At 50.9% G+C, this 115,343-nt stretch carries 97 protein-coding genes, 1 tRNA gene, 1 pseudogene and 1 riboswitch (2 of these 100 cut by a window edge); of the genes and pseudogenes, 48 read left to right on the forward strand and 51 right to left on the reverse strand.

Annotation, left to right across the window (positions count from 1 at the left end):
- From gspL to A0G03_RS10000, 12 genes are all read right to left on the reverse strand, one after another.
- On the reverse strand, positions 1–716 hold the 5' portion of the coding sequence (gene gspL, locus A0G03_RS09945; RefSeq protein ID WP_048261245.1) for a type II secretion system protein GspL. The gene continues 562 nt to the left of window position 1, outside the view; 716 of the gene's 1,278 nt are visible here — the first part of the coding sequence; it begins with the start codon at positions 714–716; the stop codon falls past the left edge of the window.
- Positions 713–1,699, reverse strand: a complete 987-nt coding sequence (gspK, locus tag A0G03_RS09950; RefSeq protein WP_048261247.1) for a type II secretion system minor pseudopilin GspK — start codon at positions 1,697–1,699, stop codon at positions 713–715. Before gspK ends, gspL begins: the two co-directional genes overlap by 4 nt.
- The gene (gene gspJ / locus A0G03_RS09955) at positions 1,696–2,307 is read right to left on the reverse strand and encodes a type II secretion system minor pseudopilin GspJ (protein ID WP_072062057.1); all 612 of its coding nucleotides are present in this window, start codon (positions 2,305–2,307) and stop codon (positions 1,696–1,698) included. The genes gspK and gspJ overlap by 4 nt, the downstream gene beginning before the upstream one ends.
- A 17-nt stretch (positions 2,308–2,324) precedes the next feature.
- Complete coding sequence (gspI, locus tag A0G03_RS09960) at positions 2,325–2,690, reverse strand: type II secretion system minor pseudopilin GspI (protein ID WP_048261249.1); 366 nt, start codon at positions 2,688–2,690, stop codon at positions 2,325–2,327.
- The gene (gene gspH, locus A0G03_RS09965; protein ID WP_048261251.1) at positions 2,687–3,253 is read right to left on the reverse strand and encodes a type II secretion system minor pseudopilin GspH; all 567 of its coding nucleotides are present in this window, start codon (positions 3,251–3,253) and stop codon (positions 2,687–2,689) included. The genes gspI and gspH overlap by 4 nt, the downstream gene beginning before the upstream one ends.
- Before the next feature lie 74 nt (positions 3,254–3,327).
- Positions 3,328–3,768: a type II secretion system major pseudopilin GspG gene (gene gspG / locus A0G03_RS09970; RefSeq protein WP_011094630.1), complete on the reverse strand. Its 441-nt coding sequence runs from the start codon at positions 3,766–3,768 to the stop codon at positions 3,328–3,330.
- 67 nt (positions 3,769–3,835) lie between these two features.
- Positions 3,836–5,062, reverse strand: coding sequence for a type II secretion system inner membrane protein GspF (gene gspF, locus A0G03_RS09975; protein ID WP_011094631.1), 1,227 nt, complete (start codon positions 5,060–5,062; stop codon positions 3,836–3,838).
- 1 nt (position 5,063) lies between these two features.
- On the reverse strand, positions 5,064–6,560 hold the full coding sequence (gene gspE, locus A0G03_RS09980) for a type II secretion system ATPase GspE (protein WP_048261253.1): 1,497 nt from the start codon (positions 6,558–6,560) through the stop codon (positions 5,064–5,066).
- Entirely contained in the window at positions 6,557–8,509 is a 1,953-nt protein-coding gene (gene gspD / locus A0G03_RS09985; RefSeq protein ID WP_167389296.1) for a type II secretion system secretin GspD, read from the reverse strand. Before gspD ends, gspE begins: the two co-directional genes overlap by 4 nt.
- A gap of 88 nt (positions 8,510–8,597) precedes the next feature.
- Positions 8,598–9,461, reverse strand: a complete 864-nt coding sequence (gene gspC / locus A0G03_RS09990; protein ID WP_048261255.1) for a type II secretion system protein GspC — start codon at positions 9,459–9,461, stop codon at positions 8,598–8,600.
- A 50-nt stretch (positions 9,462–9,511) separates the two neighbouring features.
- Positions 9,512–11,491, reverse strand: coding sequence for a glycosyl hydrolase family 28 protein (locus A0G03_RS09995; protein WP_048261257.1), 1,980 nt, complete (start codon positions 11,489–11,491; stop codon positions 9,512–9,514).
- Positions 11,492–11,646: 155 nt separating this feature from the next.
- A complete protein-coding gene (locus A0G03_RS10000) occupies positions 11,647–13,215 on the reverse strand; it encodes a pectate lyase family protein (RefSeq protein WP_048261259.1) in 1,569 nt (522 codons plus the stop codon).
- Positions 13,216–14,000: 785 nt separating this feature from the next.
- Here A0G03_RS10000 and gspB point away from each other — a divergent pair.
- A complete protein-coding gene (gene gspB, locus A0G03_RS10005) occupies positions 14,001–14,576 on the forward strand; it encodes a type II secretion system assembly factor GspB (RefSeq protein WP_048261261.1) in 576 nt (191 codons plus the stop codon).
- Here the strand turns inward: gspB and gspS are convergent.
- Positions 14,573–14,986: a type II secretion system pilot lipoprotein GspS gene (gspS, locus tag A0G03_RS10010; protein WP_011094638.1), complete on the reverse strand. Its 414-nt coding sequence runs from the start codon at positions 14,984–14,986 to the stop codon at positions 14,573–14,575. The genes gspB and gspS overlap by 4 nt on opposite strands.
- Before the next feature lie 108 nt (positions 14,987–15,094).
- Positions 15,095–16,336: an alanine transaminase gene (alaC, locus tag A0G03_RS10015; RefSeq protein WP_048261264.1), complete on the reverse strand. Its 1,242-nt coding sequence runs from the start codon at positions 16,334–16,336 to the stop codon at positions 15,095–15,097.
- A 384-nt stretch (positions 16,337–16,720) separates the two neighbouring features.
- Between alaC and dgcA the strand changes: the two genes are divergently transcribed.
- From dgcA to A0G03_RS10030, 3 genes are all read left to right on the forward strand, one after another.
- Positions 16,721–17,701 carry an N-acetyl-D-Glu racemase DgcA gene (gene dgcA / locus A0G03_RS10020; RefSeq protein WP_048261265.1) on the forward strand — a complete coding sequence of 327 codons (981 nt, stop codon included), beginning with the start codon at positions 16,721–16,723 and terminating at the stop codon, positions 17,699–17,701.
- 42 nt (positions 17,702–17,743) lie between these two features.
- Positions 17,744–18,604, forward strand: a complete 861-nt coding sequence (locus tag A0G03_RS10025) for a D-amino-acid transaminase (protein WP_048261267.1) — start codon at positions 17,744–17,746, stop codon at positions 18,602–18,604.
- Positions 18,605–18,675: 71 nt separating this feature from the next.
- On the forward strand, positions 18,676–18,870 hold the full coding sequence (locus A0G03_RS10030; RefSeq protein ID WP_101749501.1) for a hypothetical protein: 195 nt from the start codon (positions 18,676–18,678) through the stop codon (positions 18,868–18,870).
- Between the two features lie 89 nt (positions 18,871–18,959).
- On the opposite strand, the gene A0G03_RS10035 is transcribed toward A0G03_RS10030, so the two are convergent.
- Entirely contained in the window at positions 18,960–21,407 is a 2,448-nt protein-coding gene (locus A0G03_RS10035) for a DUF3772 domain-containing protein (protein WP_048261269.1), read from the reverse strand.
- Between the two features lie 522 nt (positions 21,408–21,929).
- On the opposite strand from A0G03_RS10035, the gene A0G03_RS10045 reads away from it, so the two are divergent.
- Positions 21,930–22,006, forward strand: a tRNA-Arg gene (locus tag A0G03_RS10045).
- A gap of 268 nt (positions 22,007–22,274) precedes the next feature.
- Here A0G03_RS10045 and A0G03_RS10050 read toward each other — a convergent pair.
- Complete coding sequence (locus A0G03_RS10050) at positions 22,275–23,165, reverse strand: LysR family transcriptional regulator (RefSeq protein WP_048261271.1); 891 nt, start codon at positions 23,163–23,165, stop codon at positions 22,275–22,277.
- Between the two features lie 110 nt (positions 23,166–23,275).
- Here A0G03_RS10050 and eamB point away from each other — a divergent pair, with 110 nt between their 5' ends.
- From eamB to A0G03_RS10065, 3 genes are all read left to right on the forward strand, one after another.
- A complete protein-coding gene (gene eamB, locus A0G03_RS10055) occupies positions 23,276–23,863 on the forward strand; it encodes a cysteine/O-acetylserine transporter (RefSeq protein WP_048261274.1) in 588 nt (195 codons plus the stop codon).
- 425 nt (positions 23,864–24,288) lie between these two features.
- Positions 24,289–25,266, forward strand: coding sequence for a DUF1852 domain-containing protein (locus tag A0G03_RS10060; RefSeq protein WP_048261276.1), 978 nt, complete (start codon positions 24,289–24,291; stop codon positions 25,264–25,266).
- 27 nt (positions 25,267–25,293) lie between these two features.
- A complete protein-coding gene (locus A0G03_RS10065) occupies positions 25,294–26,325 on the forward strand; it encodes a methionine synthase (protein ID WP_048261279.1) in 1,032 nt (343 codons plus the stop codon).
- A 105-nt stretch (positions 26,326–26,430) separates the two neighbouring features.
- Here the strand turns inward: A0G03_RS10065 and A0G03_RS10070 are convergent, their stop codons facing one another.
- From A0G03_RS10070 to A0G03_RS10085, 5 genes are read right to left on the reverse strand one after another with little or no spacing between them, the layout of a single operon-like run.
- Entirely contained in the window at positions 26,431–26,652 is a 222-nt protein-coding gene (locus tag A0G03_RS10070; protein WP_010300175.1) for an acyl carrier protein, read from the reverse strand.
- Between the two features lie 17 nt (positions 26,653–26,669).
- Positions 26,670–28,103: an AMP-binding protein gene (locus A0G03_RS10075; protein WP_048261281.1), complete on the reverse strand. Its 1,434-nt coding sequence runs from the start codon at positions 28,101–28,103 to the stop codon at positions 26,670–26,672.
- Positions 28,100–29,218 (reverse strand): membrane-bound O-acyltransferase family protein, encoded by a 1,119-nt coding sequence (locus A0G03_RS10080; protein ID WP_048261283.1) that lies wholly within the window; start codon positions 29,216–29,218, stop codon positions 28,100–28,102. Before A0G03_RS10080 ends, A0G03_RS10075 begins: the two co-directional genes overlap by 4 nt.
- Before the next feature lie 10 nt (positions 29,219–29,228).
- Positions 29,229–29,351, reverse strand: coding sequence for a hypothetical protein (locus tag A0G03_RS22045; protein ID WP_005970020.1), 123 nt, complete (start codon positions 29,349–29,351; stop codon positions 29,229–29,231).
- Positions 29,348–30,484 (reverse strand): D-alanyl-lipoteichoic acid biosynthesis protein DltD, encoded by a 1,137-nt coding sequence (locus tag A0G03_RS10085; RefSeq protein ID WP_048261286.1) that lies wholly within the window; start codon positions 30,482–30,484, stop codon positions 29,348–29,350. The genes A0G03_RS22045 and A0G03_RS10085 overlap by 4 nt, the downstream gene beginning before the upstream one ends.
- Before the next feature lie 345 nt (positions 30,485–30,829).
- Here A0G03_RS10085 and A0G03_RS10090 point away from each other — a divergent pair, with 345 nt between their 5' ends.
- Entirely contained in the window at positions 30,830–31,030 is a 201-nt protein-coding gene (locus A0G03_RS10090; protein ID WP_048261289.1) for a hypothetical protein, read from the forward strand.
- Between the two features lie 151 nt (positions 31,031–31,181).
- Here A0G03_RS10090 and A0G03_RS10095 read toward each other — a convergent pair whose 3' ends face one another.
- The 3 genes from A0G03_RS10095 to A0G03_RS10105 form a co-directional block, all read right to left on the reverse strand.
- A complete protein-coding gene (locus tag A0G03_RS10095; protein WP_048261291.1) occupies positions 31,182–31,808 on the reverse strand; it encodes a hypothetical protein in 627 nt (208 codons plus the stop codon).
- A gap of 11 nt (positions 31,809–31,819) precedes the next feature.
- On the reverse strand, positions 31,820–32,533 hold the full coding sequence (locus A0G03_RS10100; RefSeq protein WP_053075315.1) for a hypothetical protein: 714 nt from the start codon (positions 32,531–32,533) through the stop codon (positions 31,820–31,822).
- Between the two features lie 188 nt (positions 32,534–32,721).
- Positions 32,722–33,615, reverse strand: a complete 894-nt coding sequence (locus A0G03_RS10105) for a LysR family transcriptional regulator (protein ID WP_048261293.1) — start codon at positions 33,613–33,615, stop codon at positions 32,722–32,724.
- Positions 33,616–33,920: 305 nt separating this feature from the next.
- On the opposite strand from A0G03_RS10105, the gene A0G03_RS10110 reads away from it, so the two are divergent.
- Positions 33,921–34,316 carry a (R)-mandelonitrile lyase gene (locus A0G03_RS10110; protein WP_048261295.1) on the forward strand — a complete coding sequence of 132 codons (396 nt, stop codon included), beginning with the start codon at positions 33,921–33,923 and terminating at the stop codon, positions 34,314–34,316.
- An 84-nt stretch (positions 34,317–34,400) separates the two neighbouring features.
- Here A0G03_RS10110 and A0G03_RS10115 read toward each other — a convergent pair whose 3' ends face one another.
- Positions 34,401–34,724, reverse strand: coding sequence for a PTS sugar transporter subunit IIA (locus A0G03_RS10115; protein ID WP_048261297.1), 324 nt, complete (start codon positions 34,722–34,724; stop codon positions 34,401–34,403).
- A gap of 498 nt (positions 34,725–35,222) precedes the next feature.
- Between A0G03_RS10115 and A0G03_RS10120 the strand changes: the two genes are divergently transcribed.
- The 3 genes from A0G03_RS10120 to A0G03_RS10130 all read left to right on the forward strand — a co-directional run bounded on the left by A0G03_RS10120 (position 35,223) and on the right by A0G03_RS10130 (position 39,000).
- Complete coding sequence (locus A0G03_RS10120) at positions 35,223–36,239, forward strand: iron ABC transporter substrate-binding protein (RefSeq protein ID WP_048261300.1); 1,017 nt, start codon at positions 35,223–35,225, stop codon at positions 36,237–36,239.
- Between the two features lie 140 nt (positions 36,240–36,379).
- On the forward strand, positions 36,380–37,957 hold the full coding sequence (locus A0G03_RS10125) for an ABC transporter permease (RefSeq protein WP_048261302.1): 1,578 nt from the start codon (positions 36,380–36,382) through the stop codon (positions 37,955–37,957).
- Positions 37,958–37,959: 2 nt separating this feature from the next.
- Positions 37,960–39,000: an ABC transporter ATP-binding protein gene (locus tag A0G03_RS10130; RefSeq protein WP_048261304.1), complete on the forward strand. Its 1,041-nt coding sequence runs from the start codon at positions 37,960–37,962 to the stop codon at positions 38,998–39,000.
- Between the two features lie 30 nt (positions 39,001–39,030).
- On the opposite strand, the gene arnF is transcribed toward A0G03_RS10130, so the two are convergent.
- The 8 genes from arnF to A0G03_RS10170 form a co-directional block, all read right to left on the reverse strand.
- Positions 39,031–39,423: a 4-amino-4-deoxy-L-arabinose-phosphoundecaprenol flippase subunit ArnF gene (arnF, locus tag A0G03_RS10135; RefSeq protein WP_011094663.1), complete on the reverse strand. Its 393-nt coding sequence runs from the start codon at positions 39,421–39,423 to the stop codon at positions 39,031–39,033.
- Positions 39,423–39,764 (reverse strand): 4-amino-4-deoxy-L-arabinose-phosphoundecaprenol flippase subunit ArnE, encoded by a 342-nt coding sequence (arnE, locus tag A0G03_RS10140; RefSeq protein ID WP_011094664.1) that lies wholly within the window; start codon positions 39,762–39,764, stop codon positions 39,423–39,425. The genes arnF and arnE overlap by 1 nt, the downstream gene beginning before the upstream one ends.
- A complete protein-coding gene (gene arnT / locus A0G03_RS10145; protein ID WP_048261307.1) occupies positions 39,761–41,431 on the reverse strand; it encodes a lipid IV(A) 4-amino-4-deoxy-L-arabinosyltransferase in 1,671 nt (556 codons plus the stop codon). The genes arnE and arnT overlap by 4 nt, the downstream gene beginning before the upstream one ends.
- 17 nt (positions 41,432–41,448) lie before the next feature.
- Positions 41,449–42,342: a 4-deoxy-4-formamido-L-arabinose-phosphoundecaprenol deformylase gene (gene arnD / locus A0G03_RS10150; RefSeq protein WP_048261309.1), complete on the reverse strand. Its 894-nt coding sequence runs from the start codon at positions 42,340–42,342 to the stop codon at positions 41,449–41,451.
- Positions 42,339–44,360 carry a bifunctional UDP-4-amino-4-deoxy-L-arabinose formyltransferase/UDP-glucuronic acid oxidase ArnA gene (gene arnA, locus A0G03_RS10155; RefSeq protein ID WP_048261312.1) on the reverse strand — a complete coding sequence of 674 codons (2,022 nt, stop codon included), beginning with the start codon at positions 44,358–44,360 and terminating at the stop codon, positions 42,339–42,341. The genes arnD and arnA overlap by 4 nt, the downstream gene beginning before the upstream one ends.
- On the reverse strand, positions 44,357–45,340 hold the full coding sequence (gene arnC, locus A0G03_RS10160) for an undecaprenyl-phosphate 4-deoxy-4-formamido-L-arabinose transferase (protein ID WP_015729905.1): 984 nt from the start codon (positions 45,338–45,340) through the stop codon (positions 44,357–44,359). Before arnC ends, arnA begins: the two co-directional genes overlap by 4 nt.
- Complete coding sequence (gene arnB / locus A0G03_RS10165) at positions 45,333–46,481, reverse strand: UDP-4-amino-4-deoxy-L-arabinose aminotransferase (RefSeq protein ID WP_048261315.1); 1,149 nt, start codon at positions 46,479–46,481, stop codon at positions 45,333–45,335. The genes arnC and arnB overlap by 8 nt, the downstream gene beginning before the upstream one ends.
- Before the next feature lie 226 nt (positions 46,482–46,707).
- Positions 46,708–47,874: a nucleotide sugar dehydrogenase gene (locus tag A0G03_RS10170; protein ID WP_048261317.1), complete on the reverse strand. Its 1,167-nt coding sequence runs from the start codon at positions 47,872–47,874 to the stop codon at positions 46,708–46,710.
- A 541-nt stretch (positions 47,875–48,415) separates the two neighbouring features.
- On the opposite strand from A0G03_RS10170, the gene A0G03_RS10175 reads away from it, so the two are divergent.
- From A0G03_RS10175 to ybcJ, 3 genes are all read left to right on the forward strand, one after another.
- Positions 48,416–49,963 (forward strand): sensor domain-containing diguanylate cyclase, encoded by a 1,548-nt coding sequence (locus A0G03_RS10175; protein WP_048261319.1) that lies wholly within the window; start codon positions 48,416–48,418, stop codon positions 49,961–49,963.
- Positions 49,964–50,081: 118 nt separating this feature from the next.
- Positions 50,082–50,945, forward strand: coding sequence for a bifunctional methylenetetrahydrofolate dehydrogenase/methenyltetrahydrofolate cyclohydrolase FolD (gene folD, locus A0G03_RS10180; protein ID WP_048261321.1), 864 nt, complete (start codon positions 50,082–50,084; stop codon positions 50,943–50,945).
- A gap of 235 nt (positions 50,946–51,180) precedes the next feature.
- Positions 51,181–51,393 carry a ribosome-associated protein YbcJ gene (gene ybcJ, locus A0G03_RS10190; RefSeq protein ID WP_011094673.1) on the forward strand — a complete coding sequence of 71 codons (213 nt, stop codon included), beginning with the start codon at positions 51,181–51,183 and terminating at the stop codon, positions 51,391–51,393.
- A gap of 94 nt (positions 51,394–51,487) precedes the next feature.
- Here ybcJ and cysS read toward each other — a convergent pair whose 3' ends face one another.
- The gene (gene cysS / locus A0G03_RS10195) at positions 51,488–52,873 is read right to left on the reverse strand and encodes a cysteine--tRNA ligase (RefSeq protein ID WP_048261324.1); all 1,386 of its coding nucleotides are present in this window, start codon (positions 52,871–52,873) and stop codon (positions 51,488–51,490) included.
- 298 nt (positions 52,874–53,171) lie between these two features.
- Positions 53,172–53,603, reverse strand: a complete 432-nt coding sequence (locus A0G03_RS10200) for a DoxX family protein (protein ID WP_048261326.1) — start codon at positions 53,601–53,603, stop codon at positions 53,172–53,174.
- A gap of 420 nt (positions 53,604–54,023) precedes the next feature.
- On the opposite strand from A0G03_RS10200, the gene ppiB reads away from it, so the two are divergent.
- From ppiB to A0G03_RS10230, 6 genes are all read left to right on the forward strand, one after another.
- Complete coding sequence (ppiB, locus tag A0G03_RS10205; RefSeq protein WP_048261328.1) at positions 54,024–54,518, forward strand: peptidylprolyl isomerase B; 495 nt, start codon at positions 54,024–54,026, stop codon at positions 54,516–54,518.
- 10 nt (positions 54,519–54,528) lie between these two features.
- Positions 54,529–55,251, forward strand: coding sequence for a UDP-2,3-diacylglucosamine diphosphatase (gene lpxH / locus A0G03_RS10210; RefSeq protein WP_048261330.1), 723 nt, complete (start codon positions 54,529–54,531; stop codon positions 55,249–55,251).
- Positions 55,252–55,428: 177 nt separating this feature from the next.
- On the forward strand, positions 55,429–55,938 hold the full coding sequence (gene purE / locus A0G03_RS10215) for a 5-(carboxyamino)imidazole ribonucleotide mutase (RefSeq protein ID WP_039292942.1): 510 nt from the start codon (positions 55,429–55,431) through the stop codon (positions 55,936–55,938).
- Positions 55,935–57,005, forward strand: coding sequence for a 5-(carboxyamino)imidazole ribonucleotide synthase (gene purK, locus A0G03_RS10220; RefSeq protein WP_048261333.1), 1,071 nt, complete (start codon positions 55,935–55,937; stop codon positions 57,003–57,005). The genes purE and purK overlap by 4 nt, the downstream gene beginning before the upstream one ends.
- A gap of 556 nt (positions 57,006–57,561) precedes the next feature.
- On the forward strand, positions 57,562–58,851 hold the full coding sequence (locus A0G03_RS10225) for an HAAAP family serine/threonine permease (RefSeq protein ID WP_048261335.1): 1,290 nt from the start codon (positions 57,562–57,564) through the stop codon (positions 58,849–58,851).
- 66 nt (positions 58,852–58,917) lie between these two features.
- Entirely contained in the window at positions 58,918–60,285 is a 1,368-nt protein-coding gene (locus A0G03_RS10230) for an L-serine ammonia-lyase (RefSeq protein WP_048261338.1), read from the forward strand.
- A 104-nt stretch (positions 60,286–60,389) separates the two neighbouring features.
- Here the strand turns inward: A0G03_RS10230 and A0G03_RS10235 are convergent, their stop codons facing one another.
- The 4 genes from A0G03_RS10235 to A0G03_RS10250 all read right to left on the reverse strand — a co-directional run bounded on the left by A0G03_RS10235 (position 60,390) and on the right by A0G03_RS10250 (position 65,598).
- A complete protein-coding gene (locus A0G03_RS10235; RefSeq protein WP_048261340.1) occupies positions 60,390–60,827 on the reverse strand; it encodes a helix-turn-helix domain-containing protein in 438 nt (145 codons plus the stop codon).
- 128 nt (positions 60,828–60,955) lie between these two features.
- A complete protein-coding gene (gene pstB, locus A0G03_RS10240) occupies positions 60,956–61,771 on the reverse strand; it encodes a phosphate ABC transporter ATP-binding protein PstB (RefSeq protein ID WP_048261343.1) in 816 nt (271 codons plus the stop codon).
- 15 nt (positions 61,772–61,786) lie between these two features.
- A complete protein-coding gene (gene pstA, locus A0G03_RS10245; protein WP_048261345.1) occupies positions 61,787–63,433 on the reverse strand; it encodes a phosphate ABC transporter permease PstA in 1,647 nt (548 codons plus the stop codon).
- Entirely contained in the window at positions 63,430–65,598 is a 2,169-nt protein-coding gene (locus A0G03_RS10250; RefSeq protein ID WP_048261348.1) for an ABC transporter permease subunit, read from the reverse strand. The genes pstA and A0G03_RS10250 overlap by 4 nt, the downstream gene beginning before the upstream one ends.
- Before the next feature lie 414 nt (positions 65,599–66,012).
- Here A0G03_RS10250 and ppk1 point away from each other — a divergent pair, with 414 nt between their 5' ends.
- From ppk1 to A0G03_RS10270, 4 genes are all read left to right on the forward strand, one after another.
- Positions 66,013–68,085: a polyphosphate kinase 1 gene (ppk1, locus tag A0G03_RS10255; RefSeq protein ID WP_048261350.1), complete on the forward strand. Its 2,073-nt coding sequence runs from the start codon at positions 66,013–66,015 to the stop codon at positions 68,083–68,085.
- Positions 68,085–69,620, forward strand: a complete 1,536-nt coding sequence (ppx, locus tag A0G03_RS10260) for an exopolyphosphatase (protein ID WP_048261351.1) — start codon at positions 68,085–68,087, stop codon at positions 69,618–69,620. Before ppk1 ends, ppx begins: the two co-directional genes overlap by 1 nt.
- Before the next feature lie 235 nt (positions 69,621–69,855).
- The gene (locus A0G03_RS10265; protein ID WP_048261353.1) at positions 69,856–70,044 is read left to right on the forward strand and encodes a YjfB family protein; all 189 of its coding nucleotides are present in this window, start codon (positions 69,856–69,858) and stop codon (positions 70,042–70,044) included.
- Positions 70,045–70,277: 233 nt separating this feature from the next.
- Entirely contained in the window at positions 70,278–70,493 is a 216-nt protein-coding gene (locus tag A0G03_RS10270) for a YfgG family protein (RefSeq protein WP_048261355.1), read from the forward strand.
- Between the two features lie 191 nt (positions 70,494–70,684).
- Here the strand turns inward: A0G03_RS10270 and A0G03_RS10275 are convergent, their stop codons facing one another.
- Both A0G03_RS10275 and A0G03_RS10280 read right to left on the reverse strand, forming a co-directional pair.
- Complete coding sequence (locus tag A0G03_RS10275; RefSeq protein ID WP_048261357.1) at positions 70,685–71,110, reverse strand: organic hydroperoxide resistance protein; 426 nt, start codon at positions 71,108–71,110, stop codon at positions 70,685–70,687.
- 193 nt (positions 71,111–71,303) lie between these two features.
- Entirely contained in the window at positions 71,304–71,753 is a 450-nt protein-coding gene (locus A0G03_RS10280) for a MarR family winged helix-turn-helix transcriptional regulator (RefSeq protein WP_048261360.1), read from the reverse strand.
- A gap of 218 nt (positions 71,754–71,971) precedes the next feature.
- On the opposite strand from A0G03_RS10280, the gene mgtE reads away from it, so the two are divergent.
- A complete protein-coding gene (gene mgtE / locus A0G03_RS10285; protein ID WP_048261362.1) occupies positions 71,972–73,450 on the forward strand; it encodes a magnesium transporter in 1,479 nt (492 codons plus the stop codon).
- A 65-nt stretch (positions 73,451–73,515) separates the two neighbouring features.
- Here mgtE and galK read toward each other — a convergent pair whose 3' ends face one another.
- Positions 73,516–74,679, reverse strand: a complete 1,164-nt coding sequence (gene galK, locus A0G03_RS10290; RefSeq protein WP_048261363.1) for a galactokinase — start codon at positions 74,677–74,679, stop codon at positions 73,516–73,518.
- 9 nt (positions 74,680–74,688) lie between these two features.
- Positions 74,689–75,729 (reverse strand): galactose-1-phosphate uridylyltransferase, encoded by a 1,041-nt coding sequence (galT, locus tag A0G03_RS10295; RefSeq protein WP_048261365.1) that lies wholly within the window; start codon positions 75,727–75,729, stop codon positions 74,689–74,691.
- A 464-nt stretch (positions 75,730–76,193) separates the two neighbouring features.
- Here galT and galR point away from each other — a divergent pair, with 464 nt between their 5' ends.
- The 3 genes from galR to A0G03_RS22050 all read left to right on the forward strand — a co-directional run bounded on the left by galR (position 76,194) and on the right by A0G03_RS22050 (position 79,294).
- Positions 76,194–77,204, forward strand: a complete 1,011-nt coding sequence (gene galR / locus A0G03_RS10300; protein ID WP_048261367.1) for an HTH-type transcriptional regulator GalR — start codon at positions 76,194–76,196, stop codon at positions 77,202–77,204.
- 484 nt (positions 77,205–77,688) lie between these two features.
- Positions 77,689–78,996 carry a maltoporin gene (locus A0G03_RS10305; RefSeq protein WP_048261369.1) on the forward strand — a complete coding sequence of 436 codons (1,308 nt, stop codon included), beginning with the start codon at positions 77,689–77,691 and terminating at the stop codon, positions 78,994–78,996.
- Between the two features lie 169 nt (positions 78,997–79,165).
- Positions 79,166–79,294: a hypothetical protein gene (locus A0G03_RS22050; RefSeq protein WP_262982847.1), complete on the forward strand. Its 129-nt coding sequence runs from the start codon at positions 79,166–79,168 to the stop codon at positions 79,292–79,294.
- A gap of 214 nt (positions 79,295–79,508) precedes the next feature.
- On the opposite strand, the gene A0G03_RS10315 is transcribed toward A0G03_RS22050, so the two are convergent.
- Positions 79,509–80,591 (reverse strand): ABC transporter ATP-binding protein, encoded by a 1,083-nt coding sequence (locus A0G03_RS10315; RefSeq protein WP_048261370.1) that lies wholly within the window; start codon positions 80,589–80,591, stop codon positions 79,509–79,511.
- Positions 80,592–81,083: 492 nt separating this feature from the next.
- On the opposite strand from A0G03_RS10315, the gene A0G03_RS10320 reads away from it, so the two are divergent.
- The 6 genes from A0G03_RS10320 to A0G03_RS10345 all read left to right on the forward strand — a co-directional run bounded on the left by A0G03_RS10320 (position 81,084) and on the right by A0G03_RS10345 (position 88,440).
- Positions 81,084–82,316 (forward strand): extracellular solute-binding protein, encoded by a 1,233-nt coding sequence (locus tag A0G03_RS10320; protein ID WP_048261683.1) that lies wholly within the window; start codon positions 81,084–81,086, stop codon positions 82,314–82,316.
- A gap of 87 nt (positions 82,317–82,403) precedes the next feature.
- A complete protein-coding gene (locus A0G03_RS10325; protein ID WP_048261372.1) occupies positions 82,404–83,720 on the forward strand; it encodes a carbohydrate ABC transporter permease in 1,317 nt (438 codons plus the stop codon).
- Positions 83,721–83,732: 12 nt separating this feature from the next.
- Entirely contained in the window at positions 83,733–84,581 is an 849-nt protein-coding gene (locus A0G03_RS10330; RefSeq protein ID WP_011094699.1) for a sugar ABC transporter permease, read from the forward strand.
- A gap of 35 nt (positions 84,582–84,616) precedes the next feature.
- On the forward strand, positions 84,617–85,837 hold the full coding sequence (locus tag A0G03_RS10335) for a glycoside hydrolase family 53 protein (RefSeq protein ID WP_048261373.1): 1,221 nt from the start codon (positions 84,617–84,619) through the stop codon (positions 85,835–85,837).
- A 48-nt stretch (positions 85,838–85,885) separates the two neighbouring features.
- Positions 85,886–87,946, forward strand: a complete 2,061-nt coding sequence (locus tag A0G03_RS10340; protein WP_048261375.1) for a beta-galactosidase — start codon at positions 85,886–85,888, stop codon at positions 87,944–87,946.
- Positions 87,947–88,098: 152 nt separating this feature from the next.
- Positions 88,099–88,440 (forward strand): PTS sugar transporter subunit IIB, encoded by a 342-nt coding sequence (locus A0G03_RS10345; RefSeq protein WP_011094702.1) that lies wholly within the window; start codon positions 88,099–88,101, stop codon positions 88,438–88,440.
- A 131-nt stretch (positions 88,441–88,571) separates the two neighbouring features.
- On the opposite strand, the gene dld is transcribed toward A0G03_RS10345, so the two are convergent.
- Both dld and A0G03_RS10355 read right to left on the reverse strand, forming a co-directional pair.
- Positions 88,572–90,329 carry a D-lactate dehydrogenase gene (gene dld / locus A0G03_RS10350; protein WP_048261378.1) on the reverse strand — a complete coding sequence of 586 codons (1,758 nt, stop codon included), beginning with the start codon at positions 90,327–90,329 and terminating at the stop codon, positions 88,572–88,574.
- A 70-nt stretch (positions 90,330–90,399) separates the two neighbouring features.
- Complete coding sequence (locus tag A0G03_RS10355) at positions 90,400–91,365, reverse strand: aldo/keto reductase (protein ID WP_048261380.1); 966 nt, start codon at positions 91,363–91,365, stop codon at positions 90,400–90,402.
- 257 nt (positions 91,366–91,622) lie between these two features.
- Here A0G03_RS10355 and A0G03_RS10360 point away from each other — a divergent pair, with 257 nt between their 5' ends.
- From A0G03_RS10360 to yegS, 12 genes are all read left to right on the forward strand, one after another.
- Positions 91,623–92,813, forward strand: coding sequence for a NupC/NupG family nucleoside CNT transporter (locus A0G03_RS10360; RefSeq protein WP_101749504.1), 1,191 nt, complete (start codon positions 91,623–91,625; stop codon positions 92,811–92,813).
- 246 nt (positions 92,814–93,059) lie between these two features.
- A complete protein-coding gene (locus A0G03_RS10365; protein ID WP_048261383.1) occupies positions 93,060–94,295 on the forward strand; it encodes an MdtA/MuxA family multidrug efflux RND transporter periplasmic adaptor subunit in 1,236 nt (411 codons plus the stop codon).
- Positions 94,295–97,417 (forward strand): MdtB/MuxB family multidrug efflux RND transporter permease subunit, encoded by a 3,123-nt coding sequence (locus tag A0G03_RS10370; RefSeq protein ID WP_048261385.1) that lies wholly within the window; start codon positions 94,295–94,297, stop codon positions 97,415–97,417. The genes A0G03_RS10365 and A0G03_RS10370 overlap by 1 nt, the downstream gene beginning before the upstream one ends.
- Positions 97,414–100,494, forward strand: a complete 3,081-nt coding sequence (gene mdtC / locus A0G03_RS10375; RefSeq protein WP_048261387.1) for a multidrug efflux RND transporter permease subunit MdtC — start codon at positions 97,414–97,416, stop codon at positions 100,492–100,494. Before A0G03_RS10370 ends, mdtC begins: the two co-directional genes overlap by 4 nt.
- A 534-nt stretch (positions 100,495–101,028) precedes the next feature.
- Positions 101,029–102,426 carry an MFS transporter gene (mdtD, locus tag A0G03_RS10380; protein WP_048261389.1) on the forward strand — a complete coding sequence of 466 codons (1,398 nt, stop codon included), beginning with the start codon at positions 101,029–101,031 and terminating at the stop codon, positions 102,424–102,426.
- Positions 102,427–102,433: 7 nt separating this feature from the next.
- A complete protein-coding gene (baeS, locus tag A0G03_RS10385) occupies positions 102,434–103,801 on the forward strand; it encodes an envelope stress sensor histidine kinase BaeS (RefSeq protein WP_048261391.1) in 1,368 nt (455 codons plus the stop codon).
- 33 nt (positions 103,802–103,834) lie between these two features.
- On the forward strand, positions 103,835–104,563 hold the full coding sequence (baeR, locus tag A0G03_RS10390; RefSeq protein ID WP_048261393.1) for an envelope stress response regulator BaeR: 729 nt from the start codon (positions 103,835–103,837) through the stop codon (positions 104,561–104,563).
- A gap of 21 nt (positions 104,564–104,584) precedes the next feature.
- Positions 104,585–105,238, forward strand: a complete 654-nt coding sequence (locus tag A0G03_RS10395) for a Vat family streptogramin A O-acetyltransferase (protein ID WP_048261394.1) — start codon at positions 104,585–104,587, stop codon at positions 105,236–105,238.
- Positions 105,239–105,292: 54 nt separating this feature from the next.
- On the forward strand, positions 105,293–105,844 hold the full coding sequence (locus A0G03_RS10400; RefSeq protein WP_048261396.1) for a GNAT family N-acetyltransferase: 552 nt from the start codon (positions 105,293–105,295) through the stop codon (positions 105,842–105,844).
- Positions 105,845–106,109: 265 nt separating this feature from the next.
- Complete coding sequence (locus A0G03_RS10405; protein WP_048261398.1) at positions 106,110–107,069, forward strand: glutathione S-transferase family protein; 960 nt, start codon at positions 106,110–106,112, stop codon at positions 107,067–107,069.
- Between the two features lie 194 nt (positions 107,070–107,263).
- Positions 107,264–108,625, forward strand: a complete 1,362-nt coding sequence (trhP, locus tag A0G03_RS10410) for a prephenate-dependent tRNA uridine(34) hydroxylase TrhP (protein WP_048261400.1) — start codon at positions 107,264–107,266, stop codon at positions 108,623–108,625.
- Positions 108,626–109,329: 704 nt separating this feature from the next.
- Complete coding sequence (gene yegS, locus A0G03_RS10415; protein WP_048261402.1) at positions 109,330–110,229, forward strand: lipid kinase YegS; 900 nt, start codon at positions 109,330–109,332, stop codon at positions 110,227–110,229.
- A 13-nt stretch (positions 110,230–110,242) separates the two neighbouring features.
- Here the strand turns inward: yegS and psiE are convergent, their stop codons facing one another.
- From psiE to A0G03_RS21760, 5 genes and pseudogenes are all read right to left on the reverse strand, one after another.
- Positions 110,243–110,650 carry a phosphate-starvation-inducible protein PsiE gene (gene psiE / locus A0G03_RS10420; protein WP_005970095.1) on the reverse strand — a complete coding sequence of 136 codons (408 nt, stop codon included), beginning with the start codon at positions 110,648–110,650 and terminating at the stop codon, positions 110,243–110,245.
- Positions 110,651–110,928: 278 nt separating this feature from the next.
- Complete coding sequence (thiD, locus tag A0G03_RS10425) at positions 110,929–111,732, reverse strand: bifunctional hydroxymethylpyrimidine kinase/phosphomethylpyrimidine kinase (protein WP_048261403.1); 804 nt, start codon at positions 111,730–111,732, stop codon at positions 110,929–110,931.
- Positions 111,729–112,523 carry a hydroxyethylthiazole kinase gene (thiM, locus tag A0G03_RS10430; RefSeq protein WP_048261405.1) on the reverse strand — a complete coding sequence of 265 codons (795 nt, stop codon included), beginning with the start codon at positions 112,521–112,523 and terminating at the stop codon, positions 111,729–111,731. Before thiM ends, thiD begins: the two co-directional genes overlap by 4 nt.
- A gap of 36 nt (positions 112,524–112,559) precedes the next feature.
- Positions 112,560–112,656: riboswitch (TPP riboswitch) on the reverse strand.
- Between the two features lie 901 nt (positions 112,657–113,557).
- Positions 113,558–114,895, reverse strand: coding sequence for an SIR2 family protein (locus tag A0G03_RS10435; protein WP_244177712.1), 1,338 nt, complete (start codon positions 114,893–114,895; stop codon positions 113,558–113,560).
- Positions 114,896–115,156: 261 nt separating this feature from the next.
- Positions 115,157–115,343 (reverse strand): annotated as a pseudogene (locus A0G03_RS21760) (IS3 family transposase) (its annotated part continues 22 nt past the right edge of the window); the annotation flags it as partial.

Consider the following 115,343-nt stretch of genomic DNA (forward strand, 5'->3'; position numbering starts at 1 on the left):
GTTTCCGGCTGAGCCTTCCACTCGCTCTCCTCCTGCCATTCGTACTGCGACAGCTCATCGCCGACCCATGCGGCGCTGTAGCTGTATATTGTCGGCAGCGGCATAGATGCTTTCAATAAGTCACCACACCAGGACGATTCGGCCGCCATGGCATGGCCCGTCGGTTGGCGAAACAGCCACATATTGTCATGCTGTAACGCACTCCAACCATCCTGATGTTTCGGCAATACACGGGCGTCAGGCAATAACGCATCGACGCTGAGCCCCAACGCATCACACTGCGCTAGCCAGCGCTGCATCCGGTTTTTTTCCACCACGGCAACCGTGCCATCATCGCCATGAATGTCCAACACGGCAAAATGCAGCTTTTCAATTTCCGTAGCCAGTTGGTCTTCCAGCATAAACGGCACAACTTGAGCCAACTGACGCCGCGCCTGTCGAGGCAATGTCAGGGCATAAAACGTCACGTCAGTTGCCGGGACTAAAACACGAGTAAACGTCACGGACGGATAAGCCGCCAACACCGGACGGACCAGCTCTACGCTACCGCGCCCCTGACTCAGTAAATCTTCCCCATTGGATGAACGCACCTGCCATTCGATTTCGCCCTCTTCTTCCACAGGAAGACGAACAATGAGGCACGGATGTCGAGCAACCGTTCCTCGATTTAATGGTTTTTTTGCGGCTTCTCGCTTCCATTTTCCCGCTATTTTCATGGATTCACCGTCCTATATCCTCCATATTGCCGCTGTACAACCTGTACCTTTTGTCCACTCAGATGAAGCAAGCTGCGCTGATGAAAATCGCTGTCGCCGACGCGCACCTGGAGTTTTACAAAGAACCATTCACTTTTTACCGCCAGAACCCGTTGCGCCGTGTTTTTACTATTCGGAGGCAATGCCCCAGTTTGTTGCAGAACCTCAATACTCGCCCACCCCATACGTGGCCGTTGCTGTACCAGCGCTTTTGCCTGCGACATCGTCATTTCATTCAGGAACACGGCGGATAACAACGGGGCATCAAATTCGGTCAACGTATTGATATTAATGGACATCGCATCCACTGGTAGCGCACAGACATAAGGTAATAATCGGCGATAGAGATCGCTGTCCATGCCATAAACAGCTCGTAATTCGCTGATTTCACTCATTCTTTGATTGGCAGTACGATAAGGCACTGGCAACGTGGCATAGACCTCGTCTTCTGCACCGTTTGCCGATGGATAGTTATCTGCATCAATCCAATCACGCACCGCCGCAGTGATTTTTTCTGCACGATCCGCATCCTCACCCAGGTTTTTCAATAACAAACGGAAAACCTGTGCCGGATAAGGCGTTTTCACCAGCGTGCTTTCGTTATCCACACCTTGATTGATCGCATTCAGATTAAAGCAGGTGCGTGCATCGCTAATCTGGCCGATGATTTCCCCGCCGTCCACGGGAAAACGGTGCCCCGGCTGCGACCAGTTCTGTCCGGCAAACGTGCGCCCCGGCATATTCCGCGCATCGCGCAGTAATATCTGCCCACTTAGCGTTTCCGCCCCTAATGCATACCATTTCGCCTGCTGGCGGCTCAGGTGATTCTCGGTGCGCATAAACGCCTTACCCGTGCGTTCGGTGATCACCGCGGCAATCGTCACCATTAATGCCAGAATCAGGAGCACTACCAGCAGCGCAACGCCACGCTGACGCGACCTCATTTAACCGGTCCGGTGGTAATCAAGAACATACGCGACATTTCTCCGTAATCCCTTAAGGTCAGCACCACTTCGATCCCTTGTGGCAATTGCGTCGTGTTATCCCAGCGATCGCGCCAGGTTTTATTGCTGAAAAAGCGCAGACGGAAGCCGTCTACCTGCGTAAGAAGCGGTTTTACGCCAGGATCGAGTCCCTCAATCGGGTCAGGCACCGAGTGGGTTAAGCGTTCCAGGGTGTGTTCCCGCAGCCGATAGGCTACAGGCTGAAGTTCAGAACGCGGCAAAATACCAAATGGGTTCTGCCAGCCATTACGCATAAAGCTGACGCCCCAGTCATCACTTTTTACCTGATCGCGACCGGCGTAAAATATCGAGGTACTTCCTCGACTCCCGCGTGCAATCATCTGGGAAAAATCGCTGTCCATTTGTGAAAAAGCGCGCTGTATTTCAGCCAAACGCTCTGCTTTGCGCTGTGAGATTTCATCGTTACGCATTACGCCATTCAGCACTTGAAAGGCACTGAGGCTCAGCGCCGCAAAAATAGCGATCGCCAGAATCATTTCTAGCAGCGTAAAACCCTGTTGACGTTTCTGTCGCGCGGTCTCTCGCATCCTTGTTTCGCTGAACATTATTGTTTCACCACATAGGTGCGTAGCGAGGCATCGGCAGCAAAGGCATCTTTATTACGTCGCACTTCCACATCCAGCGCTTTGGTCTGAGGGTCACCCGTCTCTACGCCCTGCCAGCGCCAATTCCAGCGCACGCCAGCAAATTTCGTTTCCCCTTTCACCCACGATGCTTCTGGCCAACGCTGCTCAAGCCGCAGTTGGACCTGCTGATTTTCCGCCACCCAGCCTGCGAACGTCTTCTCTTCCAGCCGGCTCAAGCTGCTTGCTTGTCTGGCTGTCGTTTGCAAAACGGCAATGCCAGCCAGTGCAAAAACGCTCAGCGCAACCAGCACTTCCACCAGCGTCATCCCTTTCTGTCGCTTCATCGTTTCTTACCCTGACTCATCGACGTCACAAACCGTCCGTTGGCATCGACCTGAAGCCAATTCGAAAGCGCTTTGTTTTCAGACTTAAAGGCCAGACGGAAAGGCGTGATTTCACCACCGGGCAAAATTAGGATATCGGGATCGTCGCCGCTCTGCGTTTTATCCACTTTTTTCCCATCGGCCTGCAATAGTTCAAGCCGCAATGCATCGGGCAGCGTCGCCGATGCGCTCACCCGATACGGTTGCCACGGCTGCCACTTGTAACCCTGCCAGCGGTCGTTGCCTGGGATCGGTGTCTCTTCCGTTGTAGCAGGTCGCTGGAGTTGATAAAACTGCCAGCGATCGGGATAGATGCGCACACCCAGCATATATTCGTTAACCTGACTGTTTTCAGCAGCAAATTCCAACTGCGCCTGAAAACGTGCCAACTGCCAGGCGCTGTCATTCTGGCGTTGGGGAGGAAACGCCATAACCACCATGCTAGCCGCGATGCCAGCCAGTAACACAACCAGCATCATTTCCAGCAGGGTGAATCCCTGCTGCTTCCTCGTTGACCGCTTCATTGCGCTTCTGCCGTCCTTTTCCCACCGCCATCGATGACATTCATCTATAAAAACAGACGTGCTGCCGCATGCTTTTATTTTTTATCAAGATTCCAGTTGCCGATGTCATCTTCTGTTCCCGGCATGCCGTCTGGCCCAAGGGAGAAGATATCCAATTTACCGTGCTGGCCCGGGTTCAGCAGTTGGTAGTCAGTGCCCCACGGATCCTGCGGCAGGCGGCGAATATAGCCATCGGCTGGATAGTTACGCGGTTCTGGCTGTACCGTCGGCTTCGTGACCAGCGCTTTCAGCCCCTGTTCGGTGGACGGATAACGGTTGTTATCCAGCTTGTACATATCGAGTGCGCTTTCCAGAGACACAATATCGCTGACGGCTTTTTGCTTATCCGCCTTTTCCTTATTCCCCATCAGATTGGGCACCACCAGGCTCGCCAATACGCCGAGAATGACGATCACCACCATAATTTCCAACAGAGTAAAACCACGCTGACTATAACCACGTTGACGTTGCTGCATCCTTACTTTTCCTCGTTCAATTGTTGGTTCTCTTACCGAACTTATTGTTGCTACAAGCTCATTGACCTTATGAACTCATTAACGTATTCAGTTGTAGAATCGGTTGTAAAATCGCCAATACGATAAACAGCACGACTGCCGCCATGCTGACCACTAGCAGTGGTTCAAATAACCCCAGCGCCAGCGTCATGTGCGAACTGAATTCACGATCCTGATTATCTGCCGCCCGTTCCAACATGCTGTCCAGCTCGCCGCTGCGTTCACCGCTGGCGATCATATGGCGCATCATCGGGGGAAAGAGCGCCGTCTGTTCCAGCGCTTTGTGCAGGCTAACGCCCTCTCGTACCGCATCCGTTGCCATCGCGAGACGATAGCGGGCATAGTCATTGCTCATCACATCACCGCTAATGCGCATCGCCTGCAACAACGGCACCGCACTGGCATTGAGAATACTGAGTGTTCGCGCGTAGCGTGCCGTATTCAGACCACGAGCTATACGGCCGATCAGCGGTAAATGCAGTATGCGTCGATGAAAACTGACGCGCCGCTTTTCCTGCCGCAGCATCACCCTGAGCGCCATAAATCCAGCCAGCAATGCCAACAGGAACCACGGCCCAAACGTGCGCACGGCATCACTCATCCCCATCAAAACCCGGGTAGAGAGCGGCAGCGCCTGCTTCATATGAATAAATTGCTCGACAACTTTCGGCACCACGACAGACAGCAAAATGCTGACCACAGCAATCGCGACCACGGTTAGCACGCACGGGTAGATCATCGCCTGCTGTATTCGGCTACGCATCTGTTGGCGTTGCTCAGTGTAGTCTGCCAGCCGATTCAACACGGCATCAAGATGACCTGATGTCTCACCTGCGGCGACCATTGCGCAGTACAGCCGTTCAAAGCTGCTGGGAAAGCATTTCATGGCATCAGCCAGCGAATGACCTTCCATGACCTTGCTGCGCACCGCCGCCATCAACTGGCTCAGATGCGGCTTTTCGCTCTGTTTTGCAACCGCATCCAGTGCTTCTTCCAATGGCAACGATGCCGCTACCAGCGTCGCTAACTGGCGAGTCAATAGCGCCAAATCTGAGGTACTGATACGAATTTTACGCCGTAGAGAAAATCCTGTAGAACCCGACTTCTGCTGATCACCTCGGCTTTCATCAACCGACAGTGGCACCAGTCCGCGCTCCCGCAATAACTGACGCGCCTGTCTGGCAGAATCGGCTTCCTGACTGCCACGGCATTTTTTCCCCTGCGCATCCAGCGCCTGATACTGGTACTGTGCCATGTCATTCCTCTTTGGTTACGCGGATCACTTCTTCCCAGGTCGTAAGCCCTGCCAGTACTTTCTCCAACCCGTCCTGACGGATGGTGGCGCGTTTCTCTCCTAAAATCCGCGCTATCGCCATTTCACCGTCACTGCGGTGAATTGCGGCGCGGACATCGTCATTGATCAGCACCAGTTCATGAATACCAATACGCCCACGGTAGCCGGTAAAGCTACACTGCGGACAGCCAACGGGGTTATGCAGCAGCGTATCAGGCGCAATCCCCATCTGTTTCGCCTGAACCGGATCGACCGGCTGTGGCTGGCTACAGTCAGAGCATAGCGTCCTGACCAGACGCTGCGCGAGTACACCCAACAGGGAAGTTGACAGCAGGAAAGGCTCTACGCCCATATCCTGCAAACGAGACAGCGCGCCCAGCGCACTATTGGTGTGTAGTGTGGATAACACGAGGTGACCAGTCAGCGATGCCTGAACGGCAATCTGCGCCGTTTCACCATCACGAACTTCCCCCACCAGCACGACGTCCGGGTCCTGACGCAGAATGGCACGCAGCCCACGGGCAAACGTCATATCCACCTTGGTATTCACCTGCGTTTGTCCGATACCTTCCAGTTCATACTCGATGGGATCTTCCACCGTCATGATGTTACGTTCCGAGGCATTCAGGCGACTGAGTGCCGCGTAAAGCGTGGTACTTTTCCCCGACCCTGTCGGGCCAGTGACCAGAATAATCCCGTGCGGACGGTGGATCAGGCTGTCCAACAGTTGTCGATTACGTTCCGACATGCCTAACAGTTCAAGATCAAGCTTAACGCTGTTTTTATCCAGCAAACGCAGCACGACGCGCTCACCGTAGTTCGACGGTAATGTGGACACGCGCACGTCAATCGCCCGTCCCCCCACCCGCAGCGCCATGCGCCCATCCTGCGGGATACGCTTTTCCGCAATATCCAGCTTAGCCATGACTTTGATACGCGACACCAGCAGCGAGGCCAGCTTACGCTGTGGACGCAAGATCTCACGTAATACGCCGTCAACCCGGAAGCGGATCAGCAAATAGCGCTCATAGGTTTCGATATGAATATCCGACGCCTTATTCTTAATCGCCTCGGTCAACATGGCGTTGATGAGGCGGATAATCGGTGCGTCGTCATCGGCATCGAGCAGATCATCGCTGTCTGGCAGTTCTTCCACCAGCGTATAGAAGTCCATCTCGTTACCGATGTCCTCCATCATACGGCGCGCTTCTTCCGAGTCGCGCTGATAGCTTATGACCAATTGCCGCTCAAATTCTTCTTCCGTGACTCGCTCAATTCTGAGCGAACAGCCCGCAATCCGACGCGCTTCCAGCAAGGCGGTTGACGGCGTCTGCGCGACACAAATCGTCCGAAGGCTCACGTCATTTTCCCCCTGCAAAAGCAGAATTTGCTGCGATCGTGCATAGGCGAAAGGCAATATGGGGCGTAATTCTATAATCGGAGAGGCAACGTCGCTCATTTACCGCCCGCCGGATAGAATGCCACAATAGAGGACTGAACCTGACGGAACGTATAAGCGTTCCCACCCTCTGGCAGGCGCAGCAAATCGTTATCCAGAAGCCCGCCCTCACCGCTATTGACGTTTCTCTGTTTCTGTTCTTCATTGCTGAATGAGTGATATTTACTGGCAGAGGCACTCTGATATTGGCTACGATCGCGGATAATAGAAGGACGGATAAACAACATCAGGTTACGCTTTTTCGTTTCCTGACTGTTTGAACGGAACAAATGCCCCAGAATCGGAATATCGCCCAAGAAAGGCACTTTACTGGCGGACTCATTCGTACTTTTATCCAGCAAGCCCCCTACCACGACGGTTTCGCCGCTGCTGACCAGCACCGCGTTATTAACAGTACGCGTATTGAATGTTGCCCCAAGATTGGTGCTGCTGCTGGAGGCAGCATCAGCCACGCTGGAGACTTCCTGCTCGATTTCCAGCAGAACAGAGTCGCCTTCGTTGATTTGCGGTTTCACCTTCAGTTTGATACCGACCGTTTTACGTTCCACTGTTTGAAAAACGTTGTCACCGGATGTCGTCTGTGAACCCGCTAATACAGGCACTTCCTGACCAACGTTAAACGTCGCTTCCATATTGTCCAGCGTCACAATACTCGGCGTTGCCAGAATATCGTTCTTGCTGTTGCTGGAGAGCGCCGTCATCAGCATGCTCCAGTTGCCCTGATAGAAACCTGCGGCAATCCCGTTGAAGCTGCCAAGTGCACTCGTCGCAGCCGTACCAAGCGTTCCATCACGCCGAAACTGGTCCGCTCCCGCCATCATTGTCGTGATTGGTAACCCCGTATTCGTAAACTGTGTCACCCCAGCATTTTTATTCGCCCATTGAACGCCCAGGTTCATCCCATCGGCATCTTGCACTTCCGCGATGATCGCTTCGACCAATACCTGCGGACGACGGATATCCAACTGTGCAATCACCTGTTCCAGATCGCGCATGATGTCAGGTGCCGCATTCACAATCAGCGAGTTGGTTTGTTCGTGTGCCTTAATCGAAATGTCTTTGCGCAGCGCGGGCAACGCATTTTGTTGATCGGTTTGGATACTGTCACCGACGCCCGTAAGCACTTCGACCAGATCGGCGGCCTTGGCATATTTAAGGTAGATCACTTTGGTATTGCCCTGCACCGCCTGCTGGCGGTCGAGCTGCTTGATCATATCGATAACGCGCTGGCGTGAATTCGGTTCTCCGCGTACCAGTACCGAGTTGGTTCTTTCGTCGGCCACCACATTGGCAGTCAACATGCCTGGCAAGGCGGATTTCTCATCCATCTTGTTCAGTTCATTCACCATCTTCACCACTTCCAGCGAAGAGGCATAAGACAGCGGAATGCTCGTCACATTCCGATCGCCCGTCTGATCAACCCGTTCGACAATCGTCATCAGCCGTTTGATCACACCTGCGCGACCGGTCATCAACAGCACGTTCGACGGTTCGTAATGCACCACACTCCCGGCACCTGCGTTGTCGTTCAACTGACGTAGCAGCGGTGCCAAATCGCGAGCCGCTACGTTATTGACCGGCACGACGCGCGTAACGACTTCATCGCCGATGCCCGGCTTTTCATCGCTCGCCAACGGCATCGAGGTTGATTTCGCATCCTTCGAGCGAATGATTTTCAACACATTGTTATCCATCGGGATAACGGTGAATCCATAGACATCCAATACACTCAGGAAGAACTGGTAATACTGTTCTTCGTTCATCATGTCGTAGCTGCGGACGGTAATCGTTCCGCTGACTGATGGATCGATAATGACCGTCTTATTCAGATTCTTACTGACGGTATTAATAAACTCCTGAATATCCGTGCCTTTAAAACTGGCGGAGAATTCGGCGCTCCACGCCAACGATGACGCCATCAACAGAACACTCCCGCCGAGCAATAACATGCTCTTGCGGCGTACATGACCAAGCCATTGGTTTTTATATTTCGAAAAAACCTGACGCTTAAAAAATCCCTGTCCCTTGCTAAACAAATTAGTGGTCTCCATCCAGTGCCAGATATATATCCTGCTGTTGACCATCACGCTCGACGGTCAAATTAAATTTGCTCATCCCTGCCAATTGAGCCATCGCCTGCTGTGCCTGATCTGCATCGCGTAAATCCATGCCATTTAATGACACAGCGAGATCGTTATCCTGCAAGCCTGCGCGGTAAAAAAGATCGGGATTTTTGCCGGGATTTAACTGATATCCTTTCAGTACTTCTTCTTCCGTGACGGGAGAAATGGTGAGGTAGTCCTGCGCCGAGAAGGGATCTTTTTGTATTTTCTCTTTCACCTGACTAAAAGCGCCAGAAGACGGCGGCGCATCGGCAGTGCTTTCCTCCTGATACAAGTGCAGCGCTTCATAGCGCCCTTGGTACTGGAGCACGACACGATCGGCAGAGATAGTCACAATTTTGGCTTCATAGCCCGGAACGGCATCGCCGACGTTGCGGCTATATTGCTGACTATCTTTAGCGATAATGGCAATCGAACGTTTGGCGTCTTCACTCGCCAATACCCCAGTCAGACTGATATTTAACGATGACAACGGAATATCGCCGGATAATGCGGCGTCGTTAACGGCGGAGGCATCCGCATCGGGAGCATGGCCGAACAAGGTAAAATCACCCGGCGTTGCGGGCTTTTCTTTCGCCTGGGCAGGCGTGACCGACACGCCAATAATGCGTGAGTCTTCAGGTAGGAGAAAGCGCCAGGTCAATACGGCCAACTGCTGACAAATCAGCAGTAAAATCAGCCCCAATACGATACGTCGAATCAGAGGAGCTGGCAGTGACCGAAAAGTGGCAACCAACGAATTAAAAGACGGATCTTTGAACGCTTGCAATCGTGCCATAGGTAATCATCCATAATACTCCCCACACCTAGCGGCGTGGGGAAAATGCCTTATTCCGTTGCGGCTTCCCGGGTGATGGTTTCATCACCGCTGGTCGTCAGCGCGGCATCATTATTTACACGGTCTTCGAGCCTGATATTTTCAATATGACCGAAATTCCAGGCTCCCGGTACATTCTCAAAAATGACATTTTTAAATTCACTGTTCTTCAGGAACGTGATGTCCGTAGCTTTTACATTTTTGAATTTTACATTCTCAAAATGCAAGCCTTGGTGATAAGCATCACGTCCAAAGGAGAACTTATACGCATCAGCCATTTCAAGCACGGTCATCCCGTCGACCATGATGCTGTTTTTCTTCGGTGAACCATCAACCGTGACGTTAGAAACGGTCACATCACGGAACTGTGCGGGTTCTGCCGCAGGCTGGGTATCGTTCACGTCCGCTTTATATTTGATAGTGAACACGAACGGCTCGTTGACAATATCACGCATCGCGTTATTACGGAATACCACGTCACGCGAGCCACCACCATAATAGGGTCGACTCTTCATGCGCAGGCCAACATCCGTCTTATTCATTACGTTATCTTCAGCAACAATTTTTTCAATCCAGGCACCCGTGTGGCTACCCGTTACCACCGCACCATGACCACGGCGGAAGTAGTTATTGAAGATCCAGGCACCGCTCTGCGCTTTTTGCCCCAGCGTCGCCACTTCAGCACCGTATCCCGCTGCAAAGTTTACGCTGTCATCACCCGTATCAAAAAAGTTATTGAATACCATGACGTTCTGGCTGTTTCCGAATTCAATGCCATCCGCGTTATTGGCATCATATGTCGTGTGAACCAACGCATTCATCGCCACATTTTCAGATTCCAGCACCATCACACCGTGATATGCCGGATTCAGAATTGTCAGCCCTTCCAGATACATATTGCTCACACCGCGCAACGTCATCAGGCTTGAGCGGCGGTTTTTGTATGCCTCATCCAGTGACATTCCTTCATTAACGGCCTTGGCCGTTTGGTCTTTTGCCAGAATACCGTCACTGCTGACATTGGTGGCTTTACTCGCACGATAGAGAGGTAAGGTGTTATTTAATTCATCAATTTCAGTAATGTTTGCATCACCGGCTTTAATGCCGCGCATCCAGCCATTGCCATCAATCGTGCCCTGCCCGACGATACGAATATTTTTAAAGGTGCCAGCATGGCTGCTACCCTGATCGTCCGCTTCCAGTACGTTAATCAGCGAAGGCGGGCGCTTAGGCAATTTAGGTGCACTGTACGGATAGAGATAGTAGCCACGGGCAAGTGGGTAATCGTCACCGTTTGCCGACCCCAGCAACGTAGTGCCTTTCGCGACTTCAAACGTCATGTCGCTATGCAGGAACAGCGCACCCGTTTTAAACGTCCCGCCTTCAACTACAACTTTACAGCCTTTCGGATACGCGGCTGGCGTACAGTCATCAATCGCCTTCTGAATCGCCAGCGTATCGTTTGCAATCCCATCCCCTTTCGCACCGTAGTTAGTCACGTTCAATGAGGCTGGCGTGGCCATTGTTTTCTGCACAACCGCTTCACTATCAACGGATTCTTTACCGTCTTCATAAAGCGCGCGTACCGTGAAACGGTACTCTGTTTCCGGCGACAGGTTAGCCACCTTGAAATTATGGAAGCTGACGCGGACGTGCCAGTTGGTGGTATCAATCGCGTTGTAGAAGTTATCGATATAAGGCTTCGCTGGCGAGTGGGTGTTCTGGTTATCAATGGTTCCGCCCAACAAGGTTCCATTCATATAAACACGATAATCTTTAATGCCAGCGGCAGGTTTAGTCGGTTTTTCCCAGGCAAGTACCACGCTGTTGTCATCATAAGCCAGCGTCGGCACTTTAAGATTTTGAGGCGCTGCAGAACGATCGACACCAACATCCGGCGCTGAGTCGCTATCGCTGCATCCGGCAATCAGGCTGCTCAGAACGACTGTCGCGCAGAGTGTAAGACGAGTACGGGGTAAAAAATAAGTCATAGTATTTCCTGTATTTTTACTATTATTTTTCCCGATATATCTCACCCTGCGGCAGATTCATTACCGCAGAATGATTGATATTGGGCAGAGAGATTACAGATAACTATTTCAATAAAAAGAATGTGTTAATGATGATAATGTGTTAATGACGATAACTAGGGGAGAGAAATATCCAGTTTTCCAGAACCCGCGTTTTCCAGGACATATTTCTCAACGGCGGCGATGGATTTCCCAACGCTATACACATAAGGCGGGCTCCATTCCAATTCATTGGTGCAGGTCTCCAGCGCCCATCCCGGCACCGCTTTCCCAGCGCTTGTAGCAGCAGCCTTTTCGGTTTCTTGCAGTGCACTACATTTATCTAAGGCAATTTGATTCAGATTGCTTGCCGGATTGCCATTGAACCAGGAACCATTGTCTTTAAATTTACTTCCCTTATAAGCACCAATAATCAGTTTTTCGTCTGCACTACCGCCCTGGAAATTAAAAACGTTACTTTCGGAAAGAATCGATGAATCGAAACCCATCCCAATCGCATACAGAATGGGATAGTTTGTATCCGTTGCACCACGGTGATAGTTATTCAGCAAATGCACCTGACCAAAGCGCACACGCGGTGAACGCTGCACGCTGTTGTCCCATAAATTGCCTTCAAAAGTGATCCGATATTCCCCTTTATCACCGTCACCAGAGCCAATTAATACCGTTTTGTCATGCTGGGCAAAAATGTTGTAGGAAATTGTCAGGTAATCAGCGCCATCTTCTATATCCAGCAGGCCATCGTGGCGTTGGATATGTTTACCGAACAGCACGGGCTCTAAATGATCGGGATATTCACCATCCGTAAAAGTGCAATGGTCAACCCAGACATTTTTGCTGGCATTAATCGATACGGAATCATAACGCGCATTCCAGTTGCCTTTATCACCGTCGCCCGCATCCCAGGCTGGAGCAAAGTCACGCGGTGCCTGAAATGTAATATTACGGATAATAATGTTGCTGTTATCCGTTTTGCCGAACGTTTGGCTTAACGTATTGAGGGATAAATACCCCTCCACCAGTTTCGCGTTGCTACCTACACCTAAAATCGTGGTATTCGGTGGAACCTGAAATTGAATCTGTGCTTTCTGGTTATTGGCATACTGCGAACGCTGACCATTCTGTTTTTTCAACAGGCTAAGCTCTGCACTGGCGGCCGCCGCATCCGTTCCCCCCGCATCCGCAATGGCTTTCAGCTGCGCCAGATAATTCTGATCGAACGCTTTGACATATAAATCAAAATCGAACGTAGTTTTATTCGGTTTAGTTTTATAATCCTCTGCATTCGCATTGCGGCCATTCCCTAAATCATCACCACGGATAGTGCCTTGCCAATAGATAATCTTAGGTTCTAATTTTGCCTGTAGTTCCGCATCGGCATCGCCTGCGATATAACGGGCGCTGCGAACATTATTTAACGCATCCTTTAATTCCTGACGATTACTGACGATATAAATGCTATTTTCATGCGCACCCTCACCACCCGTCGTCGCGTAAAACTTACCGTCCGTGTTCTGGTATTGTGCAGCCCAACCAAACGGTGTGGTTTTCACCTGCAAATCTGGCGGCGCCGTTTCTGCCACTGGCTGCTGACTATTGTCACACCCAGAAAGTACCATCCCAGAAAGGGCAATAGCTACCGCACAGGTGCGTAAACGACCAGCCCCAATAACCGCTCTAAACATTTTATCCCTCAGTATTTTTTAATTATTAAAATAGAAAAATAAATCCGCAAAAAATCCTGCGATATTAATCGCACACTTTGAAATTTTTTTATTCGTAATTTAGCGGCAGATTGGCTCATCCCTTATTGATAAAAAATCAGCGAAATACCTGTAGTAAAAACCACATAATAGTACTGCCGATTCAACACTCAGGATGCTTAATTAAATTCTTATAACCCCCTCGTTTATTGACGATTAAAACACCAAAAAGAAACACCATACCTACAATGGTAAAACATGGTTTCATTAAAGCAAATTCGCACATTTTTTTTGCGACCCGCATCAAGATTCCATGCGTGATTATTATGATTACAATAGTTTTTAATCAAAATGGAGGAACTGTCACATAACCGAGAGATTCAGTTTTCTGGTGCTTCCTATTTTTTGCAAAATAAGGCATGCAGCACCATCCTACTCACCCGACTTTCGTTTATGATGTGATGCTACACGACCTAAGTACCCCCTAAATAATTCGAGTTGCAGGAAGGCGACGACGCAGTGACAAATTCGTCAAAGACGAATTTGAGCAGCCAAAGGCTGACCTCTGGTGAGAGACATACTTGTCTCTCATTCATCCCCAGGAGCTTACATCAGTAAGTGACTGGGGTGAGCGAGGACAAATCGGCATAGCCGATTTGAACGCCGTAAGCGGCGGCCCTTCAGGGTGAGGCTCATAGATGAGCCGAGTATTGCCAACACACATGCAGCTTGAAGTATGACGGGGATAAATAATTAAGGATTAGCGCGTGGATAACGCACCGGACGCACAGACACACTCACAGCCAGCGCTACTTGCCAGATACCCAATGCCCGGTTATCTGATGGTTGTTTACGCTTTGCTTTTTATCGCCCTAGGCTGGTTCAGCCACCAGCGCTGGGGTAGCCCTACGACGTCTCCGACGACCACGTTGGCCGTTCAAGCCGCCACCTTACCTTCGGCTGAGGGACAAGCGTCGACAGCACTCACAGCGACGCCTCATCAGGGAGAGACTCATGTCGATGCGCCTGCTGCTCCCCTTGAGAAAAAGACCACGCTGTCGTTACCGCCCATCAGCAATGGTGAGATTCCGCCATTGACCTACAGCGCACATGTTTATACGTCGGACGAAGCCAAACGCAGCATCACGCTCAACGGCCTGCAATTCCGTGAAGGCGACTCGCCGATGGAAGGGTTAACCATAGAACAAATTCAGCAGGATATGACCATTTTTAGCGTAGAGGGTGAGGTGTTTATTCTGGAAGCGCTGGAGGATTGGCCAGGCGGAAAATTCAACGAGAATGAACGTTCCGCCGCCAACGAAAGTGGAAATACTACGCCTTAACCGTGGCTGCGCATGGCATCAATAAACGGCGTCAGCGTGCGGTTAAATTCCGAACACTGCGCCTCTTTTGGCGTACTGTCTTTTAATAACCCTTGATACAGGCTTTCACTGCGCTGCGGTAAAGCCTGATAGTTCGCAACATTCCAGCCTCTTTGCTTCGCCACAGTCAACGCAACATTGGCAATCGTCGCATCATCGGGAAGGTCGCTACGGTTACATTTCGATTTGAGATACCGGGTGGCCGCCACCAGCGACGACAGCTGATTCAATTGATCGTTAGAAGAGACCGTTACCGCAGAAGACTGACCTGCCACCGTTCCTTTGTGGGCAGACGTTCCTGTTTGTTGGCACCCGGCCAGCGTGACGCAAAGCAGCGTTAACGCAGAAAATTTAGACAGAGATAACGACATGACAAACTCATCCTGATTGAGATTAACGGTAGGCATTCTAGCAAATGATAAGCCGCTGTCACGGCATGTTTATGTTGCTCCCAGTCAGGCAACTGGGAGCCGAGGATATCAGGCCGCAGGGCCCTTTCCTGCTACGGGTTTAGTGGTCGGCAAGATACCGTCAGCGCGGAACATCGTCTTAATTCCGCGTACCGCTTGCCGAATACGATCCTGATTTTCGATTAAGGCAAACCGAACATGGGTATCGCCATAATCCCCAAAGCCAATGCCAGGCGAGACGCAAACCTTCGCTTCAGACAGCAGTCGCTTGGCGAACTCCAGCGACCCCAGATGTGCATAAACATCAGGAATTTTCGCCCAGACGTACATTGAGGCTTTCGGCTCATCAACCATCCAACCTGCCTCACGCAGGCCGCGCACCAAAACGTTACGGCGCTGGCGATACTGCTCAGCAATATCCCGCACACATTGCTGATCGCCTTCCAACGCGGCAATCGCGGCAACCTGCAACGGCGTAAACGTACCGTAATCATGGTAGCTCTTAATCCGTGCCAGCGCGTTTACCAACTCCGGGTTTCCGACCATAAAACCAATGCGCCAGCCCGCCATGTTGTAGCTTTTCGACAGCGTGAAGAACTCTACCGCGATGTCCTTTGCACCGGGAACCTGCATGATCGACGGTGCCTTCCAGCCGTCATAAACGATATCGGCATAGGCCAAATCATGGATAACTAGCACGCCGTACTGTTTCGCCAACGCAACAACACGTTCAAAGAAATCCAATTCGACGCACTGCGCCGTCGGGTTCGACGGAAAACCGAGAATCATCATTTTCGGCTTCGGAATACTCTCTCGGATAGCGCGCTCTAATTCATTGAAGAAATCGACGCCCTCCACCAGCGGCACAGAACGCACCTGTGCACCGGCAATCACCGCGCCATAAATGTGAATGGGGTAACTGGGGTTAGGCACCAGCACCGTATCACCATGATCCAACGTTGCCAGCATCAAGTGCGCCAGCCCCTCTTTGGAACCAATAGTGACGATCGCTTCACTTTCAGGATCGATATCAACCTCATAGCGGTCGGCATACCAGCGGGAGATCGCACGGCGTAAGCGCGGGATCCCTCGGGATGTCGAGTAACCATGAGTATCTTCACGCTGTGCAACCGTACAGAGTTTTTCCACGATATGAGGAGGCGTCGGGCCGTCAGGGTTACCCATGCTGAAATCAATAATATCTTCGCCGCGACGACGCGCAGCCATTTTTAATTCAGCAGTGATATTAAATACATACGGGGGAAGACGATCGATGCGCGTAAAACGGCGCGGAGAAGTAGAATCAGCCATAACATCCTCAAATTAACGTGAGCGCCCGGACCGTCCGAGCGACGCAGCGCCTGTAAAAAGCGCTCTACTCAACATCATTCAAATCGCAGAAAGCCAGTTTTCATTGGCTACAACTTTCGTTAAAACCACGGAGGTATATGCGACCTGAAGTGTAATAAGCTTATTCAAGCTATCTCAGATAATTCGCTCTGTCGATACCCGCTCATAAATTTTCTCAGTCTGGAATTAAACCTCATTTATTTCTGACTAAAATCGCAAAAAATGAAGAATACGCGCAGAGAGAAGCATTACACTTTAGAGTCCAATCAGGCCAGTCAAACGAGTAACTTACGGCGCTGGGGCACAATAGGGTGGATTCGAGATGATTGATTCAAGAGCAAACTTATGATCGAGATGCGATATTTCACCGAAAGTTGGCCAATAGAGGGCGCATTTACCATTTCACGCGGCAGCAAGCGTCAGGCGGATGTCGTTGTCGTGTCGCTTCAGTCCGGCAACGTGACGGGCTATGGCGAATGCGTTCCTTATTCACGTTACGGTGAATCACTCGACAGCGTAATGGAACAGATTGCCTCACTGCACAGCGACATCCGTAACGGTCTGGATCGGAAAGCGCTACAACCCCTTCTGCCAGCAGGCGCCGCGCGTAATGCGCTCGATTGCGCATTTTGGGATCTCGAGTGCAAACAGCATCGGCAACGCATTTGGCAACGCCTGAATCTCTCTTCACCCACGGTGTTGGAGACGGCCTATACGCTATCGCTCGATACGCCAGACCGCATGCGCCACGCCGCCATACACAATGCCAATCGCCCTCTTCTCAAACTAAAACTGGCGGATGCAGACGATCTGGCCAGAGTCGCCGCCGTTCGCGAAGGCGCACCACTGGCTCGCCTGATCGTAGACGCTAATGAAGGATGGGATACCGAGCGCTATCTGACGCTGGTTCCTGAACTCGCCGCACTTGGCGTCACGATGATCGAACAACCTTTCCCTGCGGGCAAAGACGATATGCTGGCAACGCTGCCCCGCCCAATTCCCGTCTGTGCTGATGAGTCCTGCCATGACAGCCAGTCGCTAGCCGCTCTGGTAGGACGCTATGACATGATCAACATCAAGCTGGATAAAACGGGCGGACTGACTGAAGCCCTGCGTTTGCGAAAATACGCACAAGAGAAAAATTTAAAAATTATGGTCGGTTGCATGGTGAGCACATCGCTTTCGATGGCACCGGCATTTGTCGTGGCGCAGGGAGCCGCCGTGGTCGATTTGGATGGCCCGTTGCTCTTACAGCGCGATCGCAATAATGGATTGTATTATAACGGTAGCGAAATATTACCGCCCAACGCATTATTGTGGGGATAACGCGCGTTAACCTGCATTGAGCAACTATTAAGGAGTGTTGTGATGCAACGTCTTGTTTACGTTGATGGACAGTATTTAGAAGAGAATGAAGCAAAAATTTCCGTATTTGACCGTGGTTTCCTGTTTGCCGATGCCGTCTATGAAGTGACCGCGGTAATCGATGGCAAGCTGGTTGATTTTCCCGACCATATCACTCGCCTGCAACGCTCCTGCCGCGAGTTATCGCTTACGTTGCCCGTCACCGCAGAGGCGCTCAAAGATATCCACAATGAGTTGATCAATAAAAACGATCTGCAAGAAGGCGCGATCTATTTGCAACTTAGCCGTGGCAATGCTGGCGATCGTGATTTCTATTTCCCTTCTGCTGACGTCAAATCCACGCTGGTTTTATTCACTCAGGCGCGTTCGCTGGTCGGTAACCCGAAAGCAACAACGGGTCTACACGTTGTCACCACCGAGGATATCCGTTGGCATCGTCGGGATATCAAAACCGTCAGCCTGCTCGCTGCCAGCCTGGCGAAAGAATATGCCCACGCGAATAAAGCCGATGACGCCTTTTTTGTCCAAGATGGCTTTATTACCGAAGGCAGTTCCTGCAACTGCTACATCGTCCTGCATGACAATACCGTTGTGACACGCCCACTCAGCAACGATATTCTGCACGGTATTACCCGTCAGTCGCTGCTCAAGCTGGCAGAAAAGGATGGCATTACGTTAGAAGAACGCTGTTTTACGCCAGAAGAGGCGTATCACGCCAAGGAGATTTTTGTCAGTTCAGCCACTATGCTCGTCCTCCCCGTCGTGATGCTGGATGGAAAAACGATCGGCGACGGCAAGCCCGGCCAGATTACTCAGCGACTGCGTGAAATCTATCTTGATATGATTAAACAGCAGGGAAAATAGCCGCGATTCACGCCCTGCTAGCTAGCAAAGCGTCGATGTCCATTCGTTACCCGTTCAATATCGGATAACGGATGGCTATACCCGTCATACTGCAAGCTGCATGTGCGTTGGCTGCGCTACTCGGCACACTGGCGTTGGCCTCGCCCCGTTGGGGTCGCTGCAAGCAGCGTTCAAATCTGCCTCTGGCAGATTTGTCAGTCACCCGAATCACTTACTTGTGTAAGCTCATCGGGATTCCCTCTCTTGCCGCGTTACAAGGCTTATAAATAAGCCTTGCCCTAGTGGGCCAACGCATTGCGTTGTTCAAAACGCTAACGTTTTGTCCTGCAACTCGAATTATTTAGGGTATAAATCATTATTTATCCTCGCCCGAAATGCTGTCAGGCAGTGCAAGCCCTGAATTTTCCAGCACCATCTTCTGCGGTACGGCTAGCGGAATATTAGATGCCCGTAACCGCTTGATGATCTCAAACAGCAGGTCGCTCTTCGCTTCCGATACCATTCTCGGACTGCTGACATAGCCCGTGACACTCAGCACCATGCCCGTCGGGTTCAACTGGCTGAATTTCACTGACGGCGCCGGTGACTCCAGAATCGCATCATGGTTGATGTAAGCATCCAGCAAAAGTGTCCGAACTTCTTCAGGATCGATATCCAACGGGAACGTCAGCGCCAGCGTCGCAACCCCAAACGGATTCCCCATCGTAATATTGCGCACATTCTGTGAAATGAATTGAGAGTTCGGCACGATCACCGTCGAACGATCACCCAGTTGAATTTCCGTCGCACGCACGTTAATCCGCCGGATATCGCCTTCAACTCCGCTGATACTGACCGAGTCCCCGACTTTCACCGGGCGTTCCGTCAATAGAATCAGGCCAGAGATAAAGTTCTTCACTATCTCCTGTAAGCCAAAACCGATACCCACCGACAACGCACTGACAATCCACGCTAGCTTGTTCCATTCAATCCCCAATGTCGCCAACGTCAGCAGAATAATCAGGATATAACCGATATTGCTGAATAGCGTCACCAGCGACGCACGGATTCCTCGCTCTAGCGTCGTTTTAGGAAGAAACTCGTCCTCCAACCAGCGTTTTGAAGAGCGTAAAACATAAACCCCTACCACCAGAAAGAGCACGGCATTGACCAGATGGGCAGGCACAATGCTCAAGGTTTCCAGCCCTTTCCCCCCCCAGATTTCAACGGCTTTTTGCACCAACTCCAAAGGGGTAGTGGTGCCAAACGTACCGTTAAGTAAGGCAACGGCCGCCATCAAAATTAAAAAGACTTTACCACCAGCCGACAGAAGCAATGTGGCCTGAGCCAGATGCCGATCGTCCAGATTGAGCGAATTTTTCATCCGCTTGCCGCTGGCATTGTTAGGAGAAAAAAGGCTTTCGCAGATATCGGTAATAAATGTTGAGAATAAATACAGGCAGGAGAACACCATGCCAATCCACACCAGCTCGAACGCCAGGAAGCGACCTAGCGAGATATAACCGATGACCAGTGACACCAGAATAGAGAACGCCGTCGCCAATACAGCAAGATGAATCACGCCAGATAACGTCGAACGCGCTTCCGGCTGTTCCCCTGAATGCACCATCTGCCGACGAATCTGATCGCTTTTCAGCGTGATCGTCCCGGCAGTAAACGCTAAGAACAGTGCGGATAAGCCATTCACCATAATGGTTGCCGCGACCGATGTCCCCACCGTCGCCGTCACTTGTTCAATAAAACCAAAGATCAAAATAATGCCAGCAGCGACCACAGGGAACGGCTTCATGGCTTTTGCTACTGGGTTAGCAATCGCGGGCAAGCGCCATGAAGGACGCTGATTTGACAGGAATGCGCGCCCCAACCCAGCAATCATCGAACAGAAAATGGCCTGCCTCACCAGCGCATCAAGGAACGACACTACGCGTTCTGTCGCCTCGCCATGGCGCGTGAACGTGAAGTCGATCAAATTCACTGCAATACCGATCGTGACTACGGTTGAGATAACTGACGCCGTGGCTAAAAAACTCCGCCGCAAGCGCCCTTCCGGTAACCAGTGAATTCCCGCCCAGGCCAGATATTTCTCCAGATACCGACGCCCTGCCGAACTCATCGCCATTGCAATCAGAATCAGGAAGGCAGAACCGTAGCGCCAGTCTGGTTCCCAAGCCACCGTAAAGGCGTCGGTTAACTGATCCTGAAAGGTACTCAGGCGACGGACATCCTCGGCCTGTGGTGCTATAAGGGGAGCCCAAAAACGCCCGCCCAGAATGCTGCCAGAATTCAATGCCAGTTGCGTTTTCAGCGCACTACGGCGAAGCGTAACGATTTGCGCCGACAGATTAGCCGCACTGGCGCGTAAAGCCTGAATCTGCTCAATCTGTGCGTCCATTTTTGCTTTTTGCGCATTCAGGCTGTTTCGCTTACGCGTCACTTCGCTGGTTTCATTAATACTGGAACCAGATTCTGGCGCAGGCCCTAAGACATCCAACTGAGCCTGAATTTGGGCACGCTGCGGTGCCACGGCATTAGAAAGCTCGTTGGCGTTATTCACCAACTCTTGCGTTGTGTCATTCAACGCACCAAATTTGCTGTCGTTATTTGTGCCTGAAACCTGCTGCTTGATGCTATCTAACTGTTTTTGCAGCTTGATCAACTCAGCATCAACATTAATTTTTACTGGCGCATCGGTCTGCGCGGGCTGTGGATCAGAATCCGCACTCGCCGCCGATGCATATCCAACAGGCAGCATCAACATCGCCAGCAGACAAACGCGCAAGAATGCGGATGAAAGAATGTTCATAAATCAAAAGGTTCCAAAGTTCGACAAAATAGCGGATTCACAAATAGCCGAGCAACAAGCCTCGCGAGTGAAAGCAGCCCACATTCATCCAAAGCCCAACGAATGCGGGCATAGTGTACCAATAGCGCAGGATGCAGAATATGCCTGATCATAACTTGAAAAGAATTACTGAACGCATCCAGCAGATATACTCTAAATAATTCGAGTTTCAGGCAGGCGGCAAGGGAAGGAATCCCGATGAGCTTACTCAAGTAAGTGATTCGGGTGAGTGAGCGTAGCCAACGCACATGCAACTTGAAGTATGACGAGTATAAAACTGAAACTATCAATGCGATGTCTGGTTCATGTGGACGACGCTCGCAATTGTGCAAAAAAGTCACACCAGAAAAAGCGACATCCACCAAAGTTGTACAGGGATTCACCGTATAGCGTAAATCCAGCGTCAACCCGTTGACTCACCGAGACGTGTGGGTATAATCCTGCCCACTGTTGTAACAAGCAGCAGCCACTTCTTTGCGCAATGCGCCCTTAGCTCAGTTGGATAGAGCAACGGCCTTCTAAGCCGTAGGTCACAGGTTCGAGCCCTGTAGGGCGTACCATTTCGAAGTAAACAGACGTCAACCGACGTCTTTTTTTATGCCTAAATTTCAGTTAATTAGCTATAAATCCGCTGCTTTCAGTCAACCAGACTCTACCGACATCTCCGTACATCAAGTAGGATTTGTTGGTATAAGTGATGGTACAAGCCCGTTCAATGAATTCTTATACCAACAGCCAGCGTATGCCGACACCTCAATATGGAGATCTGCTATGCCACTCACCGACGTAAAAGTCAGAAGTACCTGGGATGATTAGGCCATGACGGTCTTACGCAGAAGGTTCGTTTCCTAAACACTGGCGCATGCACTCGAGAAACGTCTTCATTGCAGGGCTCACGGTTCGGCCTGCATGATAGGCGCAAAGCGCCGTAATCGTTAGTGGATGCTCGGTGAAAGGCAAGGTCTTCAACTCGCCTGACTCCAGTTCACGGACAACGCTGAACCTTGGAAGGAAAGAGACACCAAGGTTTCCGGCAACACAATTTTTGATGCTCTCAATGCTCCAGAGTTCGATAGTACTATCTATCGTTATTTTTCTTTCACGAAGTGTGGATTCAAACATTTGTCTGAATATACATTGCGGTTCATTGATGATGAAACTGACAGGAATATGTTGATTATGTTGAGTAAAGTCGACATCTTCGAGTTCAGGCGAGGCAACGAGCACAAGTTCCTGTTGTCCGAAATTTTCCATATGCAACGCTTCATCATTACCGACGCGGTAAAAAACACCTAAATCCGCATTATCAGAAAGTAATGAATCCCGTATGGTGTAGCAATTTACCGACTGCAAGTAAATATGAACCTTTGGCGCTTTTAATCTGAAATGGCGTAACACTTCTGGCATTTTATACGCCAGCAAGGTTTCCCCAATCATCACTCGCAGTTCACCTACGATTTCCGTCCCACATTGTGATACCTGACGAATTCCGTCCAAAACCCGGGTGAGTTCGTGTACCTGGGGCAATAAGGATTTTCCCGCCGAAGTGAGTGCCATACGGCGCCCAATTTTTTCAAAAAGCTGAATGGATAATTCCTGTTCAAGCTGCTGAATTTGAAACGTTACCGTTGATTGAGTACAGCAAAGTTTGCGGGCGGCCTGAGCGAAAGAGCCCTCTTCAACAATGGTTTTAAAAGTAACGAAACGTCGCAAGTCCACATCACACCTCGGAAAAAAACATCGAAAAATTGAAACTTACAAATCTAAAACTTTCACTATTTTGACGTTATTGGGTGGGCTAATATCCTGAAACTAACAGGAGAATACAAGTGACATCAGCAATAATTAGTGGTTTTTTGACCTATACGTTAATAACGGCGCTGACGCCAGGTCCTAATAATATTTTGGCGCTAAGTTCAGTAAATCAGTATGGACTACGCCGTAGCCTTCGGGTGCTAGCAGGTATGAGCACTGGATTTTTTGTTCTGATGCTTGCCTGCGGGATTTTTACTTTTACGCTCATTAGCATCCTTCCCGCCGTGACAAAATGGCTCGTCTGGGCAGGAGTGGCTTACATACTCTGGTTGGCTTGGCGCATTGGAACCAGCGACTCTAACGTTTCAAATGGAGCTGATAAACCCTTAAGTTTCTGGGTTAGTTTCTGGCTTCAGTTTGCAAACGTTAAGATTATTCTTTACGGAATTACTGCACTCTCTGCGTTTGTGTTACCTGTGACCCATGAAGTCTTCTGGGTCGCAAGTGTCAGTATTCTTCTGGCTATTATAGGTTGCCTCGGTAACTTTGTTTGGGCTTTGGCAGGGCACTTTTTTCAATCGATCTTCAGGAAATATGGCAGAGCCGTAAATATCACGTTGGCTTTGCTACTTGTTTATTGCGCTGTACGGATGATTATTTAAACATAACAACATATCTCAGAGTCAGCCCCCATTTGTTAGCAAAGGGGGCATTTCCGCCTAAATCGATGCAATCATGAGTGAAGCTCAAGTCACCCCCTTTTGAGCAATGAAATCGGCCTTCCACATCTTTTAGCCTGACCATCAGTCAATTCAGTTAGTCGCTCATAACCCCATAGATTCCAGAGGTGGTTCCTGCAATACGGGGGCTTCTGCACTAACGCCAATCCTGACCACATACCTGATCATGAATATAATTCATCTTTGATGAAATTAACTCTCTTTCACTCATCCAATGACTCTGGCATAAAATATGCAATATTAACGTATTGACAACATGAAGACTGCTGAGTAAGAAACAAACAAGATCATTAAAATCAACAAATTAATTCAGTTTTCATATCAAATCTTAGGATGCAAAGACCGCGATGAATAAAGATTTTACATTTACGATTAAGAGCAGTTGCTTCGATGAGAATTACAACCCCTCCGAAAACACGCGTATCACGACCAACTTTGCTAATTTAGCCAGAGGGGAAAGCCGCCAGGAGAACTTACGCAACACGTTAGTGATGATTGATAATCGCTTCAATTCACTGGCGTATTGGGATAACCCTAAAGGCAACCGTTATTCTGTCGAACTTGAAATCATTTCCGTTGAGATCGATATTGAAGGCAATGGCGATACCTTCCCTGCAATTGAAATATTGAAAACGAATATTGTTGATAAGAAAACGAATGAACGCATTGAAGGCATCGTAGGGAATAACTTCTCCTCTTACGTGCGAGATTATGATTTTAGCGTATTACTGCCAGAGCATAATAAGAGTCATTCCGGATTTAGCACGCCAGATAATTTTGGCGATTTGCATGGGAAACTATTTAAATGCTTCACAAATTCAAATTTTTACAAAGATAACTTTAATAAACAACCGGTTATATGCCTAAGTATTTCAAGTAAAAACACCTATCATCGGACGGGGAATCAGCATCCTGTATTAGGCATCGAATACCAGCAAAATGAACCTTCTTTGACCGATTATTACTTCGAAAGAATGGGGTTACAGGCTCGCTACTTTATGCCTGCAAATAGTGTTGCACCTTTGGCGTTTTATTTTTCTGGTGATTTACTGAGCGATTACACGAATCTTGAGCTTATCAGTACTATCAGCACGATGGAGACTTTCCAAAAGATTTATCGACCTGAGATTTACAATGCTAACTCGGCAGCGGGGCAATACTATCAACCCAACCTGAATCATCAGGATCATTCATTAACAAAAATTGTTTATGATCGGGTAGAACGCAGTCAGTTGGCTATTGAGCAAGGAAAGTTTACTGAAGAGCACTTCATCAAACCCTACAAGAATATTCTTGAACAATGGTCTGCTCACTACGCGCGTTGATTCACCAAAACTATAAGGTCACCTGTTATGAAAACATTGCTACCGACTTCAACTGCTGGCAGTTTGCCCAAGCCATCTTGGCTCGCAGAGCCTGAGAAACTGTGGTCTCCCTGGAAATTACAAAACGAAGAGTTAATTGACGGGAAGAAAGATGCCCTGAGTTTGTCGCTGTTTGATCAACTGCGTGCAGGTATTGATATAGTCAGCGATGGCGAGCAAACGCGCCAACACTTTGTCACGACGTTTATTGAGCACCTTAGCGGCGTGGATTTTGAGAAACGTGAAGTCGTTAAAATTCGTAATCGCTATGACGCGAGCGTACCGACCGTTGTCGGGGCGGTGGCACGTCAAAAACCCGTATTTGTTGAAGATGCCAAATTCTTACGCCAACTCACAAAGCAACCGATTAAGTGGGCTCTGCCAGGGCCGATGACGATGATCGATACACTTTATGACAACCACTATAAAAGCCGCGAAAAACTGGCTTGGGAATTCGCCAAAATTCTCAATCAGGAAGCGAGAGAGTTAGAAGCGGCGGGTGTAGATATTATTCAGTTTGATGAGCCCGCTTTTAATGTCTTTTTCGATGAGGTGAATGATTGGGGTATCGCCGCATTAGAAAGAGCGATTGAAGGGCTGAAATGTGAGACAGCGGTACACATCTGCTACGGATATGGCATCAAAGCCAATACCGACTGGAAAAAGACGCTGGGATCTGAGTGGCGGCAATATGAAGAAGCGTTTCCCAGACTGCAAAAATCCAATATCGATATCATCTCGCTGGAATGCCACAACTCACGCGTTCCCATGGACTTACTTGAACTGATTCGCGGTAAAAAAGTGATGGTCGGGGCTATTGACGTGGCAACCAATGCCATCGAGACACCAGAAGAAGTCGCCAATACGCTACGAAAAGCACTTCAGTTTGTCGATGCCGACAAGCTCTATCCTTCAACCAACTGTGGTATGGCTCCTTTATCTCGTCGAGTAGCTACAGGCAAACTCAATGCGTTAAGTGCAGGCGCAGAAATCGTCCGAAGAGAACTCTTGGCTAAATAACGCGATAGACACCTGTCTCGTGTAAGCATCCCAGCCAGATAAAAAAGCCCCTGGATAAGCCTATCCAAGGGCTTTAAATAGTACAAAACCGCCGCTGTTTAAGACTTAGCCGCGGTTCTCTTCAATGTAGCGAGCCAGATCCGCCGGGGTCTTCAGAACGGTAGCGACTTCCGTTGGTGGGATCACGCAGCCGTAAACGTCCTGCACTTCCAGCACCAGATCGACCGCCAGAATCGAGTCAAGAATATCGGACTCAATCAGTTCATCGTTAAAGCCCACTTTACGGGATAAGATCTTTTCAAACAGCGCGAGTATTTCTTGTTCCATGATTTTTCCTGGGATAATTAAATCGTGCGGGCATGAGTATCCAGCAGTTTACGATCGATTTTGCCGTTAGGGTTCAGCGGCAACGCATCTTTGATAATGATTTGGGAAGGCACCATGTAAGGCGGAATCACCTTAGAGAGCGAGGTTTTAATCACGTCTGGTGCCAAGTTCGTCACGCAGAATGCCGCGATACGCAGAACGCCACCGCCCGATTTCATCAGTGGCAGGACAACCGCCTCGCTGATGTCGGATATCGCCAGCAGGCGGTTCTCAATCTCGTTAATTTCAATCCGGTAGCCATTCAGTTTGATCTGGCTGTCATTTCTACCTTGGCAGTATAGCAGTCCGTCTTCGTAGCCCAGGTCGCCAGTTCTGTAGCCTCGGAACGCTTCACTTTCGCGATGTAGCAATTTCTCAGCGTTCTCCTGCGCGAGCCCGAGGTAGCCGCGCATCACGTTTTTACCCCAAATAATCAGCTCACCCTCAGCGGTAATTTCCATTCTGGAATCCGGCATCATCGCGCCGACGGGCAGCAGATCGTTTTCGCTGTGCAGGATGTCATCGGTGATTTCGATAACGGTAGTAGCGACAGTCGCTTCCGTTGGGCCATAGGAATTGAGAATTTTGGCGTGCGGGAAGCGGCGACGTAACTGTTTGACCAGCGCTTTGTTTAGCACTTCACCAATAAACACAAAGACGTTGAGTTCAGGTAAATATTCACTGTTGAACTGAGGAGAAAGCAGCTTCTGATAGGCAAAGGATGGCGTTGAAACCCAGACGGAAACGCCGTTGTTTTTCAGGCGTTCGAGCCAGTTTTCTGCCGCGATATCCTCTTTCGCATTCAGAACGATGTGCCCGCCCGTTGCCAGATTCGCCAGCAGCGGAATCAGGGAGAGATCGAAGCTGAACACTGCATGGTTCATCAGCACTGGCGCGTCTGGCAGCGAGAAATCCTCACGCACCCACTTCATGAAATGCCACAGGCTTTCACGCCCGATCTGCACACCTTTGGGTTTTCCGGTGCTGCCGGAAGTGAACATAATATAGGCGAGATCCTGCTCAACCAGCGCCTGACCAGCCTCACCGGTAGCAATGAACTGCTGAGTCACAACATCGTAGTAGTAAGGGGCGTTCGCCAGGTGACAAATCTCCTTGAGCCGCTCCTGCGGATAGATGCAGTCCACCGGGATGTACGGAATGTTATGCAGCAGGCAGCTATAGATCGCCACGGCGAACTCCGCCTGCTGATGCCCATATAACACGACGGGCGAACCTGTAGGCCGCTCACATTGCTGATAGCGCTGCGACCAGTCTGTAACGGCAATGGATAGTTGTTGCCAGGTCATCGCGTCATCGCTACCGCTAATCGCCAACTGATTGGGGTTAGCTGGTTCGAGTAATGCCGCACGAAGGAAATCCTGCAGTTCCTGAAGCTCTAAGTGAAGGTTCATAGAGGAGACATTCCGCTAAAGATGTAGAGGGAGGCCGCGGCGCTTGCCAGCGTCAGAATTCGACCGATGAACACAATAACCGGATGATGTAGACAATGGTTCAAAGTGGGACTGCGCTTGGCAGACCATTGCAACATGTTGTGAGCAACCGAAATAGCGCCAAATAGCGCGCCGCTGATGACATAGTGTCGTTCGAGTCCGTTCCATGCCCCCATACAAAACAGGGTGCAGAAGATGCCAATATTTTGCGCCAGCGTTTTGTTCTGTCGGAAAAAATTGAGCTTCATCAGATTCATATAAATCGGCATAAAGACCACGTCTCTCAGCCATTCAGACAGGCTGATGTGGAAACGCCGCCAGAAATCCTGCGGATTTTTAGCCAGAATGGGCATATTGAAGTTCGCCGGAATATTCAGGCCAAATAAGCGCCCTGCCCCGATAGCCATATTGCTGTAGCCAGCAAAATCAAAATAGAGATAGGCGCTGTAGGCCAGCGACATCACCACACCAACGCTTAGCGTAAACGGACGCGGGCTCCACGACTCAATAACCAGATTATTGATCAGCATGGCGAATAAGAACTTCTGGATAATACCGGTAACAATTTGCTCCACGGCCACTAAAAACTGCTCGCGGGTCATCGTGAAGACCGGTTTATTAATATCACTCAGCCATGTCCGCCAGCGATACATCGGGCCAGCCAGAATAATAAAAGGCATAAAGAGGTAGCAGAAGTAATGCAGGAAATTCTGACCATCTTTTTTGCTGCGATAAAGCAAAACATCAATAGCGCGGAAGGTCATAAAAGACAGGCCAATCATGCCCCAGTGGTTGTTGAGGTGTAACTTCACCAAAAAAAGCGGGAGCAACGTCAGGCTCACTGCCTGCCAGGTTTTTAACCAACCTTTCTCTTTTAAGGTGACGAGAATATAAAAACTCAGGAAAACCGCTACGGGAACAACGTAATCTCCCTGGAAAATATATCCCCAGCCTAAGACCGCCAAGACGGAAAAAGCGGATAAATACGTCAGCCGATAACTGAATACGCGATTAATCAGCGCAAACAATAATGCTGATGAAAATAGAAGGAAAAAAAACATTCCGGAGCTGTACATCATTCATCCTTCAGAATTTTTGATATTCAAAATGCACTTTTAAACTCATGCTTTCATCAACAGAGGTCCATGCAACGATGGTTACCGCCAGAAAGAGATAAAGGAAAAAAAGGCGAATGGCGGTTTTCATCATTTAAAACTCTCAGCAATAAATTTATCCATCGCAACCCATGCAGGCTCGGTTGGGTGCAGACGATCCCAATTCCAGCCGTTCTGATAAGGCTGCGCATACATATCAAAATAAGGAACCTTGTTTTCCTCCAGCATCGACCTAATCTGGCTATCGACTGGCTGGAATTTCTGGGAGTTATTAATCGCCCACGGATTAATCGGATCGACGATGACGACAAACTGGGCGTTACGCGCTTTCAGTAGTTTGATCGTCGCCCGTAACGCTTCCATTTGCGCCGGAACAATCGGCGCGTCGTCCCACTCTTCTGGTGTTTTATCGTCGGCAAAAACCGTCTTATCCATCCACAGTGTGGCTGCGCTTTGCTGACGAGACTTATTCAACTCATGAGCCTGAGCCAGCTCGCGATCCCAGTCGGGAATGACGTTGGTGGCTGACTGATCCGGCCATGGTTGTGCAGGCTGTGGGATAATACGTAGCATCGCCAGCCAGTAGTTTTTTATCAGCTCACAGAAATTAGCAAATTGATAACTCACTTCCTGCCAAATAATTTGTGGGTGCCAACCATAGACTTTCATTTGGCCGAAAGTTAAATGGCTTATATCTTCTTTATCGATATGTTGTAAGTAATTAACCAGAAAAGGACGCGTCTGGTCATCCTTCATCAGCGGATTAAAAATAGATGCTGGGAAATTGTTGGCAAAAATTGCCGGAGGAATGCCGTCTGAATAAAAACTATCGGGTGCCAGCAGCAAAACAACTTTACTGTTAGCGTTAAGTTCGTTTTTAAAACGCGAGAGCAGTAAAAAATGCGTGACGCTATCGACATAACTATCGCCATAGGCCACAACCGGACGATGTAGCTGGTTATTAAAGTAATTATATACCGCGTAATGTTCGTCTTCAGATGTCGACACCTCAGAAGCACCGAGAAAGAAAATCGCATTTCCCTGTAACGCATGGGAAATGGTGGCTATTTTTTCCTTTTGTTCTTTTGCCGTTCCTTCCATGGTGTTAATCAGTGGCTGGAATGTTAGCGCCGGATCAAAACTCGTCACCAGCGGGGGAACGCTAAGAAACAGGATGGCGAGCGTAGCCATCAGGATATGTAGGCAGAGAGTATTTTTGATTTTCATTATAAAGTAAGGCTACATGATATTTATTGTTTGAAATTTGTGAATTTTTATCTTCACGGTAAATCGTTCCCTGTGTTTTTGGATTATATACTAGGGTTATCTTCGATGATGAGCGTTGCTGTGTAACGGTATGTACAGTGTTTATGTCCGTCACAATAATCAGGTTGGAGACCAAAGCAGGGGAAGGATTCTCAGACATCTCTTCTTGCTTACGCTGCCCGAATATGGGGTAGTAAAGGTTCGCTGGCAGGAGCCTCACCGCACCCAGTTTGGACGTGATGACAGAGATGATTGAGTTCAAAAATCGTTGAGCGCTGACTGACAAAAAAGTTAAAAGGAAAGTTTATGAAAAATTATCAGGCTACTACCCATCAGCTATTGATTGCCTCGGTAACGCTGTTAGTTGTCGCCTGCTCCTCTGGTACGAAAAAATCCCCTACAGATGAAACGCCGGAGTGTATGAATTATCGTTCGATGATGACAGCGCCATTGCCGCCAGCGGCAATGATGAATTTAAAAAATCAATGTGAGCAGTCAAGGCATTAACACGGTGGGGATCGTCAGCACCGATCCCCAGAGCGTCTATAGCGCTCTATAATATTAATGATGACGAACCAATAAATCGTTCCTTGGTGTATTGCCAGAACAACCGTCATGTTATGCGAGAACCACAACGCGACTACTTGAGATGCCTGTGTTATTCCTTAATGTCCATCAAGGTAAGATGCTGCTTTATTTTTTCAATCAGTTTTTCTGGCCCATCCTCTTGTACAAAATCAGCAAGCAAAAACTTGAAACCGATTGTTTTAACCAGCCCCTGGTTACTCAATTCCACCTCAGATTCAAGCCCAGGATAGTCCGAGTTGTTCCAGAGCCGATCAAATACATTATTATTTTGAATCTGCTTGGTTGGGCTAAATAGATAAATTGCCAGATAACTTTCTGATTTTTCCACAGTGCTTTTTAGCTCACAAGCATCAGGTTCTTGTTCTGAATAGACTTCTTCACGATGCTTCCACTCCAGTTCACTATCGGTAATAATTCTAATATCTAAAATATAGTCATCTGGACTGAAATATCTTGAATAGATTTTTTTTATGAATGTAAAAGACGTATCCATTAACGGTAAAAAATTCCATCCCCAGTACGTGAATGGACTCACACTTTTTGATGGTAAAGAGTCGAAACCAATGGAATTCCACTGCAAAAACCGCATATCCATCAATTCCTGCACACGTTCTATCCGGGGTAATATCTGCTGATAAAACCCGGCACAAATACGGTGTGCCTGTCTGACTTGTTGAAGAGAATCTTCAATATTCATTTTTAATATCCTTATTTTTTGTCAGAAAAAGAAGAGAAAATATTTTTCGCTCCCTCATGCAGAGGAAACTTAGTAATAAACTGAGATAAATTTTTATACTCTGGCAGAGCTACTCGAATACCATACAAGGAAAGTGCAGACAGGCAATCCCGAATAATATGATGTTCATGGGCATTACCAACGTTTAAAGATAGCAATGCATTTTTAGCATTATGCCACTCTCGCTGAATGACCTTCGTATTCTCTCTGTATTCGTTAATTAAACCACTATTGAACTCTCCTAAAGATTTAGGGATATTTCCTAATGCAATAAAAAAGAGTTGTTCTTTTTTTCTCTCATCCTGATGATAGGCAATAATTTCCCGTTGCCATTGATCATGATACTGAACCCCTCCTGAAGGAGGTTTCACCTCAATCAGAATATCCGCTTTTTCAAATTCCATAATCACATCAGGCTCGACACTTTTCTGGTCAACCCCTGCCATATTTAATGAATAACGAGGCCAAAAATTCACCTTCCGATACTCACCTAATTCTGATTCCGATAAACCGAGAAATTCACGAATAAATAGGGAACGACTTTCTTCACTCAAATAACCAATTCGCGTCCAAAATGCTGCCGTCAATAAATCCTCTCGTTTTTTAAAGACATCACGCCAGCTCTCTGCCGCTTTCCCTTCTATTTCCACTCTGCCTGCTTTTCCTTGCATAATGGCCTGAAGCATCTAATTCTCCTGATAAACCTAATAGATCACTCGGAAGGTATTCTGTCCAAATGGTGTGATCTGAACATCAGACTTACTACCAACTAGACCGAACCGTGCCGATCATAACATCGCCCTTCAACGATGAACCACGCCTAATGAGAAAAACAAACCAGAAAAAACGCGATAAAACACGTTCCACCCAATTGCTAACGCGGATAGCGCAGCGCCTCAACGAACAGTGAAAAGGCGATGGTATGCTGTTTGCGGCTGGGATAATACAGATAGTAGCCTGGGAACGGTGGGCACCATTCCGTCAGTACCTGAATCAGGCGACCGCTGGCAATATCCTCACGCACTGAATCTTCCGGTACATAGGCTAGACCGAGCCCGATTTGGGCAGCGTCGATTCGCTGACGTAGGCTATTCATTGTCAGTTGGCCCTCAACGCGCACCTTGATTTCCCTACCGTTTTTTTCAAATTCCCACGCGTAGATTCCACCCATCGTCGGCAGGCGCATGTTAATACAGCGGTGATGCTGTAAATCCTGCGGCGTCGTGGGGACAGAATTGCGCGCGAAATAGTTAGGGGAACCGACCACCGCCATGCTCATTTCCGGTGCAATACGCACGGCGATCATGTCTTTTGCTACCTGTTCACCCAGACGAATGCCCGCATCAAAACGGCCAACAACGATATCCGTTAACGCGTTATCCACCGTAATTTCAACGTTAATGTCGGGGTAATTCGCTAAAAATGGCTTTAACACCGGCCATAATATCGAATCCACCGCGTGCTCTCCCGCCGTGATGCGGATATTCCCCGCAGGTCGCTCCCGCATGTCGCCCAGCGCAACCAGTTCGCTTTCAATGTCCGCAAAGCGCGGGCCAAGGCTATGCGCCAGTTTTTCTCCTGCTTCCGTTGGCGCAACGCTACGCGTGGTTCGGGTCAGCAATCGCACGCCAAGACGCTCTTCAAGGCCGCGAATTGAATGGCTTAACGCCGACTGAGAAAGCCCAAGCTTCGCCGCCGCTTTGGTAAAACTGCGTTCTCTTGCCACTACAAGGAACGAGATGAGGTCATTAAAATTTTCTTTTAACATCAGAATGTCCAAATAGTGGTGTTATTAACTTTTACCTATTATACAAACTCATGAATGAGTTTTATGCGAAACCGCCAATAATCGGTTAACTCGCACTGAAAATAGGCAACAGGTGAATAATACGCGTCACATTCCTTCGCGTAATTAATGAATATAATTCATAGCTTCTTTCTAGGTTTACCCTCTGGTGCTTCCCCACAAATCGCAGTAACGTTTTTCACAGCCGCTGTCTTTCATCAATACTGAATTTTTCAATCACAGCACATCTTTCAATAACAGCGACGCTTTCCAGCAAGGAGGAAAAATTGAAAATTACCCGCAGTGGTTCACACCCATCCCAGCCTGGCCCAGACAGCTATTTCTCCGGCAACGTACGCATCGATGCGCCCTTCCAGAGCACCGCCCCCGCTCGGGTTGGCGGCGCGACAGTGACATTTGAACCCGGAGCCCGTACGGCATGGCATACCCATCCACTCGGCCAGACGCTGATCGTCACGCAGGGTCGGGGATGGCTTCAGGAGTGGGGTGGCGAGATTCAAGAGATCAATCAGGGTGATATCGTCTGGATACCCGAAGACGTAAAACACTGGCACGGCGCGACGGCACAAACCGCCATGACACACATCGCCATTGCCGAATCGCTTAACGGTAGCCCAGTCGAATGGCTGGAAAAAGTCAGCGACGAACAATACGGGAAATAGCGACAGAAAAAAGAGTTATGCATCAACAAGGGTAAGCCACTCAGCGTGAAAGCTGAATGGCTTTTCGTTTGCTCAGCAATACCGTTAGCGCATGTGCATATTGACGCCAGATACCTCTTTTCTGAGTTCAATAATTTCTTCAGCAAGTTCACGGCACAGCATCGCATTCATCAGATGATCCTGTGCGTGCACGACGATAAGTTCGAGATTGGTTTTTTCCTTACTCTGGTTGCCAATAAATCCGGTTTGGATCAATTGCGCCCGATTCAGCGCCACCGCAGCCATTTTTAATAGTTCATCGACGTGATCCCACTCCCCTCGGCGAGCGGATCTCAGTGCTTCCATTGCGCAGGAACGTGTTTCGCCAGATTTAACGATAAGCTCAATCATCCGCGTTTCTACATCCATTTTTCCATCCCCCGAATATCAGTTGCTGTGTCACCTTTTTGTCGGTCAATTCGCCCCAAATTGCAGACAAGCGCACGTGACACCGAAGAAATACAGTGTATTTGTTGTATCGCTACTCACAGCCTGCACATTAAATATAGATGATTGATCCAGATTTGTTTCTGTAAATCATGACGTTATATCTCATTTCCGATGAAATAAATTTCACCGCCGTACTGAACTATTTTTTAATCGATAAATTTATACAATTTCATACCGCGACACGCGCTGAAATAAAGTCATAGCCTAAACGTCACAGTCACCGAAACCTTAATTTAACCTTAAGAAAGCGAAATAATAATAACTATCATTATTATTACCGATATGTAGAATTCTTTTTCGACTGCCGCTACATCCCAGCCTGTGTCGCTAAATAGCCTCGCTATCGTGAGCGACACAGGGGAACCCATGTAGGCCAGCAATATTCAAACATAACGGGTATTGATAAGGGTAAATAATATGAAGCTTGGTTTTGGATTACTGAGTTCTGCCGTTTTATTAGCTTCCGGCCTGACTCTCAGCGCATCAGCAAATGCAGCAGAAAATGATGAAGGGATTGTGATTTACAATGCCCAACATGAAAACCTTGTGAAATCCTGGGTTGACGGTTTTACCAAAGAAACCGGCATCAAAGTGACGTTACGTAACGGCAGCGATACCGAATTGGGCAACCAACTGGTGCAGGAAGGAAAATCTTCCCCTGCCGACGTGTTCCTGACCGAAAACTCACCGTCGATGGTACTGGTCGATAACGCCGATCTTTTTGCTCCACTGGATAAAGCCACCCTCGCTCAGGTAGCACCTGATTATCGTCCGTCCCACGGACGCTGGATCGGCATAGCCGCACGCTCCACCGTATTTGTCTATAACCCGACCAAATTTACCGACGCACAGTTGCCTAAATCCTTAGCCGATTTGGCTAAGCCAGAATGGAAAGGCCGCTGGGCGGCATCGCCATCGGGTGCGGATTTTCAGGCCATCGTTAGCGCCTATCTAGAACAGAAAGGCGAGAAAGCCACGCAAGAGTGGCTGAAAGGTATGAAAGAGAACTTCACCGCTTATAAAGGCAACAGTACGGTGATGAAAGCGGTGAACGCAGGTCAGATTGATAGCGGCGTGATCTATCACTATTACCGTTTTGTCGATCAGGCTAAAACCGGCGAAAACAGTAACAACACCAAACTGTACTACTTTAAGCATAAAGATCCGGGCGCGTTCGTCAGCATTTCCGGCGGCGGCGTGCTGGCATCCAGCAAACATGCGAAAGAGGCTCAGGCTTTTATCAAATGGATCACTGGCAAATCCGGTCAGGAAATCTTGCGCACCAACGATGCGTTTGAATATGCGGTTGGCGTCAATGCGCTCTCAAACGACAAACTGGTTCCGCTGAAAGATCTGGACGCACCGAAAGTTGATGCCGCCAAGCTCAACAGCAAAAAAGTCGTGGATCTGATGACGCAGGCTGGCCTGTTGTAGAGAATAGATTGTAACAGGTAGATTGTAATGATAGCGCCTTCGTCAGGGCATTTTCGCCCTGACGAATTATCATAAGAATGGCCGCTCAACGCGGCTTCTCCGTCTAAGAATATCGTCCTGACGAGGCAGCTACAGGCAGCATGACAAACGTTAGCTACAGCGAAACCACGACCTCCACCGCTTCCTCTCCACCATTACGCAAACCTGTCGCGCTGCTTGCGATTGTCGCTCTGGTGTTATCCCTGCTGGGCTTTGTCCCGCTAGGCTTTGTGATTGGCGTAAGTATTGATACCGGCTGGGAAACGGCTCGTGCCTTGTTATTCCGCCCGCGCGTAGGCGAACTCCTGACAAATACAGTGCTGCTGGTTGTCCTGACGCTGCCGATTTGTACGGTTCTGGGCGTGCTATTGGCCTGGCTGACGGAACGAACCACCCTGCCCGCTCGACGCCTGTGGTCACTGTTGCTCACCGCGCCGCTGGCGATCCCGGCATTTGTACAAAGCTATGCCTGGATCAGTACCGCCCCTGGTCTGCATGGCTTACCGGCTGGCGTATTTTTATCCGTCGTCGCCTATTTACCGTTTCTTTATTTACCCTGCGCGGCGACGCTTCGGCGTCTTAACCCTGCGCTGGAAGATGTCGCAGCCACGCTAGGCGTGCCACCTATTACCGTATTTTTCCGCGTGGTGTTGCCACAGTTAAAGCTAGCCATCGGCGGCGGGTTGCTGCTGATCGCTCTGCATCTGTTGGCAGAATATGGCCTGTTCGCCATGATCCGTTTCGATACCTTTACCACCGCAATTTTCGATCAGTTTCAGTCAACGTTTAATGGCCCCGCGGCCAACATGCTGGCCGGTGTACTGGCGCTGCTGTGCCTGTTTTTGCTGTGCGCGGATGCCCGCGTACGTGGCGTCACGCGCTATGCGCATGTCGGTTCCGGCGCGCCGCAGGTTGTCACACCGATACGCTTGCCACCACTTTCTCTCTCGCTGGCGCTGCTGTTACTGACAACGCTGGTGTTGCTGACGCTCGGCGTGCCTTTTATTACGCTGTTTCGCTGGTTAGGTTTTGGCGGCTGGGAAGTGTGGCAACGCCGCGAGCTGCTTGATGCATTCCGCCAGACCATGACGCTGGCGCTGAGCGGTGCCGCACTGACGACGCTAGCAGCGATTCCGATGGCCTGGCTAACCATCCGTCACCCTAATCGCCTGTATCGGTTTTTGGAAGGATGCAATTACATCACCAGTTCTCTGCCGGGTATCGTCGTCGCGCTGGCGCTGGTCACCACCACGATTCACGTCATCAGGCCGCTCTACCAAACTGAATTCACCGTGCTGTTGGCTTATCTGTTGATGTTCATGCCACGAGCGCTGGTTAATCTACGCGCGGGTATCGCACAGGCACCGGTAGAGCTGGAACAGGTTGCAGCCAGCCTGGGTCGTTCCCCCTTGCAGACGTTAATGACCGTGACCATCCGGCTGGCGGCACCCGGCGTCGCCACGGGGGCAACGCTTGTCTTTCTGGCGATCATCAATGAGCTAACCGCCACATTGCTGCTGGCTCCCAACGGCACCCGCACGCTGGCGACCGGATTTTGGGCGCTAACCAGTGAGATCGACTATCCTGCGGCGGCACCCTATGCGCTTATTCTGGTCTTACTGTCACTGCCGTGGACCTGGTTTCTCTACACACAATCACAAAAAATGGCGGGGTTGTAATCATGTTGGAACTTCATCGCGTCAGTAAAAGCTTTAACGGGCGCACCGTGCTGTCTGACATTCGTTTAACGTTAGAAAACAGCCGTCGCACAGCGATTGTCGGCCCATCCGGCTCAGGGAAAACCACCCTGCTGCGCCTCATCGCTGGGTTTGAAACACCGGATACCGGCGTCATTACGCTAAACGGCCAAACGCTCTGCGATAACGGGCTTTCCGTCCCCGCCCATCAGCGCGGAATCGGCTATGTCCCACAGGATGGCGCGCTGTTTCCACATCTCTGCATCGCGGACAACATTGCTTTTGGGCTAAAAGGCACGAAGGCGGAGAAACAAAAACGGGTGGATGAGCTGATGGCGCTGGTTTCCCTTCCCGCACATTTACAGAAGCACTCACCGCATGAAATTTCCGGCGGTCAGCAGCAGCGTGTCGCACTGGCTCGCGCGCTGGCGCAGCGCCCTGCGTTGATGCTGCTGGATGAACCGTTTTCCGCGCTGGACACCGGACTGCGTGCCGCCACCCGTAAGGCGGTAATGGACGTATTGCAGCAGGCTAACGTGGCTTCGATTCTGGTGACCCACGATCAGGGGGAAGCGCTGTCTTTTGCCGATCGAGTGGTCGTCATGCGTGAGGGTCAACTGTCGCAATCGGGTTCCCCTTGGGCGCTCTACCACCAGCCCAACAGTGAAGACATTGCCACTTTCCTCGGTGAAACGCTGATTCTCAATGCGCAGATCGACGGTGGTCAGGCTGACTGCCTGCTTGGGCGCATCGCCGTGGATCGCCCAACGGTAAATGGTCGGGCAAGAATCATGCTTAGGCCAGAGCAAATAACGATTCAGGATACCGAGATAACGAGCACGGCACCTATGCGTGCCACTATCCGCAACGTCGAGTTTTCCGGCTTCGTCTCTACACTGACGCTATGCATCCACAACGCAGAAGCCGATGTCATTGAACTTAAAACTGTCAGTCACGCCGCTTTCACCGTCGGCCAACAAGTTAGCCTAAGCGTGAACGGTGCCGCACACGTTTTCAGTCAATAATATCCCTCTCAGACAGCAAGCACAGGCGGTTTACTTCGTCGCCTGTGCGTCGCGGCTAACCAGCCAAACCCCGAGAAGAATAATCAGAACGCCGAGGTTTTTACGCAGGCTCATCGGTTCATTCAGCCACGGCAGAAAAACCGCGGCAAGATAGACCACCGCATAGCTCAGACTAATCAGCGGGTAGGCACGGCTTAGCGGTAAATAGCGTAGCACCATGAACCAGCACACCATCGACAGGCCGTAGCAGATAATCCCGACCAGCACCGCGACAACCGGCCAGCCAGCCATCAGCGTGCTGAGCGATGGCCAGTGCGTCATGGAAATGCTCGGCAGCGCCAGCATCCCGCTTTTCATTAATACCTGGGCGGCACTAGCCAATACGAGGCTGGCAACGACCCAAAAATATCCCTTGTTCGTCATCACTCCCCCTGCATCAGATAGATACCGATGACAATCAGCGCAATGCCCCACCAGTGATGCCTATCCACGCGTTCGCCAAACCCATAGTGCGCCAGCAGCGTGACCAGAACAAAATTGATGCTCAGCAACGGGTACGCCACGCCGAGCGGGAGATGTTGCAAAACCAAAAGCCACAGCAGCAGCCCAATACCCAGCAGCAATGCCGCCAACATCAGCCACCCGAACGTCACCCGTTGACGCTGAGCCACGGGCAAACGCCGCCAGCATTCTGCCGCCTGTTTCTGGCACAGTTGCCCTAAGCTGGTCAGCAGACAGACGATGGCAACCAATAGATAACTCATGGCACGACCTGCTTATAAAACAGCAGCACATAGCGGTGCGATTTTCTCAACTGATTAGGGGCGGGCAGATTACGATATTCGTCATCACTGTCTCTGTCGGTTTTCAGCACCAGCGCAACATTCCCGCTACGTCGTTTATCGGCAAGCCAAGCGGGGAAAGCGCCCTCATCCACAAAGCGATCGGCAGCATCAGCATAGTCCAGCCCATAGTTCAGTTCGCCACGCGCCTTAAATAAGGTGATATCACTGCGCTTCAGTTCCCACGCCAGTCCGGCAGCCAGCCCCACTTCGTCGCTAAGCACATAGCGGCTATCTTCAAGCAACGGCTGGTGGCTACGAATAAAGGTTTGGGGATTCTTGGAATCAACCACACTCGCCGGAATACTCCCGCCAACGAGCAGTGCCAGAAAGAGCGGACAGCCCGCCACCAGATAGCCCCACGTCTGCTGTTTCCTCAAGCTAACAGCAGCAAAGGCTATCCAACCGATAAAGCAGACGATTCCCGATATGATGGTAAGGCCTTCTCCCGGTTGATAGAAATGCGGCACGACGATGCCAAGGCCAAGCGAGGCAACCGCAAGCCCCAACACGCCGCCAAAAGCAATATTGAGCCAGCTATTGATGCGCAATAGGCGCTCGCGCACTACGGGGGCCAGCCCAGAAACCCACGCCGCCATCAGCAGCGCCAGTGGTGCAAAGCACGGCAGAATGTAGGTCAGCAGCTTGCCTTTGGCGATGCTGAAAAACAGCAGCGGCATCACCATCCAACACAGCAAGAAGAACCGCTCTGGGTTCACTTTCCGTTCGGTCCAACCGCTACGTAACGCGCCCGGCAACAGCGCCAGCCAGGGGAATGTCCCCACAATCAGAAACGGTAAGTAATACCAGAACGGTGCCTTATGCTGCGCATCGTCTTCAGCAAAACGCTGGATATGCTCAATCCAAAAAAAGTAATGCCAGTAATCAGCTTCTCGTGCGTGCACCGCCAGCGCCCACGGCGCACTCAGCAGCACCGCGACAACAATCGCCAACGGCCCGAACAGCAGCAGCTCCTTGATACGCTTTTGCGCCAGCGCCACGGGCAGCACGCTGATCACCGGCAACGCCAGCGCCAGAAAGCCTTTGGTCATGAACCCCATACCGCAGGCTAGCCCCATCAGCCCCCAGGCCACTAGCCGTTCACGCGTCAGTTTTGCCCGTAGAATCATCGCGTGGCTGAACAGCGCCGCTGTCATCCAGAGCGTCACCATCGGATCGAGCACACTGTAAGTACCAATGCCATAAACAAGGAGTGACGTAAGATAGATCGCCGCCGCCAGCAGCGCCGTGCGCTGGTTTTTCCACAGCATCATCGCTAGCCAAAATACCAGCAACGCACTCAGCGCGGTAGAAAACACCGAGGCAAAGCGCACGGCAAAATTGGTATGACCTAGTAACCACTGACTCATGTTATTCAGCCAGTAGCCCGCGACAGGTTTCTCAAAATAGCGAATATCCAGCAAATGCGGCACAATCCAATCACCGCGCTGAAGCATCTCACGGCTGATTTCGGCATAGCGGGTTTCATCTGGCGACCACAGCCAGCGACCGTTAAGCGGCAGCAGGTAGAGCAAAGCAAACAACACCACTATCACAGTACTTTTCAGCTTGATCATGCTTTTTTCCATGCTGTCTCCTGCTTTATTTATTCTTCCGTTTGCACGCCAAGCCACCCTTCCCGTCCGGGAAACGGCGCGCGTTCAATCCGCCCGACGGGCAACGTAGTCGAATCATCAGGCAGTAACGAGGAAAGTGGACAAAATTCGATGTGCCGCTGACGGGCAAGAAGCAGTAACTGACGGAACAGCGCCAATTTCGCGCCTCCTTCAACCTCTGCGTGAATGGTATACACCGGCACGCCCCGATCCTGCTCGATTGCATCGAGAATAAAGTCGTTGAATTCGCCGTCACTCACGCGCTCACCAATAACCTCGTCATAGGTCGGCAGCGTTACGGGGATCTGCGTCGTGCCAAGCCCCCCATTTTTCAGTCGTGGCCGAAAAGGCTGGGTGCCGCGACAGTCACTGTTATAGTCCAAATTCCAGCGCTGCTTCATTTCAACGACGCGTGCATCGGCTCGCCAGCCCGCTACGGCGGAGCAGCGCACTGGCGATGGCAGAATCTGCGTTAGCGCATCCATGCCTTCATGGAACTGCGCTGCCAGCTGCGCATCCGACCAACGAGCGACATTCGCCTGCCAGCCATGATGATCCCAGGCATGTAACCCCACTTCATGCCCAGTGTCATGCGCCTGGCGGATTAACGAGCCAAACCGTGCGCCAATATGACGCCCCGGCCACGCTGTGCCAGCCAGCAAGATATCCCAGCCGTAGAGCGAGGCTGCGTTGGAGCGCAGCATCTTCCATAAGAAACGTGGGCGCAGCAGACGCCACAGGTGACGTCCCATGTTGTCCGGCCCGACGCTAAAAAAGAAACTCGCCTGGATATCAAACTCAGCCAGCACCTTCAGCAGCGCGGGTACGCCGTCCCGCGTACCGCGCCAGGTATCGACATCAATTCGCAGGCCAACACGCGTCATCCCTGCGCATCCGTGGCATCAGCGGTGTGCGGGACGTCAACGGTACGCAGAAAATAGTCCAACGTTTCCGCGACGGTTTGCTCCATCTTCACCGTCGGTTCCCATTCCAGCAGCCGTTTGGCGTTGCGAATGCTCGGCGTGCGGTGCGCCACATCCTGATAGCCTTTGCCGTAATAGCTGCTGCTTTCCACGTCAATAAATCCGGCAAACGGCGGGAAACGATCACGTAACGGGTGATCATTAAAGCTGGTGAGCAGCATTTCGCCCAGTTCGCGGATACTGGCTTCATTATGCGGATTGCCGATATTGATAATCTGCCCGTCACACTGACCGTTGCGATTTTCGATAACGCGAAATAGCGCTTCAATGCCGTCGTGAATATCGGTAAAGCAGCGTTTCTGCGCCCCGCCGTCCACCAGCTTGATCGGCGATCCTTCCACCAGATTGAGGATCAGTTGAGTAATGGCACGCGAGCTGCCGATCCGCGCGGCGTCCAGCGTGTCCAGACGTGGCCCCATCCAGTTAAACGGACGGAACAGCGTGAAGCGCAGGCCGTTTTTCGCGCCGTACGCCCAGATCACCCGATCCAGCAGTTGCTTGGATACGGAGTAGATCCAGCGCTGCTTGTTGATCGGCCCGACAATCAAGCGTGAGGTGTCTTCATCAAACTCTTTGTCATCACACATGCCGTACACTTCTGAGGTGGACGGGAAAACGATGCGTTTGTTGTAGCGTACGCAGTCGCGCACAATTTTCAGATTCTCTTCGAAATCCAGCTCGAATACGCGCAGCGGGTTACGGGTGTATTCGATCGGCGTTGCAATCGCTACCAGCGGCAGAATGACATCGCATTTCTTGATGTGGTATTCGATCCATTCGTTATGAATGCTGATATCACCTTCCACAAAATGGAAACGCGGATCGCCAAGAAAACGCGCGATGGCATCAGAGCTGATGTCCAGCCCGTAGATCTCATAGCGATCGTCGCGCAGCAGGCGCTCGGTCAGGTGGTTACCGATAAAACCGTTCACACCGAGGATCAGCACACGCGTGCGGCGTCGTTGCACACGGCTGGCGAGGTTACCCAGCCGCGCCTGTGGCACCATGCCCATTTCCGCCGCCAGTCTACTACCCGACATATACAGCCCGGTTTCACTCTGCCCGCTGACGATCTCAAGCGCGTCTTCACCACAGGACACCACCAGCGGCGAGGTCGAAATAATCAAGCCCGCATCACCGCCATGTGGATGATTAACGTTCACACGGTTGTTTTTAACCACACGGGCGCGCCAGATAATCACCTTGCGCTCGCCGAGAAACGTAAACGCCCCCGGATAGGGTTCCGTCACCGCGCGAATCAGGTTGTTGATCTCATGGGCGCTTTTTTGCCAGTCGATCAGACCATCTGCGGCCGTGCGACGACCGAAATAGCTGGCCTGGCTGTCATCCTGTGGCGTCAGCGCAATCTCACGCGAGCGAATCAGCGGTAACTGCTGCGCCAGCAAAGTGGCTGCGGCGGTACGACATTTGCCATGCAGCGTCAGCGCGGTATCTTCATCGTCAATCGCCACCACAGACTGCGCGACGATATCACCCGCATCAGCACGGGAAACCATCTTGTGCAGCGTAACGCCCGTTTGCGTTTCTCCGTTCACCAGCACCCAGTTAACGGGAGCTCGCCCACGGTAGCGCGGCAACAGTGAGCCGTGCAGATTAAATGCGCCAAACGACGGTAACTGAAGAATGTCATCGCTTAATAATGTGCGGTAATAGAAGGAAAAAATAACATCCGGTGCCAACTCTCGAATCCGGTTCACCCAGAGCGGATGGTTAATGTCTTCCGGTGCAAACACGGGCACATCCATCCCGGCAGCCGTTTTCGCCACCGACGCATAGAAGTGGTTTTCTCCCAGTGCATCGCTGTGTGTGAAGACCGCCTGAATCTCATAGCCCGCTAACGCCAACGCTTCAAGACCCACACAACCGATATCATGGTAGGCAAATACGATCGCTTTCATTCTTCTTCATCCCGTAAACTGGTGGTTAGTGGCGTTGCCGCACTCACTGTCTTTTGCACAAAATAGCGTGGCCGGGCACGCACATCGGTATAGATACGACCAATGTATTCGCCCAATAGCCCCATCCCGATGAACTGCGCACCGATGAACATGAACAACACGGCAAACAGCGTGAACACGCCCTCTGCCGCCCATTCCGCCCCTAAGAACAGACGCAGTCCGATCAACAGCAGTGCCAGCAGGAAGCCCGACAGCGCGACGACGCTGCCAATCAGGCTGAGTATGCGTAGCGGCGTTGTCGTCAGGCAGGTCAGCAGGTCGTACATCAGGTTAATTAACTTTAGAAAACTGTATTTGGACGTGCCAAACTCCCGCTCGGCGTGCAACACGTCGATCTCAATAGTTTTTCGTGCGAACGTGTTGGCAAGGATAGGAATAAAGGTGCTGCGCTCGTGACAGCGCAGCATCGCGCTGACAATGTGGCGACGGTAGGCGCGCAACATACAGCCGTAATCCGCCATGGATTTCCCAGTCGAGCGACGAATCATCATATTGATGGTTTTCGAGGCCAGTTTGCGGAACAGCGAATCCTGCCGATTGGCCCGCACGGTGCCAACCACGTCATACCCTTGAGACGCGTATTCAACCAGCCGTGGGATTTCCTCCGGCGGGTTCTGCAAATCTGCATCAAGCGTAATCACTACGTCACCCACCGCCTGCTGAAACCCTGCCATGATGGCCGAGTGTTGACCATAGTTGCGGTTCAGCAGCACGGCAATGATGTGGCTGTCCGGGTCGCTCGCCGCCTCGGTCAGCAGTTCCGCAGAGCGATCGCTGCTACCGTCATCAACCAGAATAATTTCCCAGGGTTTACCGATCTTCCGACAGGCCGCCAACGTGCGTTCAATCAGCACTGGCAGGCTCTCTTCTTCGTTATAAACGGGAATCACAACAGAAACATTTTTTATGTCATCAATCACGAACAGACTCCAGAATCGAGGTTAACGCCGCGACGACGCGATCGACATCGCTGTCTTGCATATCGGGGAACAGTGGCAACGTCATAAGCGACGCCGAATTCCACTCCGTTTCCGGCAGGTGCAAATGAGGGTAGCGTTCACGGTAATATTTCTGCGTATGCACCGCTCTGAAATGCAGTCCGGTGCCAATGCCGTGTGTTTGCAGTGCCGCCATCAGATCATCACGTGAAATACCGCACTGCGTTTCGTCCACACGCACCATAAACAGATGCCAGGCGTGCAGATGGGGATAATCAGGAACCGCCAGCGGCTGGAGCTGCAGCGAGTGCAACTGCGTGAGATAACGCGCGGCAAGCTGCTGACGGCGGGCGTTGATCGCTGGGAGTTTATTCAGTTGGACCAGCGCAATAGCCGCATTGATATCCGCCAGATTGTATTTAAACCCCGGTGCCACCACTTCGGCCTGCGGCTTGCGCCCCTGTAACTGCCGGTCAAACGCATCCACACCCAGCCCGTGAAATTTCAGACTGCGTATACGCTCGGCGAGTGCTTCGTCATCCGTCACCACCATGCCACCTTCCGCACAGGTGATATTTTTAATCGCGTGAAACGAGAAAATGGCAGTTCCACGCGCACCAATCCACTCACCACGGTATTGCGTACCGACGGCATGCGCCGCATCCTCAATGAGCGGAATGCCATAGCGTTCACTGAGTGCGCGCAGCGCATCCAGATCGGCAGGCGCACCGGCGTAATGCACGGGAATAATCGCTTTGGTCTTCGGCGTAATGGCGGCTTCAATATCCTGCGATCGCACCATCAATGTATGCCGATCCACATCCACCATCACCGGTTCCGCACCCAATAGCGTGATGATATTGACGGTTGAAACCCAGGTCTGGGACGGCGTAATAACCTCATCACCGGGGCCAATGCCGAGCGCCATCAGCGTAACGTGCATTCCGCCCGTCGCGGAGCTAACCGCAATCGCCTGTCGACACCCAAACTGCTGGCAAAAAGCCTGCTCTAACTGCTGACATTTCGGCCCCGTGGTTATCCAGCCAGAACGTAATACTTCTGCCACGGCAGCAATTTCCTCGTCGCCCATGGTCGGGCGGGAAAAAGGCAAAAAATCCGTCATAAGGTATTCCCAAAATAAATAATGGCGATAAATCATTATTCAGTAGTCTAAATAATGAAGCCTTAAGCCAACCTTAATTTATTGCGATAATCATAAAATCATAGATAAGCCACACGAAATGGCGAAGCCACAAAAAAGACATAGTTAATTACAATGCAAAAGTGAACTTTTTACGAATAGTCCAATATATAATAAAAATGTCGATTTATTGATTTACGACAAGAAATCAATCCTCACCGAATAAGTCTCGCGTATAGACTTTCCCTATTACATCTTTTAATTCATCGGCATAACGGTTGGTAATAATAATGTCACATTGCCGTTTGAAACTGTCGAGTTGATGAACGATTGGGAAATCTAAAAAGTTATCATCATCAATCCCCGGTTCATAAATCACTACATTGATTCCTTTCGCTTTTATTCTTTTCATAATGCCCTGAATGGAGGAAAAGCGAAAATTATCCGACCCCGCTTTCATGATGAGGCGATGGACGCCGACGGTTTTAGGGTGCCGACGGATAATCGTGTCGGCAATAAAGTCTTTCCGCGTATGGTTAGCGTCCACGATAGCCTTGATCAGGTTATTCGGAACAGTACGATAATTGGCCAGAAGCTGTCGGGTATCTTTCGGTAAGCAGTAGCCGCCGTAGCCGAAAGAAGGATTGTTGTAGTAATCGCCGATGCGGGGATCGAGACATACGCCTTCAATAATCTGCCGGGTATTCAACCCCAGCGATTCGGCATAGCTGTCCAGCTCATTAAAGTAGGCCACCCGCATTGCCAGGAAGGTATTCGCAAATAATTTTATCGCTTCGGCCTCTGTCGGGTCGGTGAAAAGCACGCGAATATCTTTTTTTAATGCACAGTCCATCAATAAGTTAGCGAAGAATCTCGCCCTTTCCGAACGCTCCCCAACGACAATTCGCGATGGATACAGATTGTCATACAGCGCCTTTCCTTCACGTAAAAACTCGGGCGAAAAAATGATATTATCTGTATCCAGCTGCTGGCTAATTTTCTCGGTGAAGCCAACAGGCACCGTCGATTTGATCACCATAATCGCCTGCGGATTAATCGCCAATACGTCGCGAATGACCGCCTCTACCGATGAGGTATTGAAATAGTTGGTTTGCGGATCGTAATCCGTCGGCGTAGCGATAATCACAAACTGCGCATCAGCATACGCTTCATTCTTATCCAACGTAGCCGAGAAATTCAGCGTTTCATGTTGTAAAAAGCGTTCAATCTCAGCGTCATTAATCGGCGATTTTCGTTGATTCAGCAACGCCACTTTTTCTGCCACAATATCCAACGCCACAACCTGATGCTGTTGTGCTAATAATAATCCATTCGATAAACCGACATATCCCGTTCCGCTAATCGCTATTTTCATGAAGAGCTCTTTATTTCATAAATGGCTAAAAACCTATTTCGCCGCAGTATCTTTTTTATTTCCTCATCTGAAAAGAGGGGTTGCATTTCAATTTATTTCCTACCTCACGATTAATGATCTCATCACTCACGAAGGCACCTCTTACTCATCAGTCGAAACGTCATGAACACCCTCTCATCATTAGCAACGCCGGTTAAACGCCAATTAAACATAGCGTATTTAATGATAAATAAAAATTTACTTACACCTTGTGACGTTTTTAATCATTAGCGCGAAAATAAATTTTCATGACGTTATGTAACAGGACGTCATTTATCTTAGATGATCTTTTCGAATAGACACGACAATACGCTTGATTTTGGCGTCTTTATCAATGGCACATGGAAGCAAAGGGATAACGATGCTGCTTTTTATAAAATCGACTGAAAGTTATGTAAAACCCAACAAAAAATCATAAGAAAATCTCATCAATAACAACGCAAATGGCAGGAACGTCTACACTTACCATCAGTCATTTCTTTGGCTAAGGATGGGAAAGACGATGAAGGCCAGCACGCACGAAAAAGCCAGCCAGTATCAAATGCCGCTCCAAAAATTGATGATTATATTTATGCTATTCATCATCACGGCGGTAGTGGCACTGAACGGATGGGCAGTATTCAATTCTCACCAACAGCTTATCGATTCCACAGAGCGAAACGCCAAAAATCTGTCGCTGTCACTGGCACGCCATGCCGAAGATACTTTTTTACAAGTCGACATATTGCTGCAAGATTTACAAGAGCGTATCGAGCAGGATGGTCAATCGTCCGTACAATTGAACCGATTAGGCGATATTTTAAGGAGCCGTAAGGCAACACTGCCACAGCTGCATGGCATCTTCATTTATGACGATAAAGGCGAATGGTTGGTGAACTCTGGGATAGCAAAACCGGCCAATGCGAATAACGCCGACAGAGAATATTTCAAATATCACCAGAATAACGTCAGTCAGGCCATGCACATCGGCAGTGTGATTCAAAGCCGATCTACCGGCGATCTGATCATTCCCGTCTCTATGCGTATCAGTAAGCCAGACGGCAGCTTTAACGGTGTGCTGCTCGCCACCCTCTCGTTGAACTATTTCAAACAGTATTATGGCTACTACTCCATGGGAAATATGGACGTGCTTGCCATTCTGCTTTCCGACGGCCGGATTCTGTACGGACGTCCTTACGACGATTCTTATATCAACCGAAATGTGTCGAGCGGCCCGCTCTTTTCAGAACACCTGAAACAGTCGGAAAGCGGAACGGCAACGTTTGTCTCTACGCTTGACCATGTCGAACGCATTTATGGCTACACAAAATTAAAGCGTTACCCCATCGTCATCGCAGCGGGTTTCGATCTTGGATTGGTTCTTAGTAAATGGAAATCGGACAGTCTGGTTTACGGTGCTATTACGTTAACCCTGCTCTTCACGATTATCCTGCTCGGTTTGATCGTACTGAGACAGATTCGTATGAATTTGAAAAATCAGATCGATTTAACCATCGTGCGTGATGAACTCACATCGGTTAACCACACCTTGCAGACGTTAGCGCTGTTTGATGGCCTCACGGGCTTAGCTAACCGCCGCCAGTTTGATATTTTCCTGCAACAAACCCTATTGCGGGTTGCGAAAACGCGGCAGTGTATGGCGCTGATCATGATCGACGTCGACGCCTTCAAAAAATATAACGACCATTATGGACATGTGGCCGGCGATGATTGCCTGCGCAAGATAGGTAACGTCCTAAGCAACATGCCGAAGCGTAAAGAAGATTTAGTCGCTCGCTATGGCGGTGAAGAGTTCGCCATCATCATCACGGATACCGATAAGCAAGGAGCCACCACGCTCGCTCAGCGCGCGCTGGATTTAGTGCGCGAGGAAAAAATTTCGCATGAAATGACGCTGTTCTCGGAGAAAATTGTCACCATTAGCGCGGGTGTCTATGTGTTCTGCGTCGATACCCCACCGCCAACAGCAGCATCCGTTATTGATATTGCCGATGCCGCGCTGTATCGCGCCAAAAATAGTGGTAAAAACCGGTTCGAGGTCAGCGAGTAGCGAGATCAATCGCCATATAGAAACAATTAATGTTCACGCAATGCCTGACAGCACGCCCAGCTTCTGACAAAATAGCGGCCATCTCCCCCTGTATTCCAATTGATGGGTCTCATCTCAGATGGCAGCAAAGATTATTGATGGTAAAACGATTGCGCAGCAGGTCAAAGACGAAGTTGCCGCACGAGTCACGCAGCGTTTGGCTGAAGGAAAACGCGCACCGGGTCTGGCTGTTGTGTTGGTTGGCGAGAATCCAGCGTCACAGATTTATGTCGCCAGCAAGCGCAAGGTATGTGAAGAAGTCGGCTTTATCTCTCGCTCTTACGATTTACCCATCACCACAACGGAATCAGAGCTGTTAGCCGTTATCGACCAGCTCAACGCCGATCAGACGATTGACGGTATACTGGTTCAGCTTCCGCTGCCGGAAGGTATTGATAACACCAAAGTGATCGAACGTATCTCCCCAAATAAAGATGTTGATGGTTTCCACCCTTATAACGTGGGTCGTCTCTGCCAGCGTGCGCCATTGCTACGCGCTTGTACGCCACGTGGCATCATCACGCTGTTGGAACGTTATAATATCGATACCTTCGGGTTAAATGCTGTTGTGGTCGGCGCATCCAATATTGTTGGCCGTCCGATGAGTCTGGAACTGTTGCTGGCAGGCTGTACCACCACCGTCACGCACCGTTTCACCAAAAATCTGCGTCACCATGTTGAAAACGCCGATCTGCTGGTTGTTGCAGTGGGTAAACCGGGCTTTATCCCTGGCGAATGGATTAAACCGGGCGCAATCGTGCTGGACGTGGGTATCAACCGTCTGGAAAACGGCAAAGTTGTTGGCGATGTGGAATTTGAAACCGCGCAGGAAAGAGCGTCTTACATTAGCCCTGTGCCAGGCGGCGTCGGCCCGATGACCGTTGCCACACTGATTCAAAACACGCTACAGGCGTGCGAAGAGTATCATGACCACGCCGAATAATTGGCGATACCCGTCATACTTCAAGCTGCTTGTACGTTGACTGCCCTTAAATACTCGGCCCATCGTGGGCCTCGCCCTAAAGGGCCGCTGCAAGCAGCGTTCAAATCTGCTCCCGGCAGATTTGTCACCCCAGTCACTTACTTATGTAAGCTCCTGGGGACTCGTGCGGTTGTCGCCTTCACGCAACTCGAATTATTTAGGATATATTAGGTCAAACACCGATAAGCAGGAATTTATGGCAACGTTTAATCTTGAAAAGCATCCGCACGTTGAACTGTGCGATCTCTTGAAATTGCTGGGCTGGAGCGAAAGCGGCGCGACGGCTAAACTGGCTATCGCCGCAGGCGATGTGACCGTTGATGGCCAGACGGAAACACGCAAGCGCTGCAAGATCGTCGCTGGGCAAACCGTTCAGTTCAACGGCGAGACGGTAACTGTCGCCGAGTAATCCTTACAGCATCGATAATACCGAAAAAAAGCCCGCGATTATTCTGCGGGCTTTTTATTAGCTGAAAACGTCTTTACTGAAAAAGGGTTATTGGCTATTTACGGCGCCAGATCGTTCCCTGCGGGCCGTCTTCCAGCACGATCCCCATTTCATTCAGCCGATCGCGTGCCTGATCAGCCAGCGCCCAGTCTTTCGCTGCTCGTGCATCTTTACGCTGTTGGATTAACGCTTCGATTTCTTTCACTTCGTCATCATCCACCTGCGCACCATTTTGCAGGAACTGCTCAGGATCTTTTTCCAGCAGGCCGAGCACGCCAGACAGTTTACGCAGGGCCGATGCCAGCTGATTCGCAGCCTGTACGTCTTCCGCTTTCAGGCGGTTAACTTCACGCGCCATATCAAACAGCACCGAGTAGGCTTCCGGCGTGTTGAAATCGTCGTCCATCGCTTCGCGGAAACGTGCTTCAAACTCGTCACCACCATGCGCCTCAACGCTGAGATCCATTCCGCGCAATGCGGTATACAGACGTTCTAACGCTGCACGCGCCTGTTTGAGATTGTCTTCACTGTAGTTCAACTGGCTACGATAGTGGCCTGACATCAGGAAATAGCGCACGGTTTCTGGGTCGTAATACGCCAGCACGTCACGCACGGTGAAGAAATTGTTGAGCGACTTTGACATCTTTTCGCGGTCAACCATCACCATGCCGGAGTGCATCCAGTAATTCACATACGGGCCATCGTGCGCACAGCTGGATTGCGCAATCTCATTTTCGTGGTGCGGGAACATCAAATCTGAACCGCCGCCGTGAATATCAAAGTGCTCGCCCAGTTGTTTGCAGTTCATAGCAGAGCATTCGATGTGCCAGCCGGGGCGCCCTTCTCCCCACGGAGAAGACCAGTGTGGCTCACCCGGTTTGGACATTTTCCACAGCACGAAGTCCATCGGGTTGCGCTTCACTTCTGTAATTTCAACGCGCGCACCAGCTTGCAACTGATCCAGATCCTGACGAGACAGCACACCGTAGCCTGGGGCGGTATCAACGGAGAACATCACATCGCCATTGCTCGCTACATAGGCGTGGCGACGGGCAATCAACGTTTCCACCATTTCGATGATGTCGGCAATATGGTGCGTCGCACGCGGTTCGGCATCAGGGCGCAGAATATTCAAGGCATCAAAATCGGCATGCATCTCTGCAATCATGCGGGTTGTCAGTTGGTCACTGGTTTCCCCATTTTCGATCGCACGTTTAATAATTTTGTCGTCAATATCGGTGACATTACGCACATATTTCAGTGAATATCCCAGATACCGCAAATACCGCGCCACCACATCAAACGCCACGAAAGTACGCCCGTGACCGATATGACACAGGTCATAAACGGTGATGCCACACACATACATTCCCACCTGATCGGCGTGGATAGGTTTAAATTCCTCTTTTTGGCGACTCAGCGTATTAAAAATCTTTAGCATCAGGGCGTTCCAGTGTTTTTATAAAAATGGTTTTCACAAAAAAATGGTTTCACAAGAGTGGTGTTCACACAAACATCGTGTTCGCACGATAGATCAATCACAGTGGCAGTTAACGTCAGTAACATCAATGCATTCAGGGTTTATACCCCAACGACGTATTGAAACCTGAACCCTACTGTATTGCAAGGTTAAGAAGAGGGAATAAGCGAGAAAGGATAAAAATGAAATGGCCCGGAAATCCGGGCCATTTCATACAATCGGCGTTACTGACGAAAAAATAATCTGCTGACAAAAGCAATCAGCGCCAACGTGGATTCGACATCACAGAGTATTTTCCGCTACCGAGCAAGGCAATAGCGATACCAGCAAAGAAGAAGACAGCCGTGCCTTCAACACCCCAAGCACCGGTTTTTTCCAGCGCAACGAAACCACCAGGGTGAACCAGCAATGTCGCGACGAGCATGGTGAAGGAGAAAATCAGCGCAGAAGGGCGTGTAAAAATCCCTAAAATCATCAGGATCGGTATGATGACTTCGCCGACGTAGACCCCGTAGCCAATAAAGGCAGGGAGTCCTGCGGAGGTCAGCATGCCTTCAATCGCACCAATTCCGCCGTGCACTTTGTGCCAGCCATGAAACAGCATCAAAATACTGAAAGACACGCGCAGGAACAGCTTGCCAAAATCCGGTTTGTCTAACAGACGATTAACACCATCCAGAATACCCAGCATAGTTCACCTATCTCTTTAGAGTTATTTAAGAAGAATAAGAATTACTCTCAGATTAATCTGAGCGGCAAAAAAAGAACACGTTGATTACGCAAAACATTGATCTGGGGCAACAAAAATCTCATTCAAATTAATTAACTATAATTACATTAATTAATCAATTTATTTGTTTTCAAAAGTCTACATTGCGTGATCAAGGCATTATCAATGCCTATTTGACCACAGCACGCACTTCCCAACGATTACCTAAATCAGAGTAGTAAACATTTTTATACGACGCTTCCATCACCCCATCGCCAACAAACGCGCGGCAAGACTGAAATACTGACTCAATCGACCAGTTATGCTATAACAGCGCTCTTGTTGTTCACCGTATTTTGTGAACTGCACTCTTATCACTAAGGCTATCTAGGGTTCATTATTATGATTACGCTTCATACCAACCACGGCGATATCGTTATTAACACGTTTGCAGACAAAGCGCCGGTTACTGTAGAAAACTTCCTGAACTACTGCCGCAGCGGTTTTTATGACAACACGATTTTTCACCGCGTGATTGATGGTTTTATGATTCAGGGCGGCGGCTTCGCTCCCGGTATGGATCAAAAAGAAACCAATGCGACAATCAAAAATGAAGCCAACAATGGCCTGAAAAACACCCGTGGCACGCTGGCGATGGCTCGTACCAACGATCCGCATTCTGCTACTGCCCAGTTTTTTATCAACCTCGTTGATAACGATTTCCTGAACTTCCGTTCAGAGCGTGCCGATGGTTGGGGCTACTGCGTATTCGCTGAAGTGACCGACGGCATGGACGTCGTTGATAAAATCAAAGCCGTTGCAACTGGCCGCAGCGGCATGCACCAGGACGTACCGAAAGAAGACGTGGTGATCACCCACGTAACGGTTAGCGAATAACCCGACCTGCATGGCAACGCTGTTTATTGCCGATCTGCATTTAAGTCTTCATGAACCGGCGATTACCGCCGGTTTTCTGCGTTTTTTACGCCATGAGGCAATTCATGCCGATGCACTTTACATTCTTGGCGATCTGTTCGATGCCTGGATTGGTGATGACGATCCGCAGCCACTGCATGCGACTATCGCCGCTGAATTGTATGCATTACATCAGCGCGGCATTCCCTGTTATTTCGTGCACGGCAACCGTGATTTCCTGATCGGCAAGCGTTTCGCCAGACAAAGCGGTATGACGCTGCTACCGACAGAAAATGTCGTTGACCTCTACGGTCAGAAAATCCTCATTCTGCATGGCGATACCCTGTGTACTGACGATCTGGCCTATCAAAAATTTCGTCGCCGCGTGCATAACCCATTAACTCAGCGACTCTTCTTGCTATTACCTTTATCGCTGCGTCTGAAGATTGCCGCTAAGATGCGTGCCAGCAGCCAGCAGGCCAATCAGCAAAAATCGCAGCAGATTATGGATGTAAACCCTGAGCAGGTAATTGAACGCTTACGGCACTATCAGGTGAAGACGATGATCCACGGTCACACACACCGTCCGGCCATCCATGCGGTTGCTCTCGGCGAATCTTATGGTCGGCGTGCCGTTCTCGGTGCCTGGCATGAGGAAGGGTCGATGATTAAGGTCACGCCACAAAATATCGAACTGATTTCCTTCCCATTTTAATGCGTTTCCTGCCATTGACTTAACAATCTATCACCTAATCCCCCCAGTATTTCCGCATACGCAACCGTTTTCCTCGCCATAATGGCGTGATATGCTCTACGCCCTCAATGTCAGACCCTCTCGTCTGGCCGACGCAAAATCGTCACGAACACGTACAATCACAGGAGCGTTACAGGCATGTCATCCAACGTTGCCCCGGCAAAAATTGCCATCGTCATGGGTTCAAAGAGTGACTGGGCCACTATGCAGTTTGCTGCGGAAATCCTCACCACGCTGAACATTCCTTTTCATACCGAAGTCGTTTCCGCACACCGGACGCCGGATAAGCTGTTCAGCTTTGCTGAGCAGGCGGCACAGAACGGTTTTGACGTCATCATCGCTGGCGCAGGCGGCGCAGCACACCTACCGGGTATGCTGGCAGCAAAAACGCTGGTTCCTGTGCTCGGCGTGCCGGTACAAAGCTCGACGCTGAGCGGTGTCGACAGTCTGTATTCCATCGTTCAAATGCCTCGCGGCATCCCGGTCGGCACGTTGGCAATCGGCAAAGCAGGCGCAGCGAATGCAGCTCTGCTGGCCGCACAAATTCTCGCCCTACATGATAATGGTATCGCCGCTCGTCTGGCAGACTGGCGTCAGGCGCAAACTGATGATGTGCTATCTCACCCCGATCCGCGGGAGGAGGCATGAAACCGGTCTGCGTATTAGGCAATGGTCAGTTGGGCAGAATGCTCCGTCAGGCGGGCGAACCGTTAGGGATTGCTGTTTATCCCGTTGGGCTGGATGCAGAGCCAGAATCGGTGCCGTTTCATAACAGTGTGATTACCGCCGAGATCGAACGCTGGCCAGAAACCGCCCTCACCCGCGAGCTGGCTGAACACACCGCGTTCGCAAACCGTGATATTTTCCCACGTCTGGCCGATCGCCTGACGCAAAAGCAACTGCTGGACTCGTTGAATCTGGCAACCGCGCCTTGGCAATTACTGGCCAGCGCCGATGAATGGCCACACGTCTTCACCTCATTAGGTGAACTCGCTATCGTTAAACGCCGAGTCGGCGGTTACGACGGCCGTGGACAATGGCGCTTGCGTGACGGCGAACAGCAGACGCTGCCCGCAGACTGCTACGGCGAGTGCATCGTTGAGCAAGGGATTAACTTTTCCGGTGAAGTCTCACTGGTTGGCGCCCGCAATACGCACGGTAAATGCGTCTTCTACCCACTAACACATAACCTGCATCAGGATGGCATTCTGCGTACCAGCGTGGCTTTCCCTCAGCCTGACCCACAATTGCAACAGCAGGCTGAACAGATGCTGTCCGCGATTATGAATGCGCTGGGCTATGTAGGTGTGATGGCGATGGAATGCTTTATTGTCGGTGACCACCTGCTGATTAATGAGCTGGCTCCACGCGTACATAATAGTGGGCACTGGACACAAAATGGCGCGTCGATTAGCCAGTTTGAACTTCATCTGCGCGCCATTCTGGATCTACCGCTGCCGGTACCGGTCGTCGAAGCGCCGTCAGTGATGGTCAATTTGATCGGGACGGATGTGAATATCGACTGGCTGGCGCTACCGCTAGTGCATTTACACTGGTATGAGAAAGACGTTCGTCCTGGTCGCAAAGTTGGACATCTCAATCTGCCGTCGTCGGATATCGCACAGTTGCAACATACGCTGCAATCGCTGGCACCTCTATTACCAGAGGAATACCACATCGGTCTGGCGTGGGCAGAAGAAAAACTCACCGCCTGACAGATCGGCGGCGGTTATCCGGCAGGCGGTACTCTGCCGGGTAACTATCATTAGATCAGATAACAAGACGGTTAGATCAGATAACAACACATCTGAACACAACGCGATTAGATGCAGCGGTAGGCAAGGCACGACACCACCGATACGCCCCTTAAAAGAGAAAAACTATCATTCCGCGTGACATCAGAAAAATTGCGTTTATTATTTCATCTGCCTTTTATTTTATTTATTGTTCACTTTCCATCACTCGACAATTAAATAAAGTATCAATAACGAGCCGTTAAAAATATTTAAAATAAAGTATCAACTTTGATATTTTAATTCGCGCGGAAATTTATTAAAATACCCCCCGTCAATTCATTTCTGTGATCGCCTCAATATTATTCGCTGACCACCACGATATAGAATGCCGCCACAAAACAGTATTGACCTGTTGACATAATTAGCAATATGTCTTGTTCGATTTTTAAACTCTGTAACGGCAAGTTGCCGATACTGTAATTTTTATACCCCAGCATGACGGGTATTAATGTGTTCACCGAGGAGAAACCAGTAAATGAGCACAATTCAAGATAGCAGCCACGTGTTAGAACAGGCTTCAGGATGGCGTAAAAGTGACACCGTCTGGATGCTGGGCCTCTATGGCACGGCCATCGGCGCTGGCGTGTTATTCTTACCTATCAATGCCGGCATTGGTGGTTTAATTCCGTTAATTATCATGGCACTGATTGCCTTTCCGATGACATATTATTCTCACCGTGCATTATGCCGTTTTGTATTATCCGGCAAGAAAGGTGGCGAAGATATTACCGAAGTCGTTGAAGAACATTTCGGCGTTGGTGCAGGTAAATTAATCACTTTGCTTTATTTTTTCGCTATTTATCCGATCCTATTAGTTTATAGCGTTGCCATCACCAATACGGTAGATAGCTTTATTACTCACCAATTACATTTGCCTTCTCCACCACGTGCTGTGTTGTCATTAATATTGATCCTCGGGTTGATGTTTATTGTCCGCTTCGGTGAAGCGATGATCGTTAAAGCAATGAGTGTGCTGGTTTATCCTTTTGTTGCCGTACTGATGCTGCTGGCACTGTATTTAATTCCGAACTGGAACACCTCTGTTTTTGAAAACATTTCTCTGAGTTCCAGCGTAACGGGCAACGGTCTGTTGGCGACATTATGGCTGGCTATTCCGGTGATGGTTTTCTCCTTCAACCACTCGCCGATTATCTCCTCTTTCGCCGTTGCCAAACGCAAAGAATATGGTGATGACGCAGAGAAAAAATGCTCACGCATTCTGTCTTACAGCCACATCATGATGGTGTTGACTGTGATGTTCTTCGTTTTCAGCTGCGTACTGAGCCTTTCTCCAACAGAACTGATGGAAGCAAAAACACAAAATATTTCCATTCTGTCCTATCTGGCGAACCATTTTAATAGCCCGGTAATCGGCTATCTGGCCCCGGTAATTGCGACCATCGCGATCTCTAAATCCTTCCTTGGCCACTATCTGGGTGCAGGTGAAGGCTTTAACGGCATGATCGTGAAATCTCTGCGCAGCAGAGGTAAAACCATCTCCAACACCAAACTGAACCGCATTACTGCGCTGTTCATGCTGATTACCACCTGGATTGTCGCCACACTGAATCCAAGTATTCTGGGTATGATCGAAACATTGGGCGGCCCGATTATCGCGTGTCTGTTGTTCCTGATGCCGATGTACGCCATCCAGAAAGTCCCAGCGATGAAAAAATACAGCGGCCACATTAGCAACGTCTTTGTTACGCTCATGGGACTGATCGCTATTTCCGCCATTGTTTACAGCCTGCGCGATCTGCTGTAAGCCCTACCCCTAATTTAACGCCGGGACGTTGTTTAACGACCGGCGTTTTTTTTCAAGGAAATCGCTATGGTCAGCGTATTTGATATCTTCAAAATCGGTATCGGCCCGTCCAGTTCTCATACCGTCGGCCCGATGAAAGCGGGTAAAATGTTCACCGACGATCTGGTGAATCACGCTCTTATCTCATCGGTAACACGTATCGTCGTTGATATTTACGGCTCGCTCTCCCTCACGGGAAAAGGGCATCATACTGATATCGCCATCATTATGGGGCTAGCGGGTAATCTGCCAGATAGCGTAAACATCGATAGTATTCCGGCCTTTATTCAACAGGTGAAAGACACTCAACGGCTACCGATCCTCAACGGTCAGTATGAGGTCAGCTTCCCGCTGGAATCTTCCCTGCGTTTCCAACCGGAGAACCTGCCGCTGCATGAAAACGGCATGACCATTCGCGCCTACAACCAGCAAGAGCTGGTCTATAGCAAAACGTATTATTCCATCGGGGGCGGATTCGTCGTCGATCAGGAAAACTTTGGTAAATCCAATCTGGCAGATGAAAGCGCGCCCTACCCGTTCTTTTCTGCCCAGAAGCTGCTGCAACATTGCCACGATCACTGCCTGTCTTTATCCGCCATCGTCCTGAAAAACGAGATTGCGATGCACGGGCGGGAAGCACTTGAGCACTATTTTGCCGACGTGTGGAAAACCATGCAGGACTGCATGCACCGCGGTATGAATACCGAAGGGGTATTGCCCGGCCCATTACGCGTTCCCCGCCGTGCATCAGCACTGCATCGCCTATTATTCATCAACGATCGTTTCTCTAACGATCCGATGGATGCGATGGACTGGGTTAACATGTTCGCAATGGCCGTATCGGAAGAAAATGCTGCGGGAGGCCGTGTCGTCACCGCACCGACTAACGGCGCGTGCGGCATTATTCCCGCTGTGCTGGCCTATTACGATCGCTACGTTCAACCCGTCACCCCAGAAGCTTATCTGCGCTACTTTCTGGCATCCGGTGCTGTCGGCATACTCTACAAAATGAACGCGTCTATTTCTGGTGCCGAAGTTGGCTGCCAGGGAGAAGTCGGCGTTGCCTGTTCGATGGCAGCAGCCGGTCTGGCTGAGCTACTGGGTGCCAACCCGGAACAAGTGTGCATCGCCGCAGAAATTGGTATGGAGCATAATCTGGGGCTGACGTGCGACCCCGTCGCGGGTCAGGTTCAGGTGCCGTGCATTGAACGTAACGCCATCGCCTCCGTGAAGGCGATAAACGCAGCAAGAATGGCAATGCGCCGTACCAGTGAGCCGCGCGTATCGTTGGATAAGGTCATTGAAACCATGTATGAAACAGGCAAAGACATGAACGCCAAGTACCGTGAAACGTCTCGCGGGGGGTTGGCTATCAAAGTGGTTCTGTGCGAATAGACAGGGGATTAATGGCGGGTGAAAAACTGATTCTGTCGCGTTAAATGCCTGGCAGATTAACGCGACAATCGGGGGGTTAATGCGAGTGATGTAGCATTAACCCTTTATTTTTTATCGCTTTCAGGCAGCGACCAAACAATATTGTTTTCAGCTGCCGCGATATACCAGTCAACGGTACTGTTAGCTGGCTTCTTGATATTTTCATGTTTGGTGAGCGCTTTGGCAGGAAACGTTGCGGCTTTCTTTCTGATACGCAGCGGCGTCTGTTTTTTCTCGCCGCTGATCTGCGCATGGAATGACTCGACGTCGGCGTCGAAGAGCACACCTTCAATCTGATGCAGACGGTTCAACCCGCGTAGAATAGAGAGCAGACTACTGAGCGTAATGGATTCTCCCATTTCAGCACGCTTGATCGTCGCAATCCCCAGCCCTGCCCGTTCGGCAAGATCGACCTGCGATAAACGTTGCTGAATTCTGGAGTCTTTTATTCTCCGGCACAGCTCGGTAATAATTTCACCTTCGTTCATAGTACTGAATTTCATCTTACCCGCCACTGCCAGAGTCAAAAATTTGCGCGCATTTTATCATCAATTTTTCAAATGGCACGGATAATTGATGAACGGTATCCATAATTTTTTCAGGTCATTTAATACGATGATTCGATGAAAATTCACCCAAAACGTCCGGTGATATAATCCTCTGTACGACGCTGAGTCGGAGAGGTAAACAGATCGTCCGTGCGGTTGTACTCAATCAATTTACCCTGATTGATAAATGCAGTGTAATCAGACACGCGGGCAGCCTGCTGCATGTTGTGCGTCACCAACACCAGCGTAAAGTGCTGCTTTAGCGTCCCCATCAGTTCCTCAACAATCAGCGTCGAAATCGGATCAAGCGCAGAAGTCGGCTCATCCAACAGCAGCACTTCTGGCTCAATGGCGATCGCCCGCGCGATCACCAAACGCTGCTGCTGTCCGCTAGATAGCGTGAGCGCATTGTCGCTCAGCCGATCCTTTACCTCATGCCACAGCGCCGCCGCTCGCAGCGCACGCTCAACAGCATCATCCAGTAAGCGACGATCGCGCAGCCCCTGCAATCTCAGGCCATAAATCACATTTTCATAGATCGACTTGGGAAACGGATTCGGACGTTGAAAAACCATACCAACCCGACGGCGTAACACGGCAACATCCAACTGCGGGTCGTTAATGGGCATACCGTTCAGCCTGATATCACCCTCGGTACGGCAGTCATCCACCAGATCGTTCATGCGGTTAAAACAGCGTAACAGGGTGGATTTACCACAGCCCGACGGACCAATCAGCGCTGTGACCTGATTCTTCGGAATACGAATTGAAATATCATTCAATGCCTGCTTATTGCCATAGTACAGATTCAGATGTTCCACGGTTAACGTCGTCTGTTCATCACTCAGTTGATGAACATCAGGCAGCGGTGCCATCTCCTTTTGTGTCCTAAATCCCATAACTTCATCCTACCTTCAGAGTGATAACGAACGATATTTCTCACGCAGAACATGGCGGATCCCAATCGCCGTAAGGTTCAACCCGACCACAATCAACACCAGCAGTAGCGCGGTGATGTACACCAGCGGCCTTGCGGCTTCCACATCTGGGCTTTGGAACGCCAGATCGTAGATTTGGAACCCCAGATGCATAAATTTTCGCTCAAGGTGCAGATAAGGGAAAATGTCATCAACCGGTAAGACTGGCACCGACTTCACCACACCGACCAGCATCAGCGGTGCCGTTTCCCCTGCAGCGCGCGCCACAGCGAGGATCAAGCCCGTCATCATCGCGGGAATTGCCATCGGTAACACGACGTGCCACAGCGTTTCGGCTTTAGTGGCTCCCAGCGCCAGTGAACCGTGGCGAACAGACATAGGAATGCGTGACAACCCTTCCTCCGTCGCCACAATCACCACCGGCAGCGTCAGTAATGCCAGCGTCAATGACGCCCACAGCAGCCCCGGCGTACCAAATGTCGGGTTCGGCAACGCTTCAGAATAGAACAGCTGATCCAACGTGCCACCGATGAGATAGACAAAAAAGCCTAACCCAAACACGCCGTAAACAATCGACGGCACCCCAGCCAGATTAACTACGGCAATCCGCACCCAGCGCGTTAGACTGTTTTTCCCCGCATATTCATGCAAATAAACCGCCGCGATCACTCCCAGCGGCATCACCACGATAGACATCAGCACCACCATCAGTACTGTGCCAAAAATGGCGGGGAAAAGATGACCCGCACTGTTGCTGTCCGGCGAATAGTGCACCAGCATGTATTTCGCCTGCTCGCCCCAGTGGCTCACTTTTTCCCACAGGTTCATCGCATTCGGATACCAGGCCTGTTCAATGTCCCTAAGTGGGATGAGATGGACACTGCCGTTCGCATCCCGTAACTGCACGGTATCGCGATTAATGTCCAAATTGAGTGCGGTTAACTGGCGCGATAGCTCATCGAAACGGCGTTGCAGTTCAGTACGTTCAGCCTGAAGACGCGCCAGCGCCTGATTATCCAGCGTTTTGGTTTGCTGCCGCTTTTTCTCTTCCAGCCGAAGCGCCTCAAACTGCTGGTTGATCTTCGCCATCTCCCCCATGCGGATGGCCTGCGTCTTCACCAGCAATCCCTGCACCTGCTCGACGCGGTGCTGTAACGTGGCGGGCAGATCCGTCGCGACCAGCGGCTGCTCGCCTTCCAGCATTCCGGCCAGATAGCCATAGGCCGTGCCATTATTCGTCCGCTTCAACACCAGAATGTCAGCAGGCTGATCAAATTTGGCTATATCGCGCGACAGCAGCGCACGAAAGCTCTGCCCATAAATTTCACGTTGACCAATTTTGATCAAATAGCGTGTTTCAGCCTCCCTGGACGGCGAGGTTAAACCAGCCTGTTCCAGTTGCTGAGGCGAAAGCGTCTGCTCCGCATAAATTTCACCGATCAATGCACGCTGCATACCCTGTTCAGGCTGCAACGTCAGCAGCCAGACAGGCTGCGGCCAGAGATAGCGCATACCCTGCCCAGCCAGCAGCACGATAATTGTCAGCATCGCCAGCAGGCTAATAGAAATTGACGATGCCGTCAGCCATACCCAAGGTCTTCCCGAACGGAACCAGCGCTTCACACGTTTTCTCCTTCATCACGGTAGCGTTGGCGTAAGCGCTGCCGGATAGTTTCAGCCAGCGTATTCACGATGAAGGTGAAAACAAACAGTGTTAATGCCGTTAAAAACAGCACCCGATAGTGGCCGCTGTTCGTTACCGCTTCCGGCATTTCAATGGCGATATTCGCCGCCAGCGAACGCAAGCCCTGGAGCAATCCCTCATCCATAATCGGTGTGTTGCCCGTCGCCATGAGCACAATCATGGTTTCCCCTACGGCGCGGCCAAAACTCAGCATAAGCGCAGCGAAAATCCCAGCGCTGGCAGACGGCAGAACGACACGCCACAAGGTTTGCCACGCCGTCGCCCCTAGCGCCAGCGATCCCTGACTTAAGCGAGCAGGCACGCTGAACAGGGCATCTTCCGCCAGCGAGAAAATCAGCGGAATCAGCGCAAACCCAAGGGCAACCCCTGCCACCAGCGTATTGCGTTGCACGAAATCATCGCCCAACCACTGGTACAACGGCTGACCCAACACCGCGATTTCGATAAGCGGGGCAATCCAACAACCCGCCACGAATGTCAGCAAAATGGCAGGAATGAGGAATAGCGCATCCCAACCGACAGGGAAACGGACGCGCCAGCGTGTCGGCAGGCATTCAATCAGCCAGCCGCAGCCGATCACGGCCAGAATCCATAAAATCGGCATGACCAGAATAGCGGATAGATACGTCGCAAAATGCGGTGCCAGCCAAATGGCCGCAATCAGGCCGACGACAACCGTCGGCAACGCGCCCATGATCTCCAGCGTAGGTTTAATCCAGCGTCGCAGCGTCGGCGACATAAAGCAGGCGGTATAAATCGCAGCGGACAGCGCCAGCGGCGTAGCAAATAACATGGCGTAAATCGCCGCTTTCATCGTTCCCAACATCAGCGGCATCATGCTGAATTTGGCCTGATAGCTGTCATCTGCCGACGTGGATTGCCAGATATAGGCAGGCTCTGGGTAATTCTCATACCACAGCTTTTGCCACAGCCCGCGCCAGCCAATATCGGGATAGGGATTATCAACCCGATAACGGTGCAAACCTTGCGCGGTTTCAACCAGCAGGGCAGAACCACGCGGTGAAAATGCCAGCTCCAGCGCATGGGCGGGTAATGTTTGCGTCAGCAGCGCATGCGACTGCTTGCTGGCAAACAGCGACAGTTCACCCTGTGCGTTCAACGTGGCGAACACCCGCCGCTGTGCCTCCGTTGCCAGCAACACTGATTCCCCCGCGACGTGCGGAAACTGACGCGTTTCCGTCAGCCTGGCACCCTTTTCGCTCGGGACCTCAAACCATTGGCTAATCCGCCCATCGGCGGCCTGCACCAACAACGATCGCCCACCGGACAACAACGCCAGATGCAGAGGTTCTGCCAGTTGCAATTGCCGTTCTTCCCGCAGCGTCAACGCATTTTCGCCCACCTGCCACAACGTTAATGACTTGCCGCTGAGCAAATACACTTGCAGCCCGTCTGGGGTCAACAGCAATTGGTTAATCACACCTGTCGGAAGCGTAATTGCAGCCCGTTGCCGCATGCCGTTTTCATCAACATCGGCAACAATCAAGGCATTGTCTTGCCCAATCGCAGCCACAACAACATGTTTTTCGGCTACCGACGCTATCGCCAGATGGCGCAACGGCTGCGCAGGTAACCCGAGCGAATAAGCCTGCTCACCCAGCGGGTAATCCCAGAGAGGAGGACGATTTTCCGTACGTGACAGCACAGGCTGAACGAAAAGCAGACGGCCATCGGGCTGGCTCAAGGCATAGACCTGCCGCTCACCCTGACTTTGCGCCAGTAAGCTCAGCGCGGGAACCAGTTGAATACGCGACATGGGCTGATTTTCCGCAAAAGGAATAAACTCACCATAGCCCTGAGCGTCGATGCGAAATCCGATTTGCCCATTGTCGCTAAGACCCAGCGCCAGCGACGGTTCTGCACTGTGGCGCTGAACCGTTTTTTGCCCGTTAACGGTGGGAGAAAGGAACAGTGGCGTCACCACATACAGCAGATAGAAGAAAATTAACAACAGCATAGCCAGTACCAGCAGCCCGCTGCCCGCCACAATGCGGTGAGTCAATCGATCGACCCACGCTCGTCGACGATCCCGATACTGTGATGTATTGACTGTTTTTACCATTGTTCTCGCCGTTAAAGTGAAGCCGCCAGAGTCGTGTTGTTAACGTATTGCGGGTAGCATATGTTGCCTTTACGCCCATAATATGACAATGGTAAGTCTGTCTATGAATTAGATTTTATACCCTAAATAGTTCGAGTTGCATGAAGGCGGCAACCGAGGGAGTCCCGATGAGCTTACACAAGTAAGTGATTCGGGTGACAAATCTGTCGGGAGCAGATTTGAACGCTGCTAGCAGCGGCCCTTTAGGGCGAGGCCCACGACGGGCCGAGTATTTAAGGGCAGCCAACGCACAGACGGCTCGAAATATGACGGGTATCGTCATCAACACGCCATAATGTTGTTGTACCCTATCTCAACAGCGGAAGGGTATGAATATTGGATGAACCTTCAGTACATGAGTTGAGCGGAGTGACAATGGGTCAGGACAAACTCTACATAGAGAAAGAATTAAGTTGGTTATCCTTTAATGAACGAGTACTTCAGGAAGCAGCAGATAAAAGCAATCCGTTAATCGAACGCATGCGCTTTCTGGGCATTTACTCCAGCAATCTTGATGAATTTTATAAAGTCCGTTTTGCCGATTTGAAAAGACGCATTCTGATTAACGAAGAACAAGGTCTGGACGGCAATCTGCGGCATCTGTTAGGCAAAATTCAGGCACGCGTACTCAAAACCGATCAACTCTTTGACAGTCTTTACAACGAACTGCTGCTGGAAATGGCGCGTAACCAGATTTTTTTGGTCAATGAGCGTCAGGTTTCCCCTAATCAGCAAGAGTGGCTGAGAGACTACTTCAGGCAATATTTGCGTCCGCACATCACGCCAATACTCATTTTTAACGAAACCAATCTGGTGGAGTTCCTCAAGGATAACTATACCTATCTTGCGGTCGAAATTATTCGTGGCAATGAGATCAGTTACGCCTTGCTGGAAATTCCTTCGGATAAAATACCGCGCTTCGTTAACCTGCCTGCGGAAGCGCCGCGCCGCCGTAAGACGATGATCCTCATCGATAACATCCTGCGTTACTGCCTGGATGATATCTTCAAGGGCTTCTTTGATTATGATGCGCTGAACGCATATTCCATGAAAATGACACGCGATGCGGAATACGATCTGGTCACGGAAATGGAATCCAGTTTGCTGGAGCTGATGTCTTCCAGCCTTAAGCAGCGCCTCACCGCTGAGCCGGTAAGATTTGTGTATCAGCGCGATATGCCGGATGCCATGGTCACGATGCTGCAAGAGAAACTGGGAATCTCGTCCTTTGACTCCGTCATCCCCGGTGGGCGTTATCATAACTTCAAAGACTTTATTTCTTTCCCGAATGTCGGGCGCGCCAATCTGGTCAACAAATCCTTGCCTCGTCTGCGGCACACCGGGTTTAATCATTTTCGCAATGGGTTTGATGCGATTCGTGAGCGCGATGTTCTGCTCTATTACCCGTATCACACCTTTGAGCACGTATTGGAACTGCTGCGACAAGCCTCGTTCGACCCCAATGTGTTGTCCATCAAAATCAATATTTACCGCGTTGCCAAAGACTCGCGCATCATTACCTCGATGATTCATGCGGCGCACAACGGCAAGAAAGTCACGGTGGTCGTAGAGCTACAGGCGCGCTTTGACGAAGAAGCGAATATTCACTGGGCCAAGCGCCTGACCGAAGCCGGTGTGCACGTTATTTTCTCGGTGCCTGGACTGAAGATTCACGCCAAGCTATTCCTGATTTCCCGCCGCGAAGGGGAAAACATCGTGCGTTACGCGCACATCGGTACTGGTAACTTCAACGAGAAAACCGCCCGTCTGTATACCGACTATTCGCTGCTGACCGCCGACGAACGCATTACCAACGAAGTCCGCCGCGTCTTCAACTTCATTGAGAACCCCTACCGTCCGGTCAGTTTCGAGCACCTTCTCGTGTCACCGCAAAACTCCCGCGACAAGCTTTATAAACTGATTGATACCGAGATCGAAAACGCGCTGGCGAATCGTGATGCAGGCATTACGCTTAAGGTAAATAATCTGGTGGATAAAGGGCTGGCGGAAAAGCTGTATCAGGCTTCCTCGGCGGGCGTGAAAATTAATCTGCTGGTACGCGGCATGTGCTCACTCATCCCTAATCTGCCGGGGATCAGTGAAAATATTCAGGTCATCAGTATTCTTGACCGCTATCTGGAACACGATCGGGTATATGTCTTCAACAACGGCGGGGATAAGAAAGTTTACCTTTCTTCCGCCGACTGGATGACACGTAACATTGATTATCGCATTGAAGTCGCAGTGGAAATCCTTGATCCCATTTTGAAAAACCGCGTATTGGAAACGCTGGATATTCTGTTCAGCGATACGGTGAAAGCCCGTGTCATTGATAAAGAGTCAAGCAACCGCTATGTATCACGCGGTAACAAGCGTAAAGTACGCGCGCAAAATGCTATTTACGACTATATCAAGGCGCTGGAGCAACCTGGAGAGAAGCCTGAATAATGCCGTTAACGAACAATGAAGAAATCGAGATGAAACCGCAAGAATTCGCGGCTATCGACCTGGGTTCCAATAGTTTTCACATGGTGATCGCACGCGTGGTAAACGGTGCGCTTCAAGTGTTAGGTCGTTTAAAACAGCGAGTCCATCTGGCCGACGGATTGGACAACAAAAACATGCTCAGCGAAGAGGCCATTCAACGTGGCCTGAGCTGTCTGGCACTGTTTGCTGAACGTCTGCAAGGTTTCCCGGCAATGAACGTCTCTATCGTCGGTACACACGCGCTGCGTCAGGCGGCCAACGCGCAGGAATTTTTGCGCCGCGCGGCAGATATCATTCCCTATCCGATAGAGATCATTTCCGGCCATGAAGAAGCCCGTCTGATTTTTATGGGCGTGGAACATACGCAACCGGAAAAAGGTCGCAAGCTAGTCATCGATATCGGCGGTGGCTCCACGGAGCTGGTTATCGGTGAAGATTTCGAGCCGATGCTGGTAGAAAGCCGTCGTATGGGGTGCGTCAGCTTTGCGCAGCAGTTTTTCCCAAATGGTGAAATCAGTGAAGCCAACTTCAAGCGCGCCAGGCTGGCTGCGGCGCAAAAGCTGGAGACGCTGTCTTGGGAATACCGCATTTATGGCTGGAAATTCGCCCTTGGTGCATCAGGAACGATCAAAGCCACGCATGAAATTCTGGTGGAGATGGGAGAAAAAGACGGCCTGATTACCCCCGAGCGTCTGGAAATGTTACGCACGCAGATCTTACAGTTTAAGCACTTCAAGGCGCTGAGCCTGCCGGGGCTGTCCGAAGATCGTCAGTCGGTATTGGTGCCCGGCCTGGCTATTCTGTGTGGTATTTTCGATGCGCTGGCGATCAAAGAGCTGCGCTTATCCGACGGTGCGTTGCGCGAAGGCGTGTTGTACGAAATGGAAGGCCGTTTTCGCCATCAGGATATCCGTATCCGTACTGCGCAGAGCCTGGCCACGCATTACAATATTGACCGTGAGCAAGCGCGACGCGTGCGAGAAACTACGCAGCAGCTTTATGCGCAATGGGCAGCGCAAAACCCCAGCCTGGTACATCCTCAGCTTGAGGCCATCTTAAACTGGGCTTCCATGCTGCATGAGGTCGGATTGGGCATTAACCATAGCGGCATGCATCGCCATTCCGCCTACATTCTGCAAAATACCAACCTGCCCGGCTTCAATCAGGAACAGCAGCTCGTGCTGTCGATGATTGTTCGGCTGCACCGTAAAGCTATCAAGCTGGAAGAGTTACCGCGGCTGAACCTGTTCAAAAAGAAACAGTATTTACCACTGGTGCAACTCTTGCGCCTTGCCACACTGTTGAATAACCAGCGTCAGGCAACAACAACTCCGGAATCGCTACAGTTGCATACCGATGACAATTACTGGACGCTGACGTTCCCGCATGACTTTTTTACCAATAACACGTTGATACAGCTCGATCTGGAACGCGAACAGGAATATTGGCAGGACGTCACCGGCTGGAAGCTGATGATTGATGAAGAAAAAATCTGATTATTGAAAACATTACGTTGGAGTCCTGACCTGATTCGTGCGGTGACGTGGCGAAAAAACGTGCAACAGAGCTGACCAATTAGGGCTGATTAGCGTAAAGTTTACCGGGATAGAGCCGATACCAAAATGATGGCTGGCGATCATTTTCGCCAACATCATGCAACCTCGGTGGAAAGGTGCGCTTCCTTTCTATACCGGATAGATATCAATCCAACTCAGTATTAAGGAGAGTAAAATGGATGTATCACAGATTGCATCACTGGCGACCGACCTCAGCAACATGCGTACCAGCAGTGAGGCCAGCGCGCTTGTGATGAAAAAAGCGCTCGATAGCCAAGAGGCTCTTGCTTTAGGTATTTTGCAGGCCTTACCCCCTCTGCCAGCAAATCCGGCGATTGGGCGTAACGTCAATACCACGGCGTAATCCTCTCGCACCACACAACCCGCTTATTTTTTTGAGCGGGTTTTTTGTCACCATCCCTATCCCCTTGTGCTCCCCCTCTCTTCACGCTCGTTCCTGACATGCCTTTCTTTGCACCGAACGTGCGAAAACAGGATCGGCCATCATCTTTTTCACGTCGGCAGATTGACCTCGACTACTGCTTGTGCCTAAATAAACAACAGCGAATGTTCGCTTTCACAGAGGATTAACTGGTAATGTCCACGCTTACCCACAAACGACGATTATCGATACGCCCGCGACGAAGTGGCTCTCGGATCGCTCGTGCTGTTTTGCTCATCAGCTTCATCATTCTTTTAGGCCGCTTTGCTTACTCCACTATTACCGCGTTTGGTCATCATCAAGACAAACAGCAGCAGCGTGCTGAACAATTACTGCTTCCAACCAACGTACTCATCAATCAGAAAGAGTAGTGCTTAACTAATCCGCTGATTATCTTTTATTTTTCCTCGTCTGGTTTTATTGCCTTGGCATTGTCGCGCCCGTTATTCATGCCAGCCTCACTGTCCATCCAGAATATGCCGTACAAATAAAAAAAACGGCAGTGCGAATTTTCGCAGCCACCGTTTTCATCGATCGATAATACGCTTACTTCACGCCGAACTTAGACGATAGTCAGGGTCACATCGATATTGCCACGCGTTGCATTAGAGTATGGGCAAACGATATGGGCTTTCTGCACCAGATCTTCAGCCACTGCGCGATCCAAACCTGGCAGGGAAATTTTCAATTCAACTTCAATACCAAATCCTGTTGGGATGGCACCGATGCCTACGCTACCGTTTATCGTGGTATCAGCAGGTACAGCGATTTTGTCACGGGCACCGACAAACTTCATCGCACCGAGGAAACAGGCAGAATAGCCAGCGGCAAACAGCTGCTCTGGGTTAGTTCCCTCACCACCTGCGCCGCCCAATTCACGTGGGGTCGTCAATTTAATATCAACCGCTTTATCGGAAGACACCGCACGACCATCGCGACCACCGGTAGCCTGGGCATGAGCAACGTATAATACTTTTTCAATAGACATAATGTGACTCCAGATTGTTAGGGGGTGGCCTAAGACAATAGCAATACTGCTCAGGCTTTATTTACATAGCGAAAAACTAAATCGCACACTACTTAATGAGTTAAAAATAAACCAATTAATCAAAAAATAAATTGCTTAAAAACCAGATACTATCTAACAGACTTCTCGGTGCACAAGGCAACCACTGCAACCGTCAAAGATGCCCGATAAGGCTCTTACGCAGCATCTCTAAATCTTTTTTGATCGTCTGCAACTGTTCAAGATGACATTCCGTGGCACAAAACACGCTTTCAGGAATCGCTCGCGCCTGTTGCTGAAGTGCCCGTCCTGCTTCGGTTAACCCGATCAGCACCTGACGTTCATCTTCTGTTCCCCGATTCCGCACTACTAGCCCTGCACTTTGCAACCGCTTGAGCAATGGGGTTAACGTGGCGGAATCCAGATACAGCCGCTCGCCCAGTTCAGATACCGTCAATCCATCACGTTCCCACAGTATCAACATGACCAGATATTGGGGATAAGTCAGATTTAACTCAGACAGCAAACGACGATACAGCTTATTCATTGCCAGATTGGCTGAATACAGTGCGAAGCACAGCTGTCCATCCAGTTTGTAAGCGTTGTCGTTCATCGTCTCTGCCATTGGTGTCTGTTACGTTTCTGGGACTGACTATATATCGCTAAAAACTAAATAGCAAACGATTTAGTTTTGCGTTAAATAAAAACAACCCTAAAATCACGTAAGAACGACAGTGATACTTTTTTCAGACTGCAATTCGTCGGTAATCCTATTCTTAATCTACTGATTTTGCGCTACGTTTAATCAAACACGGATAAAAAACAGATCGAGCACAAAACGTTATGTCGAGTGTAAAAAAACTTACCGACCTCCGGCGCCGTATCTCCCTTCTGCTGTTGGAAAACAAAGAACTGGTTGAAGACATTATCAACCGACAGCCGTATATAACAGAACGCGACGAAGCGAAGCTAAACGACGAGACGACGTTTAGCAAAAAAACGACGCTACGTGACAAAAGTATTCTACTCGACCAAACTGCAGAAATAAGTCAACTTATCATTGATTTACATGCTGCCGACCTGGCCGATTTGCTGGAGTCTTTACCACAGGATGAGCGTCTGGCGCTCTGGCGACTGATTCCCATAGCGAAGCGTGGTCGTGTGCTGATTGAAGCCTCCGACAGCATTTCCGACGATCTCATCAGCGATATGCAGGATAAGGAGATTCTGAGGGCAGTTCGGGTACTGGATGTGGATGAGCAGGCTCAGCTTTCTCGCCTCGTCCCCCGCCATCTGCTAGGCCGAATACTCACCTCGCTTGAGCCAAAGCAACGTGCGCAGCTACGTGCCGCCATCAATTATGATGAAGACTGCCTCGGCCACATGATGGATTTCAAACTCATCACCGTGCGCGCCGACGTCACACTCGCGACAGTACAGCGCTATCTGCGCTACCGCAAAAAGATCCCCAACTCCACTGACAAACTGTTCGTCACCGATCGCAAAAACACACTGATCGGTGAGCTGTCGCTTGCCAGTATTCTGCTCCACTCGCCTCAGGCTTTAGTGACTGACGTTATGGATGCTCAGCCACTGAGATTTCAGCCTGAAGATAAAGTCGAAGAGGCTGCGGGGGCTTTTGAACGTTACGATTTGATCTCCAGCGCCGTGGTGGACAGCAAAGGAAAGCTCATGGGGCGCTTGACGATTGAAGATATCGTCGACGTTGTGAATCGGGAAAGCGACAGTAACCTGCGGCGTTCGGGGGGGTTAACGCCCTCTGAAGATGTCTATGCGCCCGTGTATAAATCATTCCGCAACCGCTGGGCATGGCTGGCCGTCAACCTTTGTACCGCGCTCATCGCCTCGCGGGTCATCGGCCTGTTTGAGCACACGCTATCCCATTTGGTCGCACTGGCGACGCTCATGCCAATTGTCGCGGGTATCGGCGGGAATACTGGCAACCAAACGATCACCATGATTGTACGTGCACTGGCACTACATCAGCTCGAACACGGTAAAAAATCGTATTTGCTGCTCAAAGAATTAGGCGTTGCGCTGGTAAACGGGGTGATATGGGGCACGATTATGGGCGTGGTGACCTTCCTGCTCTATGGCAACCCCGCTATGGGTGGCGTGATGATGCTGGCGATTTTGCTGAATTTACTGCTCGCTGCGCTGATGGGGGTTGCCATTCCGCTGGTCATGATGAAGCTCGGACGCGATCCAGCCATCGGTTCCAGCGTGATGATTACGGCAATCACCGATACCGGCGGCTTCTTTATCTTCCTTGGGCTGGCAACAGTGTTCCTGCTGCCTTAAACCAATGCAATGTAAAAAGGGCTTTACGCATAAAGCCCTTTTTACTTGCTATTATCGGACGAGACTTAATTCAAGCGACCGGCACCGTCTGACGCATGGCACAGGTAGATTGACGGCTGAAGCCCAGTACGCGCCGGATATTCACGCTCGATCACCTGTTTGACTTCATCGGTTAACGCCGAAGGAATCAGAGCAACAATACAGCCACCGAAACCACCGCCAGTCATACGCACGCCGCCCCGTTCTCCAACATAATCCTGAATCAGATCCACCAACGTATCGATCGGCGGCACGGTAATTTCAAAATCATCACGCATGGAGACATGCGATTCCGCCATCAGCGTAAATAAGCGGTGAGCATCCTGACGCGCCAGCGCATCGGCGGCTTCCAGCGTGCGGCGATTCTCGGTAATAACATGTCGCGCACGGCGAACCGCCACCGAATCCAGTCCTTCGATTCCCGCCTCAAACTGCGACAGTGAGACATCACGCAGCGCCTTGACGTTAAAGTGACGCGCCGCCGCTTCACACTGCTGGCGACGCGTGTTGTATTCGCTATCCACCAGCCCACGGCGCACATTGGAATTCACGATGAGAACGTCGACGCCATCAAGCATACGCACAGCGCGCCCCTCAAGAGAGCGACAGTCGATCAACATCGCCTGACCTGCGCGCCCCTGAGCGGAAATAAACTGATCCATAATGCCGCAGCTACAGCCGACAAAATGGTTTTCCGCCTGCTGGCCGTTTAACGCTACATCCAACTGGCTAATGTCCAAGTTATTCAGTTCTTTGAACGTCTGCCCGATCGCCACTTCCAGCGAAGCCGATGAACTCAGCCCGGCACCGGAAGGCACGTTACCGGAGACAACCATATCCATGCCGCTAAGCGGCAGACCGCGCGCCAGCAAAAACTTCACGGTTCCACGAATATAGTTCGCCCAGACGTATTCAGAATGAGGCACGATATCTTTGGCAAGATCAAACTCATCCTGCTGGTTGTCATAGTCCACTGCGACCACCCGCACGATACCATCCTGACGCACCGCCGCACTGACGACTGTCTGGTAATCGATAGCACACGGCAAGACAAAACCATCGTTATAATCGGTGTGCTCACCAATCAAGTTGACCCTGCCGGGTGCCTGAATCGCAGCGTGCGGCGTATAGCCAAATAATTGGACAAAAACAGACTCGGTTAACTGGCGTAGAGAATCAATACGGCTCATAAAATGACCTCAAATTTGCTCACGGAAATGGATATCACTCACGCTGCGTAAGCGTTCAGCAGCCTGCTCAGCCGTCAGATCGCGCTGTGCTTCGGCCAGCATTTCATAGCCAACCATAAATTTGCGCACGCTGGCGGAACGTAATAGCGGGGGATAAAAATGGGCATGCAGCTGCCAGTGCGCGATGTCCCCGTCCTTAAACGGTGCACCATGCCATCCCATCGAATAAGGGAATGAACACTGGAATAGGTTGTCGTAACGGCTGGTCAGCTTTTTCAGAATCAGAGCCAGATCGTCACGCTGAACGTCATTCAGCTGTGGTAATCGCTGCACCACGAATTTTGGCAGTACCAGCGTTTCAAACGGCCACGAGGCCCAGTAAGGAACCACCGCTAGCCAGTGCTCGGTTTCCACGACGATGCGCGAACCGTCAGCCTGCTCCCGCTGCACATAGTCAAGCAGTAACGATGAACCATGGCGGGAAAAATAGTCCCGCTGCTGTTCATCCTCACGCTGTACCTCGTTCGGCAGAAAATCATTGGCCCAAACTTGCCCATGTGGATGGGGGTTAGAACACCCCATCATTGTCCCTTTATTCTCAAATACTTGAACCCACGGGTAGCGCTTGCCTAGCTCCTCGGTTTGATCGCTCCACGTATCGATCACTGTTTTCAGTGCCGGCAGCGAAAGCTGTGGCAGGCTTTTACTGTGATCGGGAGAAAAACAGATCACACGACTGACACCACGGGCTTGCTGCACGCGGAACAGTTCATCATCACCCAACGGTGCATCCGGCGTGTCTTCCATCAGTGCCGAAAAATCATTGGTAAAAACAAAAGTACCCTGATAGTGCGGGTTGATGTCGCCAGTAATACGTTTATTGCCCGCGCAGAGATAACAGGTCGGATCGTAAGGCGGCGGCGTGGCGCGATCGGGTTCATCCTGCTGACCTTGCCAAGGGCGCTTTGCCCGGTGCGGAGAAACCAGAATCCATTCGCCTTTCAGCGGATTAAAACGGCGATGCGGATGTTCAGTTGGCTCAAACTGCATAAGCTATTCCTCAATACAAAACACGAATTCGGTACAGCGGTGGTAGCCATCCGCAGCCAATTGTATGGCGCTAGCAACCCGCGGCAGGATAGAAGAGACGATGAACACACCTGTAAACCTAGCCAGAAAAGCCCATAAATGTAATCAGTTTCACTATATATCATGGATAAAATAGCTGTAATCATGCTGAATACAGATAGGCCGCTATCTTTTAGCTATCACTCAAGTGTAATCGGTTACCCTAAATTTAAACCTCAAAATGGTATTTTGGAAGAGAGAAATGGACGATGATTGTTGATAGCGATCACATAAGTACGGTCTGGATCAAAAAGGAAAGGTGGTCGGATAGGTAACATCCGCAAAAAACCTGTACATTTATAAATATAAGTAATCGATTTTTTCTTTTAACTTGCGCGTTAGGCTGCGGTCCGCCTCACCACGCATTTGACCGCTCAGGAATGCCAATGGCCACAATAAAGGATGTTGCTCGTCTATCAGGTGTATCAGTCGCTACGGTTTCGCGCGTAATCAATAACTCGCCCAAAGCCAGTACCGCCTCAAGAGAAGCCGTAAACAAGGCCATGGCGGAGCTACAGTATCATCCGAACGCCAATGCCAGAGCGCTCGCACACCAAAGTGCAGAGACAATGGGGCTGGTCGTTGCAGATGTATCCGATCCCTTTTTCGGGACGATGGTCAAATCTGTCGAACAAATTGCACAGGCAACCGGCAACTTTCTGCTGATCGGTAACGGCTACCACAATGCCGAACAGGAAAAGAAAGCCATTGAGCAGTTGATTCGCCACCGCTGTGCGGGGCTGATCGTGCACGCCAAAATGCTTTCCGATGAGGAATTGGCCGCGCTGATGAGTCATATTCCGGATATGGTGCTCATCAACCGCACCTTGCCCGGTTATGAAAACCGCTGCGTAGCACTTGATGACCGCTATGGCTCCTGGCTGGCAACACGTCATTTAATTCAGGAAGGCCATCAGAAGATCGGTTTTCTCTGTTCTAATCACCAAATTTCCGACTCCGCCGACCGCCTGCAAGGCTATATGGATGCACTGCAAGAGCACGGCATCGCACGAGATGAACGCCTCATTGCACGCGCGTCACCAGACGAACTAGGCGGCGAAGCTGCCATGATGGAGCTCCTGAGTCGGGGCGGCAATATGACGGCGGTGGTGTGCTACAACGATTCGATGGCGGCGGGTGCGCTTTCCGTCCTGAGTGATAACAGCATCAACGTCCCGCAGGATATGTCGGTGATAGGGTTTGATGACGTACTGATCGCCCGCTACCTCCGCCCTCGCCTGACCACCGTGCACTATCCGGTTTCCGCCATGGCCATTCAGGCAGCGGAATTAGCTATCGCGTTGTCCCACGGTAAACAGCTCAGCGAAACCACGAATATGTTTAGCCCGACGCTGGTACGCCGCCATTCGGTAAGCCCTCCTACCCGCAAGAAATAACGGTATTTCATCAAAGCTGTCTGCCTGATGCGGTATTCCGCGTCAGAACAGGCAGCGACGCTATTGCGCACCTGAATTCATACATCTTGTTTTTCTCTTCCTTCAGCAAGCACGCTTTCCCTCTATTCCAGAAATGTTTCCGACTCAACATCGCATTACACCTTTTATGCAACGTTCCCGATTCTGGTATAAAAAAATTTTATGCTGCATTTGAGGCACACAAGCAAAACGTGTAACCAGTTACACACCATTACATAGCGAATAACATCAGGTTAATGCTAATAAATAACCCAAGAACGGCCTGTGGCACCGTTAAATCAGTGTAAATTTTGGTGTAACTCTTTTGTGTTTTGTGAGAACAATCATGTCACGCACCATTTTATTCCCCCATAATCCTTCGCCATGAGTGGAAACGTTTTACCTCCGTTCACGTCATGTTATTTGGAACATCCACATTCTTACCCGAATAAGCGAAAGGTATATTATGAAAAGAAAACTGCTGACGACATCCATTGCCCTGAGCTTGGCAATGCTGGCAACCCCTTCTTATTCTGTCGATTTTTCAGGATACTTCCGTTCTGGCGTGGGTGTTTCAAACCACGGAAAACAACAGACAGCCGATAAGAACTATGTGGGAAGATTAGGTAACGAGGATGACACCTACGGCGAAATCCAGTTAGGACAGCAGCTGTATAACGAAAATGGGAAAACGTTTTACTTCGACAGCATGATTTCCATGTTCTCTAACGGCTCGAACGATACTGAAACCACAAAAAATGACGATGCCGAGTTTGGGTTACGCCAGTTAAATCTTCAGGCGAAAGGCTTTGTGCCTGGCCTGCCGGATGCTACGGTGTGGGCAGGGAAACGCTATTATCAGCGTCATGACTTGCACATCATCGATACCAAATACTGGAATATCTCCGGTGCGGGCGCTGGGATCGAAAACGTCAAAGCGGGCGAAGGCGCGTTCTCTTTTGCCTGGATCCGGGCCGATGCCGAAAACATGGACATTGACTTAGGCTGCAACACCAATACTCAAGCATGTAAAGACAGAACTGATACTTATAACGATCTGAATATCAACTATTTAGATGCACGCTATGCGGGCTGGAAGCCGTGGGACGGCGCATGGACAGAGTTCGGTATCTCCTACGCGATGCCAAATGAAGCAGACACGCAGAAAAACGCTTTCCTCGCGGAAGGAGAAAAATTCGATCCTAAGAACTCGATGATGATCACCGGCGAGCTCAGCCACTATTTCTCCGGCCTCAAATCCAACCAGAAACTGGTGCTGCAATATGCCGACAAAGGGCTGGCGCACAATATGGTCGATCAGGGCGGTGGCTGGTATGACGTCTGGAGCATCAACGACAGCGCCAAAGGCTATCGTGTCATTCAGGCAGGTGACCTGCCGATCACCGATAGTATTTCCCTTAGCCATGTCCTGACCTACGGTAAAGCGGATGAAATCAGCCGCTGGCGCGACAGCACCGAATTATTGTCTGCGGTAGGTCGCGGCCAATATGCCTGGACCAAGAACCAAAAAACCTATCTGGAAGCGGGCGCATACCAGAAAAAAGACAGCTGGAAAGCCGGAACCGAAACCAAATACAGCGGCCAGAAATACACGCTGGCACACGCTTTCAGCGCCGATATACCTATGCTGACCCGTCCGGAACTGCGCTTCTTCGTTTCTTACCTCGACGGTGGGAATGAAAATAAAAACCGCTTCAACGACGATCGCAGCAACGCGGTGAACTTCGGTATTCAAGCGGAAGCCTGGTGGTAATACAGTCCTAACCCTCAGCTCGACGGGCTCATCATTCCCGTCGGGTATTTCCCAAAAGGCTTTCTGCGGAAGGCCTTTTTCCGTTGCGGATAATATCCGCTATAACATTTTCACTGCTTCATGTGTGGTAATACGAAAGTTTCGTGCGTGTTAACTACCGATCAAATCTGTGATTTCACCACACGCCCGACAAGGCGCGCTCAGTCGCCGCAGCGCCTTGACCACTGGCTTTTCGGCGCTAATTACGTCGCTACGCGATACCTTCGGCGTTCGTGACCGCTATTCGGGCCGCCAGTGACGCGCTCCAGACGCGGCACTGCCTTTCGCGGCGTCCATGCCGCTCACCCGGCAGTCACGCCCACCTCAGCGCAATTTTTTACGCCAGAGAAACCCAAAACAGCGGAATATTGAGAGACAGATGATTTTATCAGAAGCCATAAAAGTCAGCGCCCGCTAAGGGCGCTGTTTAGTTGGGGGGTTTGCTATTTAGATTCAGCGATTCAGTCGCTTAATTACGCACTAATTCTCAAGCCATCGGCGTTGAACACTAGGCAGTTAGTGGGGGAGAAGAAAACCTCAATGTGTTCATAGGGCTTGAAGGCGCTGTCGCCAGCCAGCAGAAGTTTGAAGTTATCAATGCCACAGCATTGGCCGAATAGGTAGGTGCTGTTACCTAAACGCTCGACGACTTCACAACCGAATGACAGGCGGATCCCCTCACCTTCCGGTGAAACGTGTTCCGGCCGCAGCCCCAGCGTTATCGTACTGCCAACGCTCAGCTCACTGGTTCGGATCGGCAGTTCAAGCTGTAGCTGATCGGCGACATTGACCGTCAGGCTATCCGGCGTCCAGTCGATAACCCGTGCAGGCAGGAAGTTCATTTTTGGTGAGCCGATGAACCCCGCGACAAACTGGTTAACCGGATGATAGTAAAGCTCCATTGGCGATCCAACCTGCTCGACTTTACCGTAATTCATTACCACGATTTTGTCGGCCAGCGTCATGGCTTCGACCTGATCGTGCGTTACGTAAACCATCGTCGTTTTCAATTCCTGATGCAGCTTGGCAATGTGCAACCGCATATCCACGCGCAGCTCTGCATCAAGGTTCGACAGCGGTTCATCAAACAGGAATACCTTCGGGTTACGCACAATCGCACGCCCTATCGCCACGCGCTGGCGCTGGCCGCCGGACAGCTCTTTCGGCTTGCGCTCCAGCAAATGAGACAGTTGCAGCGTCTTCGCCACCATTTCGATCTGGTGCTTAATCTGGTCTTTCGGAACGCCATTAACGCGCAGGCCGTAGCCCATATTCTCGGCGACAGTCATGTGTGGGTATAGCGCATAGGATTGAAACACCATGGCTACGCCACGATGCGCGGGGGCGACATCATTCACTACTGCATCATCAATCATGATTTCACCGCCCGTGACATCTTCCAGTCCGGCAATCATTCTCAGCAGCGTCGACTTACCACAGCCAGACGGCCCAACAAAAACGGCGAACTCTCCATCTGCAATCGTCAGATTCACATCGTGAAGCGTAATCGTTTTGCCAAAATGCTTACTCACTTTATCCAACTGGATCGACGCCATAACGGTAACCTCTTGATAATTTTGCTTTTCGGGATATAAGCGCTGAGTCACAACGGCCCAGTGGTCGTCTACTCAAAATGGCTCGGCAGCCCTTCCAGACGTATCAGCATCCGGCCAGGCTTACCTGCACGCTGGTCATAATCGCAATATAACAGCATGGTGTAACCGTTTGCACAAACAGGGGGTTACTTTTGTGCATAAGATCACAGCCTTTACATGTTTCACTGGCAGACGTGGCGCACTCTGCTTAATGTAATCGCCATTGATGTAACCGTTACCCTAACTTGTGAGAAACGCGCAATAAAGCATCACGCGCCACACAGCGACGATCACCACACAATGCGTACTGTTAGATGTCTCATTTCCTGCTGTGTACTGCCGTGCGATGTAACGTTACACCAACATCGCACAAGGACGACAAAAATGGCGAGAACGGGAAGTGCGCAACGATTTCCTACCATGATTGGCCCACCAGGGCTTTGAGGACTAATGATGAAAATGAAAACACTGACCACCGTCATTATGATTTCACTGGGTATCACCGGCGTGCTCAGCAAATCAGCGCTGGCAGCCGACAAAGAACTTCTGGTATGGGAAGATATCAAGAAATCCGACGGCATCGCCGATGCGATCAAAGCCTTTGAAAAACAGAATAATGTCAAAATCAAAGTGCTGGAAACGCCTTACGCTCAGCAGATTGAGAAACTCCGTCTGGATGGCCCTGCGGGTATCGGTCCAGATGTGATAGTGATGCCACACGATCAGGTTGGCACCGCCGTGGTTCAGGGATTGATTAGCGAACTGAAGTTGGATCAGACATTCCTGTCGAGTTTCACCAAACCCGCACTGGAAGCACAAACCTATAACGGTAAGCTGTACGGCGTGCCGAAAGCGGTTGAAACCACCGTTCTGGTGTACAACAAAGATCTGATGCCACAGCCGCCGGAAAAATTCGACGACCTGTTCACCTTCTCCAAACAGCAGCGTGCCGAAGGTCGCTATGGTCTGCTGGCGAAATTTGACGAGATTTATTACGCCTATGGCGTCATCGCCGGAATGGGCGGCTACATTTTCGGCCAGAACAGCAACGGTTCACCGAATGTGAAAGATATCGGTCTGGATAAACAAGCCACCATCGACGCCGTCAACTACATCAAGAAATTCTATGCAGATGGCCTGTTCCCGCCCGGTATCGTTGGTGAAACCGGCGCTAACGCCATCGACTCCCTGTTTACCGAGAAAAAAGCCGCTGCCGTGATTACCGGCCCGTGGGCATTCCAACCGTATAAAAACGCAGGCGTAAACTATGGCGTGGCCCCTCTGCCGCTGCTGCCAAACGGCGAACACCCGCGTTCACTGCTGGGCGTGAAAGGCTACAGCATCTCTACCTACTCAAAAAACAAAGAGCTGGCACAGAAATTCATTGAGTTCATCAATCAGCCGGAATACGCCAAAGTTCGCTTCCAGTTGACCGGTGAAATCCCGCCGATCGCCGCACTGGTTGACGATCCGCTGATTAAGAATGACGAAAAATCCCGTGCTGTCGCTATCCAATCTGGTTATGCCGTCCCGATGCCGAGCGTACCGGAAATGCAGGAAGTCTGGACGCCAGCCAACAGCGCGCTGCAACTGAGCGTGACGGGCAAGCAGGACACTAAAGCGGCGTTGGAATCTGCCGTGAAGGTAATAAAAATGCAGATCGAAGCTAACCACAGTAACCAGTAAACCACTGCACCACCGTGGGTCAACATGGGATCCCCTTGTTTATCCCCACTCGGTTTCGGGATGTGGGGATACCATGTTTTTAAGAAAATGGAGGTAGATGTGACCATCAACGCCAGCGGCCTTGTGCCACAAGAAAGAGGACATCGTCACGCCAGAACGGCTGTATTGCTGGCGCTCGTCCCCGGACTCGGACAGATTTATAATCGCCAGTTCGTCAAAGGCGCGCTTTTCTTTATCGTCATGATCTGCTTCATCGGCATATTCCATGATTTCCTGCGGAACGGTGCCTGGGGGCTTATCACGCTAGGCACCGAACTGCCGCACGATCACTCTATTTTTCTGCTGGCAAAAGGCATTATCAGTGTGATCGTCGCCGCCTTTGGTGTCGGCGTCTACTATTACAGCCTGCGCGATGCCTACGTCTGCGGCACCAGACGTGATAAAGGCCTGCCGTTGAACAGCGTGAAGAAGCAATATCAAATGCTGCTGAGCGAAGGCTTCCCTTATCTGATGATCACGCCCGGCTTCATCCTGCTGGTATTTGTCGTGGTTTTCCCGATTATTTTCGGCTTCTCCATTGCCTTTACCAACTACAACCTCTACCACACACCGCCTGCCAAGCTGGTCGACTGGGTGGGGATGACAAATTTCATCAACATCTTCCGACTCGATCTCTGGCGTTCCACGTTCTTTGACGTGCTGCAATGGACGGTAATTTGGACGCTGATTGCGACCACACTCCAGTGCGCCGTGGGTATCCTACTGGCGATTTTGGTGAACCAGAAAGGACTGCGTTTCAAACCGCTGATCCGTACCATCCTGATCCTGCCGTGGGCAGTGCCGGGCTTCGTTACTATTCTGGTATTCGCAGGCATGTTTAACGAAACGTTTGGCGTGATTAATAACGGTATTCTGGCCGCTCTGGGGATTGAACCCAAAGCGTGGATGACCGATCCGTTCTGGACAAAAACCGCGCTGATCCTAATGCAAACCTGGTTAGGTTTCCCGTTTGTGTTCGCCATGACCACCGGCGTATTGCAGGCTATTCCTGACGATTTGTACGAAGCAGCGACCATTGACGGTGCCAGCAGTTGGTACAAGCTGACCACCATCACGCTGCCGCTGGTGCTCTACTCCATTGCCCCCATCATCATCACGCAGTACACGTTCAACTTTAATAATTTCAACATCATTTATCTGTTCAACAACGGTGGCCCGGCGGTGATCGGCTCCAACGCGGGCGGAACGGATATTCTGGTGTCCTGGATTTATAAGCTGACGATGTCCTCATCCCAATATGCGATCGCAGCCAGCATCACGATTCTGCTGTCGATCTTTGTCGTGGGAATCGCGCTGTGGCAGTTCCGTGCCACCAATTCCTTCAAACAAGACAACATGGCATAGGAACGCGCGCAGATGAAAAAACACAGCGTAAAACGCCAGAATTTTATCAAACTCGGCCTGACCTACCTGCTGTTGACGATTGTGGCCGTCATCATTATTTATCCGCTGATCTGGACGGTAGGCGCGTCGCTTAATCCGGGCAGCAGTCTGCTCAACACGTCGATCATTCCGGATAACTTCTCCTTTATTCACTATGAGGAGCTGTTTAACGGCCAGATCGACTATGCTGCCTGGTACTGGAATTCGATGAAAATCAGTTTCCTGACCATGATTTTGACGCTAGTCAGCGTCAGTTTCACCGCGTATTCATTCTCTCGCTTCCGCTTTCGCGGCCGCCAGAACGGGCTAATGCTGTTTCTGCTGTTGCAGATGATTCCGCAGTTCTCCGCGCTAATCGCCATCTTCGTACTGGCGCAGATGTTAGGGCTGGTGAACAGCCATATTGCGCTGGTGCTGGTTTACGTCGGCGGCATGATCCCGATGAACACCTATCTGATGAAAGGCTATCTGGATGCCATTCCGAAAGATCTGGATGAGTCTGCACGTATGGACGGTGCAGGCAACTTCCGCATCTTTATCGAGATCATTATGCCGCTGTCTAAACCAATCATCGCGGTGATTGCCCTGTTCTCGTTCACCGGTCCGCTGGGTGATTTTATTCTTTCCAGCACCATCCTGCGCACGCCAGATCAATACACGCTACCCATCGGGCTTTATAACCTGGTCGCACAGAAAATGGGCGCTAGCTACACCACCTACGCCGCCGGAGCCGTGCTGATCGCGGTGCCGGTCGCCATTCTTTATCTTTCATTGCAAAAGTACTTTGTCTCCGGCCTGACATCAGGCGGAACCAAAGGGTAATTACTCAACATCTGTACCTATTCCAGGAACGTAAAATGAAAATGAAAAAACGCGTACTGATGGCCGCCATGTTGGCAACTGGCCTGTTGACCGTCTCCCTGCCGCAAACCCTGTATGCCGCAGAGAATGTGACGATCAACACGTTGACGAACGTCCCTGCCGACTTCATTAAAGGCGCGGATATCTCCATGCTAAATGAAGTAGAAAAGCACGGCGGAAAATTTTATGACGAGCATGGCAAACAGAAAGACGCCATGCTGATTCTGAAAGAGAACGGGATTAACTACATCCGTCTGCGCATCTGGAACGATCCGAAAGATACAGCAGGCAACGGCTATGGCGGCGGTAATAACGATTTAGCCACCACACTGGCGCTGGCTAAACGTGCCAAAGCCAACGGCATGAAAGTGCTGCTGGATTTCCACTACAGCGATTTCTGGACCGATCCGGCCCACCAAAACAAACCCAAAGCGTGGTCTGGCCTAAATGTGGCACAGCTCACCACTGCCGTACATGACTACACCAAAGCCACTATTAGCGAATTCCAGAAAGCAGGCGTCATGCCGGATATGGTGCAGATTGGTAACGAACTGAACGGCGGGATGCTGTGGCCGGAAGGAAAAAGCTGGGGTCAGGGTGGCGGCGAGTTCGATCGCCTCGCTGGGTTACTGAAAGCCGGTATTCAGGGCGTGAAGGACGTACAAGGCGCGAATAACGTCAAAATCATGCTGCATCTGGCAGAAGGCACCAAAAACGACACCTTCATCTGGTGGTTTGATGAAATCGTCAAACGCAATGTCCCATTCGATGTGATCGGAGCCTCGTTTTACACCTACTGGAATGGCCCTATCAGCGCGTTGCAGTACAACATGAACGACGTCACCAAGCGCTACAATAAAGACATCATCGTGGTTGAAGCCGCCTATGCTTATACGCTGGAAAACTGCGATAACGCCGAAAACAGCTTCCAGCAAAAAGAGCTGGATGCGGGCGGCTACCCGGCTTCCGTTCAGGGGCAGGCCAATTACCTGCACGATTTGATGCAAAGCGTCATCAACGTGCCCAACCAGCGCGGCAAAGGCATCTTCTATTGGGAGCCAATCTGGCTGCCTACCCCCGGCGCAACCTGGGCTACGAAAGCTGGCATGAAATATAACAACGATGAGTGGAAGGAAGGCAACGCACGCGAAAACCAGGCGCTGTTCGACTGCAAAGGCAACGTCCTGCCTTCCATCAAAGTGTTCAATCAGCGCTAAGCACACAAACCGAATTCAACACGTTGACAACCCGTTTAGGAGAGAACGATGTTCAAATTCCCCCCACTAAGCAGCAAGGTGCCCGTTCTGCTGCACGGTGCTGACTATAATCCTGACCAATGGCTAGACAACCCAGAGGTACTGGAAAAAGACATTGAGATGATGAAGCAGACCCAGTGCAACGTCATGTCCGTGGGCATTTTCAGTTGGTCTGGGATTGAACCGGAAGAAGGTCGCTACGAATTTGGCTGGTTGGACAGCATCCTCAACACGCTGTATGCCAATGGGATCTTCGTTTTTCTGGCAACACCCAGCGGTGCTCGTCCAGCCTGGCTATCGCAAAAATACCCGGACGTGCTGCGCGTGGGTAGCAACCGTGTACAGGCGCTGCACGGCGGTCGCCACAACCACTGCCTGAGTTCGCCGAATTATCGCGAAAAAGTAAAACAAATGAACACCCAGTTGGCAAAACGCTACTCGCACCATCCTGCGGTGATCGGCTGGCATATTTCCAACGAATACAGCGGCGAGTGCCACTGTGATACCTGCCGCAGCACTTTCCAGAGCTGGCTGAAAGCACGCTACGGCACGATAGACGCGTTGAATAAAGCGTGGTGGAGCACCTTCTGGAGCCACACCTACACGGACTGGTCGCAGTTGGAGCCGCCGTCACCGATTGGTGAAGTTTCTATTCACGGCCTGAATCTGGACTGGAAACGCTTTAACACCTCACAGGTTAGTGATTTCTGTGCCGCAGAAATTGCGCCGCTAAAAGCCGAAAACCCGTCTCTGCCAGCCACGACGAACTTCATGGAATATTTCTATGATTACGACTACTGGCAGTTGGCGAAGGTGATCGACTTTATCTCCTGGGACAGCTACCCGCTGTGGCATAACGAGGAAGATGACTGCACGCTGGGCGCCTATACCGCGATGTATCACGATCTGATGCGCACGCTGAAAGGTGGAAAGCCCTTCTACCTGATGGAATCAACGCCGAGCCTGACCAACTGGCAGCCGATCAGCAAGCTGAAAAAGCCAGGTATGCACATTCTGTCTTCGCTTCAGGCGGTCGCACACGGTTCAGACTCCGTTCAGTATTTCCAGTGGCGTAAGAGCCGCGGTTCCGTCGAGAAATTCCACGGTGCCGTCGTCGATCATGTCGGGCATATCAACACCCGCGTTGGGCGCGAAGTACAGGAGTTGGGTGACATACTCAATAAACTCGCCCCTGTTGCAGGCAGCCGAGTCGACGCGAAAGTCGCTATCATTTTCGACTGGGAAAGCCGCTGGGCGATGGATAATGCTCAAGGGCCGCGCAATGCAGGGCTGTTCTATGAAAAAACCGTCACTGATCATTATCGGACGTTTTGGGAACAGGGCGTGGCGGTGGACATCATTAACGCCGATGTCGACCTCAGCGGTTATCAGGTCGTGATTGCACCGATGCTCTACATGGTGCGCGATGGCTTTGCCGAACGCGTCGATGCTTTCGTCAAACAAGGTGGCCGCTTCGTCACTACCTACTGGTCTGGTGTCGTTAACGAAACCGATCTGTGCTACCAAAACGGTTTCCCTGGCCCACTTCGTCCTATCATGGGGATCTGGGCGGAAGAAATCGACGGGCTGTACGATCATGAAAGCAACAGCATCAGCGGTCTGGACGGTAATGAACAGCGTCTGGTTGGCCCGTATCAGGTCACCCATCTGTGCGAACTGATTCATCTGGAAGGCGCGCGGGCGCTGGCGACCTATGACAGCGATTTCTATGCCGGGCGTCCAGCCGTTACGGTCAATGATTATGGCAAGGGTCAGGCCTATTACATCGCGTCGCGCAACGATCTCGCCTTCCAACGTGATTTCTTCACCACGCTGATACAAACGCTAGATCTACCGCGTGCGCTGCCAACCGATCTGCCTTACGGCATTGTCGCCCACCGTCGCGATGACGGAGAAAGTGAGTTTATCTTCGTTCAGAACTACACGGCAACGCCGCAGCAAATTACGCTACCCGCCGCCTACGAGGAAATGACCACGGGCAGCACGCTTTCAGGGTCTATCGACCTGTCAGGCTACGGCTGTCGGATTCTCCGCCGCGCGCTACAGTAAAGCTCATGCTTGTCAGTTAAGCATCGCAATACTGAGGGGCAACGGTGATGGATGTTTCGACGAAACCTCATCACCGTGTGTCGCCTAACAGTAATGTTAGGTGAGCGGCATTATCATACGCACGCTGATAAACAAACGAAGAGGTGACTACGATGGGCAAGATTCACAATTTTCGGAAATTGTTCGCATCAATGTTGGGTAAGCAAATTACCGAGATTGAAATCGCTTCACCGCTAGACAAAGAGAATTTGCAGCAGTTGGTGAACGCCTTTGGCGGCAAAGAAAATATCGTCAGTCTGGATGCCTGCATTACCCGACTGCGGGTCGAAGTCCACAGCCTGCGTCTGGTCAACAGTGACAGTCTGCAAAAGCTGGGTGCTATCGGCGTGATTATTGTCGGTCATCAGGTGCAGGCTATTTTCGGCACCCAGTCAGATAACCTGCGGCGCGAACTGGCGGCCTGGTTTGAAGACGACGGCGCAGAGGCACACTAACGACACGTTTTCGTCCCGATCGGTGACCAATTCTGATCTGTCACGCAGGGCAGCCGACGGGCTAAAAACGGTGAAACGCATTAAGCCATCCCGCTAACGGACACAACACGCCCGTTAGCGGCATCAGCTATTTAATGGTTAGTGTGGTGCTCTTCACAGCCGGTACAGCCCCAGTTTTTCAGCTTGGTGGTTTTGCCTATTCCTGGGTTCAGGCTATTGGTAGGATCGCTGTTCTGATAAAACGCTTTCAACTGGGGTTTAGCCTGATAGAGATGACCAACATTGTGCTCTGCCGGATATTCCGCCCCACGCTGATCGAGTAAGGCCAGCATTCTCTCTTTCAGTTCATGAACATCCACGCCTTTCTTCACAATATAATCCTGATGGAAGACATGGCACATGAAGTGGCCGTAATACAACCGATGCACCAGCATATCGCTAATATCCGCCGGTAAATGCTCGAACCATTCACGGTCGTTACGCCGCAGAGCGATGTCCAGAGCCAGGATATTTTCCACGTCATTGCTGTGTACTGCATGGTAACGGATCGCGGCTCCCGCTGCTGCGAAGCGATGCAGAAAGGCCTTCGCACCTTCTTCCGGCGTACAGACAAAAAACTCGCCGTCGGCATCATGAAAATATTCTTCCAGCCAACGATGTGCTTCATCAATGCCGTCTCCCGCCATTTTCACCATCAAATGGTGTTCGAAACGGTCACGATACGTTTTCATCCGCGCCGGTAGATGAGAAGGCAGCAAGCGGCCGAGAAACTGCATGGTACGATCAACAAGATGCGGCGGAAGGAAAGGCACTTTGCTAAAGATCGCGTCCATCTGCCCTTTCAGGTTGAAAAATAAGGGCAATTTATCCGTACCCAGTTTATCGATCATCATAAACGTATCTTTGCCGTATGTTTCGGCGATATCGAATATATCGCGGTGCATATACTCGCCCGCCACCGGCAGATTTTTAAAATCTGCGAGCATATGACGGCGTAATTCCGTCAATACCTGCGGCTGATTAGTCCCAATATAAAAAACCTGTTGGGATTTTTCCGCCGGAAACGTATCCAGACGCACGGCAAAAATCGACAGTTTTCCTGCACAGCCAGCGGCCTCAAATAAGCGGCGCTCATCAGCGTTAAAGCGCGACGGCGTGTCTGCATCTACATCCCGCACACGTTCAATATAGTCGTGGTCAGATGCCTGACGCTCGTCATAAATCACGTCCTTCGCGTCATACTGTTGCGATTCCAAACGGGTCAGGATCGCTTCCGGCGTATCACCCAAATTGATTCCCAGATGGTTGATCAGCTCTACCTGACCTTGCTCGTTAACCCGGCCGTAAAGTGCCATTTCGGTATAGGCTGGGCCACGATGAACCAAAGAACCACCGGAGTTATTGCAAATTCCCCCAATCACCGATGCGCCAATACACGAAGAGCCGATCACAGAATGCGGTTCACGCCCAAGCGGTTTCAATACGCGCTCAAGATGCCACAGAGTACTTCCCGGCAGCGCTACAACCTGTCGTCCTTCATCCAGCAGTTGAACGCTATCCAAGCGCAGGGTATTGATGATCACGATTTCCCGATCGTAATCATTACCGCTCGGGGTAGAACCCTCAGTTAACCCCGTATTAGCGGCCTGCATCAGCACGATACAACCCGCTTCAATACTGGCTTTAAATACCTGCCACTGCTCAAGTAGCGAAGCAGGAAAAACCACCGCCAGCGCCTCCCCGCTACCTGAACGAAAGCCTTTGCGATAACGCTCTGTTTTATTTTTATCGGTTAAGATGTGGGGCTTACCGACAATGCGGGTTAGCGTTCTGATAAGATCGTGAGAATCAATGGAAATGCGACTTTCTGAGGTTACATCGTCCTTCATAGCGGTCTGTCCTGTTAATTAATTTAACAAGTACGATAAAAAGACTCGTATTCAAAAAACGTTCTATTTATTAGTAACGACTTGCGCGGTTCAGTAGCTCAATATCTTCTACTGGCAACACCAGCCGCGTCGCGCTTGCCAGCTCAGCGACCTGCTCCAGCGATGTCGCACTGGCTATCGGAGCAGTAATGCCTGGACGTGCAATTAGCCATGCCAGCGCGACCTGCGATGGCGTCGTCTGATGCGCATTCGCCACGCTATCCAGCGCTTCCAAAATAGTGCGACCGCGTTCGTTCAGGTATTTTTCTACCACCCCCTGCCCACGTGCACTTTTTGATGCATCCTTCGGCTGACGATACTTGCCTGACAAAAATCCGCTGGCCAGCGAATAATAGCTAATGACCCCGATCCCTTGCTCACGCACCAGCGGTTCCAGCGCAGCCTCATACCCTTGACGATCGTACAAATTGTATTCCGGTTGCAACGTTTCATAACGCACCAGATGATTGGCTTTACTGACCTTCAGCGCTTCCGCCAGACGCGCCGCACTGTAGTTGGACGCCCCAATCGCACGGACCTTCCCCTCTTGAATCAACGCATCAAACGTGGCCAGCGTTTCTTCCAGCGGCGTATCTTTGTCATCAGTATGTGCCTGATAGAGATCGATGTAGTCAGTTTGTAAGCGCTGTAATGAAGCCTCAACCGCCTGTCGAATATAGCGAGGAGACAGTCCTTTCTTGCCATCGCCCAAATCCATCCCGACTTTGGTGGCGAGAATGACGTTGTCGCGCTGACCGCTTTTTTTCAACCAGTTGCCGATGATCGTTTCAGATTCACCGCCTTGATTGCCGGGTGCCCAGCGCGAATAAACATCCGCGGTATCAATGAAATTCAACCGATGCGCCACCAGTGCGTCCAGCAAACTGAACGACGTCGACGCATCAACCGTCCAGCCAAAGACATTACCGCCGAACGAGAATGGCGGAACTACAATTCCTGAACGTCCAAGCTCGCGTGTAGTATTTGATACTGACATAATCACTCTCCTTTTGAATCATGCAGAAAACATCACGAAGAATACACGCCAATCTGCCACTTAAAATATGACGGGTATATGTGGAATAAGAATAATGAATGAACAGAAAGGCGCAAATAACGAGACGTGGCATTTAGTTTAGATAAAATCCCAAGGTATAATTGTTTTTTTGTGTCTTTCCTCTCATTTTTAGTGCACGCGTTACATAAAATGACGTGGAAAATTTGGCCTGCCTCATATTTGGAGCACACATGTCCTTGTCCCATATTGCGCAATTTATTCTGGCGCTGGTTGTTGTTACGGCGCTGGCGCTGCTTGTCTGCCGCGATCGTAAAAGCATTCGTATTCGTTTCATTATTCAGCTACTCGTCATCGAAATTCTGCTCGCTTACTTCTTCCTGTACTCAAACGTTGGGTTAGGTGTCGTCAAAGGGTTCGCCGCAGTCTTCGACAAATTACTCGGATTTGCAGGCCAAGGGACGGACTTCGTATTCGGTGACATGGTGAATAGTGAGAAGAACCTGATTTCCTTCTTCTTCAAAGTGCTCTGCCCTATCGTCTTCATTTCCGCGCTGATCGGTATTCTGCAACACATTAAAGTGCTGCCCTTCATTATCCGCATCATTGGTACGGTTCTGTCCAAAGTGAACGGCATGGGTAAACTGGAATCCTTTAACGCGGTCAGTTCACTGATTCTCGGCCAGTCCGAAAACTTCATTGCCTACAAAGATATCCTGGGCAAGATGTCCGAAAAACGCATGTACACCATGTCTGCGACTGCCATGTCCACCGTCTCGATGTCCATCGTCGGTGCGTATATGTCTATGCTGGATGCCAAATTCGTCGTTGCCGCGCTGATTCTGAACATGTTCAGTACCTTCATCGTGCTGTCGCTGATTAACCCCTACAAAGTCGGCGAAGAGCAGGAATTGCAGTTGGGTACTCTGCATGAAAATCAGAGCTTCTTTGAAATGCTGGGCGAATACATTCTGGCAGGCTTCAAAGTCGCCGTTATCGTCGCCGCCATGCTGATCGGCTTCATTGCCCTGATTGCCGCAGTCAACGCGGTTTTCAGTGCCATTTTTGGCGTCAGTTTCCAAGAAATCCTTGGCTACGTGTTCTACCCGTTCGCCTGGATCATGGGTATCCCGTCTCATGAAGCCCTTCAGGTTGGTAGCATCATGGCAACCAAACTGGTTTCTAACGAATTTGTCGCGATGCTGGAACTGCAAAAAGTGGCAGGCGAACTGTCTCCGCGCAGCGTGGGCATTCTGTCTGTGTTCCTGGTGTCCTTCGCCAACTTCTCGTCCATCGGTATTATTGCTGGTGCGATTAAAGGTCTGAACGAGCAACAGGGCAACGTAGTTTCCCGTTTTGGCCTGAAACTGGTTTACGGTTCCACACTGGTGAGCATCCTTTCCGCCGCTATCGCCGGTCTGGTGCTATAACGCTTCATCGTGTTATAAAATTCTCATCTCAGTCCGGCAGTCTTACGCTGCCGGATTTTTTTTCCTACAAACCCTGACACATCTTCCATATTTCCTTCATTTTTGTCCGGCATCCACTGTTTAAACTAGTAAAATGCGGCCACTGGTCCAATAACGTGCTGGGTATGATAGCCAATGCACTCGCAGCGTGAAGAATGACAAAGAGATCATACTTACCGCGCAACCTGGAGAGAGTAATCCATCACTATGAATGCCAAACGTATCCGAGGCCTGCTGATACTTGCCGCCGTTATCGCTATTGCCGTGCTGATCTGGCGCCATTTTACCCAGACGACGCCTGCCGCCTCCGGCACGAGTGAACAACACGCCACTCGTACGTCACATTCGGGAAATAGTGCCAGTACCGGCGGACGCCGCGCTGCCATGCGAACGCTGGCTCCGGTGCAGGCTGCGCTGACGCAATCTGCCTCCGTACCTTATTATCTCTCTGGTTTAGGCACAGTGACGGCGGCCAATACCGTGACGCTACGCAGTAGGGTGAACGGGGAATTGATGGCGCTACACTTTCAGGAAGGGCAACAGGTTAAGGCTGGCGACCTTCTGGCGGAAATCGACCCGCGTCCTTTTCAGGTTGAGTTGACACAAGCACAGGGCCAGTTGGCAAAAGATCAGGCCGTACTGGCTAACGCCCGACAGGATTTAGCGCGCTATCAGCAACTGGTGAAAACCAATCTGATCTCACGCCAGGAGCTAGATTCGCAGACCGCCACCGTTCGTCAGGCAGAAGGCTCGATAAAAGCCGATGAAGGTGCCGTAGCCAGCGCACAGCTTCAGTTGGATTACAGCAAGATCACCGCCCCTATCAGCGGTCGGATAGGGTTAAAACAGGTCGATGTGGGCAATTACATCACCAGCGGCGACACCAATGGCATTGTCGTGATTACGCAGACGTACCCTATCGATGTGGTCTTTACCGTACCGGAAGCGGAAATCTCTACGATTCTGAATGCGCAAAAATCAGGCCAGCCGCCTGTGGTGGAAGCCTGGGATCGCGCCAATCAAAAGAAACTCTCGCAGGGTATTCTGTTAAGCATGGATAACCAGATCGACACCACCACGGGCACGATCAAGCTCAAGGCGCGTTTTGACAATCTGGATGATGCTCTATTCCCGAACCAGTTCGTGAATATCCGCATGAAGGTCGATACGCTGAAAAATGCCGTCGTCGCCCCTTCCGCCGCCGTACAAATGGGGAATGAAGGCCGCTTCGTCTGGATTCTGAATGATAAGAACGAAGTCAGTAAGCGTCAGGTAACTACGAGCATCCAATACGGTCAGTTGGTTGTTGTTACCGCTGGGCTAGACGCCGATGTTCAGGTCGTGACTGACGGCATCGACCGCCTGACCGAAGGCGCGAAAGTGGAAATCGTTCCCTCAGCGTTGACGGAGAAAACGCCCGCTATCGCTGGGGAGAAATCCTGATGCAGGATAACGTTCCAGCCAGCGGTGGCGGGCCGTCTCGCCTGTTTATTCTGCGACCGGTCGCGACCACGCTGCTGATGATCGCCATTCTGCTGGCTGGTATTATCGGCTATCGGGCGCTGCCGGTTTCCGCGCTGCCCGAGGTCGATTACCCGACGATACAGGTTATTACCCTGTATCCCGGTGCCAGCCCCGATGTAGTGACCTCAGCGATTACCGCGCCGCTCGAGCGGCAGTTCGGCCAGATGTCTGGACTAAAACAGATGTCGACGCAGAGCGCAGGCGGCGCATCCGTCATCACGCTTCAGTTCCAGCTTGAGCTATCGCTGGACGTCGCCGAACAGGATGTGCAAGCAGCCATCAATGCGGCAAGCAATCTGTTGCCGAACGATCTGCCCTACCCACCAACCTACAGCAAAGTAAATCCGGCGGATCCGCCGATTATGACGCTGGCCGTCACCTCCAGCGCCATGTCGATGACGCAGGTGCAGGACATGGTAGACAACCGCATCGCGCAGAAAATCTCGCAGGTGGCAGGCGTCGGGTTGGTGTCGTTAGCCGGTGGTCAACGTCCAGCCGTGCGAGTAAGACTGAACGCGCCAGCGCTGGCGGCCTACGGCCTGACCAGCGAAACGATTCGCACCGCGATTACCGCGGCCAATGTGAATTCCGCCAAAGGTAGCCTGGATGGTCCGACGCGTTCGGTAACGCTCTCCGCCAACGATCAAATGAAATCCGTTGATGATTATCGCAAGCTGATTGTCGCGTGGAAGAATGGCGCACCAGTGCGGCTTCAGGATGTCGCCACTATTGAGCAAGCCGCCGAGAATATTTATCTTGGTGCCTGGGCAAATCGGCAACAGGCGATCATTATCAACGTTCAGCGCCAGCCGGGTGCCAACGTCATCACAACCACGGACAGCATTAACAAGATGCTGCCTGCGTTAAAAGCCAGCCTGCCGAACTCCGTCGAGGTCGCCACGCTGACTGACCGCACCACCAGCATTCGCGCCTCGGTGAAAGACGTCCAGTTCGAGCTGCTGCTGGCGATTGCATTGGTCGTGATGGTGATTTACCTTTTCTTGCGTAACGCCGTCGCTACGCTAATCCCAAGCATTGCCGTACCGCTGTCGCTGGTTGGCACCTTTGCCGCCATGTATTTTCTCGGTTTTTCCATCAATAACCTGACGCTGATGGCACTCACCATCGCCACCGGTTTCGTGGTGGACGATGCCATCGTAGTGATTGAAAACATCGCCCGCTATATCGAAAAAGGGGAAAAACCGCTTAATGCGGCGTTGAAAGGCGCGGGAGAAATTGGCTTCACCATTATTTCACTGACGTTCTCCCTCATTGCCGTTTTGATTCCGCTGCTATTTATGGGCGATATCGTCGGACGCCTGTTCCGCGAGTTTGCCGTCACGCTAGCGGTATCTATCCTGATTTCCGCCGTCGTGTCGCTCACGCTCACCCCGATGATGTGTGCGCGGATGCTGAGCCATCAGTCGCTGCGTAAACAGAACCGCTTTACCCGCGCCAGCGAGCGTTTCTTCACGCGTCTGATTGATGCCTACGGCACGTGGCTGCGTAAAGTACTGAATCATCCGTGGCTGACACTCAGCGTTGCGCTCGGTACGCTGCTGCTGACCATCCTGCTCTATATCTGGATCCCGAAAGGCTTCTTCCCGATACAGGATAACGGCATTATACAGGGCACCGTGCAGGCACCGCAGACGGTCTCGTTCAGCAATATGGCCGACCGCCAACAGCGTGTTGCGTCCATCATCATGAAGGATCCGGCGGTGGAGAGCGTGTCCTCATTCATCGGCGTTGACGGTACCAACGCGGCGCTGAACAGTGGGCGACTGCAAATCAACCTGAAACCGCTCAATGAACGTAGCGAACGCATTCCAGAGATCATTACTCGCCTGCAACAGCAAACCGCACAGATTCCCGGCATTCAGCTGTATCTGCAACCGGTGCAGGATCTCACCATCGATACCCAAATTAGCCGCACGCAGTACCAGTTTACGTTGCAGGCGATGTCGCTGGACGAACTGAGCGTCTGGGTGCCGAAGCTGATGACCGAGTTGAAAAAGCTGCCGCAGCTAGAGGATGTCAGCAGCGACTGGCAAGACGGTGCCGCGGTCGCCTATGTCAACGTCAATCGCGACAGCGCCAGCCGTCTGGGCATTACAATGTCGCAGGTTGACAGCGCGCTGTACAACGCCTTCGGTCAGCGGTTGGTTTCCACCATTTATACGCAGGCCAGTCAGTATCGCGTGGTGCTGGAACACGATACGACCAATAACACCGGGCTGGACGCGCTAAACGACGTGCGCCTCATCAGCAACGACGGCGGTACGATTCCGCTCAGCAGCATTGCCACCATTGAAGAACGTCAAGGGCCACTGGCGATCAACCATATCGACCAGTTCCCGTCGACGACGATCTCTTTCAACGTCACGAAAGGCCATGCGCTGGGCGAAGCGGTTGATGCCATCACTCAGGCTGAGCAGCAGATGAATCTGCCTGCGGATATCACCACCCGTTTTCAAGGAAGTACGCTGGCGTTCCAGTCGGCGCTGAGCAGCACCGTGTGGCTCATCGTCGCGGCGATTGTCGCCATGTACATTGTGCTCGGCGTGCTGTACGAAAGCTTTATTCATCCGATCACGATCTTATCTACGCTGCCAACGGCGGGGGTCGGCGCGCTACTGGCACTGATGATGGCAGGGAATGAGCTGGATGTGATTGCCATTATCGGGATCATCTTGCTCATCGGGATCGTGAAGAAGAACGCCATCATGATGATCGACTTTGCGTTGGCGGCAGAGCGAGAACAGGGCATGAAACCCTATGACGCCATTTATCAGGCTTGTCTGCTGCGTTTCCGGCCGATTTTGATGACCACTATGGCGGCGCTACTGAGTGCGCTACCGCTGATGCTGAGCACCGGCGTCGGTGCAGAGCTGCGCCAGCCGCTAGGTATTTGTATGGTCGGTGGCCTGATCATGAGCCAGATTCTGACGCTGTTTACCACACCGGTGATTTACCTACTGTTTGACCGCTTAGCGACGCGCTTCCGCCGTGCGCCGCGTCAGGAGGAAGAAACCGAGTGAAGTTCTTCGCCCTGTTCATCCACCGCCCCGTCGCGACCCTGCTACTGACACTGGCCATCGCGCTCTGTGGCATATTAGGCTTCCGCCTGTTGCCAGTGTCTCCGCTGCCGCAGGTGGATTTCCCGGTGATTTCAGTCAGCGCCTCGCTGGCTGGTGCCTCGCCGGAAACCATGGCTTCTGCCGTCGCAACACCGCTGGAACGTGCGCTCGGTAGGATCGCAGGCGTCAGCGAAATGACGTCCACCAGCTCGCTCGGCAGTACGCGCGTCATTCTGGTGTTTAACCTCGATAGGGATATCAACGGTGCGGCGCGCGATGTACAAGCGGCGATCAACGCGGCACAGAATCTTCTGCCATCCGGTATGTCGAGTCGCCCCACCTATCGCAAAGTCAACCCGTCCGACGCGCCCGTCATGATCCTGACGCTAACCTCAGACACTTACAGCCAGGGGCAACTGTACGACTTTGCCTCGACTCAACTGTCGCAGAAGATTTCGCAGATGGAAGGCGTCGGCGATGTTTCCATCGGCGGGAGTTCGCTCCCCGCCGTGCGCGTCGCGCTGAATCCGGTGGCGCTGTTTAATCAGGGCATTTCTCTCGATGAGGTACGGCAGGCTATCGCACAGGCGAACGTGCGTCAGCCACTGGGAAATGTGGAAAACAGTCAGAAACGCTGGCAGATACAAACCAACGATGAGCTCAAAACCGCTGATGCCTACGCACCGCTAATTATCCACTATAACAACGGCGCAGCTGTTCGCCTGAGCGATGTGGCGACGGTGGAAGATTCGGTGCAAAACTCCCGCAACGCCGGGATGGCGAACTCAAAACCCGCGATTCTGGTCATGATTCGCCGCGCGCCGGATGCCAACATTATTACCACCGTAGACAACATCCGCGCCGCTATGCCGGAACTGCGTGCCAGCCTGCCTGCCGAAATTCAGTTAGATGTCGCACAGGATCGTTCCCCTACTATTCGTGCATCGTTGGCGGAAGTGGAGCAGTCGCTGATTATCGCCGTCGCGCTGGTTATTCTGGTCGTCTTCCTGTTCCTGCGTTCCGGACGAGCAACGGCGATTCCGGCACTGGCTGTCCCCGTATCGCTTATCGGTACCTTCGCCGCCATGTATTTGTGTGGCTTCAGCCTGAACAACCTGTCGCTGATGGCGCTCACCATTGCCACTGGCTTTGTGGTGGATGACGCCATCGTGGTGCTGGAGAATATTTCCCGCCACATTGAGGCTGGCATGAAGCCGCTACAGGCGTCGCTTCAGGGTGTGAGAGAAGTCGGATTCACCGTCTTATCCATGAGTATGTCGCTAGTGGCGGTGTTCATCCCGCTGTTGCTGATGGACGGCTTGCCAGGGCGGCTATTCCGCGAATTCGCCGTGACGTTGTCGGTAGCGATCATGATTTCGCTGCTGGTCTCACTGACGTTGACGCCGATGCTGTGTGCACGACTGCTGCGTGCCGTTCCTAAACGCAGCCAGCCGCGTACGCGAGGTTTTAATCGCGTCTTGCTCGCCATGCAACAAGGTTACGGACGCTCGCTGAAGTGGGTGCTCAACCATGCGCGCTGGGTTTTACTGCTCCTGTTGGGAACCATCGCGCTCAACGTCTGGCTGTATATCAGCATTCCGAAGACCTTCTTCCCGGAACAGGATACGGGCAGATTGATGGGCTTCATTCAGGCCGACCAGAGCATTTCTTTTCAGGCCATGACGGTGAAACTCCAGAACTTCATGACCATTGTCAGCAGCGATCCTGCGGTTGATAACGTTAACGGTTTTACCGGCGGATCGCGCACCAATAGCGGTTCGATGTTTATCTCACTTAAACCGCTTTCCGAGCGCGATGTTTCAGCCCAGCAGGTAATTAGCCGCCTGCGCGTCAAGCTGGCGAAAGAACCCGGAGCCAACCTGTTTTTAATGCCGGTGCAGGATATCCGAATCGGCGGACGGGAAGCGAACGCGGGCTATCAGTACACGCTGCTGTCTGACGATTTGAGCGAGCTGCGCACGTGGGAACCCAAGATCCGTGCAGCTTTCAGCAAACTGCCTGAACTGGCCGATGTAAACTCCGATCAACAGGATAAAGGCGCAGAAATGGCGTTAACCTACGATCGTGATGCGATGGCGCAGCTCGGCATCAGCGTCTCTGCCGCCAATGCGCTACTCAACAACGCCTTCGGACAACGTCAGATTTCGACCATTTACCAGCCGTTAAACCAATACAAAGTGGTGATGGAAGTCGATGACGCTTACACGCAGGATGTCAGCTCGCTGGACAAGATGTTCGTGATAAATAGTGAAAACAAACCGATCCCGCTCTCTTATTTCGCCAGTTGGAAGCCGATCAACGCACCGCTGTCAGTGAACCATCAGGGGCTGTCCGCTGCCTCAACCATCTCTTTTAACCTGCCAGAAGGCACCGATCTTTCCAGCGCGACGGCGGCGATAGAAAGAACCATGACGTCGCTAGGCGTGCCGTCATCGGTACGCGGCCAATTCTCTGGCACGGCACAGGCGTTCCAGCAGTCGCAGTCTTCCCAACTGTTGCTGATTCTGGCGGCGATTATCACCGTATATATCGTGCTGGGCATACTGTATGAGAGCTATGTACATCCGTTGACGATTCTGTCTACCCTGCCCTCGGCGGGCGTGGGTGCACTGCTGGCGCTGGAGTGGTTCGGCGCGCCGTTTAGTCTGGTGGCACTGATTGGTATCATGCTGTTGATTGGGATCGTGAAGAAGAACGCCATCATGATGGTGGATTTTGCGCTGGTGGCACAACGTAGCGGTAAACTGAGCGCACAGGACGCGATTTTTCAGGCCTGCCTGCTACGTTTCCGTCCGATTATGATGACTACCTTAGCCGCGCTGTTTGGCGCACTGCCGTTGGTGCTGACCAGCGGCGACGGTGCAGAGCTGCGACAACCGCTCGGCATCACGATTGTCGGCGGGCTGCTGATGAGCCAGATCCTCACGCTATACACCACTCCGGTTGTGTATCTGTTTTTCGACAAGCTGAGGACGATTCGGCGCAAAGCACCGGAGAAGGATTTGTCACTGTCGTGACAGAACATGAGTACCGGTAACATGCTAATTTAGGAGAGGTTTCGTGCGCTTAACGTTCGCTGTTTTTCTAGTAGCGTTCCGAACGCTCCCGACCAAGGGCGGCTCAACGCGCCGAAACCAGAGAATAGGAACGCTTAACTCTCAACGTACCTCCACCTTGGCGTAAATGATGCTGAGGAGGAGATGATCTCTCGGATGAGCGGCAGGATTTGTCACTATCTGGCTGAACATGAGTAACGGTAAAGATCTAATAACATGCTATTACAGGGGAGGTTTCGTGCGCTCAAGCTTCACCATTTTTCTAGTAGCGCCCCGAACGCGCCCGACCAAGGGCGGCTCAATTGCCGTCGCCCTTGGAACCCTGGCTTGTGGCGCTAAATTGTACCGCTACGCGGTGCCTTCGCCGAAAGCAGTCTCTTTACGGGCCGCCAGTGACGCGCTCCCGGCGCGGCACTGTCTTTCGTGGCGTCCATGCCACTCACCCGTGAGCCAGCTTACGCCTCAGTACAATTTTTTACGCCAGGGGCAACAACAATGAATTCCGCCTCTGTCCGCTGGCAGCTCTGGATTGTTGCCTTTGGCTTTTTTATGCAGACGCTGGATACCACCATCGTGAATACCGCGCTGCCGTCTATGGCCGCGAGTCTGAATGAAAGCCCACTGCATATGCATTCGGTGATCGTTTCCTATGTGTTGACCGTAGCGGTGATGCTGCCCGCCAGCGGATGGCTGGCCGATCGCATCGGCGTGAAGAACATCTTTTTCGCTGCGATTCTGTTGTTTACGCTCGGGTCGCTGCTGTGCGCCCGTTCGGAAACACTGGATGAACTGCTGATTTCACGCGTGATTCAGGGTATTGGCGGCGCGATGATGGTGCCAGTAGGACGCCTGACGGTGATGAAAATTGTCCCGCGCGATCAGTACATGGCAGCAATGACGTTCGTGACGCTGCCCGGCCAGATTGGCCCATTACTGGGACCCGCGCTCGGCGGCTTTCTGGTGGAATACGCCAGCTGGCACTGGATTTTCCTCATCAACTTGCCCGTAGGCATTATCGGCGCGCTGGCAACCTGGTTCCTGATGCCCAATTACACCATGCAAACTCAGCGCTTTGACATCAGCGGTTTCGTTTGGCTGGCTGTCGGCATGGCAACGCTGACGTTAGCACTGGACGGTAACCGTAGCCTCGGCATTCCACCGATTGCCATTTTCGCGCTGATTGCCATCGGGCTCATCGCGCTATTGAGCTACTGGCTGCACGCTCGTCGTAACGAACGGGCGCTGTTCAATCTACGTCTGTTCGACACCCATACCTTTTCTATCGGCCTGACCGGTGGGCTTTTGGCACGTATCGGCAGCGGTATGCTACCGTTTATGACACCGCTGTTTTTGCAGTTAGGAATGGGATTTTCCCCGTTCCATGCTGGACTCATGATGGTGCCAATGGTACTTGGCAGCATGGGAATGAAGCGAATCGTAGTACAGATCGTCAACCGACTCGGTTACCGCCGTGTGCTGATTGTCTCCACGCTGTTGCTGGCACTGATCACGGCGCTATTTGCTCTAGTCGCACTGATGCAATGGATTTGGATGATCCCGATTGTGCTGTTCTTCCTCGGCACAGTGAACGCCATTCGCTTCTCCACGATGAACACACTGACGCTGAAAGATCTGCCGGATCCCCTTGCCAGCGGCGGCAATAGCCTGCTGTCGATGACCATGCAGCTTTCCACCAGTCTGGGAGTGAGCATCGCGGGTATTCTGCTCGGCATATTTTCTCAACCGCATATCGCGGCAGAAAGTGGAGCAACCCATACGGTATTTCTCTACACCTATCTCAGCATGGTCGTCATCATCGCTCTGCCTGCGTTGATTTTTAATCGTGTTCCGCCTGACACCGTAAAACAGTCAACGCTAGCGCGTAAATCGTGAGGTCGTTATGAAATTCGGAATCACCGCCAAACTGTTCCTCGCGATTTTCGCCACCTGCATGTTAGTGCTGGTCACCATGCATTGGGGCGTACGCGTCAGCTTCGAGCGCGGTTTTATCGACTACATTAAGCGCGGCAATGAGCAGCGGGTTACGCAGCTGCGCGATGCGCTGGCAGAGCAATATCAGCTACACGGTGATTGGTCATTTCTGCGTAACAATGAACGTCTGGTGTTCAAAATGCTGCACTCCATGGATCAGAACAACGACACCGACAACAGCATGCAAGGATGGCGGGTACGTATCTGGGTGCTAGATGCAAGCAAACGCAAATTGTTCGGCTCACCGGCACCGATCCCCAATGAAGGCACCTCGCAGCCCATTCAGGTACAGAATCAGACGGTCGGCTGGATTGTCGCCTCGCCCGTTGAACGCCTGACCCGCAACGCTGACATCAGTTTCGATCAGCAGCAACAGCGCACCAGTTGGCTGATTGTCGCACTCTCGATGCTGCTCGCCATTATCGCTACCTGGTTGACCGCACGCGGCCTGCTTGCCCCCGTCAAACGGCTGGTCAGCGGCGTGCACAGCCTGGCGTCGGGGGATTTCAGCACGCGGGTAACGGCAAACTCGCACGACGAGCTGGGCAGACTGGCACAGGATTTCAATCAGCTTGCCAAGACGCTGGAAAAAAACGAACAGTCGCGCCGGGCGTTTATGGCCGATGTCTCCCACGAGCTGCGCACGCCGCTGGCAGTGCTGCGCGGTGAGCTGGAAGCCTTGCAGGATGGCGTACGCAAGCCCGATGCACATTCTTTGCATTCGCTTCAGTCGGAGGTCGCAACGCTCACCAAACTGGTAGACGATCTGCATCAACTCACGCTGTCCGATCGCGGGGCGCTGGCCTACCGCAAAACGTCTGTGGACGTCGTGCGAATCCTGCACATTGCTATCGCCGCGTTTCATGAACGCTTCCAGAAAAAGCAGATTATGCTCACCACCGATTTACCGGCTCAGGCTGATGTTTTTGGCGATCCGGATCGGCTAAGTCAATTGTTTAACAATCTGCTGGAAAACAGCCTGCGTTACACCGATGAACAGGGCCAATTAGCAATTACCCTTGTTCATCGGCATAAGCACTGGGCCATTATCTGGCAGGACAGCGCCCCCGGCGTCACCGACGAGCAGCTTACGCTGATTTTCGAGCGTTTTTACCGTGCAGAAAGTTCGCGCAACCGCGCCAGCGGCGGCTCTGGGCTGGGGCTGGCTATCTGCAATAATATCGTTGAGGCGCATAGCGGACGGCTGTATGCTGAACATTCGCCGTTAGGGGGGGTGATGATTACCATCGAATTTCCGTCGCACGAACCTGATTAAGAGCCTATTCCGAAAACGAAGATAAGTAGAGCTATGACAACCGCATCCGATTCCGCTATGGCGCCACCGATTCTGATCGTCGAAGATGAGCCCAAATTGGGGCAACTGCTGGTGGATTACCTTCAGGCCGCAGACTACGCCACACACTGGCTGCCTAACGGCAATGATGTCGTCGAATGGGTACGGCAACATTCCCCTTCACTCATTTTGCTGGATTTGATGCTGCCGGGCTGCGATGGTCTGACACTCTGCCGCACCATCCGCCAGTTTTCCAACGTGCCGATTATCATGGTTACCGCCCGCAGCGAAGAGATCGATCGCCTACTGGGGCTGGAAATTGGTGCTGACGATTATATTTGTAAACCCTTCAGCCCGCGCGAAGTCGTCGTGCGCGTCAGAACGCTACTGCGCCGCTGCGGCTGGCAGAATGATGGGCTGAAAGCCGCAGAAAAAAGCGAGGCGGCACTGTTGATTGATAAAAGCGGCTTTCAGGCCAGCTATCTGGGGCAGAATCTTGACCTGACGCCAGCGGAGTTTCGTCTGCTCAAGACGCTCTCCACCGAACCGGGCAAGGTATTTTCACGCGAGGCGCTGCTGGATAAGCTCTACGACGATTATCGCGTCGTGACCGATCGCACCATCGACAGCCACATCAAAAACCTGCGCCGCAAGCTGGAACAGCTAGATGAAGAGACCTCATTTATCCGCACGGTGTACGGCATCGGCTATCGCTGGGAAGCCGCTCCCTGCAATGAGGTATAAATCCAACCGTCTTATGATGTTATGGAGCCTAATTTGAACGGACCCGATCCTGATAACCGCTACCCGATGGCCGGTTTCCCCCAAGTGTGTTTTATCAAGAATATTGTCACCAACCCAAATATTGAGATTGGCGACTACACCTATTATGACGATCCCGATGGCGCGGAAAATTTTGAAAAAAATGTGCTCTATCACTATCCGTTCATCGGCGATAAATTAATCATTGGTAAGTTTTGTGCCATCGCCCGTGGCGCAAAATTTATCATGAACGGTGCCAATCATCGGCTTTCCGGCCTGTCGACTTACCCCTTTCAGATTTTTGGCAACGGCTGGGAGAAAGTGACGCCCAGACAAGAAGATCTACCTTATAAAGGCGACACCGTGATCGGCAATGATGTCTGGATTGGCTATGACGCGCTGATCATGCCCGGCATCCACATCGGAAATGGTGCCATTATTGCATCACGCGCCGTGGTCACTGCCGATGTGCCTGCGTATACAGTCGTCGGCGGCAATCCGGCAAAAATCCTGAAGCCGCGTTTTGCACCGGACGTCATCGAGACACTGGAAACGCTGTGCTGGTGGAACTGGCCGATAGAAGAAATCACGCGTCATCTGGAAACCATCGCTGCGGGTGATATTGCCGCACTACAGGCCAGCCATCAGTCAGAATAACCGTCTTTCATTGCATACCAAACCACTCCCCACGAAAAAGAGGCTTTCACGATAATGACTGCGCTATTTTCCGAAGCCACCAAAATCCAGACACCTCGCCTGCTGCTACGCCCGCTCTATCGTGATGATGCCCCTGCGCTGTTCGTCTTTATGTCCGATCCAGTCATCATGCGCTTCTGGAATCATCCGCCCTGGCAACAGATCGAACAGGCCAATGACGCGATTGAAGAATACTGGAGCGCGCTATGTGCCGGGCAATACATGAAACTGGGTCTGGAAATCAAAGAGAGTGGCGAGCTGATCGGCACCTGTGTGCTGTTCAACCTTGAGATTGACTCTAAACGCGCAGAGATCGGCTACTGTCTGGCAGCAAGCGCACAAGGAAAAGGCTATATGGCGGAGGCGCTCTCTGCCCTGCGGGATTTTGCCTTTGAAACAGCGGGTCTCAGCCGATTGGAAGCCGAAATCGATCCCCGTAATGTGGCCTCAGCCAAATCGCTGGAACGATTAGGGTTCACGCAGGAGGGGTTGTTAAAGCAGCGTTGGATCGTAGACGGCGAAGTGTCTGATTCTGCGCTCTACGGCCTGCTGGCGGCAAATCGCTAACCGCGGCTTTCTCATGCCAGTCAAAAATACTGTCCGACTTAATGAAAATTTTGTCATTTTCTCTTTTCACACGGCTGTTACCATTTCAAGCCTACAATAATGACAGGTATCCACACGCATCACATGCGTGACACAGGTTATCTGCAACACGATTGATTTTTCAACGCCATTGATTTTTAAAGCAATTGATTTGTAAACAATTGATCTGCAAAACAGTTGCTCTTCAAAAGAATGGGATTTGAAAACAATAGACAGGGGAAAATATATGTCAGGCTTAGTGAATGGCAAATGGGTTAACGGCGATGTCGCGGCGGAAGAGATCAAAAATGGGGCATTCCATCGCGAAGAAACCAAATTTCGACAAACCGAGTTGGTGCCAGAGGCCGGTCGTTACCAACTTTTTGTTTCCTATCTCTGCCCGTGGGCATCACGCACGCTGATATTTCGCAAGCTGAAAGGGCTGGAGAACATTATTTCGCTCTCGATTGCTAATCCGCGTATCGCAGATAACGGCTGGGAATTTGCAACGCCGCAGGATGCCGGTGAGCATGCAGGCGAGATTCACTATCTGCACCAGTTATACACCGCGAGCGTATCCGACTATACCGGAAAGGTGTCCGTGCCTGTGCTGTGGGATCGAGTGGAAGGCCGTATCGTGAACAACGAATCGGCGGATATCATCCGCATGCTGAACAGCGAATTTAACGACCTGACCGGCAATCACCTCGATTTCTACCCATCGGAACTGCACAGCGAGATCGACCGCTGGAACGAAACCGTCTACCACAACGTCAATAACGGCGTGTATAAGACGGGATTCGCCAAAACGCAGGAACACTATAACGATGCAGTCACCACGCTTTTCACCACGTTGGACGAACTAGACGATCATTTGGGCAGTCATCGTTACATACTGGGCGACACGCTGACCGAAGCCGACTGGCGTTTATTTGTCACGCTGATACGTTTTGACGTGGCCTACCACGGCGCATTCAAATGTAATCTGAAGCGTATTGCCGACTATCCGCACTTATCACATTACCTGCGCGAACTGTATCAGTGGCCGGGCATTGCGGAGACGGTCAATATCGACCACATCAAAGCAGGTTATTACGGCATTGCCTGGCTGAATCCGACACAGATCGTACCGGTTGGCCCACAGGTTGATTTATACCAGCCGCACAACCGCGAAACCCTCGGCACATCGCGTACCGCCACGCGTTAATGCGGTGAGATCTGGCCTGCTCTGTTTATGGCAGGCCATTCTTTATTTAGGTCAAAAAATTGATTTACGTCAAACAATAGGCCCACGTTTCGTGTGCCGTCTACTGCAATTTCCCCCTATTAGCGCTAGAATCCTCCGCCTTTACTGCTCCCGCCGTGGAGCAGCCTGACTTGTGATCAGAATCGAGAGATACCATGTTTAAACCGGAACTGCTTTCTCCGGCCGGTACGCTGAAAAATATGCGCTACGCCTTTGCCTATGGCGCGGACGCGATTTATGCCGGTCAACCTCGCTACAGCCTGCGCGTGCGCAATAACGAATTCAACCATCAGACGCTGGCGCAAGCCATTAACGAAGCGCATGAGCTGGGCAAGAAATTCTACGTGGTCGTTAACATCGCGCCACACAATGCCAAGCTGAAAACCTTCCTGCGTGACCTGCAACCCGTCATCGAAATGGAGCCAGATGCGCTGATCATGTCCGATCCGGGTTTGATCATGCTGGTGCGGGAAAACTTCCCACAGATAGATATTCACCTTTCCGTTCAGGCCAATGCGGTCAACTGGGCGACGGTGAAATTCTGGCAACAGATGGGGCTGACGCGTGTGATTCTGTCACGCGAACTGTCGCTGGAAGAGATTGCGGAAATTCGCCAGAACGTCCCGGATATGGAACTGGAGATTTTCGTTCACGGTGCACTGTGCATGGCCTACTCCGGCCGCTGCCTGCTGTCCGGCTACATCAACAAACGCGATCCAAACCAAGGCACCTGCACCAACGCCTGCCGCTGGGAATATAAGGTTCAGGAAGGTAAAGAAGACGAGGTCGGGAACATCGTCCATCAGCACGAACCTATCGTGGTGAAAAACGTTGAACCGGCGCTAGGCATCGGTGAACCAACCGACAAAGTCTTTATGCTGGAAGAAAATCTGCGCCCCGGCGAGTACATGAGCGCATTTGAAGACGAGCACGGCACCTACATCATGAACTCCCGCGATCTGCGTGCGATCCAGCACGTTGAGCGCCTGACACAAATGCAGGTGCATTCGCTGAAAATTGAAGGCCGCACCAAGTCATTCTATTACTGTGCCCGTACCGCACAGGTGTATCGCCGCGCCATCGACGATGCTGTCGCAGGTAAGCCGTTCGACTCGACATTGCTGGAAACGCTGGAAGGTCTGGCACACCGTGGCTACACCGAAGGCTTCCTGCGTCGCCACGTGCATGAAGATTACCAAAACTACGACTACGGCTATTCCGTTTCCGATCGTCAGCAGTTTGTCGGTGAATTCACCGGCGTTCGTCGCGATGGTCTGGCTGAAGTCGAGGTGAAGAACAAGTTTTCCTGCGGCGACAGCGTGGAAATGATGACGCCAAACGGTAATATTCAATTCACCATCGAATCGATGCAGAATGTCAAAGGGCAGCCGACCGAGGTTGCGCCGGGTAACGGTCATATCGTTTATCTGCCGGTGCCGGACGACGTATCTCTCGACTATGCGCTATTGCTGCGCAATCTGCCGGGCACCACTACGCGTAACCCTAACGCGGAATAATCCCGTAATATCGCCGGATGCACAGCCATCCGGCGATGTCCTAATCAAACAGCGCTTCCTTGCGGTATCCCCCCACCATCACCTTTTCCCAGCCACGAGTAAGTACGCTTAACCGTCTGAGGTTATCGTTACAAAGCTCAGGGTTTTTTAACGAATATTAGAAACAGATCACATCAATTCGCTGGTCTTGTGGTTAGTATTGCGTCGCTGAGAAAACATAGAACGAAAAATAAGCGTAGTGATACTACTAGGAACCACCTCCTTGGCCAGCTCAATCTCCCTTGAGCTGGCTTTTCTTTTTCTCTCGATCACGTATTTCCCACCGCAAACATACCCTAAATAATTCGAGTTTCAGGCAGGCGGCAAGAGAGGGACAAATTCGTCGGGAACGAATTTGTCCAGCCGCTGGCTGGCCTCCGGTGAGAGACAGGATGTCTCTCATTTCATCCCGATGAGCTTACTCAGGTAAGTGATTCGGGTGACTGACAAATCTGCCAGAGGCAGATTTGAACGCTGCTTGCAGCGGCCCCAACGGGGCGAGGCACACGCCAGTGTGCCGAGTAGTGCTGCCAACGTACATGCAGCTTGAAGTATGACGGGTATATTCACCGATTCTTCTGATGTCTACATGCCGATTTAATGACTATGATTAACTGCAACGTTTCGTATTAACATTAACAACATCGCAGCCAGAGAAAGACGACATGGAAAAAAATCCAATCACACTGCTGATTTTGAATGGGAAAAGTTCAGGTAATGAAGAGCTTCGCGAAGCCATCGGTGAGCTACGCAAGGACGGCTATACGCTGCATGTCCGCGTCACCTGGGAATACGGCGATGCCAAACGCTATGTGGAAGAAGCCATCCAGCTTAAAGCCGATAACGTAATCGCAGCGGGTGGCGACGGCACCGTCAATGAAGTTGCCGCAGCGTTAGCGCTGCAGCCGGAAGCGGTTCGCCCATGTTTGGGAATTGTACCGCTGGGTACAGCCAACGATTTTGCCACCAGTTGTCAGATTCCGATGGAGATGCACAACGCGTTGACGCTGGCGATCAAAGGCCGCGCCACCGCCATTGATATCGCTAAAGTGAACGACAAACACTATTTCATCAATATGGCGACGGGCGGCTTTGCCACGCGTATTACCACTGAGACCCCCGCCAAGATGAAGGCGGCACTGGGGAGTGCTTCTTACGTACTACACGCGCTTTTTCGTATGGATATGCTGCAAGCCGAGCGCTGTGAGATTCACGGGCCGGATTTTCACTGGGCGGGCGATACGCTAGTTATCGCAGTAGGGAATGGCCGTCAGGCCGGTGGCGGACAGCAGCTTTGCCCAGAGGCGCTGATCAACGATGGGCTGCTGGAACTGAGCGTGCTGTCTGCAACGGAGTTACTGCCCAATATGCTTCAGGCCTGGTTTACCGGCAGCGAAAACCAGAACATGATTTCCGCAACCCTGCCCTGGCTGGAGATCACCGCCCCCGATGATATGACATTTAATCTGGATGGCGAACCGCTCACCGCTAAACGCTTCTGCATTGAGGTGCTTCCCGCAGCGATTCACTGTCGGCTACCGCCCCAGTGCTCGCTGCTGGAATAGCGGCGCGTTTTGATTATTCTCGCTTCAGGCGATTACTGTTTGCCAGATACAGCGTCACCACCAGCAGCAGGATCGCCGCGGAATACACCAGCGTATCCGACGGGCTTTTGTGATCGACAATAATCAGGCGAATGATGGCCGTAATGCCGATGTAGATAAAATAGCGTAGCGGGAAGTGATAGCCGGACTGGAAATACTTCACGATCAGCGCAATAAACTCAAAATAAAGGAAATAGATCACGATGCCTTCTATCAGTTGATAGGAGGAATCTTTCTCGCTGGAGATCAATAGCACCTTCGCCAGATGAAACGTTTCCTTAACTAAAAAAATCACCAAAATGGTTGCCAGCGCCAACAGGCCGATATTGAGTATCGTCTGAAGCGCCTTGGCAGCCATCGCACTGCGAGCAGAACCTGCCATATGTTATCCCCACATCCCATTTCATATTAACGCTAAGATTTCAGAGCAAAATAACCGGACACACTCGCACTGTCACGCCGAAATACGCTTAATTTAGTTTGAAATTACTGACAAAGATGTCGCACAAAGTACAAGTCGATTTACTTATACCCGCCATACGTCAAGCTGCATGTGCGTTGGCTTCACTTACTCACCCCAGTCACTTACTTGAGTAAGCTCTTGGGGATTCGTGCGATTGCCGCCTTCACGCCACTCGAATTATTTAGGGTACGCAATATTTACCACCAGTGATGGAAGTGATGAACGGGGCCGATTCCGTGCCCAACCTCCAGCGTGTCGGCCTGCTGTAACGCCAGCTGTAAATACGCCTTCGCCGCGTTGACCGTCTCGCCCCAGCTATCGTGACGTGGTCGCAGCGCCGCCAATGCGGCAGACAGCGTGCAGCCGGTACCGTGCGTATGACGTGTATTAATACGTGGGGAGCTAAAACGCTGTGGTTCAGCCTGCCGACTGAACAACCAGTCCGGGCTTTCCGCTTCACTAAGGTGACCACCTTTCATCAATACTGCCTGACAGCCCATCGCCAGCAGCGCTTCCCCCTGTTCGCGCATGTCCCGCTCGTTGGCGGCAGGCGACATATTCAACAGCGCAGCGGCTTCCGGCAGGTTGGGCGTAATCAGAGAAACCAGCGGCAGCAGCTCACGACGGATCGACTCTACCGCCTCCGGCGCGAGTAGCGGATCGCCACTTTTCGCCAACATTACGGTATCTAACACCACAAAAGGGACCGCGTAATGACGCAGGCGCTCGGCAACGGTCTCAACAATATCGGTCTGCGCCAGCATCCCAATTTTAGCGCTATCGATACGCACATCACTCAGTACAGAATCCAGCTGTGCCGCAACAAAATCCGGTTCAATCCGGTAGACGGACTGCACGCCACGCGTATTTTGCGCCACCAACGCGGTAATGACCGACGTGCCATAAGCACCCAACGCGGAAAACGCTTTTAAATCCGCCTGAATACCCGCCCCACCACTCGGATCGGTACCCGCTATCGTCAACGCATTGATACGCTTCATGCCAGATCCTCCGCGCGCAGGGTATAGAGTCGATCGAGGAAGTTGGGGATAAAACTGCCTGTGCCTTGTGACATCGAAGCCGCCTGCTGCCCTGCTAACGCCATGACATAGCACGCTGCCGCAACATGGGATAAGCGATCACCTTCCAGAGAAGAAAATCCCGCGACCACTGCAGACAGCGCACAGCCCGTACCGACTACGCGCGTCATCATGCTATCGCCACCGGTTATCGCGATATCACACTCACCGTCCGTGACATAATCCACCGCGCCGGTCACCGCGACAATCGTCCCCACCTGCCGCGCCAATTCGCGCGCAGCAGAGAGCGCTGCCAACGAATCATCGGCGCTATCCACACCACGCCCCTGCGCGGCTAACCCAGCAAGCGCCATGATTTCAGATGCATTACCGCGAATCGCAGCAGGTTTCCGTGTCAGCAATTCTCGGCAAAATTCAGTACGAAAGGTTAAACCACCTACAGCAACCGGATCGAGCACCCACGGCGTACCCGCCTGATGTGCGCTGTTCACCGCCGCACGCATCGCCTCAGCGCGCGAACGCTCCAGCGTCCCGACATTAATCAGCAGCGCATCTGCCACCGCACTAAACTGCGCGGCTTCTTCAGGATCGACCACCATCGCAGGCGACGCATTCAGCGCCAGCAGTACGTTAGCAGTAAAAGATTGCACCACGTCGTTGGTCAAGCAGTGCACCAGCGGTGAAGCAGAACGAAATTGGGTGAGTGATGTTGCTGCCTGAGCGGCAGAAAAGTCGGCGGGTTGCGTGTTCATAGGTCTCCCAACCGGCGTGGAAGAAGGCGGCAACCGGTGGGCATACCGTGACTTCCCTACGCTGGCATTATCCAGATCAGGTGGTACGGGTATTTCTCAGCCTTCACAAAGAAGGGCACCCCGAGTCATTTAGATTGTTTCTCTTTAATTTTTGCCAGATTAAGGGAAGTGGCTTACTGATGCAAGCTCGCCTCTCTGGTTATAGGTTCGTCGAGCTATACCTATACCCTATACCTCACCAGCCAAATTCACTGTACCACTACAACATCAGAATTTCCGATTTATGAATGTGATCAGCTTAGCGGCTACAACACTTGTTATAAAATAGTCATATCCAAATGATAGCGAATATCGAGTATTACACACCTAAAATAACACACTAACATTTTAATCATTATGAATGATATTTCATTACTTCCTATTGAGCCTTTCAAATAATAAACATATTAAAATCGATAAACTTGAAATGTAATTCATGAATAAGCGTATATTAAACCATACTCTACAGAAATACAGCATTGAATAGAACTATAGATAATATTGACAAATATGAAAAACCCCGTTAATTCAGCACATCCTCTATTGTTACAATCGGAACTGTAGCCATCCACACACCTTATATTACGAAACCCACATAGTAGCGGTAAAACCGTCAACTCAATGTATCTACACTGCGACCGTCGAAGAATAACCTTGGGTTATTTTATACCGAACATCAAAATCGTCGAAACATCCTTTTTTTAAAACCTCACATCTAGTTAATAATATATAAAAACTCTAAGTCATTTCTCCCCACTTTCATCCTCGAATGACAAATGGGTAAATAACTGAATAAAAGTCATTAAAAATATGAACACTAGCCATTATGTATATTTCTTATAATCGTACACACAGAGTAAACGTCTATAGTCAGTCCCTTTCTTATCTGGCATTGAGCGTAAAAGCATCTCGACTTCATCAAGTTCAATCATATCATTCCACGCAGACCATATAATGGCATTTATCTTATTTGTCCGTGTAATCGACTCATCGAATTATATACCATTCAAACTATCATGCTCGGTCTGCACAGAAATTGATATACCTACAAGATACTCTTCAATTTTTCTTATTTGCTGGGCTTTAAGAGTTTCACATTTATCAAGCTCGGCAAAAATAAGACAGAACCCATAGATCGGAAACCATTGCGTGGACGCTATATTTATTTTATCAATGAGTTTCAACAATTGATGATTGGATTCATCAATAATATCAAAGTAATCCGTCATAAAATTTGATGAGTTCTTGTGTTCATATTTTATAGAATTACTTGAACCAATAACTAATATTTTATCACTATTATTGAGAGAGTCTATGTCTTCAGTAATATTTACCTTAATACTTGTACCGTCATCGTGTACCCCAGAATATATATCCTTAACAATACTTTGGACCTTTCGTATATCCATTGCAGATACAGGTAAATTCAGATTTGATAAAGAACGATAAATTTCAATAAAATCATCTGTTTTTATCTTATTTATTCTAATTGTAGAAAAACCCTCCAAATCAATATCATGCTCACTTATATCATGAGAAGCAGAATTCCCTTCAAACTCAACCAATAAAAAATTATTTCTAATTTTTTGAGCGGCTAAAGAATTAGGCTCTACATAAGTGAAAATAGTTTTAAGTAAACTTTTGATATTATCATCGCCAATGCCATACCCCATGAATATAATTGGATTATGGATAAATATTGAAAGCAACTGAGCACGAATCAACTCATATTTATTATCAAAATGAGAATAATCGTCTTCAGTGATAATTATCTTAGAAGGGTTTTTATTGCAACCATGTATTTTATATACCGAACCATAGGGATTACTTAATAATATATCATTCCCTACTAACGGTTCAAAACCAAATACATCCTCTACAAGACCATCATAGTTAGTAGTTATCACAGAACCTATGTTTTTTCTAATTTTCTTTAATTCTGCTAATTCCTCTCGTTTTTCATCTCTATAACCCAAATCTTTAACCAACATTGATATATAAATTTTAAATCGACTAAGGTTATTTTCACGCTCCATCTCAGCGTAAAAAAAATCATTTATTTCTTTGAATTTACCGTTCCGATCTTCGCCAAGAACTTGGTTGAAGGCCTTTTCTAATTTCGTAGCAATTAGGGCGTAATTATATTTACCATCAATTTGGCATTCAGCCTTAATATCTAAATAAAATTCATTATTCCCTTTCAGCTCAAAAGCTACATGCTTTAACAATCCATCCCAAGTATGAGAATTGTTAAGATACCTCAAACTGACGCCGGCCCCGATAAAAAGCACAGGATGGTTACGATATTGACCTATAAACTCCCGAATATTCATGTCATCCCCCAACAGGTAAGTCAGAACATTCTATCTTTACTGTAAAGTAAATCAATCATATAGAACCATAATAGTTGTCTCTGGATCAGTCAGAACTCTTAGTGAATCGCCACAGATGACCTAGGCGCTTCCGAGTCATTGATAATATTGATATTCATATTCCTCCAGTGACATTTTTTCACTTTAGCCATACCGACACTTACTCTTATAAAAATTTCGGTATAATCAAAAATATCGCTGGAAGCTTCTTCCTGCACTAGAGTGGACATCAAGCACGCGGTAGAGCAGACGAGTAGGCCAGCAACTATTGTTGTCACAGAGAAATGCGTACCTCGGTCGGATAGCTTTGTGAAGTACGCTGCGGCTTTTTTAATATGTGCCGTTCGTCAGTAACCCACTTCAATTCTTTCAGGAACAACCTGAGCATCTGACTGGATTTTATTAGTGG

The organism is Pectobacterium peruviense, assembly GCF_002847345.1.
Taxonomy (GTDB): domain Bacteria; phylum Pseudomonadota; class Gammaproteobacteria; order Enterobacterales; family Enterobacteriaceae; genus Pectobacterium; species Pectobacterium peruviense.

Bases quoted from the DNA above. Each gene is read 5' to 3' on its own strand.
- A0G03_RS10270 (WP_048261355.1), top strand. From the start codon at position 70,278: ATGTCCACGCTTACCCACAAACGACGATTATCGATACGCCCGCGACGA.
- A0G03_RS10115 (WP_048261297.1), bottom strand. From the start codon at position 34,724: ATGGATGTAGAAACGCGGATGATTGAGCTTATCGTTAAATCTGGCGAA.
- A0G03_RS09995 (WP_048261257.1), bottom strand. From the start codon at position 11,491: ATGACTTATTTTTTACCCCGTACTCGTCTTACACTCTGCGCGACAGTC.
- trhP (WP_048261400.1), top strand. From the start codon at position 107,264: ATGTTTAAACCGGAACTGCTTTCTCCGGCCGGTACGCTGAAAAATATG.
- mdtD (WP_048261389.1), top strand. From the start codon at position 101,029: ATGAATTCCGCCTCTGTCCGCTGGCAGCTCTGGATTGTTGCCTTTGGC.
- A0G03_RS10035 (WP_048261269.1), bottom strand. From the start codon at position 21,407: ATGAACATTCTTTCATCCGCATTCTTGCGCGTTTGTCTGCTGGCGATG.
- A0G03_RS10070 (WP_010300175.1), bottom strand. From the start codon at position 26,652: ATGGAACAAGAAATACTCGCGCTGTTTGAAAAGATCTTATCCCGTAAA.
- yegS (WP_048261402.1), top strand. From the start codon at position 109,330: ATGGAAAAAAATCCAATCACACTGCTGATTTTGAATGGGAAAAGTTCA.
- A0G03_RS10230 (WP_048261338.1), top strand. From the start codon at position 58,918: ATGGTCAGCGTATTTGATATCTTCAAAATCGGTATCGGCCCGTCCAGT.
- gspI (WP_048261249.1), bottom strand. From the start codon at position 2,690: ATGAAGCGACAGAAAGGGATGACGCTGGTGGAAGTGCTGGTTGCGCTG.
- A0G03_RS10105 (WP_048261293.1), bottom strand. From the start codon at position 33,615: ATGTTAAAAGAAAATTTTAATGACCTCATCTCGTTCCTTGTAGTGGCA.
- A0G03_RS10405 (WP_048261398.1), top strand. From the start codon at position 106,110: ATGTCAGGCTTAGTGAATGGCAAATGGGTTAACGGCGATGTCGCGGCG.
- A0G03_RS10200 (WP_048261326.1), bottom strand. From the start codon at position 53,603: ATGCTGGGTATTCTGGATGGTGTTAATCGTCTGTTAGACAAACCGGAT.
- A0G03_RS10345 (WP_011094702.1), top strand. From the start codon at position 88,099: ATGGGCAAGATTCACAATTTTCGGAAATTGTTCGCATCAATGTTGGGT.
- lpxH (WP_048261330.1), top strand. From the start codon at position 54,529: ATGGCAACGCTGTTTATTGCCGATCTGCATTTAAGTCTTCATGAACCG.
- A0G03_RS10315 (WP_048261370.1), bottom strand. From the start codon at position 80,591: ATGGCGTCGATCCAGTTGGATAAAGTGAGTAAGCATTTTGGCAAAACG.
- gspK (WP_048261247.1), bottom strand. From the start codon at position 1,699: ATGAGGTCGCGTCAGCGTGGCGTTGCGCTGCTGGTAGTGCTCCTGATT.
- A0G03_RS10280 (WP_048261360.1), bottom strand. From the start codon at position 71,753: ATGGCAGAGACGATGAACGACAACGCTTACAAACTGGATGGACAGCTG.
- A0G03_RS10340 (WP_048261375.1), top strand. From the start codon at position 85,886: ATGTTCAAATTCCCCCCACTAAGCAGCAAGGTGCCCGTTCTGCTGCAC.
- gspG (WP_011094630.1), bottom strand. From the start codon at position 3,768: ATGCAGCAACGTCAACGTGGTTATAGTCAGCGTGGTTTTACTCTGTTG.
- arnF (WP_011094663.1), bottom strand. From the start codon at position 39,423: ATGACGAACAAGGGATATTTTTGGGTCGTTGCCAGCCTCGTATTGGCT.
- A0G03_RS10080 (WP_048261283.1), bottom strand. From the start codon at position 29,218: ATGTACAGCTCCGGAATGTTTTTTTTCCTTCTATTTTCATCAGCATTA.
- ppk1 (WP_048261350.1), top strand. From the start codon at position 66,013: ATGGGTCAGGACAAACTCTACATAGAGAAAGAATTAAGTTGGTTATCC.
- A0G03_RS10065 (WP_048261279.1), top strand. From the start codon at position 25,294: ATGAAAACATTGCTACCGACTTCAACTGCTGGCAGTTTGCCCAAGCCA.
- arnA (WP_048261312.1), bottom strand. From the start codon at position 44,360: ATGAAAGCGATCGTATTTGCCTACCATGATATCGGTTGTGTGGGTCTT.
- A0G03_RS10275 (WP_048261357.1), bottom strand. From the start codon at position 71,110: ATGTCTATTGAAAAAGTATTATACGTTGCTCATGCCCAGGCTACCGGT.
- A0G03_RS10355 (WP_048261380.1), bottom strand. From the start codon at position 91,365: ATGTCAGTATCAAATACTACACGCGAGCTTGGACGTTCAGGAATTGTA.
- A0G03_RS10175 (WP_048261319.1), top strand. From the start codon at position 48,416: ATGAAGGCCAGCACGCACGAAAAAGCCAGCCAGTATCAAATGCCGCTC.
- A0G03_RS10225 (WP_048261335.1), top strand. From the start codon at position 57,562: ATGAGCACAATTCAAGATAGCAGCCACGTGTTAGAACAGGCTTCAGGA.
- A0G03_RS10365 (WP_048261383.1), top strand. From the start codon at position 93,060: ATGAATGCCAAACGTATCCGAGGCCTGCTGATACTTGCCGCCGTTATC.
- A0G03_RS10235 (WP_048261340.1), bottom strand. From the start codon at position 60,827: ATGAAATTCAGTACTATGAACGAAGGTGAAATTATTACCGAGCTGTGC.
- arnE (WP_011094664.1), bottom strand. From the start codon at position 39,764: ATGAGTTATCTATTGGTTGCCATCGTCTGTCTGCTGACCAGCTTAGGG.
- A0G03_RS10250 (WP_048261348.1), bottom strand. From the start codon at position 65,598: ATGGTAAAAACAGTCAATACATCACAGTATCGGGATCGTCGACGAGCG.
- A0G03_RS10125 (WP_048261302.1), top strand. From the start codon at position 36,380: ATGACAAACGTTAGCTACAGCGAAACCACGACCTCCACCGCTTCCTCT.
- A0G03_RS10335 (WP_048261373.1), top strand. From the start codon at position 84,617: ATGAAAATGAAAAAACGCGTACTGATGGCCGCCATGTTGGCAACTGGC.
- A0G03_RS10085 (WP_048261286.1), bottom strand. From the start codon at position 30,484: ATGAAAATCAAAAATACTCTCTGCCTACATATCCTGATGGCTACGCTC.
- gspS (WP_011094638.1), bottom strand. From the start codon at position 14,986: ATGTCGTTATCTCTGTCTAAATTTTCTGCGTTAACGCTGCTTTGCGTC.
- A0G03_RS10060 (WP_048261276.1), top strand. From the start codon at position 24,289: ATGAATAAAGATTTTACATTTACGATTAAGAGCAGTTGCTTCGATGAG.
- cysS (WP_048261324.1), bottom strand. From the start codon at position 52,873: ATGCTAAAGATTTTTAATACGCTGAGTCGCCAAAAAGAGGAATTTAAA.
- gspF (WP_011094631.1), bottom strand. From the start codon at position 5,062: ATGGCACAGTACCAGTATCAGGCGCTGGATGCGCAGGGGAAAAAATGC.
- A0G03_RS10075 (WP_048261281.1), bottom strand. From the start codon at position 28,103: ATGAACCTTCACTTAGAGCTTCAGGAACTGCAGGATTTCCTTCGTGCG.
- A0G03_RS10370 (WP_048261385.1), top strand. From the start codon at position 94,295: ATGCAGGATAACGTTCCAGCCAGCGGTGGCGGGCCGTCTCGCCTGTTT.
- A0G03_RS10400 (WP_048261396.1), top strand. From the start codon at position 105,293: ATGACTGCGCTATTTTCCGAAGCCACCAAAATCCAGACACCTCGCCTG.
- gspH (WP_048261251.1), bottom strand. From the start codon at position 3,253: ATGAAGCGGTCAACGAGGAAGCAGCAGGGATTCACCCTGCTGGAAATG.
- A0G03_RS10325 (WP_048261372.1), top strand. From the start codon at position 82,404: ATGGAGGTAGATGTGACCATCAACGCCAGCGGCCTTGTGCCACAAGAA.
- baeS (WP_048261391.1), top strand. From the start codon at position 102,434: ATGAAATTCGGAATCACCGCCAAACTGTTCCTCGCGATTTTCGCCACC.
- A0G03_RS10320 (WP_048261683.1), top strand. From the start codon at position 81,084: ATGAAAATGAAAACACTGACCACCGTCATTATGATTTCACTGGGTATC.
- gspE (WP_048261253.1), bottom strand. From the start codon at position 6,560: ATGAGCGACGTTGCCTCTCCGATTATAGAATTACGCCCCATATTGCCT.
- purK (WP_048261333.1), top strand. From the start codon at position 55,935: ATGAAACCGGTCTGCGTATTAGGCAATGGTCAGTTGGGCAGAATGCTC.
- A0G03_RS10120 (WP_048261300.1), top strand. From the start codon at position 35,223: ATGAAGCTTGGTTTTGGATTACTGAGTTCTGCCGTTTTATTAGCTTCC.
- dgcA (WP_048261265.1), top strand. From the start codon at position 16,721: ATGATCGAGATGCGATATTTCACCGAAAGTTGGCCAATAGAGGGCGCA.
- thiM (WP_048261405.1), bottom strand. From the start codon at position 112,523: ATGAACACGCAACCCGCCGACTTTTCTGCCGCTCAGGCAGCAACATCA.
- pstB (WP_048261343.1), bottom strand. From the start codon at position 61,771: ATGGGATTTAGGACACAAAAGGAGATGGCACCGCTGCCTGATGTTCAT.
- gspD (WP_167389296.1), bottom strand. From the start codon at position 8,509: ATGTTATTGCTCGGCGGGAGTGTTCTGTTGATGGCGTCATCGTTGGCG.
- arnD (WP_048261309.1), bottom strand. From the start codon at position 42,342: ATGACGCGTGTTGGCCTGCGAATTGATGTCGATACCTGGCGCGGTACG.
- A0G03_RS10030 (WP_101749501.1), top strand. From the start codon at position 18,676: ATGGCTATACCCGTCATACTGCAAGCTGCATGTGCGTTGGCTGCGCTA.
- gspC (WP_048261255.1), bottom strand. From the start codon at position 9,461: ATGGCACGATTGCAAGCGTTCAAAGATCCGTCTTTTAATTCGTTGGTT.
- A0G03_RS10130 (WP_048261304.1), top strand. From the start codon at position 37,960: ATGTTGGAACTTCATCGCGTCAGTAAAAGCTTTAACGGGCGCACCGTG.
- A0G03_RS10395 (WP_048261394.1), top strand. From the start codon at position 104,585: ATGGAGCCTAATTTGAACGGACCCGATCCTGATAACCGCTACCCGATG.
- alaC (WP_048261264.1), bottom strand. From the start codon at position 16,336: ATGGCTGATTCTACTTCTCCGCGCCGTTTTACGCGCATCGATCGTCTT.
- A0G03_RS10265 (WP_048261353.1), top strand. From the start codon at position 69,856: ATGGATGTATCACAGATTGCATCACTGGCGACCGACCTCAGCAACATG.
- A0G03_RS10000 (WP_048261259.1), bottom strand. From the start codon at position 13,215: ATGTTTAGAGCGGTTATTGGGGCTGGTCGTTTACGCACCTGTGCGGTA.
- galK (WP_048261363.1), bottom strand. From the start codon at position 74,679: ATGAGCCGTATTGATTCTCTACGCCAGTTAACCGAGTCTGTTTTTGTC.
- galT (WP_048261365.1), bottom strand. From the start codon at position 75,729: ATGCAGTTTGAGCCAACTGAACATCCGCATCGCCGTTTTAATCCGCTG.
- folD (WP_048261321.1), top strand. From the start codon at position 50,082: ATGGCAGCAAAGATTATTGATGGTAAAACGATTGCGCAGCAGGTCAAA.
- A0G03_RS10100 (WP_053075315.1), bottom strand. From the start codon at position 32,533: ATGCTTCAGGCCATTATGCAAGGAAAAGCAGGCAGAGTGGAAATAGAA.
- dld (WP_048261378.1), bottom strand. From the start codon at position 90,329: ATGAAGGACGATGTAACCTCAGAAAGTCGCATTTCCATTGATTCTCAC.
- A0G03_RS10305 (WP_048261369.1), top strand. From the start codon at position 77,689: ATGAAAAGAAAACTGCTGACGACATCCATTGCCCTGAGCTTGGCAATG.
- gspJ (WP_072062057.1), bottom strand. From the start codon at position 2,307: ATGCGAGAGACCGCGCGACAGAAACGTCAACAGGGTTTTACGCTGCTA.
- arnT (WP_048261307.1), bottom strand. From the start codon at position 41,431: ATGGAAAAAAGCATGATCAAGCTGAAAAGTACTGTGATAGTGGTGTTG.
- ybcJ (WP_011094673.1), top strand. From the start codon at position 51,181: ATGGCAACGTTTAATCTTGAAAAGCATCCGCACGTTGAACTGTGCGAT.
- baeR (WP_048261393.1), top strand. From the start codon at position 103,835: ATGACAACCGCATCCGATTCCGCTATGGCGCCACCGATTCTGATCGTC.
- ppiB (WP_048261328.1), top strand. From the start codon at position 54,024: ATGATTACGCTTCATACCAACCACGGCGATATCGTTATTAACACGTTT.
- ppx (WP_048261351.1), top strand. From the start codon at position 68,085: ATGCCGTTAACGAACAATGAAGAAATCGAGATGAAACCGCAAGAATTC.
- A0G03_RS10330 (WP_011094699.1), top strand. From the start codon at position 83,733: ATGAAAAAACACAGCGTAAAACGCCAGAATTTTATCAAACTCGGCCTG.
- arnB (WP_048261315.1), bottom strand. From the start codon at position 46,481: ATGACGGATTTTTTGCCTTTTTCCCGCCCGACCATGGGCGACGAGGAA.
- A0G03_RS10095 (WP_048261291.1), bottom strand. From the start codon at position 31,808: ATGAATATTGAAGATTCTCTTCAACAAGTCAGACAGGCACACCGTATT.
- A0G03_RS10025 (WP_048261267.1), top strand. From the start codon at position 17,744: ATGCAACGTCTTGTTTACGTTGATGGACAGTATTTAGAAGAGAATGAA.
- A0G03_RS10170 (WP_048261317.1), bottom strand. From the start codon at position 47,874: ATGAAAATAGCGATTAGCGGAACGGGATATGTCGGTTTATCGAATGGA.
- A0G03_RS10090 (WP_048261289.1), top strand. From the start codon at position 30,830: ATGAAAAATTATCAGGCTACTACCCATCAGCTATTGATTGCCTCGGTA.
- galR (WP_048261367.1), top strand. From the start codon at position 76,194: ATGGCCACAATAAAGGATGTTGCTCGTCTATCAGGTGTATCAGTCGCT.
- mgtE (WP_048261362.1), top strand. From the start codon at position 71,972: ATGTCGAGTGTAAAAAAACTTACCGACCTCCGGCGCCGTATCTCCCTT.
- psiE (WP_005970095.1), bottom strand. From the start codon at position 110,650: ATGGCAGGTTCTGCTCGCAGTGCGATGGCTGCCAAGGCGCTTCAGACG.
- purE (WP_039292942.1), top strand. From the start codon at position 55,429: ATGTCATCCAACGTTGCCCCGGCAAAAATTGCCATCGTCATGGGTTCA.
- thiD (WP_048261403.1), bottom strand. From the start codon at position 111,732: ATGAAGCGTATCAATGCGTTGACGATAGCGGGTACCGATCCGAGTGGT.
- A0G03_RS10435 (WP_244177712.1), bottom strand. From the start codon at position 114,895: ATGAATATTCGGGAGTTTATAGGTCAATATCGTAACCATCCTGTGCTT.
- A0G03_RS22045 (WP_005970020.1), bottom strand. From the start codon at position 29,351: ATGATGAAAACCGCCATTCGCCTTTTTTTCCTTTATCTCTTTCTGGCG.